This window comes from Mycobacterium colombiense (genome assembly GCF_003284975.1).
Classification (GTDB): Bacteria; Actinomycetota; Actinomycetes; order Mycobacteriales; family Mycobacteriaceae; genus Mycobacterium; species Mycobacterium europaeum_A.
The window spans coordinates 1-112,012 of record NZ_QMEU01000005.1 but is presented as its reverse complement, the minus strand read 5'-3'; the positions used below and the strand labels follow the sequence as shown (position 1 = coordinate 112,012).

The window sequence follows — 112,012 nt, the reverse complement described above, 5'->3', positions numbered from 1 at the left end:
AGCGGGTCCCTTCGGTGACGGCGCGCGCGTCCTGCAGGGCGTGCGCGATGAAGCGCGCGACGTAGGCCATCGCCTTGGCGGCTTCCGGTGTCATGCGCGGCAGCGCCTGAAAGACATGGACCTGATGGGGCCAGATCTGCAGTTCGCATCTGCCACCGGCGGCTTGGATGTCGGCGGCGAGCTGGCGCGCGTCCCCCTGCAACATTTCAGCGCCACCGGCCTGGATCAGAGTCGGTGGGAGTGCGGGGCCACCGGCGACGTCGAGCGTCAGCCGTTGGTGGGTGAGGTCGATGCCGTTGTGGTAGAGGCCGACGAGGCGGACCGCGTTCGACGCCCGGGTGGCGGGATCGGGGCGTATCCGCTCGCGGGCCAGCGCCAGTTCGAACGTGAGGTCGTACAGGGGCGAGAACAGCACCATGGCGGCGGGATGCTCGACCCCGGGTTGCAGCAGCAAGTCCACCGACAGGTGACCGCCCGCCGAATCTCCGGCGATCACAACGCGTTTCGGCGGAACATCGCAGGCGTCGACCAGCCAGTCCCAGCCGGCTCGGACGTCGTCGGCCGCGGTGGGGAAGCGATGCTTCGGGGCGAGGCGGTAGTCGATGCAGAACACCGGCAGCCCGGTCAGGGCCGATAGCCAGGATGTCAAGCGGCGGTGGGTCTTTGGCGAGCACACGGCGTAGCCGCTGCCGTGCACGTAGTAGATCGCACCCTCGCTCGTCGACGATCGCTCGGTGCCGCTGGTGGGCGTGCGCGGTCCATAGACCCATTCACCCTTGACGCGCCGGCCGTTGGGCAGCCTGGTGTCGACGGATTCGACGCGGGTGCCCGCGAGCGAGGGGCCGAACGTCCCCATGATCCTGGCGACGATTTGGCGTGATAACCACAGACCCCAGGCCCGCTCGGGCGGGATCACGCTGGTGATCGGCCGCAGGGTGTACGTACTTACCGCTGCCGCGCCGCGGGATCGCAATGACCCACGAGCCGGAACGCCGTCCGTCATGCAACGCAGTCAACACCAAATGGTGACATTGGTCAATGGCAGCTTTGGTGCTTGGGAGCTGGTAGTCCTCTGCCGCTGTAGGTGTTCATCTTGGATGGCGAATTTCTCACAAGAATGGCGAGTGCAGGCGAATCCGCCGAGAGTGCCTACGCGCGAGCCTCCAATCCCAAATCCCGCGGGCCACTACGTCACGGCACCCGGGACGCCCAGCGTCAACTTTGGCGGGTAGCGGACTCGTGCGCCGTGTCAAGCAGTGCGACGGCCGTGCGGACATAGGCGTCGACGTCCATATCGTCGCCGTACACGCTGATCTGGATCAAGGCACCCTGCAGCAGCGACATAGCCAGCCGCCCGAACTGATCGGGGTCGATCGCCGCGGCGAGTTCGCCGCGCTCCTGCGCGGCGTGCGCGAGTGTCGCAAAGCCGTCGCGTAGGCGCGATAGCCCAGCGCGGGCGGCGGCGTTGAGTTCCGGGTCGCGCTGTTGTTCCCCGATCAGGTGAGGGAAGATACGGGCGCGCTGTTCGACGGTGCCCAGTTCGACGTTGCGGTTTTGCTCTATCAATTCTGCCAACGCTTCGCCGGGCCGGCGCAGACGGCCACCAGGCAGGGCTTCGGTGATCACCGTCGCCGCCTGAGTGAGGAACCCCATCGTCTCGGCGATGATGGCGCGTACGAGGTCGTCCTTGCCTTCGAAATAGCTGTAGACCGCACCCGGACTGAGGTCGGATTCTTTAAAGATCTCCTGCATCGTAGTGCGGTGGAACCCATCGCGCGCGAAGCAAGCAAGCGCCGCTGACAAGATCTGGCGGCGCCTTGCCGCGACGTGCTCATCGGTCACTTTCGGCATATCACCAGTGATTCTACATTGACAGCGAACGCTCGTTTCAGTATAAAGAACGAATATTCGTTTTAGGAGCCATCATGTCGTTTCAGCCGATCGCCGACCAATTGGATTCGCGCGTTGCCGGCGCGCTTGGCGATCGCGCCATCGCCAGGCGGGACCTCGTGCCCGGCACGCTGATCGCTCTGACCATGGGCGTCGGGTTCTGGCTTGCCAGCCATGGGGCCAGCCTGAAAGTCACCTTCATCCCAGGGGTCGTCGCCACCTGGTTGCTGTTTGTGTGGTGCTATCGAAGTCGGCTGCCGCTGCCCACGGTCAACAAATTCCTGCCGGCCTTCTGCTGTGTCCTGGCCGTGCAATTCGTTCACTTCACCGAGGAATTCGTCACCGGCTTTCGAACCCACTTCGCCGAGCTCTACGGTGGGGCTCCCTACTCGAATGACGCCTTCGTCTCGGTCAACATGAGCGCCTACGCGGTTATGCTCGTCGCCTGCGTGGTCGCGTTGACGACTCGGCTGCGCTTCGCAATCGTTCCCGCCATGTTTTTCATCTTCTACGGCGCGATCGGCAACGCCATCGCGCACACGTGGTGGAGCATCATGCTCGGCACCTACTTCCCCGGACTGATCACCGCTCAGCTGTACTGGATCGCGGGACCATACCTGCTCTACAAGCTGGTCGGGGACCGCCGGGTGACCGCTATGGCTGTTCTCGGGTTCGCTGTGGCACTCATCCCGCTTCTGGCGTTGGCGGCCGACACCGCGGCAGTCTGACCGCGGCGCGTTGACGCCCGTGCGCGCTGGCGTATGTGCCCCGTGTTGTGACCACCGGATCAGCAGGTTGCGAGATCGTCAGACAATCCAGGGTGCACGCCCGATATCAGTCCGGCGCTGCGGGCGACTTGCTGCAATAGGCTGCGCAGGGTGTCGCGTTCGCGTGCCGAAAGGTCGGCGGTGACCGCATCTTCGAGCGCGCGGGCGGAACCATCCAGCTTGAGCAGAAGTCGGTGGCCCCGCTCGGTCAGGGTGATCGCGAACGCCCGGCGATCAGCGGGATGCGGCCTGCGTTGCACCAGGCCATCGGCTTCCAGCGCGTCAATGATGTTGACCATCACATTGCGGTGGATGCTCAGCTGCGACGCCAACTCGCGTTGCGACTGGCCATTGCGCGCAGCCAGCGCAGCCAGCACCGCATAGGTGCGCGGTTGCACACCGCTGTCTGCGATCAGGCGCTGAAACTCGGCCGCCACGTAGGAGCCCAACTGCGACAACAGAAATGGGATGCGTTCATCGAGGCTGGCGATGCCTTTTGCGACCCTCGTCATAGACCGGAGTCTAGCAACCCATATGATAATCATCTATAGTGATAATCATTAATAGTGCATAGTAGGGGAGAAGTCATGAAGCTGGTCATTTTTGGAGCCAATGGCCAAACCGGCCGGCTGGCGACTGCGATCGCTCTCGGCGCCGGCCATGATGTGGTCGCGGTGACCCGAAGGCCAGGTGAGTTCCCGCTGGCAGGGCCGAGGCTGACCGTCGCCGGGGCTGATGTGCGGGATGCCGCGGCGGTCCGGCCGCTCGTCGAGGGTGTCGATACGGTGGTGTCAACGCTGGGTGTCACGTTCACTCGGGGCAAAGTAGACACATACTCGCTCGGAACCGGAAACATCGTGACCGCCATGCGCAGCGCGCGCACCCGGCGCCTTGTGGTGGTCAGCTCGACAGCTGCATTTCCTGTGCGTCGGTCGCGAGTTCCATTGTCGCTCCGGCTGATCGAGCCGGTCCTGACTCGCACGATCGGCAAGACTGTTTATGACGACATCCGGCGCATGGAGAAGATCGTGCGTGGCAGCGACCTCGATTGGACGGTTGTTCGCCCATCGGGGCTGTTCGATCTTCCCGAGCGCACCCGGTACCTATGCGGAGAGGTTAATCCCGTCGGTGCGTTCACTGCGCGCGTTGATTTGGCCGACTATCTGGTGGCCGTGGCCGCTGACGCGGCGGCGGTCCGTCGCACCGTGATCGTGTCGACCACTGAAAACACTCCAAGCCTGTGGCAAATGATTAGGCGGGAAGCGAGATCGGGCAGTGACTCGGGCGCGCGATCGGTGCCCACATCCTGAGAGTGCTCCCTGTCGAAACCGCTGCTGCCCGAACGCGGATACACCGACAACGTGCGATTCGCCGAGACCTCGTCTGACGACCCGCGACTGGAGCGGCATCAATGACAAACCGACCACAAACACATCGACAGCTGATTCGGGAAGGAATCAAATGCCCACTGGTACTCAGCAATCCACTCTAGGCGCGAGCCACGAAGTGCTTTACTTCGTTTCTAGCGAACTCGCCGACCGAGAACCGGACGCGATCTTCGCGCGCCTCGGCGAACACCTGAGCTTCCTGTCCCAGCTGTCCAGCAACGGAATCCTCGTCATGGGCGGGCCCCTCGAGACGCCGGACGGAAAGAACTCCGGAAACGGAATTTACGTGCTGCGGGCGGAGTCACTAGCCGCCGCAGAACAGATAGTCGCCCGTGACCCGCTGCATTACACGGGGATTCGCATCCCGCGTGTTAGTCGCTGGAATCTTAAGAAAGAATGGTCAACGCTGCCCGGGCCAGAAGAGCAGCGATGGCCCTCCTGAACAGAGGAGCGGGTCGGCCGTGCAGGCCGATCGCCGCGGAATCTGTCAGTGCCAAGGAGATGCGCGGCATAGCGCGGTTCCCACACCACCCGGTGGAGCAGTCGAAGGGGTGGGCAGCCCAGGCGCAGGTACATGCAGCGATCGCGCAGCACCCCAACGATCTGTGGAACGCCGCGTCGGCAGGCCTCGATAGTCGTAACCTTGCACAATCGTGCAGTTCACGGATCCGCTACGAAGATGAGAAAACGCCATCCGCCATTTGGTGATAATCCTGCAAACGCGCAGGTGGGAGGGTCGGTCTTCGCCCAGAGGCCGAGAACCTACAGTAGGAGGAGGCTCTCAAAAAGAATCCCCTGTCGACGCCGGCCAGCGCCAGTTGAGCACCCGAACCGTCGGCGAGCGTGGCTTCAGGCCAACCTGCCGATATCGGTGACGAGCGCCGAAACGACCGTGCCCGTGGCGATTCGGCGCCCAGTGTCGTCGCCAAGGTCCGCTGCCAGAACAGCGTTCGTCTTGGTCAGTTTGAGTACTCGGCCGGTCGCCACGAAGGATTTCGTCCTTCCGGCCCGCATGATGTTCACCGTCATGCTCAGCGTCGGGCAGGGATAACCGGTGACCAGCGAACCACAGTGCGTCGCCGTCTGATCCAACATCTCCGCGATCGCCCCTCCGCTCAGGCTGGCGAAATTGAATGAACCGGGGCCGGGGTGATACGCCATGCGCAACCATTTCTCGGAGCGGTCGCCGTCCAGGTACTGTGCGTTCAATGCCGAAAGGTTGGGCGTCAGGTTGTTATTGGCGTGCGCGACCCAGTCCGCGGCGCTGCGCGCCGCCCCCGGTTCGCCGAACAGGCCGATGTATCCACTGACGTCCACAGGTGTTCCTCTCGGTAGGGGCCCGCAGTCACCGCGGGCGCTCCGAATAGATAAACGTCCGCACCGCCCGGTGCGTTCACCCGTGCCCGCCGACCCCGACGACCGGTGGGCCGGACTAGTTCCGATAGGACAGTGTCCCGGTGCCCGCGAGCCTTCTGACTTCGACGATCAGGTACTCGGGACGGATGGGCTTCCCGGCGAACCAGTCTCGCAGAGTCTCCCAGGTGCCGGCGGCGTAACGCGTTTGAGCGGACAGCTTGGCGCCCGAAAGACGCGGTGCCATATCGTTATTCGACATCACGGATGCTCGGGCGGCGGCGCCTGCGGACATGCAGGCCCCTGGATCGCGAAAGAACGAGCTACGCGCCGTCTTTCCCGTCGCGCAGGGAATGGACCATGCTCTGCAAGATCCGGAACGCGTCTGACTGCTCGGCCTCGCTAAGGCCGGCCACCATTCTGACCTCGACGGAACGGACCGCCGCCGACGCCTTCTCGAGGCTCCGTCGGCCGCGGGGTGTGAGCCGGGTGGGAAGGACCTTCCCGACGGGCGCCTCCGCGGGCCTGGTCACGAAGCCGTCTCGTTCCAGAGCCTGGAGCAGCACGTTCATCGACTGCCGTGTCACGAACGCGCCCCGCGCGAGCTCCGAATTCGACAAGCCCGGGCGCTGAGCCAGCAACTCGAGGCACGAGTAGTGCGTCACGCTCATCCCGAGTGGCCTCAGCACCTCCTCCATGGCTGCGCGAAGTGCACTCGACGCCTCTTTCAGCACGTAGCCCAGTGACGTCTCCAAGTCGACGCCCACACCGCCTTGACTCATGTCAGCATTCTGACATACAGTGACGTGTGTCAGAAAACTGACATAAGCCGAAGGAGTTTCCTCATGCCTGCCACCGGTCCCGACTTCATCTCGCTGCAAGCGCGCGATCTCCACGCGTCGCAGGCCTTCTACGAGCAGTACCTCGGCCTCGTCCGCTCACAGGCCGGACCTCCGCACGCCGTCGTCTTCGAGACCAAGCCGATCGCGTTCGCACTCCGCGACGTCCTTCCCGGCACCGACCTCGCATCCGTTGCTCAGCCCGGCATCGGTACCGCGATCTGGTTCCACGCCACCGAGGTCCAGGCCATCCACGATGCGCTCGTCGCCGACGGTCACGCCATCGTCTCCGCGCCGATCGACGGCCCCTTCGGCCGGACATTCACCTTCGCCGACCTCGACGGCTACCATGTCACGCTCCACGACCGCGCCTGATCGAAAAACCGCCACCGGACGAAATTGCATGAAGGGCCAATGCTATTTGGCGATGCGCGAGCAGTTCACGTCTCGCAATAAGACGTCGGCTCCGGCGATCAGGATTAAACATAGAGCGCCGAGCGCAGCGCCCAGTAGCCGGCCGTTTTGGTGAATGCACTGGGGCTAGGAGGCGGCTCGCCGTAAGCGTCGGACGTCGTGTTCGACGCAGCCCACGCGGTCGGCAGCCTCGGCGACCGACAGCTCCGGATTTAGCAGGGTTTGCATTTCTTCGGCCGAGAATGTCGGTTCGACATCCCATGGTGCGTGATCCCAGCCGGCGTCCGAAAAGCCGGCAAACAGCGGGTCGCTCATGAAGTTTCCTTGGATCATGTGAGGGCAGGCTTCTGTAAGGTCCTGAGTCCCCGGCGAAATAACGAACTGCGGCTGCTGGCTGTGCCGCAGGAGGATGTACCGATGTTAACCGCGCCGGTGCGCGTTCGCAGCGCGAGGAGGTGTCGGGTTCGCGCGGAGGCGAACGTGTTTTCAGTTTGGGTCGATCGGGTCGGGTGCTATCGGAGTGGGCCAGTCGACGGGCGATTCGCGCAATGACGAGATGTCGGGCAGCGGCTTGCGGCACAACGTGCTGGCCTGTTTGGGCGTCATGCCGAGCGTCCGCAGGAGACGTTCGGCGACCGCGTCGACGGTGGCGTCGGTGTCACGTTCGGGACGCTCCCGCAGCAGCGTGGCCAGGCCGATGAACATGCCGCCGGCGATGGCCAAGCCCAGTTCGGGATCGCCGATCGTGAACCGCCTCTGGTCGATCGCCGCGGCAATGTCGCGTCGGGCTCGCGGAGACAATCCGCGGTCGGACAGGATGAGCGAGCCGCCGTGCGCCAGCAGCAGCGCGGCCTCCTGCGGGCGGTAACGGAACAGTCGCCCGCTCAGGCGGTAGTTGGCGGCAAAAGCTTCGGCTGGGTCCGAGATCGATCCGGTGAAGCCGTCGAGCAGAGCACCGAGGTCATCGAGGGCGTCGGTCACGGCGGCGGCGAACAGCTCCTCCTTGCTCGAGAAGTGGTTGTAGAACGACCCCATACCCACATCGGCAGCCTGGGTGATTTCCAGGATGGGAACGCTGAGTTTGCCCTGCGCGATAAACCCTTTCGCCGCCCGCACCAGAGCGTTGCGGGTGCGCATCTTGCGTCGTTCTAGGCGGTTGACCGGCGTGTTCGACGACTCAGCGGCATCGCGCTCGGGCATGTTCATGGGCCACAGGTTATCAGTTCGGCTCAATTCTGAGGATATCGTCAAAACCCTTGACTGAGCTTTTGTACGTATGTGACGATTTCGTCAGATCGTAGGGAGAAGGTCAACGCATGGCACAAACGGTGACGCCGATGAGCGACGGGCACACGGGTCTGCATAGCGATCAGGGTGCCTTGCGCGGCGAGCATCCCGGCCGGTCGCGGGATCCGATCATTCGGGTGGCCGACATCGCCTGGCTGGAATTCGCCAAGCCGGATCTGGTCCGCGCGGAGGCCTTCGCCCGGGCCTTTGGGTTCGGCATCGCGCTCCGCGATCCCCAGCAACTGCAGCTCCGCGGCACCAACGCCGGTGCTCCGTGCGTGATTCTGCGCCGGGGGCAGCGCACCCGGTTTGCCGGACTCGCCTTGCGTGCGGCCGACGAGGTCGACCTGGTGCGGCTGGCGGACAAAACCGGCGCCTCGCTGCAGCCGCTCCCGGAATCGATCGGGGGAGTGGCGGTGCATCTGACTGATCCCAGCGGCATGGCGGTCAAGGTCGTCGCCGGTCTTCACGCGTTGCCGGCCCAACCCGCCCAGGTACCGCAGGTCTGCAACACCGGTCCCGATCACGCGCGGATCAATGCCACCGTGCGGCCGCCGCGCGTGCCCGCCCGCGTGCAGCGCCTCGGTCACGTCGTGCTGCAGTCCACCACCTACCTGCGCACACTCAACTGGTATCTGGACACCTTCGGGATGATCGTCAGCGACTTCCTGTTCTTCCCCGGCCAGCGCGCCCGCGGCCCGGCAATGAGTTTCATCCGCTGCGACCGCGGCACCACCCCGGCCGACCACCACACCCTCGCCCTCGCGCTCGGTCCGGCCAACCGCTACATCCACTCCGCCTACGAAGTCAGCGATCTCGACGCGCTGGCCGCCGGCGGCGAGTACCTCCGTGAACGCGGCTACCACCGGTCCTGGGGCATCGGTCGCCACATCCAGGGCAGCCAACTGTTCGACTACTGGCGCGACCCGGACGGCTTCCTCGTCGAGCACTTCACCGACGGTGACATGTTCGACAACACCCTCGAACCCGGCTGGGCCCCCTTCACCGCATCGGGCCTGGCGCAGTGGGGACCACCGGCGACCAAAGACTTCCTCGACGCCGACCCCCGCGCGGCCCGCCACCAGGTGACCGCGATGCTCACCGCCCTGCGCGCGGACAACGAATTCGACCTCAACCGGCTCGTCGGATTACTGAAAGTAGCGATCTCGTGACCGTTTCCGTCCTCCGCACCGCGGACGGCTGGTGGGTGCAAAGCCCCACCGGCGCCGCCCGCATCAACACCAGCGCCGCCACCACAGCCGAACTCCTCGCCGACAGAGCCGCGATCGACGCGGCGGCCGCCACCGCTGGCACCCTCGCCCTCGACCAACTTCAACTGCTGTCCCCGGTGACCACCCCATGCCGCGTCGTCGCCCAGATGACCAACTTCGAATCCCACGTCGTCGATGCCGGTATGGACCCAAAGACAGTGCCGCCGACCTTTTTTCGGAAGTCCTCGGCGTCCATCACCGGGCCCTTCGGCGAGATCGTCCGCCCGCCACATGTGGGTCTGCTGGACTACGAGGTCGAAATCGGCCTCGTGATCGGGCGCGACATCCCGGTGGGTACCACCATCACCGACGCGAACCTGGCCGAGTACATCGCCGGTCTGACCATCACCAATGACGTGTCCGCTCGCGACATCCAACTGCCGCAAACGCAGTTCTACGAGGCGAAGTCGTACCCGACCTTCACCCCGGTAGGCCCGGCGCTGGTGCTCCTCGACCCTACCGAGCTGGCCCGATTCGGCGACCTGCGGCTGCGCCTGAGCGTCAGCGGTGAGGAACGTCAGAATTCGGTCGTCGACGGTGACATGCTCTACCGGCCGCTCCAAGCACTGCAATCGCTGACCCGTTTCCAAGACCTTGCGGCCGGCGATCTGATCCTCACCGGCACCCCGGCCGGCACCGCGCTGACGGCCCCGCCCAAGCCAATCGAGATCATCGGCAACTTGCTACCACCGGCCATCAAGTGGAAAGCCTTCTTCTCCCGACAGGCAAAGAACCCGAAGTATCTGCAGCACGGCGACGTCGTCGAGGCCTCCATTGCCACCGACGACGGCGCCATCGATCTCGGCACCCAGAGGTTGGCGGTGCGCCACGCATGAGCGCCCCCAACGGCGCGCCCACCGAACACGTTTCGGTGGCCATTGTGGGCGGCGGTCCCACCGGTATCACCGCGGCGACTTTGCTGGCGCAGTACGGGGTGGACACCCTGGTGCTGGACCGGTGGCCGCAGGTCTATCCGCAGCCGCGCGCCGTGCACATCGATGACGAGGTCTACCGCATCCTGGCCCGGCTCGGCATCGCCGAAGACTTCGCCGCGATCTCCCGTCCCGCCCGCGGTCTGCGCCTGGTGGACCGAAATCTGAAGGTAATGGCCGAATTTCGGCGTGACGCCCCGGCGACCCAGAACGGCTTTCCAGCGGCAAGCATGTTCGACCAACCCGAACTCGAGGAGTTGCTCCGCCGCAACCTCGCCCGGTATCCGCGCGCCCGACTCCGCGGTGACGTCGAGGTCCTCGGGGTCACCGCAAGCGCGGCGGCAGGTCCGCTGCACGTGCGGATCCGCGACCGCATGACCAACCTCGAGTCGACGATCAGCGCCGACTACGTGCTGGGCTGCGACGGCGCCAACAGCACGGTGCGCGGCGCCATCGGCACGTCGATGCGCAACCTGAAGTTCGACCAGCGCTGGCTGGTCGTCGACATCACCACCACCGCCGACCTGCAGCAGTGGGACGGCGTGCATCAGGTCTGCGACGGAGATCGGGCGGGGACCTACATGCGGATCGGGCCCACGAGGTACCGCTGGGAGTTCGCCCTGCTCGATCACGAATCGGTCGACGACTACGCCACCCTCGCCGCCCTGCGGCCGCTGATCGCCCCGTGGACGCGACACGTTGCCGACGCGGACCTGCGCGTGATGCGGGCCGCCGAGTACACCTTCCGCGCTCAGATCGCCGACCGCTGGCGGCGTGGGAACGTTTTCCTGCTCGGCGACGCCGCCCATCTCACCCCGCCGTTCATCGGTCAGGGCATGGGTGCGGGACTGCGCGACGCGATGAACCTGGCGTGGAAGATCGCCGCCGTCCAACGCCGAGGTCTCGCGCCCAGCGTGCTCGACAGCTACGAAGCCGAACGGCGGCCGCACGCCCGCGCCATGATCGCCCTGGCGCTCAATGTCGGACGCGCCATGACGTTTGGGGGCGGGCTCGGCGCGCCCGCGCGCGCCGTCGTGCTGCCCCGCCTGCACCTGGTGCCCGGACTACGGGCGAAGATCACCGATTCGCAGACCCCACCGCTACGGTCCTCGGCGCTGGTGCAGCGCACCCCGACCACCCGCCGTATCACGGGGCGGCTCTGCCCAAATGCAGTCCTGGGCAACGGTTGTCGGCTCGACGACGCAGTGGGTTCAGGCTTCGGTGTGATCACCACCGTCGAGCTGACCCCGTCGCAGCAGGACATCGTGGCGGCACGCGGCGCCCGTACGGTCCACGCCGCCGCCGGGTCCGAGCTGGCCCACTGGCTGAACCGCCACCACGTCAAGGCCGCGGTGATCCGACCCGACCGCACGGTCATGCTCGCCGGCCGCGATCTCACCGCCCTGTGCCGCGCTGTCCCGCCGTTCCTGGTGGACCAGGCGTCGGACACCTCACCGCGTACCGGACCGACCCACTACGAATAGGAATCATCCCCGTGTTTCGTCGTCCCTCTGCCGTTCCGGTGTACCGGCCCGACATCTACACCCGCTCAGCGATTCTCGATCCTCATCCGCACTACCGCGCCTTACGTGAACTCGGGCCCGTCGTATGGCTGGCGCGTCACCGCCTCTACGCCCTGCCGCGCTACGCCGCATGCAAGGCCACCCTGCGCAACGACGGCCAGTTCCTATCCGGACACGGCGTCGCAGCCAACCCGCTGACCAACCGACTGTCGCGCGGCACCACCCTCAACAGCGACGGCGCCGACCATGACCGGCGCCGCAAACTCCTCGCGCACCGCATGATGCCTCGCGCCCTGCGCGCGCTCGGCGACGACGTCGACGCCCAAGCCCACTCCATCGTCGAGCACGCCGTGCGCCGGAAAGAGGTGGACGCGGTCGCCGACCTCGCCACGGCCCTACCGCTGGCTGTTGTCCCCGATCTAGTGGGGTGGCCCCGCGATCAACGAAGCCGCTTACTCGACTGGGGCGCAGCCACATTCGACGTCCTCGGACCGGTGAATCTGCAGGCGCTCAGGGCCGTCCCGCGCAGCCTGCAAATGCTGCGCTTTGCCCGGCGCATCGTCCGCGACCGCAACGTGCTACCCGGCAGCATGGCCCATGAACTCCTGACTGCTGTCGACGAGGGCAACCTCGCCGTCGAAGAAGTGCCGCCGCTGATGATCGATTACATCGCCCCATCCCTGGACACCACCATCAGCGCCATCTCGAATGCGATCTACCTGTTCGCCCGACACCCCGACCAGTGGAAACTGCTCAAAAGCGATCCTTCCTTGATCCCCAACGCCGTCAACGAAGTCGTGCGCTACGAATCCCCGCTGCGCGCCTTCACCCGAAAGGCCCTGCACAACACAGAGATCGAGGGCGTACCCATTGCTGCTGGCGCCCGGCTGCTGGTCATTTACGCATCAGCCAACCGTGATGAGCGCGAGTGGGATGCTCCCGACGTCTTCGACATCCGCAACGATGCCGGGCGCCACGTCGGGTTCGGCAACGGCACGCACGCCTGCGCCGGCCAAGCCCTCGCCCGGCTCGAGACCACCGCGATGCTCAAGGCCCTCACCGCGACCGTCGAGCGCATCGAGGTCGCCGCCGAGCCCACCTGGGCGATCAACAACATCATCCATCGCCACGACCACCTGCCGGTGCGGCTGATCGCAACCTGAACCCGGCGACCACCACATCGGACGAACCACGGACGAACCAACGTCTCAGCTAGTGCGCCGGGTGATTTCGCGGTCGAAGAAGCAGCACGTCGAGTTGGTCGACATCCGCTCATCGGTGGCGCGATTCAAGGCATGGCGGCTGTCATATCATCCACGGCGACAAAGTACTTGCCTCTCCATAGCTCAGCGTCGACAGGGTCGTCGATGGAAAACGCCTGACCGCCAAACGTTTCGTGTGCCTCGAGGACAACTGCAAGCTTTGCGAGCATGCTCGGTAGGCCTTTCGAGTACCAAAGCCGTCTCAGGCCGACGAGATCGCACAGATTTTTGAGGTCGTAAGTGAGGCTGACGACTCCGTCAATGTCATTGGCGTGCTCGGCTTTGACAGCGGCAAGTGTTTGCTCCAGTTGGACGAGTGAGCGTTGCTGTTCAATCAACTCACGCACGAGTGACCACACGGCGACGGATGGATCCATTCGAAAAGGCCCTTGGGCTTGCATGTCCGGCATGCTCATTTCGTCGTTCCCTTTCGTCAAGCGGTGCGATCCGGTGTCGCGGTTAATGGGATTAGCTCCATGCGGACGCGATGGAAAGCACATTCGGCCGCCGCCGGGATGCGTGCGGGAGAACGCCCCCTCGCCGAATGTGAGACCATCATGACAATGCCTATTGTTTAATTTCGAGAATACACATACTCCTACAGCTGAGGCCGTTCGCCATCTGAGCTTCGACAGTATCGCCCCGGCGCCGAAAAAGGGGGCGTTGCGCGTCGGCGACTGGGCAACGTCACGCGATGAGGCCACTGCCGCAGCTCACACCGTGGAATCAATGGTTCTGGACGTCCGGGCGGGACGGCCAGCTGCGTATCCAGCGCTGCACCGAGTGCCATACTTACGTGCGCCCGCCGTGCCGATCGGTCCGTCGTGCCGTGCGACATCAGGCGAGCCAGAGGTGGTTTCGGGCCGGGCGGCGTGGTCGGTTATACTTCCGAGCGGTTCGAGCACCGATCCGTCATTTCGGGCATCGGCCGGTCTGCAACCGGGCGCCGGTTGATGGTGGATCCGCGGTCACTGACCGTGGACGCCTGCCTGGCCGCCGTCGCCGACGTGGGCTTGAAACGCGTTGATATCAAAGATGTTTCGACCTATCCAGGGCCCATCGGAATGGTATGAGTGAAGGCGGAATCGGAGCTGTCGAGGAGGCGCTGCGCATCCATCCGGGCTCGATTTGTCTAGGTCGCGATGATCGCGTCTAACGCGAAGGGCAGCACCTAGCGTTACAGCGCCACAGCGCCCTTGCGCCGCCGATGTCTCGCCTCGACTCGTGTTCACCGGACCCAGGTCCGCGAGATCGACTTCGTGGCAGCGGCGCACCAATGGCGCTGCTCATCTACGACTCCTGTGATGAATCGAGATCAATGAGGAGGTGCGTGAGCCGCAGTTCGGCGATCTGCCATCTCCCGTCGCGGCGGACCCACCGTTCGTGGTAATGACCAAAGGTCGTCAAACCTGCGCCGTTGTTCCATTTCACCCGCTGTTGGGCCGCCCACACCACGCGCGCCTCGTCTCCATTGATATCGAACTCCGGACTATGCACCTGGTGAACGGTGACCGCGTCGACGATCGATGACTGCACTGCCTGTAGAGCTGCGTCTCGACCGATTATCGGTGCCGCGTCATAGCCGCCGCCTAGATCGAACACAAGGTCCTCCGCGAACAGGTCTGCCACGCCGGCCCAGTCCTTAATGTCCATCATGCGGCAGTACCGGGATTTAGCCTGTTCCAACTCGAAGCAGGTCTGCAGATCTATACGCATGCTTACTTCTTTCAAGTCAGATGAAGGCCACTTCAAGTCGGTCCAGCCGGCGCACGAGGATGCTGGGAAGCCAGCGTCCCACCTCGATAGGTTCGATCCATGATGTGCTGTCGAGCAGCTTGCCCAGCACAATCGTGGCCTCCATGCGTGCCAGCGCGGCACCGACACAGAAGTGGATGCCCTTACCGAAGGTCATGTGTCCTTTGCCCTTTGGTCGGTCAAGGAGGAATTCGTCAGGTCTGTCGAACTGCGCAGGGTCCCGATTTACTGCACCCCACAGGAGCAGCAAGCGCGTACCAGCCGTGAGTGCGACACCGTCGAGCACGGTGTCGGAGAGCACGTGCCGGTAGTGACCGCGAAATGGCGGCTCGAATCGCAGCGACTCTTCGATAAACGCGCTGAGCAGACTCGGATCGTCGCGGACTTGACGTTGAATCTCCGGTCTTGTCGCCAGCAGCCACATGGCGCTGCCCAGCAGTGAGGCAGTGGATTCGCCGCCGGCGCTGAACAGCGTGAGCATGATGACCCTGGCCGTGGTGTCGTCCACCGCCCCCGAAGCGCGTGCGGTTGCGAGGTCACCAAGCAAGTTGTCGACTGGGTTCTCTGCCGCGAGGGTGAAATGTTTGTCGACGTACACGCTGAGTTCGAACCCAGCCATGCCGGCTGCAGTTAATTGCTCGGTATCGACGAGGCCGTCCAGAAGTTGAGTGGTCGCATATCCGCCGGTGATCAGCATGTCCACGTCATCGTCGGGTAGCCCGATGAGCCGGGCTACCACCATCATGGGTAACCGGTTTGCCACCGCACTCATCCACTCGATGTGACCGCCGCGAAGCCCACGCTTCAACAGTTGCTCGGTGGTGTCCGCAACGAAGTCTTCTGCCGCGCGAATCCGCTTGGCGGCCAACTGTGGTACGAGGAGCTTCCGGTGCGCCGCGTGCAACGGATCGTCGGCCGTGGCGAGCACCTGAGCAGGACCCCCGAGATCATCCATCTTGAACGACGAAACGCCGGTCTCGGGGGCATAGGTCATCGTCGCAGTCAGGTTGGACGAGAACACCTCCGGTCGTGCAATGACGTCATTGACCGCCTCCCATCCGCACACCGCGTAGAAATCGGAGTCTCCGATCTGGTGGACTCCCCCCTTCCTGCGCATCCGCTCGTACATCGGATACGGGTTCTGAATGTTCTCCGCATCGAAGAACTCGACGACGGACGGTTCTCTATTCGCGGTCATGATGTCGCGACTCCGTTCGGTGCGCTTGTCGCAGCCGGCAGCGTCGAAACCCGATGCGGTCGAAAGCTGGCTGGTCTACTCGCTGCAGTAGTGCGGGCAGCTGCAACCCGGGCCGATCCCTGACGACGAGCGGGTGCACTGCAGCCCGCCACTGCGGTCCTGCCTGCCATTGGAGTACCCCTTATCGCTGCTTGGCTCATGCCAGAAGGCGCCGATGTCGGACATCAGCCGGTACCAAGACCAGACGACGGCCTGCATCGGCTCCCAGGTGAAGGCCACGCGATGAGCTCTTGCAATATGCGAAGACGGTATCACTGGTTCTTAGAAACAAGAATACATATTTCCGCCAACGGTGGCGCGGGCCGCCAGCGGAGGGGGGTTACCCGGCCGCCGACGAAACGAGGTCCCGCGGCACCCGTGCCAGCCGTCATGTTTCATAGAGAACGCCAATTGTTAGTTTTCGAGAATAGAGGCTATCGTCAGAGCGTGTTGCAGACTCATCACAGACGGTCGTGACTATGCCGGAGAGCGTGCTTGTCACGGGAGCTTTAGGACTCGTGGGGCGATATACGTTGAACGAGTTGGCAACTCGCGGTGCAAATGTGATCGCGACCGACCTCGACACCCGGAAGAACCGCAGGAGCGCTCGGCGGTTGCGGGGTGAAGCCGACGTGCGCTACGCCGATCTTACCGACGCTGCGGCCGTGGATCGGCTCGTGAAGGATGTGAGGCCCAAGGCGATCGTGCATCTCGCGGCGGTGATCCCGCCGGCGTGCTATCGCAACGCCCGCGTCGCCAGGGCGGTCAACGTGGATGCGGTAACGTCTCTAATCCGAGCCGCCGAGCAGCTTCGGGATCCGCCCCGCTTCGTACAGGCGTCGAGCGTGGCTGTCTACGGATCACGTAATCCGCATCGTGGTGAAGAACTTCTTTCTGCTTCGACCCCGCTTCGCGCCTCGGACTGTTACGGCCAACACAAGATCGAAGCAGAGACGGCGGTAAGCAGTTCATCGCTTCCGTACGTCATCCTCCGTCTCGGCGCCATCATCTCCACGCAACTTCGCGCGATGACGGTTGGATCGGACCAATTGTTCATGGAATGGAGTTTTCCCGTCGATGGCCGCATCACTACGGTCGACGTTCGCGATGTCGCAACCGCGTTCGCCGCCGCGACTTCGGCGGACGTCGTGGGCCGCACGCTGCTTATTGGCGGTGACGAATCGCATCGCCAACGGCAGGGGGATGTCGGGCCGGCATTGGTAGCGGCTGTCGGACTCAGCGGTGTCTATCCCCGCGGACGCGTTGGCGACCCCGACGACGACGACGAATGGTTCGTCTGCGACTGGATGGACACGGCACCCGCTCAAGAAGCGCTGCAGTACCAACACCATTCGTGGCCTCAAATGCTCGATGAAATTCACGCGCGGACAAAATGGTTGCGGTATCCGCTGCGGGCTTCCGTGCCGTTCCTACGGCCCATGATCGCTCGTCGTTCGCCTTACTACAGGGCACCAGGCCAATTCGCGACGCCGTGGCGCATTGCCCGCGCCCGGTGGCCAGAATGCGCACCCGATAATAAGTGTGGGTAACAACCCCGTCTTACCCGACCAGCGATCTGCAGTGCTCGCGGTACATCGCGTCCAGAAACCGCCCGATCGCCGAGCAGGCAACCCCGGTGCGTGCGCCATCGATGAGATCGAAAGCGTGCTGGGCGCCGGGCATTTCGAGGTAGCCCACGAACGACGGCGATCTCAGACGCAATTGCTCGACAAAATCGCGAGCTTGCCCAACAGGAATGACGGAGTCCCCGCTGCCGTGCACGATGAGCATTGGCGGAGCATCTTCTCCTATCCGCGCGATCGGGGAAGCGCGGCGGAACACCTCGGGCGCCGAACGCTGCGTCTGCCGCACGATCAAATGCTCCAGAAATCCCATGAAACGGGCGCGCTCGGGCGTCGAACGATCTTCCCAGTCATAACGCCCGTACAGGGACACCGCGACGTCGACAGCAGTGCCGGTTTTGGCGAGTTCGCTGTCGAATACGGCATCACCTGGGCTGACTGCCGCCAGCGTCGCGAGATGACCGCCCGCTGAAGCTCCGGCGATTGCGACGAAGGTTGGATCTCCGCCCAAGCTCGCCGCGTTCGCGCGAGTCCACGCGATCGCGGCCTTGACGTCCATGATGTGGCGCGGCCAACGGTGTCGCGGTGCGACGCGATAGTCAATGGCCAGGCACAGCCAGCCACGTTCAGCGAGATGAGCCAGCAACGTATGCCCCTGATATCGTCGGCTGGCGTGCACCCAAGCGCCGCCAGGCACATAGATCAGGATGGGCGCCGGTGATAACGGTGCAGCGCTGGCACGCCAGACGTCGAGCACTTGGGCCGGATCATGGCCGTAAGGGACGTCAGCCCTATATACGTATCGGCGGCGCAGTTCAGAGCGGTCCAACACCGGTGGCCTACGCAGCGGAGGGGGCCACTCGGCTGGGTCGACACTTACCAAGCCGCTGAATGACCTTTCGCACGCTTCGACGGTCGCGCGGTGAGAATAATGCTGTCGTCTGGGCTCTGCGTCACCGCGCTTCGAACGCGTTGCCGTTTCGAAAAATCCTGGAACTTGGCGATAAATCCACGCGCACATCGCTGCCGCGTCCGCAATCGGCTGGAGTTGCGTTCCGACGACGGGCACGTGCGCCACCGTCTTGCTGACCGCCGTCAGGTAGGCAGTTGGTGCCGAAAGCAGTAGCCATTTGGCGAGGCGGCAAGTCGGTTTGCTCGGGACTCGACCCGAGGAACGCCTGATCGTCGGCCCCGCCTTGCCCGTCACGGCACCCTCACTCCCTCGGGTGTGGATAAGGCGGGCGACAGGCCGGCGGCCCGGCGCACCGCCACGAAGTCGTCGACTATTGCCTCCGCCAGTTCGTGTGGGCTTCCGCGGGTCTGCCCGTCGGACAGCACCGAGATGCTGAGCTGGTCGACATAGCTCCACACCGTGATGTTTAGCCCGCTGCCCACCGTCAGTGGCCCCACCGAGTAAATCTCGGAGACGACCCTGTTGTTCATATGGCCACGCTCACGTGGACCCATGACGTTGGAGATGGGCAGGCTGAAGATCTTGTTCCGCGTGTCGCGGCGCCCAAGATACTCGAAAATTGCAGCGGCCGGGGCGGGTGGAAGGTATTCGGACCACCGGCAGACCAGTTCGGGACCCAGCAGTCGGTGATTCTCCTTCGCCATGCTCGCGGCAGCACGGGCGGCCCGCACGCGCTCGAGAGGATCGGCGACGTCACTGGCAAGCGGAACGAGCATGCCGCTGAACCGATTTCCGAAGAGACGATCTGGCGACACATCGAAGCTCACCGGCACCGATGCCAGTAACGGGTCATCCGCGGCACCGTCGTAGCGCAGCCGCATAGTGCGCAGCCCGCCTGCGGAAATGGCCAGAACCAGATCATTGATGGTTACGCCGACCTCAGAAGCGGTTTCCTTGACCTCACGCAATGGCAGCGATGCAGTCGCGAAACGCCTTATCGCGTCGACCTTGTGGTTGATGAAAGACTCAGGTGGCGTGAACGGCCATGCCAGTTCCTTTGACAATCGCCGCTTGCTTGCCCGAACGCGCTGCAGTCCATCAGCTGTGTATCGGATCGCCGAGGGCAGGCGGCTTAACTGCCGCAGGTGGTCGCGCAGCGCCGAGCCGACGAGAGCGCCGCGTGACGGCAGCGGTTCGGTCGGGTAGTCGTCGCGCTCGTCGCCGGCGCCGAAGCGTGGATCCATACCTTTGGCCAAAAGATTTGCAGATGCGACGCCGTCGGCGAGAGCGTGGTGAATCTTTCCGACTACAGCCACCCTGTTGTCGGCAAGCCCTTCGAGCAGATAAAGCTCCCATAGCGGCCTGCTGCGGTCCAATGGCGTGCTGGCAATTTTGCCGACCGCCTCGTCGACCTGCCGGCGCCCGCCCGGACGTGCCACCTGAACCGCTCGGACGTGGTAGTCCAGATCTATCTCGACGTTTTCTCGCCACATCGGATGGTGGAACTTGAAGGGAATGTCGATGAGTTGAAAGCGGAATGGGTCCAGCTTGCACAATCGATGAGCGACCACGCGGCGGAAGTCCTCGATGCCGTAGTGCTGTCCTCCATCTGCCAGATCGATGATCGCGACCTTCAGAGTATGCATATGTACCGTCGGGGTTTCCGAGTACAGAAAAGACGCGTCCCACCCGCTGAGTCGAATCACGATTTCTCCTGAGCCCCGTCGGTATCTCGACTACTCGAAGGCGATGACGCCCCGGATATTCTTGCCGGCGCGAAGGTCTTTCATGGCCTCGTTGATGTCGTCGAGCTTGTACTTCTGGGTGACCAGCTCGTCGAGCTTGATCAGACCCGCCTCGTACATCGCCAGTAGTTTCGGCATGGCCTCTCGCGGGTTCAGCTCGCCGTAGAGCACGCCTTTGAACGTCTTGCATGAACTGACCATGTCGGTGAGGACGATTGGCACCATTAGGTCGGTGATCTTCGGCATTCCTGTCAGCACACAGGTTCCGCCCTTGCGCAACAACATCATCGCGGTCAAGATCATGTCCGCCGGCACGACCCCGGGGGTGAGCACAACCCGGTCGGCCATCACGCCCCAGGTGATCTCCTTGACCAAGTCCAACGCGGCGCCGATGTCGACGGCGGTATGGGTGGCCCCGAACGTCGGCGCTACCTCGCGCTTGAACGCGTTGGGGTCGACCGCGACGATGTGTTTGGCGCCGGCGACTTTCGCGCCCTGCACGGCGTTCATGCCTATCCCGCCGACGCCGACCACGACGACGGTATCGCCGGCTTGGGTACCCGCTGCCACCGAACCCGACCCGAATCCGGTCGTCACACCGCAGGACACCAGCGAGGCGGCCTCCAGCGGAATCCAGTCGTGGACTTTGACCAGTGAGCGCTCGGAGGCCACCACGTACTCGGAGAAGGTACCGACCTGCATCATGGCCATCAGGTCCTCGTCGCCGAGGTGGCGCCGGCGGGTGCCGTCGGTGGTCATCGCCTTGCTGTAGATGTCGGCGCCCACGTCGCACAGGTAGGTGTAGCCGCTGGCACACCATCGGCAGTTGCCGCAGGCGGGCAGGAACGAAATAGCCACGTGGTCACCGGGCTTCAGCGTCTTCACCCCGGGGCCGACCGCCTCGACGATCCCGGAACCCTCGTGGCCGCCGAGCATGGGAAACCATTCCGGCACCGGAAGGCCGGACGCCCGCATCATCTCTTCCATGTCCGCGGTCGGCACACTGTCGCCGGTGTAGAAGTGCTCATCGGAGTGACAGATTCCCGCATAGGCCATTTTGACCAGCACTTCGCCCGCGTGCGGTGGGTCGAGCTCTACGTCGGTGACTTCCCAGTCCTCACCGACACCGCGCAACACCGCTGCTTTGGATTTCATTGCGTCTCTTCCGTTGGGACTGATTCCGGTCAGGAGGCCGGCCAGCCGACAGTTTTTGTCTCGGTGAAGATCTCGAGTCCCTCGATGCCGCATTGCCGGCCCACGCCCGACTGCTTGTAGCCGCCGAAAGGCGCGTCCGCGCCGTACCACAGTCCGCCGTTGATGCCGAGCGTGCCGGTTCTGATCCGGCGTGCCACGGCTTTGGCGCGATCCAGGTCATTGGCGAACACCACACCCGACAGGCCATAGATCGATTCGTTGGCAATCCGCACGGCGTCGTCGTCTCCGTCGAATCCGATGACTGAAAGCACGGGCCCGAAGATCTCCTCCTGCGCGATCGTCATCTTGTTGTCGACATTCGCGAACACGGTTGGCTCCACGAAGTAACCCTTCGGTAGGTGCTTGGGCACTCCGCCACCGGTGACCAGTCGGGCGCCTTCCTGCTTGCCCTTCTCGATGTAGCCGAGGACCCGTTCGTGCTGCTTCTTGGAAACCAGGGGTCCCTGCAGGACCGACGGATCGCTAGGGTCGCCGTATTTGTTCTTTTCCATTGCGGCTTTGACGATCTCAACCGCTTCGTCGTAGCGCGAATTGGGCACCAGTAGGCGCGTCGGCATCGCGCAGCCCTGCCCGGCGTGCATGCAGATGAACGCGCTCCCGCCCACCGCACCGCCGATGTCACCGTCCTCGTCTAGGACCAGGTACACCGACTTGCCGCCGAGCTCGAGGAAGGTGGGTTTGACGGTTTCGGCGGCGGCGGCCATGATGCGCCTGCCGGTGGCCGTTGACCCGGTGAATGCCACCATGTCAACCAGCGGCGACTTCGAAATGACCTCTCCGACAAGGTGCTCGGACGACGGGACGATGTTGATGACGCCGGGCGGGATGTCGGTGTGCTCGGCGATGATGCGGCCGATCCTGGTGGCGTTCCATGGCGTGTCCGGGGCGGGTTTGAGCACGCATGTGTTGCCCATCGCCAAGATCGGCCCGATCTTGTTGAGGATGATCTCAAACGGGAAGTTCCAGGGAGTGATGACACCGACAACGCCGATTGGCTCTTTCCAGACCTCCCGGGTGGTCAGGCTCCCCATCCCGAATGCGTCCTTATCGGGAAGCGAACGCGTCCAGGCGAATTCGCCGATCATATCGGCAGGCCAGGAGAGAGCCTCTTTGAGGGGCACGTCAAGTTGGGGACCGTAGGTCGATAGCAGGGGACACCCCACTTCGGCGATGAGCTCGGCGCGCAGGTCCTCGCGTTCGGCTTCCAGGGCCGCCTGCAGTTGCCGCAGGCCCTCGGCGCGCGCTTCACCATCGCGGGACCACTCGGTGTTGTCGAACGCGTGCCGCGCGGCGGCGATCGCGCGCTCCATGTCCGCGCGGGTCCCATCGCTGGTGGCACCAAGGATCTCTTCGGTAGCCGGGTTGATGTTGTCGAACTGCCGTCCGGTCTCGGACTCGACGAGCTTGCCGTCGACGAGCATCCGCGATTCGTGGTTCACCATTTGCGGAGTTCCTTCACTGCGTCGGAAGTGCGCGGGGCCAGCGTCAGGTAGGGGATGAAACTGCTGTTACCGCAACGGATCACGGAATTGACGACTTCGGTCAGATGCTCGGCGTCGACGAGCCCGCCAAGCATGTACTTATTCTCCATCCAGAACCGGATGGCCGTCTCCAAAGCGTCGGGATCCCAGCTCTTGTTGAACTCGGTCTGGGCGTCACCGCTGCCACCGAGGCTGTCGCCGACGGCGAGACGGGTGAAGCCGATTTCCGGATGCTCGATGCGCCAGGCCTCGACGAGTTTGTCCAAAGCGCCCTTGGTCACCGCGTAGGCGCCGAGCAGCGGCCAGGGGGTCGTGTAGGAGGCACTCAACGAGGACAGGTAAACGGCCGAACCTGCCGAAGCGGCCAGGTGCGGCGCGGCGGCCGCGGTCACTAAGGATGCTCCGGTGACGTTGGTGGCGAACAACTGGGCCCATTGTTCGGCGGTCACCTCGCGCAGTGGCGCCAGCACACCCATGCCGGTCGTGTACACCAGGGCGTCGAGGCCGCCGAGCGCACCGACAACCTCGGACATCGCCTTTTGGCAGCTACCGGTGACGGTGACGTCACAGGCGACGGCCACCGCGCCGTTGCCGGCATCCTTAGCCGCCTCGACCAGCCTGTCGTATCGACGCGCCAGCAGCGCGACCTGAGCACCCCGCCTGGCCAGCCCCGTGCCGATGCATCGGCCGAGACCGGCGGAGGCGCCGACGATTGCGACCCGCATCGGTTGATCTCCGTTGTCAGACATCGAGTTTCGCGCTGACGGAGCCAAGCGTCGCACCCGCGGCCCGTTCGAACCGGCCGTGGTCGAAGCTGCGGATCTCGACGTCGTGGTCACCGGCTGTGGCGCGCAGGGCGCCCACCGTGCACTGCTGGCGGGTTCGGTGCTCGAACGGGTCAAACGAATACCACCGGCAGGCATTCTCGTAGGTGATCTTGTTGACCTCGTCATCTGGCAGTCCGGCCATGACGAGCGCGAGTTCCTCGGCGGCCGTGGGCCACGACGAATCGGAGTGCGGATAGTCGCACTCCCAGGCGATGTTGTCGATACCGACGTCGTGGCGCAGCTTGACACCGATCGGGTCCGCGATGAAACAGGTCAGGAAGCGCTCCCGGAAGACCTCACTGGGCAGCCGGCCGCCGAAGTCCTGTCCCGTCCATAAATGATGCATTTCGTAGGTGCGGTCGAGCCGGTCGACGAAATAAGGTATCCAGCCGGTGCCGCCCTCCGAGAGCGCGAACCGGACGTCGGGAAATTGTTTGATGACGCGCGACCAGAGCAGGTCGGCGGCCGCCGAGCACACATTCATCGGCTGCAGCGTGATCATGACGTCGATCGGGGCGTTGTCGGCGGTCATCGTGATCTTGCCCGAGGATCCCAAGTGGACCGAGAGCACCGTGTTGGTGTCCGACAGTGCCCGCCACATCGGGTCCCAGTACTCGTCGTGGAAGCTCGGGAATCCGAGCGTGGCGGGGTTTTCGGTGAAAGTGACGGAGTGGCAGCCTTTATCGGCGTTACGACGGATCTCTTGGGCGCACAACTCCGGATCCCAGAGCACGGGTAGTCCCATCGGCAGGAAGCGTCCCGGATAGGAGCCGCACCAGTCGTCGATGTGCCAGTCGTTGTATGCCTGGGTGACGGCGAGCGCGAGGTCCTTGTCGGGGTGGGTCGCGAACAGCCGGCCGGCGAAGCCGGGGAAGGACGGGAAGCACATCGACCCGAGCACGCCGCCCGCGTCCATGTCCTTGACTCGCTCGTGGATGTCGTAGCACCCGGGTCGCATCTCGTCGAAGGCGGTGGGCTCGATGCCGTACTCCTCGCGCGGGCGCCCCGCCACCGCGTTGAGGCCGATGTTGGGAATGATCGCGCCGTTGAAGGTCCAGACCTCCGAGCCGTCGGCTTGCCGGATCACCCGCGGCGCCTCGTCGGCGTACTTGTTCGCGACCCTGCCCTCGAACAGGTTCGGGGGCTCGACCAGGTGGTCGTCGACGCTCACCAGGATCATGTCTTCGGGCTGCATGGGTCTCCTTGGGCAGAGGTTGGAAACGAGGTTATCAGTAGAGCGAAGGGACTATTTCGATTTATGGAAATAACTATTTCCGATACGGCGGCGAGGGGTCCGAAAGCAGTGGCCGCACCGATCACCGCCGCAGAACTTTTTGAGGGTCGACGGCAAAAGAGAGCAGGAGACGGTCGAGGATCTTGGCGGCCCGCCGGCGCGCCCTGCTGGGGTTTGCGGCATGCGCGACCAGAAGCGAGGCCTCCTCGAGCGCGGCGACAAGCATGTGCGTCAGCTCCCCGACGGGTTGATCGTCGATGATGCCCTCGGCAATCGCCTCGCGGACCACCTCGTTGATCAGGGCGATGCTGTTGCCCTCCTGGATTTCACGCAGGGTCTGCCAGCCCAGTACCACCGGTCCGTCGACGAGTATCACCCGCTGCACCGCGGGTTCCTGTGCGGCTTCGAGAAATCCGTGCAATCCGCGCGTGAGTCGTTCCCAGGCGTCCGCGCCCGGCGGGGGAGCGGCGATGGACCTGAGCGTCAGATCGTTCTCGACATCTTCGAATACGGCTCGAAACAGCTCGGCCTTGTCCGTGAAGTGGTGATAGAAGGCGCCGCGCGTCCCGACACCCGACCTCGTCACGATGTCACTGATGCTCGTGTTGAAGAACCCGTGTTCAACGAACAGCTCGCGACCCGCGTCGATCAGGTCGCGACGGGTCTGCTCGCCCCGGGCGCGTCGATCCTCGTCCGCCCCGCCACGCTTCGCCATGCCGACGATCGTAGCAACCTGCAGCTTGAATGTTGAGCGTCGGCCCGTGCTCTCTCAGCGCACGATCCCGCGGACGGTCATGAGGCCTAAGTCGGCGTGGGACTTGAAGCCCGGTGGGGCGTCGCAGATGGCGGGGATAGAGTTCACCGGTTCCATCGCCGTCCAGGCGTAGCCGATGTGGCCGGGCTTCGCGTTCTCTCGGGCTTCCTGGCTGCCCCGCAGGATCAACTCGGTTCCCGGATCGCCCTCGATCACCACGCGGTAGTGGTAGTACGGCTCCCAGTCAGGCTTCGGGTCGATGGCGTCGTGCTCGATGAACGAGTAGAGCTCGTGCAGCGTGATGAACGGCCTGCCGTCCACCCACGCCGTCCAAAGGTGGTGTTGGGATGCGACGGTGCCTTCCTTGATCACACCCTTTAGGCCCGGCATGTCCATGTCCGGCGTCCCCTCATAGGGGATGTCACGGGTTGCCGTGCCCAGCTCCACATCTGTGGTGAACTTCTCCACCGTTTTGCCCAATCCCTCGACCACCATGGTCAGGGACTGCGCGAACAACGTCCACGCCTCTTGGAAGAGATTGCCCTTCGCGAACTCGGCCGGGGTTTTTCCGAAGCCCATCTCGTCCAAGTACTTCAACGTGTCCTTGTTGAAGTTCACCGCCTCGTAGATGTGGATGTGGTCGGTCTTGCCGACGATCCGGGCCAGCGTCAGGACGAGCAGATCCGCCGCGTAGCCGGGGTGGATGCCACCTCCGTGGAACGAGGTTCCGCCGTCTTGGCACGCCGCTTCGATCTTGTCGATGTCCGCACTGTTGGTCTCGGTCCGATGCCACCAGGCTCCGCCCGAGGCGACGACGCTCTTTCCGCCGCGAAGCAGGCGGCAGATCTCGTCGACGTCCGACCAGAGTGGTGCATAGAAAACGCAGTCGGCGTCGAGGGCCTCCAGGACGGATTTGTCGGTGGTTGCCAGCACGCCGATCGGTGCCACCCCGACGAGCTCACCCGCGTCTTTCCCGACCTTTTCCGGACGATTGCAGAGCACTCCGACGACTTCGTAGAGGGGGTTGTGGGCGAAGTGGCGCAGCGCCAGCGTCCCGACATTGCCCATGCCCCACTGGATCACGCGATACTTCTTCTCGACAGCCGGCGCGCGGGATTCCAGCGGTGATGCGAGCGTCATTGCGTCTCCTTCGGGGCGGCCCCCCTCGCAAGCTACACCCCCGAAAGGGCAGATATGCCGGTTCCGGAAACCACCGTTTCCGGTTCGCGGAAAGGGATGGCATCGGCCCGGACAACCTTCATCCGGTATGTTGCCGCTATGCCAGACGATGAGGTTCGCGCATACGGGTCGGTTGCTCCCCTGAAAGTCGGCCTGCTGAACGACTATCCGACTACCGGGGACACCGACAACGACAGCCTCGACGCGCTGCGCCTGGTGATGGACGAAGCCGTCTCGTCCGGGCTGGTCGATCGGCCGATCGAACTCTGCCTGCGCAACGTGGTCGGCTTGCCCAACGGTACCTACGCCGCGGTGGAGAGGGCCTTCGACGAGCTGGTGGCCGAGGGCTGTCTGGTCATCTACGGCCCGTGGGTATCGGACAATGTGGTGCCGCTGCGTTCCCACGTCGAGGCCACCGCTCGCGTTCCGATCGTCACCCTGTCGGGGTCGGAGGGTGCGCTGGGCGAGTGGTGCTTCGCGCTGAACAATGGCTCGATGCCGGAGGAGCCGGTTATGCTCGCCGCGGTGATGATCGGGGATGGCCGCTCGCGGATCGCCATCGCCTACGAGTCGTCGTTGATCGGCAAGGAGTACCTCGCGTTCGCCGAGCGTGCCTACGATGCCGCGGGCCTGAAAATTGTTGGCACCGTGGCGATTCCCCAGGTGGAGGCCGATAAGTCGGAGGCGGTCGCTGCGTTGCGCGCAGCCGCCCCCGACGCTCTGGTGCACGTGGGATTTGGGCACGGCCTCTGGGGGTTTACGGACGCGCTGCTGGCGGCGGACTGGGACCCCCCGCGGTACACGACGACAGCCTTCGAGATGGCGCATATCAACGCGGAGTGGAGGCGGCAGCTGTCCGGCTGGATCGGTCTGGACAGCTACGACGAGCGCAACGCCGTCGGTCAGGCCTTCCTGGACCGCTTCGAGGCCAGATACGGTCGTCGGCCCACACACTCCATGCCCGGGCTGTCGCACGACGCGGCCACCGTGATCGTGCGCGGCCTCGCGGCGGCGCGCCCGCTCACCGGGGAGGGAGTGAAGAACGGGATCGAGCAGGTCAAGCTGATCCCGTCGGCGAGCGGCGCCCCCGGGACATTCTTGCGGTTCGGCCGGTTCATCCGGCAGGGCTGGATGGGATCCGATTATCTGGTCGCCCGCAGGGTCCTGCCGGACGGCAGTGCGCACGTCTTCCATGCGGCGCCAAGCAACCACATTGCCCGCGCGGTCGCGCGCGCCTCATGCTAGCTGGATGGCCCCGAATACCGGTGCGGTCACGATGCCGGGCGGTTGGGCAAGCACGTACGGAATCGCGCGAACCGCGCCCATCGCGATCATCAGGTGGCCCGGCATGGCGTGCTGACCGGGTTGGGCCGAGCCATCGAAGCCCACGTCGAGCTGGAGTTCGAAGCTCGGCTGACCTTTGATGACCGCGCGGATCAGGGGCGCCTTCTCGCCGGGCGCCAGCGGAGCCATGCCCCACTGGGGGAGGTCGCGGGTGAGGACCCATTCCTCGTGAATGGCCAGCAGCGGCCGGCCCGACCAGTGGCCAACCCACGAGAATCGCTGTCCGACAACCGTTCCCGCCTCGATGGTGCCGGCGAGTACCTCGATGTCATGCGGCAGTGTGGTGGCGTCGACCGCCACGTCGATGTGCGACAAGGTGATCCCGAAGACGTCGGCCGTGGCATTGAGCGCCTGGCGGTAGGCCATGTCGAGCTTTTTGATGATCGGGGAATCGACACTGACGTCTTCCGGTGGTCTGCCCATGCCCATGAGGTCGACCAGCATCGGGCGGCTGTCCACGGCCGAAACGTCGGTCGCCTCATAGAGATCGATGCGATCGATCGTCTTGCTCAGCCCCGTCACCGTCGCGACGAGTCGCTCGAACATGAATCCGGGGTTCTCGCCCGCGGCGTGGAACCGCGACCCGCCCTGCCGGCAGGCGTCGATGAATGCCGATTCGGTCTCCGCGCCGTAGCTGGGCAAATGGTTATACGACGTGGTCGTGATGACGGTGCTCCCGGCAGCCAACAGGCGGCAGATGTCCTCGGCGTTCGTCTCGATGGCATGTGCCTTGCTGGCCGTGTGCACGACGACGTCGGCGCCCAGTGCGACGATCTCGTCCTTGTCCGCCGTGGCGATCACGCCGGTCGTCGGCGGGAGACCACAAAGCGCGCCCGCGTCGAGGCCTGTTTTCGCCGGGTCGTAGACCAGGACTCCCACCAGCTGATAACGGGGATTCTCGATAAGCTCATGCAGGGCGGCCCGGCCCACGGCGCCGGTCGCCCACTGCACGACTCGAATAACCAATCGGACGCTCCAGGTTGCGCTTTCGCGATGTGGCAAAGCTTCTGGTTCATTCAACCTACATCATGTAGTTTTGCAACCGACAATATGTAGGTTGATGGGCTGATGAGGTGGCGAGTGGCGGAGCCGACGGTTAAAGACGACATCGACCAGCGCATCCGCGAGGCGCAGGAGAAGTTCAACGCTGGGATGGGCGCCGACGGCGACGCGACCCCGTACCCGCTGCTGCGGGAGTTGCGTCAAAAGGCGCCCGTTCACCCCGGCTGGCCGGAGATGGGCGTTCCGCGTGACGGGCCCGACGGCAAGCAGACGTTCACGGCGTACTCGTTCGACGCCGTCAAGGCCGTGTTCACTGACAACATCACTTTCAGCACCCGCATCTACGAGGATATGGTGCGGCCGCTGCAGGGGCCGACGATCCTGGAGATGCAGGAGCCCGAACATGCGGTCTATCGCCGCCTGCACGAATTCGCGTTCGCCAAGTCCTCGATGAAACGCTGGGACGCCGAACTCGTCGGGCCGCTCGTGGATCGCACGATCGCGAAGATTCGCGACCGCAAGCGTGCGGACTTGGTCGCAGCAGTCTTCATGCCGATCCCGGTGCGGGTCATTGCAGCACTGCTCGGGTTGCCGGAGTCTGATATCGGCGAATTCCACCGGCTGGCCATCGATCTGCTCGGCTTTCGTGGGGACATGGAAACCGCGCTGAAGGCGTCGGCGGAGATGAAGGAGTACTTCATCGGCGTGCTGGCCGACCGGCGCAAGTCGCCGAAGGACGACATGGTGACCATTTTGTCGCAGGCCGACATCGACGGCGTCAAGATGTCGGACGAGCAGATCTACGGGTTCATGCGCAATCTCTTGCCCGCCGGGGCGGAGACCACGTCGCGATCGACAGCGAGCCTCGCGCTGGCCCTGTTGACCCACACCGACCAACTCGACGCCGTGCGCGCTGACCGCAGCCTGTTGCCACAGGCGATCGAGGAGGGCATCCGGTGGGAGACGCCGCTGCTGAATTTCATCCGGGAGGTCAGCGCCGACACCGAATTCTTCGGGCTCGAGATCCCGAAAGGATCGACGATGATGGTGAACCTCGGTAGTGCCAATCATGACGAGACGCGTTGGCCGGACCCGGAGTCCTTCAACATCTTCCGCGAGCGCAAGCCGCACATCGGGTTCGGCCACGGTGCCCACTTGTGCCTGGGGATGCACTTGGCGCGGTTGGAGAGCACCAAGTTCTTCAACGCGATCTTCGACCAACTTCCAGGCCTGCGGCTCGATCCCGACGCCCCGCCGCCCTATGTGAGCGGCACGATGTTTCGTTCGCCGCCGCGGCTGGACGTGGTATGGGATTGAGGTTTGCCTGATATGACTCGAGTGATCCAATGGGCAACCGGGGTGACCGGAATGATGTCGCTGCGACACGTGTTGGGCCGGTCGGACCTGGAACTGGTCGCCGTGCGCGTGTACGACCAGGCGAAAACCGGCCTCGACGCGGGCACCCTGTGCGGGTTCGCGGAAGCAGGGGTGCTGACGTCTGCCGATCGGGACGCCGTCATCGCTACCGATGCCGATGTGGTGCTCTACATGGGCAAGGTGGAAACCGATACGCCCGGCTGCTTCGCCGACGTCTGCGATCTTTTGGCGTCGGGCAAGAACGTGGTGGCCACCGGCAGCCGGTTCGTGCATCCCCGCTCGCTGCACGAATCGCTGGCCGACGCAATCGAAAATGCATGTCGTGCTGGCCGTTCGTCATTTCTCGGGCTGGGCCTCTACCCGGGCTTCGTCGGCGAGTCGCTGGTCCCGATCTTATCCCGGCTCACCGAGCGCGCCGACCGGGTCAATGTTCGTGAGGTGCTGAACTACTCGACGTACGCCAGCCACGACTTGATTTTCAACGCCATGGGCTTCGGGCATGCACCCGATGACACCACCCCGTTGCTGACCAACACCGACTACGCCGCGAGCGCGTGGATCGGCAGCGCGACGATACTCGCGCAGTCCCTCGGGCTCGAGATTCGCTCCGTCGAGGGATTCCGGGAAGTCGCGACGACACCGAGGCCCCTAACGGTGGCTGCCGGGGACATTCCCGCGGGCACGGTCGCGGCGATGCGCTTCGGCGTGCTGGTCGAGTCCGGCGAAACCACACTCGCGGTAGAGCATCTCACCAGGATGGCCGACGACGTGGCGCCGCAGTGGCCGACGGAGATCGGTTATCAGGTGGCCTTCGAGGGCAAGCCCAACATGAGTTTTCATCTCGTGATCGGCTCGCACGAGGAGGATCACGCCGAGCAAGGATGCCTGGCCACGGCCATGCACGCCATCAACGCAATCCCGGCCGTGATCGCGGCTGAGCCGGGGCTCTACGATCTTTCGACGATCACCCCGTTCGCCGCGCACTGGACCGAACGCGGCGCGGTCCCCACGACATAACTGTCCGCAGGAGGCCCAAATTGATCTCGTTCGCCGATCGCGTCGTCCTGGTGACCGGCGGTGCCCGCGGCCTCGGCGAGGCGTATTGCCATGAATTTGCCCGTCGCGGAGCCGCTCTGGTGGTCCACGACAACGGTGCCGAAACCGACGGAAGCGGAGGCGATCCGGGCCCGGCTAATGACGTCGCCGCCGCGATTTGCGCCGCGGGGGGACAGGCGGTGGCGTGCGCCTCGGACGCCAGCGCAGAACAAGGGGGGCAGGACGCGGTCGACCTGGCCGTCCGCGAATTCGGACGATTAGACGCGATCGTCGCCAACGCTGGCATCATCCACGACGACCCGCTGCCGGACTGGCCGACCGAACGCTTCGAGGCGCTGCTGCGCCACCACGTGTTGGCAGCCTTTCACGTCATCCGACCGGGTTTCGCGGTGATGCGGGACGCCGGATACGGCCGACTGGTGTTCGTTTCCTCCGCCGCGGGGGTCTTCGGGCAGCCGGGGTTGACGGGATACGCCACGGCCAAGACGGGAATGCTCGGGTTGATGAACGTCGCGGCGCTCGAGGGTGCGGCGTACGACATACACGCCAACGCCATCATGCCGATGGGCGACACGCGGATGGCCGTGGCACTGATGGGGGAGGCGGGCCGCACGGCCGACGCTCGGGCCTTCCTGGAGACGCTGAGGCTCGATCAAGTGGCACCGGTCGTGGCCTACCTGGCCAGTGAGAGCTGCACGCTGACACACCGGGTTCTGAGCGCTTTCCGTGGCCGGGTGGCCGCGTTGCAGATCGGTGTAACCCGTGGCTGGTTCGCCGCCGACGGTTCCTTCGACGCCGAGGACGTGGCGGCCAACCTCGACCGTATTCTCGATCCGTCGGGGTTATTCGTGCCTGGCAGCATCTTTGACGAAATGGAGTGTGCTTTCGCGGCGGCTCCTGTCGAGTCGCAGGCGAGTCCCTGACCGGTCCGGTCGGCGGCCCTCGGCGAAACGCCCTTGACGTCAATCTGTGATGATCATGGGTCCGTCCCCGAAACCCGTGTGGCTGCGGATCAGTGGCAAATCCGCCATGGTGGCGAAACCCGCTGGTGCGGCACAGATTGCGGGTACGGCGTTGACGACCTGCAGCGCGACGGCCACGAGCCCGGCCCGCACGTGTTCGGCGACCGGCGCTGGCCGCGAGAAGCTGGCCAAGCAGAAGAAATGCACGCGCATAGACGGATCGCCTTCGAGCGTGAGGGTCCAGCCGTCATCCGGTGTGGGCCAATGCTCCGGGTACTCGCCGCCGACCGTCCACAGCGTCTCGAACTCGATGATCGGCTCGCCGCGACGGTTCCCCACAAAGTTCCACCGCTGGCCCGCCGTCGTGCCGGCGCGGACCTGGTGGTCGAAGATCTCGAAGTCCTTGGTGGCCGGCACCGCGTCAACAGTGACTGTGACATCGTCGATGGCAGCGTTCAAGGTGTCGGCGATGAACCAGGTCTGCTGGGTGAACAGGGCGGTGTTGAACGTCAGGAACTCGGTGGCCGTCGGGGTGATGTCCTCGATCGGCCGTCCGAACCACATTCCGTCGAAGGTTATTTCGGTGCTCTCCCAGAGCGACCAGTCGGCACGCTCCTGCAGAGTGAATCTATCGATGGAGCGGCTCATACCGGATAGCGCGAGCGGCAACACACCGGACAGGTTGCCCGGGTTGAGGCCGCTGGCGTGGATTGTGCTGTTGCCCTTGTGGCAGGCGGCCAACAGCCGTCGACGGTCGGCGTCGACGATGCGCTGCGGGTGGAAAAGGAATGACACCGTCGCAACATTCTTGCCCGTCTCCAGGAGTGCGCACACATCGTCGAGGCTCGTGAACGACGGCGCATAGAGGACGACGTCGGCGTCCATCGCGAGAATCTCCGCGACGTCGGTGGTTGCGCTGACGCCGACTGGGCTCCGGCCCACCAGCGTGCCCACGTCTACGCCGTCTTTTGAATCGGAGTACACCCGCGCTCCGACAAGTTCGAGGTCGGTCCGGTGGTCGAGGATCGTCTTGACCATCTCTGTGCCCACGGCGCCGGTCGCCCATTGAATGACCCGAAGGGGCCGGGAACTCGCGGTCAATTTCTCAACTACCTCCAGGTTCCGGTGAATGGTCGTGACGTCAGATGAAATCCGACCCACCGTCGACGTTGACGGTTGCCCCCGTCACATAGCCATTGCGTCGCGACGCCAGATAAGTGGTGACGGAAGCGATCTCCTCGGGCAAGCCGGCGCGACCGATGTCGCACGGATGGCCGTAAGTCTTCTCGACCCACGTCATCACGTCCTTCGGATCCGACGCGTCCAGCCCGTCGGCGGCCAGCACATCGCGCAGGGTCTGGGTGAAGCTCGCCGTCACAATGGTCCCTGGACAAACACAGTTCACAAGAATGCCTTCGGTTCCAAGGCTTTTCGACAAATTCTTGGTGAAGCTCGAGAGCGCCGATTTGGCTGCCGTGTAGGCGACCAGACGCGGGCTCTGTCGTTGGATCGAGTGCGCAGAGAGGGTGACGATGCGAGCCCACTCGGCCGATCTCAGCAGCGGCAGTGCGCTCCTGACTGAGCGCACGGCGGACAGCGTGCCGAGATCGAATGCAGCGTGCCAATCTTCGTCGTCGAGGTCGTCGAATGCGCCCGCGTTCGGGCCGACCGTGTGCACCAAGACGTTCAGGGAGTGCCAGGCGTCACCAACGGCTGCGAACGCCGCCGCAATGGAATCAGCGTCGGCCATGTCGACGGTGATCGGAAGTACCTCCGGGGCGCCGGCGCAACGGATCTGCTCGGCGGCCGAGTCCAGCGCCGCCCGGCCGCGGGCCATGATCGCCACGGAGGCACCCTCGGCCCCAAGGCTCTCCGCGATCGCCAGCCCCATACCCTTGCTACCGCCGGTCACGACCGCCGTCGCACCCGTTAAACCGAGATCCATTCAGTCGTCCGCCCTTGGCGGTTCGGTAATCATCACCGATTCGTGCCGATTCGCGGGGCAAGATGCACGATCTCGCTGACGACGGTGGGGTTCGCGCGTGAGATGGCGATCAGGGACAGCATCGCGTTGGCCACGTCGTCCACCGTGGACATCTCGTCGGGAATCTGGCCCCCGCGCGCCCAGGCCCGGTATAGATCGGCCAGCAGATCGCGGTCGGCGCCGCGCAGGATCTCAGTGTCACAAGTAGGACCAACGCTAACCCGGATCACGGCCAGCTCGGGATGCTCAGCCCGCCAAGACCGCAAGATCTCATCGAGCGCGGCCTTGCTTGCGTGATAGGCCGCCACACCGGCGCGGGGGCGGCCGACATCGTGGCTTGACGCGACGACGACCGTGGCGTTGTCACTCAAGTGAGGCAGAGCCGCCCGCAGCACATGGGAAGCACCGACGGCGTTGACGGCGTACGAATGCAGCCAGGTCTCAACATCAGTGTCTTCGATCAGCACGAAGGGCACCACGGCGCTGGTAAACACCACAGCGTCCAGCTTGCCCAGATTCGCGGCGACATCATCGATGACGGTCTCTACGGCCCGCGGGTCGGAAACGTCTAGTTCATATGCCGATCCGTGCAGCCGATCGGCCAGTGCCGAGAGCAGGTCAACTCGCCGTGCGGCGAGCGCGACATGAGCTCCCCTGGAGTGGGCGGCGATTGCCAGCGCCTGTCCGATGCCGGAGGACGCTCCGATGATCAGCATCCGCGTCCCCGCGATGTTGGAGTGCCGGTCGCTCATAACCCGCTTCCTCTAGCTGAATCCGTCCTCATTGAAGGTTAGCCGCAATTCTCGCATGTGAGAATCAATATTTCCGTCTAGGGTGGGGTGCATGCCGACGGTGCTGCGTTGGCCGCCGCCGATTGGTATCGCGCCGACCGTGGCGCGTTGACGAACATGCCCGTCATCAAGGGCAACAGCGCAAGACCCGCCGAGACGTCGGGCTGAAGTTGGATCAACCTGTTGAAAAGGCTGTTTGTAATCGGGGATAACGCATATTCTCGTCGGATCAGGCTTTCGGAATTGCGAGGATGTCAAGGTTTGGCATGACGAACACGGTTGGCGCCAACCCCGTCTCCGGGTCCGCAGGGCCCGCTCGGGTGGGGGGTTCGCCGCCGTTGTCGAGCGCGGGATGGGTGGGCTTCGTCGTTGGATACCTGGTGTTCGCGCTCGCGACCGTCGCGACAATGCAATCGGGTACGCACGGGGATCCGCGCACCACCAACCCCAACCCGGGGACCGCGCCATATCCACCGTTCCTCGGGTTCGACAACTGGCCGCTTGTGGTCGCCTTGAGCTCCGTTCCGATGGCCATCGGAATGATCGCCACGCTGGTGTGGCTCTCGGCGAAGCAACGCAGGGTGCATTGGACGGTGGTGATCGCGTTCGCGGGGCTTATCACCGGCGCCCTGGATCCGTTGGCCAACTGGGCAACGTTCGCGATCTTCGATCCGCGGATGTTGCACTTCCCGATGTCATGGCCGTACGTGAACATCGCGCCGAACCTCGAACCCGCGCTGTCCTTCCTCGGGGGTTACGCGGCGTACTACTTGTTGACCGGTCTGGGGATTCTGCAACTGCACGATCGATTCCTAGCGCCACTAATTCGGCCCATGAGTTGGCCGGCGCGCCATCGACTTGCCGCGGTCTTCCTCGGCGCGTTCGTGATCGCCTTACCGCTCAACGGAGTTGTCCAGTTCACCTGGATGAGGTTCGGCATCTTCTACTACACCGAGGCGGTCGGACCGACGGTGCAGATCGGCCACATTCACTTCCCGCTCATCATGGCGGTCTACGACTCGTTCATATTCGCGATGGTCGCCGTGATGTGCGTCCGGGACGAAGAAGGCGAACTGGTGCTGATCAACCGGATCGCCCGCCGGCTACCGGCGCGACCGGGCCGCGACAAACTGTCCCTGACGCGCCAGCTCCTGGTGTCTGTCTCGGTGGGGCTCGTATCGTTCGCCGTACCGCTGGCGATACTGGCGGGGCTGCGTACCGCGGGCCTGTCCAAGCCCGCGTACGAGCAGAACCCGTATCCGAACATCAAGGTCTACGACCCCTACGGGCATCTGGAGAAGTCGGGCAAACCGGGGCCCTTCTACAAGTGAGCCACACCGAACAGGTATTTCGGACACGGCAATACGGAGCCGAAGGGAGCCGCAAGGCATGACGCTGTTCGCGCTGCTGCACGGCGGGCTGCATGACGGCTCGTGCTGGGACAGGGTCGCCGTGGAGCTCGCGCGGCGTGGTCATCGGGTCGTTGCGCCGGATCTGCCGGTCGATGATGACTCCGCGGGTGCCCTGGAATGGGCGCGCGTGGCGATCGACGCGATCGAGGGAGCCCGGGTCGGTGCCGCGTCCCCCAACATCGACGATGATGTTGTCGTTGTGGCACATTCGCTATCGGGGCTGTGCGCGCCGGTCATCGCCACGCTCCACGAGGTGCGAAGAATGGTCTTCGTCGGTGGCCTCCTGCCCGTGCCCGGACAGTCGTTCGCCGACCACCTGGCCGCCAACCCCGACGCGATCTCCTTTGCGGAGCCGCAAGAACACGGCGGCGGACCGTTCGGCCTGTCTTGGGAGGCGGTGCGGGAAGGCTTCTATCACGACTGCCCAGAAGTCCTGGGCCGCAAAGCGTTCAATGAATTACGACACCAATCCTTCACGGTGTTCATCGAACGTTGTCCGATCGACCGCTGGCCCGACACGCCCTCGGACTACGTGCTCATGCGCGACGACCGCGCGGTCGGGGCGTCCTGGGCCCGGCGCAACGCGGTCGACCGGATCGGGGCTCGCGTCATCGAGTTAGACGGTGGCCACTCACCGTTTTTTGCCCGACCCGCCGACCTGAGCACCCTCCTGCTACGCCTGGGCGACGCCGGCATCGACGGAAATCGCGGCGGCCGTTACGGATCTCGACTCATCTGAGGCCAGCCACGCGACCGCGTTGGCGACATCCTCGGGCATCGTCACCGCTTCCGGAATGAGTTGCTTGCTGAAGCCGTACAGGAGAAGCGAATAGGACTCCGCCGCCTCCTGCATCGCTTCGAGGATGGCGTCGGCGCCGTCGGCGCTCAACCGGACGGCGTGAGCCCGACCTTGGCCCTGAGCGGCCCCGGTGATGAGTACAACCTTTCCGCTCATGTCCGCCACACAGGTACGCTACACCAGCGCGCCAACTTTCGAGAACAGTCGTTATCTCGCGATGACAATGAGTATTCTACGGTCGCATGGGCGTACTCGACGGACAGACCGCATTCATCCTAGGGGCATCGGCCGGAATAGCTCAGGCCAGTGCGAAGCTGCTGGCCGCCAACGGCGCCACGCTGTATCTGCTCGGTAGGTCGACCACGCGCCTCGAGGCGACGCGCGAAGGTATCCTCGCCGTAGCTCCGGAGGCCGAAATCGTGCTACAGAAAGGCGATCCGGAAGACCAGCCCACCGTCGCTGCCGCCGCGCAGGCGGCCTATGACGTCAAGGGGCGGCTAAACATCGTCGTGGGTACGGTGGCCGCCGGAGGCACCGGTCCGCTGATCGAGCAGGATCTCGAGACCTTCACCAACTTCGTGATGGGCAATCTGCGGTCGAACTTCCTGGCGATGCGCTACTCGGCGCCGCTGATGACGAACGGCGGCTCGATCGTGTTCATCTCGTCGACGTCGTCGAAGATTCCCATGGAGGGTCTGGGGCACTATTCGGCGGGCAAGGCCGCCCTCGAGATGATGATCCGGGTGGCGGCATCCGAACTCGGTCCGAAGGGAATTCGCGTCAATGCCGTCCGGCCGGGTTTGACCGAAGCGGCCACCACCCAGGGCTATATTCACCTGGAAGAGCTGACCAGCAGCTTCCTCGAACGCGTCCCGTTGGGCCGGCTCGGCGTGTCCGACGATATCGCCCCCGGCGTAAGGTATCTGGCCGGTCCCGAGTCGAGTTGGATGACCGGGCAGAGTTTCGCGATCGACGGCGGCAACGAGGTACGGGGCGCTCCTCGCGGCCCGATGTTTACCGTCTAGCCGAAATCCAACGCGTTGCGCGGCGCGGTGATCGGCAGGTCCAGTGATGTAGCGATCCCCGCAGCCGCCTCGACGACGTACGGGATGGCGTTGACCACACGCATGGCCGTCGCCTCCATGGCATTGTCATTCGCCGACGCGGCGGTGCCCTCGGTGCCGAAGCGAAGATCGCAGTGGATGTGCGGCTCGCCCTCGATGACGATGCGGTAAGTGCCGTGTGGCGCTGACGCCCACTCGGGCGCCAGGTCGGGCGCCATGCGGTTGATGTGTTCGATGGTGATCAGCGGACGGCCATCGACGATACCGGTGGTCTCGGCCCGCACCGCCCCGCAGGTGCCGGCCGGAATCACCCCGCATGCCACGTGCAAGTCCCGCGGTGTGATTACGCGCTCATACTTTTCGGTGACCTTTTCGAGCTCGACACCGAGTGCACGGGCCACCAGACCGATCGGTGGTCCCCAGGCGAATTGTTGTGCGCCTTCGAGCTCCAAAAGCGGAGTGAAGTCCAACGGACGGCCGAAGCCCATCGCGTCGAACATCAGGTACTCGTTGGGGTAGGCCGAGTAGTCAAAGATCTCCTGCGCACGGACCGATCGGATGGTGTTCGACAATGTCGACAGGATGACCGCGAACTGGTCGCCGGCGAAGCCCGGTTCGATACCGGACGTGTATATCGTGACGCCGCCGGCCAGCGCCGCGGCTCGCACCTGGTCGGCAAGCTCGGGAATCCACCTGTCCGGGAACATCATTCCCGGTGTATTGGTGGTGACCACGTTGATGCCGGCCTTTAGCAAGCGGACATAGTCGCGAACCGCTGCGGCATCCATTTCGTCGCTCATGGCGGCGTAGACGACGCAGTCGGGCTTGAGTTTGATGATGTCGTCGAGGTCGCCGGTGGTCGTCATGCCGATGGGGCCGAGGCCGACGACCTCGCCGGCATCGCGCCCCGTCTTTTCGGGGCTGTGCACCCATACGCCGACCAGGTCGAGGTGCGCGCGCCGATGGATGGCCCGCAACGCGATGCTTCCCACGCCGCCCGTCGATATTACGGCGACGCGCAAAACCTTCTCTGTCACAGTCATTACTCCTTCGTCAGGGACGTCTGGCTATAGATCGGGGATGGGCAAAGAGGAATTCGGACCCTGCAGGCCGCCGTCGACAATGAAGGTCGAGTTCGTCGCGTAACAATCGCGGGTGCACAGGTACAACGTCAGCCGGCCGAGGTCTGCGACATCACCGATACGATGCAGCGGGGTCAGCTCCTTCAGCTTTTCTTCGGAGCCCGGCATCAGGTCGAAGCTCGACTGCAGCCCGGTGGTCATGAACGCGCCCAGGGCGATCGCATTGACCCGAATCTTGGGCGCGAGCTCCTGCGCCATGGCTCGGGTCAGGGCTTCGAGCCCACCCTTGGCCACCGAGTAGGGCAACAATCCCCGGATCCCGAATCGGCCCGCCCCCGAGGAGATGTTGACGATCGAGCCGCAGCCCACCTTCAACATGTGCGGCACGGCCAGTTGGCTCATGGTGAACGCGGAAGTGACGCAATAATCGAACGTTTCCCGGAGGTTGTCGTCGGTCAGGCCCAGAAATGGGCCGTAAGTTGCGAATCCGACGTTGTTGACCAAGATGTCGATGCGGCCGAAGTTATCGACGGTGGTCTGGACGACGCGCTCGCTGTCGGCGCGTTGCAGCGCGTCGGCGGTGATTGCGAAGCCTTTGCCGCCCGATTTCTCGATCTCGTCGAACGTCTGCTCGACTTCAGACGAGGTCCGCGCCGTACCCACGACCGTGGCACCGGCTTCGGCGAGTACCTTGGCGATACCCTGGCCGACGCCGCGCCCGGCGCCGGTGACAATTGCGACCTGACCCTCTAGGTTGAACTGTTCGAGTGCCACGAAGCGCCTCTCCGCCAGGACGTGTGGGTATGCAGCCGCGAATTTACCGCAATGAGAATTATTATTTCCGATAATTGAAATCTCGCTTTATGCGCTCGTAGAGTCGTCGGCATATCAGCGCCGCTGCCTTAGTTGCACCACGTTGTGTTCGCGATCGGACTCGAGCGGCTCGACCGCGTTGTTCGGAATCCCGTTGACACTGATGAGCACAAACATGCCTGGCGGACAGCCGGCACCCCTTAGGACTTCGTCAACAGCTCAGTGAGCTGTTGTGCCAGCTGCGACTTCTTGACCTTGCCGGTCGCTGTGAACGGAAGGTCCTGCTTTTCAGTGATCCAGATGAACTTGGGCACCTTGTAAGCGGACAGCCTGTCGCGCAGCTGCGCTTGCAGGGATTCGGCGTCAAGGGTCGATGCGCCGCGCGGCACAACGGCTGCCGCGACGACCGTTCCGCCCGCCGGACTTTCGGCTCCGACGACGTAGGCCTCTAACACGCCGTCGCAGTCTGAAAGCGCCAGTTCGACTTCGCTCGGTGTGACGTTGGTGCCGCCACCTGTCTTGATGAGCTCGCCCAGTCGTCCGGTGAATTTGATCCAGCCGTCGTCGTATCGGATGCCGCAATCACCCGTTCGGTAGTAGCCATCGGCGGTGAACACCTCTTCGCGCTCACGCTTCTGCAGCCGTTGCATCAACGAGTAGCCGCGAACCCAGATCTCGCCCGGGGCCCCGACGGGCACCGGCTGTCCCGTGTCGGGGTCGACGAGCAGGTGGTGCAGCCCTTCGATTGGTGGGCCGCCGGTTTGGGCCCGATCGGGCTCTTGGGGCAAATACGGATCGATGCCGAGGTGATTGCCGCACAGCTCCGTCATTCCCAGGCCGCTTGAGCCCTTGGGCTGGCGCTGGGGCGGCGCCATCGCGGGCATGCTGGTGCGGCGCACCGAACTCAGATCGCGCGCTGAGAAGTCGGGATGTTCGGACAACGTCTTGCCCTGTTGAGGCCAGCCCAACGCGATGGTCGCACGGTATCGCTCCATGAGTTCCAACGCCTCGGCAGGATCGAATGCGGGCTGGGTGATCAGCGTCGCGCCGTGGTGGATCACCGCGTGCAATCCGGTGATCAGGCCGCCCACCCAGAAGAACGGCATCGACGTGAACATCACGTCGTCGTGGGTGACGGCGTACATGAACGTGAGGTTGTAGGTGTGGCGGACCAGCGTGCCCTGGCTGTGCACAGGCCCTTTCGGGTCACCGGTACTGCCTGAGGTGTAGATGATCATCGCGTCGTCGGCCGGGGTCACGCACGATTCCACGTCGACGAGAAAGTCGACGTCGGCGGCCGGCAGTGCGCCGTCGGCATCGATCCTCGTCGTCCAGGCCCGATCGGACGCCCCGAACACCGCTACGGTCCGTACGAACGGGGCTTGGGCTACCGCGAGGCGGCCTGGTTCGCGCTGATCGGCCAATCCCGGTAGCGCTTCCTCAAGGAGGGCGAGGAAATCCTGATTGCGAAAACGGGACCAGGTGAGGATCGCTTGCAGGTCGGCATGGCGGATGGTCCACGCCAGTTCGGACGCCTTATAGAAGGTGTTGAGTGGCACGGCCACCGCACCGATGCGTGTCGTGGCAAACCATGCCAGTGCCCAGTCGATGCTGTTGGGCATCAAGATTCCGACGTGGTCTCCCTTCCCGATACCCTCGGCCAGCAGGCTGGTCGCAAGAGTGGCCGAGCGCTGGTCAAGCTCGGCATAGGTCAATTGCTGGCCGTCGACGATAAGGAGGGGCCTGTCCCCGAAAAGTGCAGAGCACGACCTCACTAGCGCGGGGATCGTGGGTGAAATGTTCGGGAAGGGCATGAACGCAGGATAGTAGGCTTTGCTAATCACGAGAATAGGTGTTCTCATCCACTGGCTCTGTCCTACAATTCGGCGCATGCCAAGGGAATCGGGCAGTTCGGTCGCCGCTATCGACCGATTCGACCGCATGGAGTCGGCCCTGGCGATCACTCAGTTGCCGAGCAGGTATGCGATGGCCCTCGATGCCCGTGATCTCGACGCATTGGTGGCGTTGTTCGTCGACGATGTCGACGCGGGCGCCGAGGGGCACGGCAGGGATGCGTTGAAGCGCTGGTATGACCGCGTGCTCCGGCGGTTCTACCGCAGCATCCACCTGATCTGCGGTCACCAGTTTGACTTCGTCGACGCCGATCATGCGACCGGAGCGATTTACTGCCGCGCCGAACACGAGGACGGCGACGGATGGTACGTGATCACCATGCGCTACGACGACGTCTATGAGCGCCGCGACGGCCAGTGGTGTTTCGTAAAGCGGCGGGAGCATCCCTGGTACTCCGTCGATGTGACGGAGCGCCCGGGGCCCGAATTCATGCGCTGGCCGACCGACGTCCAGTTGCGCGCGGCGATGCCTCAGCGGATGCCGACGTGGCGGGCCTTTTGGGCCGACGGGGATCCGGGACTTCCCGAACGCCTGTCGGCGTGCCCGTAGGGCCGTTCCTCCTGGCCCGCCTGCGGTTTACAAACTCATCGGAAACTGACATTCTCGGCAGATGTAAGCACGCGTTTCCGTCGTTGCTAGGCTGTCGGTACACCCGCACTCGTCCCACCGCGACCAATGGAGGCCGTCATTTCCGTCGACAAAGTACTCAGCGGCGTGCGCGTGCTGGAGGTAGCCGCGTGGACCTTCGTACCGTCGGCCGGTGCCGTGCTAGCGGAATGGGGTGCCGAGGTCATCAAGGTCGAGCCGCGTGAGGGCGGGGACCCGCAGCGTGGCCTCGTGACGATGGGCATCGTGGACGAGGGTGGTGGCACCGTCAACTACATGATCGAAATCCCGAATCGCGGGAAGAAGTCGATCGGCGTCGACCTGAGCACTCCCGGCGGCCACGACGTCATCCGCAAGCTCGCGGCCACCTGCGACGTGTTCCTCACTAGCTATCTGCCGGGCCGTCGCAAGAAGTTAGGCATCGACGTCGACGACATCAGGGCCGCCAATCCCAGCATCGTCTACGTGCGGGGGTCGGGCCACGGGCCGAAGGGACCCGATGCGGATAAACCCGGATACGACGGCGTCTCTTACTGGGCACGTGGCGGCATCGCCACCATGCTCACCGAGGACGCCGAGGAACCGGTGCGCTCACGGCCCGCCTTCGGCGACCTGCTCGGAGGAATGACGATCGCCGGCGGGATCGCGGCCGCGCTGTACCGAAAGGCGACGACTGGACAGGGATCGGTGGTGGATGTCTCCTTGCTGGGGCTGGCGGCCTGGAACCTCAGCCCCGATGTCGCCGTGAGCCAGATCCACGGCGGCAGCGCGGTCCCGAACTGGCGCCACGCCGATGCACCCAACCCATTGGTGGGGACCTACCGCACGAAAGACGAGCGCTACGTCCAGCTGATGATGTTGCAACTGGACCGGTTCTATGCCGAAGCAATGCACGTCATCGGCCTACCCGAACTGATCGACGACCCGCGATTCGGCGATGCGGCAACGCGTTTCGCCAACCGGGCGGAACTCATCGCGCTGATGGACGAAGCGTTTGCCCAACGTACACTCGCCGAATGGCGTGAAGCGCTCGCACACCTCTCCGGCGCCTGGGGCATTGTGCAGACGCCGGCGGAGCTGTGCCAGGACCCGGCGGTGACCGCGAACGGCTATGTCGCGAAGACCGAGACGATGAACGGTTCGCCGTACGCACTGCCTACCAACCCCGTTCAGTTCGACGAAACGGCCGTCACCCCTTCGGGGGCGCCCGAGCATGGCCAGCACACCGAGGAGGTGCTGATGGAAGCGGGCTTGGACTGGGACACCATCGAAGCCTACAAAGAGGCCGGAGCGATTCTGTGACTCCTACCCCGCCACAACAGGTCTCGGAAGGCCAGGTCGAATTCGATCCTTTCTCTGACGATTTTTTCAACGGGGCGTACGACACCTACCGACGCCTGCGCGACAATGCCCCCGTCTACTACAACCCGAAGTGGGATTTCTGGGCACTGACCCGCTACGATGACGTGGCGCCCGCTACCAAGGACCACGAAACCTATTCGTCGGCAAAGGGTGCGACGCTGGATATGGTGCAGGCGCACGACGACGCGATACCAGTGCCCAAAGTGATCATCTCGATGGATCCACCCGAGCACCAGAAGATGCGCAGGCTCGTGAGCAACGTATTCACTCCGCGCGCCATCGCGGCGTTGGAAGACATGGTGCGTGAGAAAGTCTACGAACGCGTCGACGCGCTCGACCCGTCGTCGTTCGACGTGGTGGCCGATTTCTCGGCGCTGTTCCCGAATGAGGTCATCACCACCATGCTCGGAGTGCCCAAGCAGGATCGCGACCAGATCCGCATTTGGCTGGATCTGCTTCTTGAACGCCACCCGGGTGGGATCGCCACCACCGCCGCAGGCCGGGAAGCCTCGATGAAAACCGGGCTCTACTATTACGACCTGGTGCAGCAGCGCCGCGCCGAACCCCGTGACGACATGATCAGCCGGCTCATCGAGACCGAGATCGAGCGGGACGGACAGGTGGAGAAGCTCACCGACGTCGATATCACCGGATTTGCGACCATGCTTGGGGGAGCCGGCGCCGAGACGGTGACGAAACTCGTCGGCAACGCCATGGTTGCCTTCGCTGACTTTCCGGATCAGTGGCACACGTTGCAGCAGGACCGCCGCAAGGTGCCCGCCGCCATCGAAGAATTGTTGCGCTATGAGGCGCCCTCGCAGTACCAGGTACGCACCGCCACCCGCGACGTGACCTTGCACGGCAGCACCATTCCCGCAGGCAGCGCCGTCCTGCTCGTCACGGGCTCGGCGACCCGCGACGAACGGATGTTCCCCGATCCCGACCGGCTGGACATCGACCGGGAACGCAGGATGGGCTTCAACCTCGCGTTCGGGTATGGCGTGCACAGTTGTTTGGGGGCAGCGCTGGCGAGGATGGAGAGCCGCATCGCGCTCGAGGCGCTGCTCGATCTCCTCCCTGACTATGAAGTCGACCGCAGCGGACTGCGGCGGGTGGCGATGGCCAATGTTTGTGGGTGGTCAAATGTGCCCGTGCGCAAGAAGCAAAGAGCATGAGCTCCGATCGAGTCGCCCTGCACCACAGGCTGGCCCATTCAAAATGGGAGACGTACGCTAGGGCCCCGGAAACGAAAAAGATCACTTACGGTGATGAGTGGATCTACGCGCCAGACGCCGTAATGATGTGCCCCCTGTTCAATGGCGGCGCCGATCACGTGATGGCCGACCTCGCCTCCGAAGAGGTTCTCGCGGCCATGCAACGCTACGCGCCCGACGGCGACATGCTTACCTGTGAATTCCGCATGTGGTGGAAGCACATGCCCGACTTTCGAATCGTCACCCCGTTCGACTGCAGGCCTGCCGATTGGGGGTTCGCAGTCCGCGACACCTACGCGGGAACGCTGGCCGACGGCACGGTGCTCCAGCTTCACGAATGGGATTACGTCTGGACCAACGACAAGGGCCAGATCACCCGGTGGGACTGGTTCGTCGACTCCCGGGAGTGGTACCCCTTCGTCGATCTCATCGGCCTCGACCGCGACAACCTGACGTATCAGGCCTACACCGTCAACTTCCTGCGCGAAGGCAGCGTTGTAGGTTGAGGTTTGGCGCCTTGACCGGCCGTCCAGAACTGATCCGTTCGCTGATGAGCGCATGGAGACGCTCGCGCAAGCCGTCCTTCGCTGCTTTGGTCACGAGTGTGGGCATAGTGAGATGCTTTTCACCACAACGCAACTCGCGACTGAGGTTCTGATCGTGCCGGGTTTGCGGCGCAATTTCGACCACAGCGCGCTCGCGCGTCGGCTGGCTGATTCGCGCAAGCGGGTCACTGGACAGGGCGCGTTCGTGATTGCCTGCTCACGACTGCGGGACCCGCCAAGGGATGACCAAGCACTCCGGGCGCCGCTTCTACGACTGCGGGTACCGAGTTGACCGCGGCCAGCGCTGTCACCGCGACACCGGGATTGACCCGATCCGAGGGCGATTGGTCGAAGTACAGCTCGACACACATGCTGGGTCGTCCCTGAACTCGGATGACCATGCCACCTTGGTCGTGCCTCGACGGCCTCGGCCATCGCTGCGGCCAGGGTGTGCAACTCACCGTTGCGAAATACTGCACCGCAACCACTGGCCGACCATCGATGACGCCGGCGAGCTGCCAACGGTGCGCGCAAATCATCCCTTCCGGGATCACACCGATCGCCGATTGCAGATCCGTTGGGGCAAGCAATGTTTCCCAGTCCAGCTCGACACCGTCGAGTTCTAGACCGAGGATGTCGGCGATGTAGCGGACGACGGTCTCCCAATCGTGGTTGACCTTGCCCGACGCTATCCGAGCGGGCACGTGCCCGTCCGGCTTGCCGAAGCCCATCGATTCGTGTAGGACATCCCAGATGGGATAGGACTTGTCCAGGTCGATCGCGTATTCGTCCATCCGATAGGACTCGACGGTTCCGGCACCGGCAAGCAGGGCGGTAGGTATGTTAAGACTCACGAAGCCCGGCTCTGCGCCGGTGGCATAGAAAGTCGAATTGCCTTTTGCTGCCGCGGCTTCGATGGCCGCACGCCACTGCGGCGGTGCCGCAGGCGGGTAGACCATCGGGATCGTCGAGATCGTCACAACGTTGATCCCCGCCTCGAGGTAAGTGACGATGTCGGCGACTGCGTCGTTCTCCCGCCGGACGGCGGTGGCACAGTAGGTGACGCAGTCCGGCGCGAGAGCCAGTACCGCATTGAGATTGTCGGTTGCCGAGATACCCACATCGTCGACGCCACACAGGCGACCCGCGTCGACTCCGGCCTTCTCGGCCGTGGACACTTTGACTCCGACGAGTTCAAGTGCCGGATCATCGATGACCGCCCGCAGTGCCTCCTTCCCGGTCAGTCCCGTACCTACGTGAACAACTCGATACTTTCTGGATTCCTCAGTCGCCATCGGTCGATCTCCTATGTGGCAGTAATGAATTCGTGATCGGCACAGTTCATTGCGCCACCGCACGCACGGGTACGCGTCCCCATCCGAATACATTCGGCATTTTGACCCGTTGCAGGCCCGCGATGTCTACCTCGAACTCGGGGATCAAGTCCAACAGGGCATCGATGGCAATGCGGCCCTCCATGCGCGCCAGCGCGGCGCCGAGACAGCTGTGTATTCCGTAGCCGAATCCCAGGTTGTGGCCGGAGTGCCGACGAGTGATGTCGAAGCGATCTGGATCGACGAACGCACGCTCATCCCTGGTGGCCGAGCCATTGATGAGCATCACCGGCTTGTGCTTGGGTATCACCGTGCCATGAAGTTCGACATCGACGTTGCTGAAACGAATGTCGTATTGCGATGGCCCCTCGTAACGCAGCAGCTCTTCGAATGCGGCGGGGATATGGCTACGGTCTAGCCTTAGTGCCTGCCATTGGTCCTGGTGCTGCGCAAACACCACAGCGGCGCTGGCGACCAACTTGGTCACCGTCTCGGCGCCCGCACCGCCGAGCAACGACGCAAAAGCCGAAATCTCCATGTCGTCGAGGCGGGTCATGGTGCCGTCATCGCGTTCGACCTCGACCTGGGTGAGCCGCGAAATCATGTCGTCTTGCGGGCTGGCGCGTTTCTCGACGACAAGGTCGTAGTAATACCTCCACATGGTCACCGCCGCCTCGCGGCCGTGCGGCGTCGTGCTGACGTTTCCCGGCTCGCGTTCCAGCAGCGCGTCGAGCCAGTGCCGGATCTGCTGGCGACCGTCCGGCGGCACTCCCAACATCGTGGTGATTATCTCGACAGGGAACAGCGCCGAGAAGTCCTCGACCATGTCGAATGACGTCACATCGATGGTTTGCGCGATTGAGTCGATCACCTCCCGGATCATCGGCTCGAGCTTGGCGATTGCGCGCGGGGTGAATACCTTGTTCACCAGTGACCGCATCCTGGTGTGCTGCGGAGGGTCCATCATGATGATCACCCCTCGCGGGATCATCGCGTCGGGATCGATGAAGTGGTCGAGGGTCACACCCTTTGTCGAGGAATACGTTTCGTGATCCCGCATTGCGCTCGCGACATCCTCATAGCGGGAAAGTGCCCAGAAGTCGTACTGCGTGCTGTGGTAGACCGGCGCCCGATCGCGGAGTTGGCGGTAAGTCTCGAACGGATCGTTGAAGAATTCATCCGAGAAGGGATCGAAGTGCACGGATTCCGCAGACGTGCCGCATTTCGCGCGGTCCTGGGTCATCTTATGCCCCGTCGCTTGACAGCTCGGCGAATCTCTTCAAGTAGGGCCATGCGATCGCGGGCGGGATCCCGCCGCATAACGGCGAGAGGTTGAACAACTCACCCGTCGCGATGCGCTGTCGCGCTTCGTCGACCGAGAGAATCACATGTGACGACGCATTGCGGAGCTCGTCGATGGTCGTGGCGGTGGTGATGTTGGCGGACACCCCGTTGTCGGGATTCCACTCCGAGTAGGACATTGCGTCGTGCAGCAGGTACTTGCCGATCTCGTCCCACGCCGCGTCGACGTCGTCGGCGACGAAACAGTTGGTCGCGGCGTCACGCTCGGGAATGAGAACGAAGCCGGGTTCGAATCCGTTGTCACGGCAGGTTTTTTCGTAGGCTTCCCGCATTCCGGGCACTCCGCCGTTGGCAAGCAACCCAAGACCGTTGCGTCCAGCACGCCGGGCGGCTGCCAGGCTGGCACCGCCCCAGCTCATCATGGGACCTTCCGGCGTGCGCGGTCGCGGCGTGACCTTCATCCGACGGCCGTCGCGTTGGACCTCTTCGCCGGCCAGCAAGCGTCGCAGCAACCCGAGCTTCTCGTCTGCCAGCCTGCCGCGGTCGGACATAGAGAGTCCGAAGTGAGCGTATTCCTCAGCGCGATAGCCGATTCCGAATACGTAGGTGGCTCGGCCCGCGCTGATGTGATCCAGCACGGCGATGTCCTCGGCAAGCCGCGCCGGATCGTAGAAGGGCAGCAGAATCGTCAGGGTCAGCATCAGCTGCCTCGTGCGAGCGGCAATGGCCGCGCCGAGCAGCAACGGCGACGGCAGATATCCGTCGTCTGCGCAGTGGTGCTCGCACAGCACGACGGCGTTACACCCACGTTGCTCGGCCCATGCCGACATCTCACTGGCCGCGGCGTACAACTCGGTGGGGGGCGCTCCGATGGCGGGCGCTCGCATGTCGAAGCGAAGGGTGAACATAGCCGCGTCTAACCCCGCTGCCGCACGTCGGAGCCCATGACCTCGGCACTTGCCTGCATGATCAGGCGAACCACTTCGTTGCGTGTCATGGACTTGAAAAGTTCAGACGCCATGCGAACGTCGTCGCCCGTGGCGATCGTCGGTCCGTCGCCGAGGTTGGCGAACGCCTCCTCTACCACGCTCGCCGCGCTCACCGCACCCGGAGGAATCTCGTCAAGAGACTTGAGTCGGCCGCGCTCGAACTCCAGTTGCCGCAGAGCCGGTGTGTCGGTCATGCCGAGGACCAGACTCAGGACATCGATGCCTTGGTCGTGCAACTCCGCCCACAGTCCCTCGGTGAAAACCAGGTCGAAGGCCTTGGTTCCACCGTATGCCACCATGTTTCGGCCACCGGCCAGTGCAGCACCCGACGTAAAGTTGACGATGCCGCCTCGTCCTCGCTCGACCATGAGGCCCGCGAAGTGGTGACACAACCGCATCAGCACCAGGCAGTTGCGTTGCAGCAACGCTTCGGCTGCCGATACCGGGTTGGCAAGGAATGGTTGGTAGTTCGGATCCCCGCCGGCGCAGTACACCAGCATGCCGATCTCGAGGTCTGCGGTGGCGTCGACAATAGACTGCGAAGCGTCGGCCGCGGTGAGATCGACGGCAAGCGTCCGGGTTTCGACACCGCTGCGCCTGTGAATCGTATCGGCCACCGTGTCGAGAAGGTGCCGGCGACGAGCGACCAGCGTGACGTTCACTCCTTCCTGCGCCAACCGCTCGGCGAACAATGCGCCGCATCCGTCGGACGCGCCGACGACCAGCGCCCACGGTCCGTATTTCTGTGCGATGTCACCCATGGGTGGCCGCCACTGCAGCAAGCCGAACAGAGGTGTAGGTACGACGGTTAATCCGCCAACCGTCCGGCGTCCGTACGGCGTGGTCGTCGTAGTAACCGACAGGATTCGCACCCGAGCCGTCCACCATCAGGATGAGAGCATCGACGTAGGTGCGCATCGTCGCGGTGTCGCCGTCGATCGCTATGGCCTGGTTGGTCATTCGATGGATCGTGTGCGCCGCACCGACGTGGGCCGCCTCCATAAACTGTGCAACCGCTGCGCCACCGGTCCACTGGCCCACCACACCGTAGTCGACGCGTGCCTCCTCGGTGAAAACTGTCGTGAGAAGCGAGTACTGGTGACTGTCGATTGCCGTCGCGTATCGGACCGTGAGGTCGAAAAGGTCGTCGTGGTCGGACATCAGCGGTCGCCGTTCGGGTGAATCACCACGCGGGGCGGCCCTTCGGACCGCCGCGCCGCCTCCAGCGCCGCGGGCACCTCGTCGAGACCGATGATCTTGCCGACGCTGGGCAGCGGGTCCAGCGTCCCCTCGACAACCGCATCCAGAACCCCGTACCAGTCCTGCGGTAACGGCCCTCCACCGAACTGCAGAGTGAGGCCGTTTCGGGTGGCTGCGGTGATGTCGAGGGTATCGCCGCTGTACCAGCCGCCCGCACAGTAAATCCGCGACGAGAACTCGGCCTCCGCGACAATCTTGTCGATGAGACCCGCCGCCCCAACACATTCGAACACCACCGCGGAGCCGGCCAAGTGGCGTTCGGCACGAACCTTGCGGAAGACCTCGAACACCGACTGCTGTGCTGGATCGACCAGAACGTGTGCGCCGAAACCGGATTGAGCCAGTTCGCGGCGATCGGCATTGAAGTCGGAGACGATGATCGGATCGACCCCGCGTGCGCTGAGCGCGGCGACCGCAGACAGCCCGATGGCACCCGCGCCAACGACGATCGGGATCTCGCCGGACTGCAGGTTCGAGGCGCGGACGTAGAACTCGCCGACCGCAAAGGCATCGACCACGGCGACGGCATCGCTGGACACCGAATCGCCTACCACCCTTGCCGTGGCTTCTGGTACGACGAGCAACTCACCGAAACTGCCCTGGGCCTCGGGGTGCTGTCCGATGATGCGGAGACCGCCGGCTCCGCCGTCCACCAACCGAATCGGCATCGACGTCACCCGGACTCCGATGGGAAACGCGTCGCTGCATCCAGGCCCATGGCCGATGACCTCACCCACGAACTCGTGACCCATGACGATGTCGCGGTCGGGGTCGTAGAGCGACCGGCCCGTCGGATCGTCGATCGCCAACTCCGGATGGTCCATGTAGTGCACGTCGGACGCGCAGATCGCGGTGCTGAGGGTCTTGAGGAGCAAATCGCCTTGCCCGGGAACGGGATCGGCGGTCTCGCGAACCGTCAGCTCACCGCCTCGCAGCACTACGGCACGCAGGGCACTCACATCCTCGGCGAGTAATCTCTATTATTAGAGGATAATTTATCTGAATACTGAGTCGACCGTAGAATGCGGCGCGAGGGGAGTCAAGATGCGCGGAGTCACTTCAGCACCGGCCGGGCGTGTCCTCGACGTCGTTGAATTGCTCAGCCAGGCGGAAAGCGGCGGGCACCGCTTCTCCGACGTCGCTCGCGAACTCGGCCTTTCTCAGGCCACCGCACACTCCATACTCAAGACTCTGTGCGACCGCGGTTGGGCGATTAGGGATCCCATTTCCAAGAAGTTCGACCTTGGCCCCACTGTGGCCCTCATTGCGGAGCGGTTCCAAGCGGCGCGCCCACTTCTGGCCGTCGCTCGCGAAGCCATCCACCGTCTCGCAGAGATAACCGGTGCGGCGACCTCGGTAGTCGAGCGCACTGGAGATGAACTGGTGATTACCGCGTTCGAAACCCCCGACGGGTCTACCAAACCGGTCGCTCCGCTCGAGCGGATCCCCTATGCGCCGCCGTTCGGGATTGCTTGCGCCGCTTGGGATATCCCTAGCGAACAAGAATTGTGGATTCAGCGCGGCGCGGCAGGAGACGCGTCGTTGGCAGAACGCCTTCGCGCAGTGTTGGCTCAGACGCGAGAGCGCGGTTATGACGTCGATTGGATGACCCCGGCGCTGGCGCAGGCGGCCCATGCGATCGAAACGTTGTCCACCGAGACAGTGCCCCACAATGTGCGCTCCGTCATCGACCAACTGCGGGTCGAATTCATCTCGGCGAACCTGCTATCCGGCGACAGCGCACGCGACGCGCTCTCGGTTGCCACTATCTCGGCACCCGTCCTGGACGAGAAAGGCCATGTGCGACTCATTCTCGGATTCCACCCGCTACGCGTTATGGCGATGAGCGAAATCCATGCTGCGGCGGAACCGCTGCTGCGCGAGATCGCCCGAGTGGGAGGCCACAGAGCGCCATGAGGTGGGCAGGCGGAGTCTGAACCGTTCTGGGTTTGATGCCGGCTTCATGCTTAAGACGTCTCCCGCGGGGACGCGGATGTGAGCGGTGACCCCGCTTGACGCTGCCACACGTCTCGCGAAATTCTCGTAGCTTGTGGGCTTGCGGCTCAAGAGCTTTGGCAGGTCAGCCATGTTGCCGGGAGGCTTGGCCGGTCCGGCGGATCGCCCCGGAGACACCGCGGTCACTCTCCGCGCCACCCTGAAGTGCTACCTCGACACCGAACGCAGCCTGTGCGCTGCGGCCGACAGGTTGCATGTCGCGGGAAAACTCGCCTACCGCGTGCAACGCGCCGAGCAACTGCGCGGCCGGCCGATCGACGGCCGCCGCATGCAGCTCTAGGCCGCCCTCACGCTCGCCGAGGAACACGGAGACCGTCTTAGGTGAGCTATCCGCTGCTACCTCTTGTGTCGGTCATGAACAAATCCCCGCACGACATAAGGGCGGACGAAGCCGGCCACCGCATTGTCATCGCTTACGTCGATGTAGGGTGATGGAGTTGTGAACAGCGACAACAATATCCGCGCGAACCACTCGGCTGCGGAATGGATGTCAAGGTCACTGCGGACCTCACCGGTCCGCCTCGCTGCCGAGATGTAGGGTGCTAAGAACTCGCTGCAGTCTCGCAATATTGGCACTGCGCTTCTGGTTGACATCCGGTCGATGAGTTCTTGGTCGAAGTACAATTCGGGTTCTACCAGCCGACGGGCCTGGGCGACGAAAACGCCTGCCCGGACCAGCTTTTGCTCGAGGGTGTTGCCGCCGTCACGCTCGATCGCCCTGGCCAGCTTGCGATAAAAGCTCTGCGACGCCGCCTCTGCGCAAGCCTCGACGATCGCCTCTTTGTCCCCGAAGTACTCGTAGAAGGTACTCCTGGACACCTCCGCGGCCCGAGCGATGTCGACGATCGTCGTCTTGCGCAGTCCTTGCGTGCGGAAACAGGCAAAGGCAGCCGAGATAAGCACCGCACGCGTATCGACTGCGGTTGCATGCGTCACCCGGGTGCCTGGCGTTCCATGCTCAGCGATCGGGCGCGAGAATCAAACCGCTCGTCGGTACCCCCGTGCCCGACGTGACCAGCACGTGTTCGACGTTGTCGACCTGGTTATAGGACGTGCCGCGCACCTGACGTACGCCCTCGGTGATGCCGTTCATGCCGTGGATGTAGGCCTCGCCGAGCAGTCCACCGTTCGTGTTGATCGGCATGCGGCCGCCGAGAGACAACTCGTCGACCGAGACAAAGTCCTTGGCCTCGCCTCGACCACAGAATCCCAGTTCCTCGAGCTGGGTGAAGACGAAGGGCGTGAAGTGGTCGTACAGGAACGCCGTCGAAATATCCTGCGGCTTAAGGCCGGAATCCCGCCACAGCTTGTCACCGACGACACTCATTTCGGGCAGGCCAGTGATGTCCTCGCGGTAGTAACTCGTCATCACCTCGCCGTCGTAGGCGGCACCCTGCGCAGCGGCCGTGACCACCGCGGGCGGCTTGGCCAGGTCTCGCGCCCTCTCAACGCTGGTCACCACCATCGCAACCCCCCCATCGCTCTCCTGACAGCAGTCGAGCAGCCTGAGCACCGGCTCGATGATCCACCGCGATTGCTGGTGCTGCTCAAGAGTTATCGGCTTCTCGTAGAACCAGGCATCCGGGTTCTTCGCGGCGTGCTTGCGGTCGATCACGGAAATCTTGCCGAAATCGGCATTGGTGACGCCGTAGGTCGTCATGTACCGCTGTGCGTGCAACGCCACCCAGGCGGCGGGCGTCATGAAGCCGAACGGGGCATAGGGCGCCATCCACAACGGGGTCACGCCCGGCTGGCGGCCGGCGCCCCCGAAGCGGAAGCCGGAGCGCTCGTTGAACGCGCGATAGCACACCACCGCCTCCGCAACGCCGGTCGCGACCGCCATCGCGGCCTGCAGCACCGTCCCCGCGGCCGCGCCGCCACCGTGCGGAACCCTGGTGAAGAACGTCAGATCCCCGATCCCGACATTACGTGCGACCTCGATCTCTTCGTTCTCGTCGACGCTGAACGTGACCATGCCGTCAATGTCGGCGGGTCGCAGCCCGGCGTCATCGATTGCCGCTTTGACGGCCTCGCAGGCGAGCTGCATCTCGGTCCGGCCGGATTCCTTGGAGAATTCGGTCTGCCCGATCCCGACGAGGGCGGCCTTGCCGCCGATACCGCGCGAGCCGTCGGTCATGCGTCCACACCCTGCAGGAGGCTGAGCACTGCGGTGCCGGAAACGTGGTCGCCGAGGCTGTTGCTGCCTTTGAATGTGACTTCGACAAATCCTTCGCCGTCGGTCGAGGATTTGTCCGTGACGGACCCGGTGAACCGCAGCGGGTCATTGGGGTACGCCGGCACGCCCAGCCGAATGGAGAGCTTCTTGATCAACGCCTCAGGGCCTGCCCAGTCATGTAGGAACTTCACGCACAGCCCATTGGTCGTCAGGATGTTCAAGAAGATGTCTTTGGATCCTTGCGAGTTGGCGAAGTCACGGTCGTGGTGGACCGGCATGTAGTCACGAGATGCGATGGCTCCGGCGACGATCAGTGTGGTGGTGACCGGCACGTCCATCGGGGTGACTTCGTCACCGACGTTGATGGAGTTCCACGCCAATGTCGTGGTGCGGTCGACGGTGGAGGTCATTTGCTTCCTTCCGGGTAGGTGGCACCGAGCCGGGCGAGTTGTTGGGGGGCGGAGCCGAGGGAGAGCTCGATCTGCTTGGCCCACAGGAAATATCGATGGAGTGGATAGGTGATGTCGATGCCCATCCCGCCGTGCACTTGCTGGGCCGATGCGGCGACCCGAGATCCGGCCTCGGCGGCCCAGAACTTCGCGATGGCCGCTTCGCGGTCGGCGGGCCGGCCCTCGGCGATCAGCCAGGCTGCGTGCCAGGTGGTCCAGCGGATCGCCTCGACGTCGATGAAGGCGTCGGCAAGCCGCTGCTGCACCGCCTGGAATGAGCCGATCGGCCTGCCGAATTGCTCGCGCTCGCTGGTGTAGGACGCGGCGATCTTCAGGGCTCGTTCGGCCACGCCGACCTGCATCGCGCACAGCCCGACGAGCGCCCTGGTATACAGCGAACCGACTGCGTCCGCGCCGCCCGTGCTGTTGAGCCGGTGTCCGGCGGCGCCGCTGAGTTGGACGTCCGCGTAGGGTTCACCGTTGGTGGTAGCCGCCGGCGTGACGGTCACGGCCGCCTTGTCGACCACGAACAGTCCCGGGCCGTCGTCGGTCAGTGCCGAGACCACTACAGCGTCGGCGAGCTGGGCCGCGGGTACGAGTTCTTTTGTACCGTCGAGGATCCAGGCGTCACCATCTGTGCGTGCGGTCGTGCGCGGCCTGGTCGGATCCGAGTTACCGGGTTCGGCGAGTGCGGCGGTCAGGATCGCACTGCCGTCCACGACTTTCGGCAGGTAGCGCTGCTGAATCGCCGAATCGCCGTGCCGTGCAATGGTATCCGCGCCGAGCAGGAGGGTTGCGTACGCGGGGACTGGCGCAACGCTGTAGCCGACCTCGGCTAGTAGCACGCCGAGCTCAAGGAAGCCGCCGCCACTGCCGCCAACGGACTCGGGGAGCGCGATGCCCAGCAGGTCCGAGGAGGCCAACTCGCGCCACAGGGCTTCGTCGAAGCGAACCTCGCCTGATTCCAGGTCGGTAAGATGTTCGGGGGTCGCGCGGTGCTCGAAGAGCTGGCGGGCCACCTTCCCGACGGTCTCTTGTTCTTCGGTGAAGGAAAAGTCCATGATCGCGTCATGCCTCGTTCGTCAGCGTGCGGGCCGGAACTGGTGCAGCACCAGCTCCTCGCCGCTCGGGATGGCTTCGAATTTTTCGTAGAAGACCTCGACCGGCAGCCCGACCTCGATCGCCGTGGGCTCGATGTCGCACAGGTTCGAGACCATGCGCACGCCTTCGTCGAGTTCAATCAGGGCCACCACGTATGGGTATTGAAGGAAGGGCAGCGGCGGATACTGCGGCATGATGAAGCTGTAAACGACGCCACGCCCGGTCGATTCGATGGAATCCCACCTGAGCGATTGACAGTGACCACACATCGGGCGGGGCGGCACGCGCAATGTCTTGCAGTCCGTGCACCGCTGGATCAGCAACTTGTGGTCCTTCAGGCCCGACCAGAAAAACTCGGTGTCCGGACTTATCGACGGAGCGAGTCTGGTGGCCATCAGTCCCCAACCGTTCCGGCGGGGGCCCCACCCGTCTTGAATCGCAGCGTGCGGAATCGCTGGCGACCTATCACGTCACCGTGCTGGTCGCGGTAGGTCGTGATCCAGGTGACGAAATAGCCCTTACCCATCGCCGTCTTCTTCTCGTCGGAGATCGTCTCGAAAACAGTCTCGGCGGTGATGTCGTCACCGACGCGCGGATATCGCTCGATCTCAAACTCGGAATTGGTGGCGACCGTGCCCGTGTAGCCGGCATCGGTGAGGAACTGCAGCGGATTCTCCTTGAGCTCGACGGGGACTCCGCCGCGCTCATGGATGCCGACAAGCTTGGGTGGCGCCATCGTCCATGACTGCAGCATCACCGGCGGCGAGACGAGGCCACCGTGGCGGGAGGAGGCGGCAAACTCTGGATCTAGATATGCAGGGTTCAGATCGTCCAAGGCGTACGCCCAGTGCCGAATCATCGCCGCGTTCACGGGATCCGGCGCCTTGACCGGTTGTCCGGAACTGATCGGTTGGCCGATGAGCGCATCAAGGCGCTCGCGCAGTGGGTCCTTCGTAGTCTCGGTCACGGCTATGCACCTTCCTCTTAGGATGCGCCGGCCCGCATGTCCCGGGGTGCGCGCGGCATCCCCAGACCGGCCATTGCGATGATGTCGCGTTGAAGCTCGTTGGCCCCGCCGCCGAATGTGTTGATGACCGCCATGCGGTACGCGCTCTCCAGCTCGCCCTTGAGCGGTGCAGCGGAGTCCTTACGCACCCCGGCTTGTCCCACGACTTCGAGGAGTTCGCGCGCGACCTGCTGGGTGAGTTCGGTACCGAAAACCTTTGCGGCGGATGCCTCAGCCATGCCGAGCGCCCCGCCGCTCATCGTTGCGTTCACCCGCAGGTTCAGCAGCCGGTAGGCGGCGACCTGCGCCTCCACCCGTGCTAGCGCCTGCTGCACCCAGGGCTGGTCGATGACCAGGCCGTCGTCGAGCTGAGTCGTCGCGGCCCAGTTGAGCGTCTTGCTGAACAACGGCTCCAAGGCTCCGAGATTGCCCAGGGCGGCGCGTTCCAGGTTGAGCTGATTCGTCACCAGCGTCCAACCCTGGTTCTCGCCGAGCACTATGGCGCTCTCGGGTACCCGGACGTCGTCGTAGAAGGTGTAGTAGGTGGACACGCCGGGCATGGTGTGCAGCGGCTTCCAGGAGAACCCTGGTGCAGAGGTCGGCACGATGAACAGGGTGATTCCCTTGTGCTTCTTGGCATTCGGATCGGTTCGCGCCGCCAACCAGATGTAGTCGGCGAATTCGGCGCCGCTGGTGAACATCTTCGACCCGTTGATCACGAATTCGTCGCCGTCGCGAACCGCCGTGGTCCGCAGGGACGCAAGGTCGCTGCCTGCCCCGGGCTCCGAATAGCCGATCGCAAAGTCAACAGTGCCCTTGAGAATCGCGGGAAGGAACTTAGATTTCTGCTCCTCGGTGCCGTACTGAATGAGCGTGGGGCCGACCGTGTTCAGGGTGATCATCGGCAACGGCGCGTTGACCCGGCGCGCCTCTTCCGAGAAGATGTACTGCTCGAGCGCTGTCAGTCCGCCGCCGCCGTATTCGACCGGCCAGGCGACGCCGAGCAGGCCGGCTTCGCCGAGCGCTCGGCGGCATTCGGCGATCGCGGAGCCTCCCTCGAGGAGGCTGGCAACGGCGGCGCGGCGCTCCGGGGTCATCACAGCCTCGAGGCGGGTTCGGTAGTCCTTCCGGAGCTGTTCTTGTTCGGGTGTGTAGTCGAAGTCCATCAGCTGCTCGTTCCGAGTCGTACGGGCATGCTCTTGACGCCAGGCGTCATGGTGGCGCGCAGCCTTGTTACATCCCCGGTGAGTTCGATCGTGGGATACGTTCCCAACAGCACCTCGAAGAACACCCGCGCCTCCAGCCGGGCCAGTTGCGCACCTAGACAAGCATGCTCACCGGCACCGAATGCTATGTGCGGGTTGGGGTTACGCGTGATGTCGAACTCTTCGCTGGTGGGGCCAAAGATCTCTTCGTCGCGGTTGGCGGCGCCGTAGAGCATCACCACGGTGTCACCGGCCTTGATCTGTTGGCCGCGGATCTCCACGTCCACGGTGGCGCACCGGGCCATGTGGGTAACCGGGCTGGTGAATCGCAGCATTTCCTCGATGGCGCACGGAAGCAGCGTCGGGTCCGATCGCAGCAGCGCGAATTGATCGGGATGATCGATCAACGCCAACGTGCCCAGTGCGATGAGATTGCGGGTGGTCTCGTTGCCGGCGACTAATAACAGAAACGAGAAGTTCAGCAGGTCCTCATCGCTGAGTTGTTCGCCGTCGACCTCGGCCGCCGCCAAAATGCTCAGCAAGTCGTCCTGCCCACTGACCTCACCGGAACGGCGCGCTGCGATGAGCTTAGTGAAGTACTCGTACAGCTCACCGAGTGCGACGAGGTGATCCATCTCGATTTCCGGATCGGCGGTTCCCACCGCCGCGTCGGACCACGTCCGAAACTTTTCCCAATCCTCGGTCGGGGCGCCCAACATCTCCGCGATCATGCGGGTTGGGAGGGGCGACGCAATGTCCTCGGCGAATTGCTGGGTCTTCGTCGGGTCGATGTTGTCCACTATGCCCCGCACGATCTCGCGTACCTTCGGTTCCAGCAACTGCACCTGGCGGCGGGTGAAGCCGGAGTTGATGAGCTTGCGAAGCTGCCGGTGACGCGGCGGATCGGTGAAGATCAGGTTTCCCTCCTGAACGGGTTCGGGCTGCGCGGGATCCGGGATCGAGATGCCCTTCGTCGAGGAGAAAGTCAACGGGTGGCCCGAGACGAAGCGGATGTCCTCGTACTTCAACAGCGCCCAGAAGTTCGTGACGTCATTCCACACAACCGGCGTTGTGTTCCGAAGTTCCCGATAGGTCGGGTAGGGATCACCGGCGTAGAAGTCCGGTGAATGCAAAGGAACAGTAGTAGTGGGCACCGCATGCCTTCCTCGACATTGAGAGCTGCCCGGACAAATAGTATAAGAATGTCCGTTTCCAAGGTGTCTACAGTAGAGCTGTCGCGTATGTCAAACACCGCCTATTTGCCCGAATTTACGGCTAATTGCCCGTTGACGGCGTCTCGGCGGACGTGTACACACAGTCAGAGTATGTATGTTTTGGCTACCTCGCCGCGCCGCGCCGCGATCAAGCAGTCAGGAAGGTAGGCAGATGATGGCTGGCTCTCGGCCTCTCCACGATGCTTACGGGCACTACATCGACGGCCGCTGGGTCGATTCGGACGGCGGGCGCTACGACGTCATCAACCCCGCCACCGAGACGGTGATCGGTACGGCGCCGGACGCGAGCGCCGCGCAAGTCCAGCAGGCGGTCGCCGCGGCCCGGGCAGCCTTCGACTCGGGTCCGTGGCCGACGGCGCAGCCCGCCGAACGCGCACGTTGCCTGCAACAGCTCAGCGACGCGTTACTGGCCAACAGCGAGGAGTTCAATGCGCTCGCCCAAGCCGAGTGGGGGTGTTCGGCAAACGAGCGCGTGATCCACGTGGAAGGCCCCGCATTCATGGTCGGCCACTCCGCCGAACTGGCGACGGAGCCTATCGAGGCGCCGATGGATGCGTGGGGCGCCGCGGGGACCACCCTGTTGCGTTACGAGCCGCTCGGTGTGGTGGCCGCCATGACGCCGTGGAACTTTCCGCACACCATCAACGTCATGAAGCTGGGCGCCGCGCTGGCGGCGGGAAATACGCTCGTGCTCAAGCCTTCGCCCCTGACGCCCCTGGCGGGGTTGGCCTTGGCCCGGATCATCGAGGAGGAAACCGACATTCCGTCCGGCGTCGTCAACGTCGTGACGCCGACCAGTGTCGAGGCCAGCAGGAGCCTGACGCTGGATCCGAGGGTCGACATGGTCAGCTTCACCGGAAGCTCGGCAGTCGGCCGCGACGTGATGGCCGGTGCGGCGACCACGATGAAGCGTGTTCTGTTGGAATGCGGTGGTAAGTCCGCGACCGTCTTGCTGCCCGACATCGACATCACCGACGAACTGTTGGGGCGGCTGCTGTTCGAAGGTTGCACGATGCATGCCGGTCAGGCCTGCATCCTGAACAGCAGGCTGCTCTTGCCCGATGCGATCTATGACGAGGTGGTGGATGGGCTCGCCGCGCTGTCGCGCGAGGTCGTGATCGGCGATCCCGTCGACCCGGCGGTCACGATGGGACCGTTGATCAGCCGCGAACATCTCGACCGCGTGGAGGGATTTGTCAAGCGTGCCGAAGCCGACGGCGCGACCGTGGTCGCCGGAGGGGCCCGCCCGAAGGATCTGAGCCACGGATTCTATTTCGAGCCAACGATACTGACCGACGCCTCTGCCGATTCGTACATAGCGCAAGAGGAAGTGTTCGGTCCAGTGCTGACGGTGCTGCGGTATCGCGACGACGATGACGCGGTGGCCATCGCCAACAACTCGGCGTACGGGCTCGGGGGCGCGGTGTGGGGAAGCGATGTCGACCGCGCGGTCGACATCGCCCGCCGGATCAGGACCGGACAGGTCTCGATCAATGGCACTATTCCGGGCGACGCGCCGTTCGGGGGCTTCAATCAGAGCGGTATCGGCCGGGAGGGCGGTGTGATGGGATTGCGGGCCTATATGGAGCCCAAGGCCATCGGGGTTCCCGCGTGAACCGGCCCCTTGCGGGTTTGCGTGTTGTTGAGCTGGCGTCCGAGATTGCCGGTCCGTACTGCACCAAGTTGCTCGTCGATCTCGGCGCCGACGTATGCAAGGTCGAGCCTCTCACGGGCGACCCGCTGCGCCTCTGGGGCCCGTTTCCGCCGGGCGATCTCGATCCGGAGCGAAGCGGCCTCTTCGCGTACCTGAACGCCGGAAAGTCCGGGGCGACAATCGACCTGGCAAGCGACGGCGGCCGCGTGGAGCTGCACGAGCTCATCGCGGCCGCGGATGTGCTCGTGGAAGACCTGCGTGCGGGTGCACCAGAGCGGCAGGATTGGGGTCTGGACACCGACACTCTCCGCCGGATCAATCCGAACGTCGTCGTGGTCCGGATATCGAACTTCGGCCAGGACGGGCCGCTGCGTGACCGGGTGACGACGCCATTGACCCTGCAGGCGGCGGCGGGCTGGGTCAATGTGCGTGAGCCTGGGCGGACACCGGTTCAAGCCGGTGCCCGGATCCCGGAGTACATCACAGGCGCGTATGCGACCCTGGCAGCGCTGACGGCACTACGGATCGCCGCAGCGGGGGGCAACCGGCCGGTCGAGGCGGACGTCTCGATGTTCGAGTCGCTGCTGTCGGCCCTGCCCTATCCCATGCTGATGGCTGCGCGTCTGAAAAGCCTTGGCCTGCCCACTAACTCGAAAGCCGCACCGATGCTGGGCATCGTGCGCGCCGCCGACGGCTGGATCGGGATCAACTGCCTGACCGGCCAGCACTGGTTGGACGTGTGCGCAATGGTCGGCTTGCCCGAGTTCGGCGAGCATCAGATCGCGATCATGCTCGGCGGCCCCGAGCGCGACGAGTTTTTCGCCAAAGCCCAGCCCTTTCTGGATTCGATGACCGTTGCCGACCTCGTCGACCTGAGTCAGGCCATGCGAATTCCCGCGGCGCCGGTGACCGACGGCGGCACCATCCTGAGCTGCCCGCAGTACGCCGAGCGCGGGTTCTTTGTCGAGACGGCCGCCGACGGTTGGCGATTCACCAGGCCGGGTGCGCCATTCCGGCTATCCAAAACACCCGTTCGGACGCCGCCTCCGGCTCCTGGTCTCGGCGGTGATGCGCGTCCGGCGTGGGGGGAGCGCGGCGCACCCCGCCGGGAGGGCGATGTCTGCGATGTCTCATCGCCCTTCGCCGGACTGAAGGTGTTCGACTTGACCACCTTCTGGGCAGGGGCATACCTCACCTGCTATCTCGGTGCCTTCGGCGCCGACGTGATCAAGGTCGAGTCCATTCAACGCCCCGACGGGCATCGGTACTCGGGCTCGCTACTGCGCGAGGGGGACGACTGGTACGAGCGCGGGCCGCTATGGCAGGGAACCAACCTCAACAAGCGTGACATCACCCTGGATCTCAGGTCTGCCGCCGGTCGCGAGCTGGCGCTGCGGTTGGTCGCCGAAGCCGACGTGGTGGTGGAGAACTTCTCGCCTCGCGTCGTCGAGGAATTCGGCTTGGACTACGAATCCATCGCGAAGATCAATCCCGCCGTGATCCTGGTACGGATGCCCGGATTCGGGTTGGAGGGCCCATGGCGCGACTACGTGGGTTGGGCGCTGAATATCGAACAGGTTTCGGGCATGTCAGCCACGACCGGTTACGCAGATGGGCCGCCCTGCAATCTTCAGGGGCCTGCCGACCCGATCGCCGGCGTGCACGCGTGCGTCGCCCTGCTCGGTGCACTCGAGCACCGGCGCGCCACCGGCTCCGGACAGCTCATCGAGGTTGCGCAGATCGAGGTGGGTGCGGCGGTCACCGCCGAACCGATCATCGAGTACTCGTTGACGGGATCGGTGCGGCCCCGCGAAGGGAACCGCCACCGCGAATACGCCCAGGGCGTCTACCCGACCTGCGTTACCGACGAGTGGATCGCGCTCTCGGTGCGCGACGACGTCGACTGGCTTGCGCTGCTGGCGGCGATGGACCGTCCTGAACTGCGCGACGACCCGCGATTCGCGACCGCAGCGGGACGCCTGGAAAATCACGACAACTTCGACGAACTAGTGACGACCTGGACGCGCAATCAACGAGCCGAGGAGCTGGTGGCCGCACTCGGTCGACACGGCGTGCCCGGCGAGCGACTTCTATCGCCCGACCAGATGTACGACGTCGAGCAGCTCGATGCCCGCGGTTTCTATCAGGATCTGGAGCACTCGATAACCGGGCGGCATCGGTATCCGGGCTGGCCTTTTCGCTTTTCGCCGGGTCCGGAGCACCAGCACCGTTGCGCGCCTCCGACATTGGGTCAGCACAACAACGAGGTGCTTCGGGCACTTGGACTTTCCGACGCGGAGATCGCCGTGCTGCGCGACCAACACGTGATCGGGCAACGCCTGCTGAACGCCTAGCTGCGGGTGGTTGCCGGTCCGTCAGTCGTCGACCATCGCCGCGATCGTGTCGACGACGCACGCCGGCCGGTCGTTTCCCTCGACCTCCACGGTGACACGGACCGTTGCCCTGCCTCCGCGGTCGTTGCGCTCGACCTTGAGAAGCTCGGCTCCGGCCCGGATGCGAGAGTCGACCGGTACCGGCGCGGGGAACCGCAGCTTGTCAGAGCCGTAGTTCACCTGCATCGACAGCCCGATCACCCGGTAGATCTGTTTGACCAGGATGGGCACCAGCGACAAGGTCAGGTAGCCGTGTGCAATGGTCTTGCCGTACGGGCCGGCCGCCGCTTTCTCGGGGTCCACGTGGATCCATTGATGGTCACCGGTCGCCTCGGCGAATAGATCGATCTGTCTTTGAGTAATCCGGAGCCAGTCGCTATAGCCGAGGTGCTCGCCGACGTGCGCCTCGAAATCGGCGATCCCGTTGTACTCCTTCGGGGACGTGGGCGCCTGGGTCATGCCGGAACCTTGAGCCCCAACTGCTCGATCGCGTTGCCGCCCATGATCTTTGCTTTGACATCATCCGAGAGGCCGTCGAGCCGGTCCACAAAGCTCAGCGGGTCGCCTATGCCCTCCGGATGCGGGAAATCGGAGCCGAACATCACGTGGTCCTCGCCCATGATCTCGACGATTCCCTTGACGTCGTCCTCCAGGAACGGGTGGATGTAGATGTTGCGCTTGAACACCTCGACGGGATGCTCGTCGAATTCTTTCGGCATGATCTTGTACGCGGTATCGAGTTGCTCGAGCAGATTGCGCACCCACCCGCTGCCGTTCTCGACACACAGAATCTTCAAATCGGGGAAGCGGGACAGCGCGCCGTGGCAGATCAGGGCGGCCAGGGTGTCCTCGATGGCGCGATGACCCATTACCACCTCGCGCAGCGCGCTGGGTTTGAAGGACAGGTACTCGCCGCCGCCTTCCCACTCCATGAGGTGCTTTTGGTAGCCACTGTCCGAGGCATGCATGGTGACCGGCATGCCGGCGTCGACGACCTCCTGCCAGAACGGGTCAAATTCCGGAAGGCCCATGGAGCGGGATCCGCCGAAGCGGCTGGGCACGGGGGCGGGCCGGACCAGGAACGTTTTCATGCCGCGCTCGAGGCCCCAGTGAAATTCCTTGATGGCCTCGTCGACCAGCGGCAGGCAGATAACCGGGGTTGCGAAGATGCGGTCGTGATAGTTGAAAGTCCAGTGCTCGTGCATCCATTCGTTGAGTGCGTGGATGATCGCGTGGGTGAGGATGACGTCGTCGGTGGTGCGTTCCTCGATCAGGCTGGCCAGGGTTGGGTACATGACGCACTGATCGATCCCCAGCTCGTCCATCAGCTCGAGGCGGGGAGCGGGAGCCTGATAGGCGGGAATGACATCCATTGCCTCGCCGACAAATTCACGGAAGTTGAGACCCTCCGGATTGTTGCCGAGGAAGTAATCCTCGGCGCTGCCCGGCCTGGCGACACGCGCGAAGGTAGGGTTGGGAATCATGTGGCTGATGTGATCCTTGACTACGAGCTTGGGTCGGCCATTGACCTCGACGTAACCGACCTTTCCGCGGTGCTCCTTCGGTAGGTACTTCGTGAGCGCATCCGTCGTCTCGTACATGTGGTTGTCGATGTCGAACACCGGATACGGCAATGAACGGGACGACATTGAACTTTCCTCCTGAACAGCGGATATGATCATTTACGCAATGTGAAAACGACGTTATCACCCTTACCCGACAACATCCAGGCGGGGTCAGAATGTGCGAAACTTGGCCCACGTGTCGACCACGGCATCGGTAGTGGTCACGGTGGACAGCAGCGCCAGTGTGTTGTCAATGATGGATTCGGCGTATTCACGTGGAACGCCACTTACGGCGTCGCGTGGCAACACGAACTGGTAGCTGCGATTCACCGCATCCATCACGAAGTTCTGGATAGCGATGTTGACCGAAACACCAACTCCCACAATGGTCTTGATGCTCATATTCCGCAGTACGGAGTCGAGGTCCGTTCCAGTCATGGGCCCGACACCATGAGTGCGGGTGAGCACGAGGTCGCTGGGGGCCGGGCCCAGCTCAGGCAGTACGGACGCGCCGGGGCTGCCCGGAGTCAGGTCGGCGGCGAACGACTTCCCGGCCATGAACAGCCGGGCGTTGGTGTTCGACCCGCGGTTGTCGGGGCGCTTCTCGATGAGGCAGTGCACGACCGCCACCCCTGCCGCTCTGGCGGCGTCGAGCAACTTGGCAATGTTGGGGATGGCTTCGCGGCGGGCCTCTTCGGCGAGGTACGGAAGTCCGGCCTGTGGCCCAATCACCCCGCCCTGGCACTCCTGCGTCACAAGTGCGGTGGTGGCGGGGTCGAGCAGGTCCTGAAGGCTAGGTTGGGGCATGAGAATAGACGTTATCGCGCGCCGAAAAGGGGCGTTTCACGAGGAGGCGTACATGGAGGCATGGGAGCTCGCGGTGCGAGAGTCGGTGCGGCAGACATTGGCGGATTACACCGCGGCCACCGACCGCTTCGACCTGAGCGCGCTGGCGGCGTGTTTCGGCGCGGATGGCGTGCTGCAATTCACCGGAGGCGCCGAGCCGCTCAAGGGGCGCGCGGAGATCGAGGCGGGCCTCGCGGCCGCGGTGACCCGACCTGGGCAGCCGGCGCGCCGGACACCGACTCATGTGCGGCACCACGTTTCGAGCGTCCGGTTCGGCTCGGTGGCCCGCGACCGGGTCGAGGTCGGCAGTTACTTCGCCGTCCACACCGACATCGGGCTCGACCACTGGGGCCGCTACCGGGACGTGCTGGTTCCCGTGGATGGGAGTTGGTTGTTCGCCCACCGCCGGATCAGCGTGGACGGCTTCGCGGCCGACAGCCTGATGGGCTGAAGGGCCGTCATGCGGTGATGAACTCTGTGGCGAACGCACGCGAACGCTCGACGACCTCCGCCCGGTCGGCACCTGAGGGCGCGACGGTGAGCCAGGTAACGCCGGCCGCTTCCAGTCTCGCGACGATCGCGTGGCGTTCGTCGGACGATCTGCTGTCATCCATCAGGTTTCCCGCGGAGAAGCAGATATCCAATGGTGCGGTGCGCCCGACCTCGGCCGCGTACTGCTTGGCCCAGTCGATCGCGGCCTCGAGCTCGTCGATGGACGAGATCTCTGCCGTGCGGGATGCTGCGGCGTAGCCGAACGTATTGAACGGCGCCCAGCCCTGGGCTCGCGATACCGCGCGGCGGACGGCCGGCTTGCTGTTGCCGCCGACCCATACCGGGGGCGGGGCCGGCGGCAGTGGACGCAGCCTGACTCCCCGCGCGGCGAACGATGTCCCTTCGTAGGCGATGTCGTCTCCCGTGAGCACCTTGTCGAGCACGTCGAGCGCTTCGTCGAGCAGGGCGCCGCGGTTGTCGAAATCGACGCCAAGGGCTTTGAATTCGGGCTTGAGGTAGCCGGCAGCGGTCCCGAGGATGAGCCGTCCGTTCGACAGCGCGGCAAGGCTCTGGATCGATTTGGCGCCGAGAAACGGGTTGCGGTAAGCGGCGATATAGACATTGGTCAGCAGCTTGACGTCGGTTGTCGCGGCGGCGGCGAACGCCAACGCGACAAACGGGTCGAGCGCGTGGTGGCCGCCGTGGTCGAGCCACTTTGCGTCCGGTGCGGGGTGGTCGGTGACATGTACTGCGGCGAACCCGGATGCCTCGGCCACTCGCGCGATGTCTGCGATGGCTTCGGCGGTGACGAACTCGTCGACCGCCTCGACGCGCTGGGTGGGCAGTTCGAGGGAGAACGAAATGGTCACAAGGATCCTTTCAGGAGACAAGCCTGGCGAGGCGCTGAGCGTGGTAGTCGGGGTCGCCGAAGATCAGCTGGCTGGCCTTGGCGCGCCGGACGAACAGGTGGGCGTCGTGTTCCCAGGTGAACCCGATGCCGCCGTGGATGCGCATGTTGTCGAGCGCTGCCTGCAGCGAGACTTCCGAACACACCATTTTCGCGACCGACGCGGCAGTAGGCAGCTCATCGGTAGAGGCCACACCGGCCGCATGCGTCACGGCCGAACGCGCACCTTCCACCTGAACCAACATGTCCGCGCAACGGTGTTTGACGGCCTGGAAGCTGCCGATTGGCCGACCGAACTGAATTCGTTCTTTGGCGTAGCCGACAGCCATGTCGAGGCAGCGCTGTGCCGCGCCGACCTGTTCGGCGGTCAACGCGACGAGGGCGAGGTCCGATGTCTGTGCCAGGAAGCCGGCCGCGTCCCCCTCCGGCCCGATCAGCTCTGCGTGCGCGCCGTCGAACTCAACCCGGGCCACCTTGCGGGTGCGGTCAAGCCCCGCCAGCGGCGTGCGACTAACCCCTGCTGAGCTGCCGCGCACCGAGAGCAGCGAAAGGCCCGCCTCCGTGACGGCCGCTGCGAGCAGGACGTCGGCGGTGTGACCGTCGATCACCAGGGGAGCCGCACCGTGGATCCGATAACCGCTGCCTTCCCGGTGGGCTCGCAGCGTCACCGCGGCGGGGTCCCACGCGTCGAGTCGGCCATTGAGGATCAGGGCGGCGGTGGTTGTGCCGTCCACGAAGCTCGGGACGAACCGCTCCGCCGCCGCGTCGTCGCCGCTGGCCAACACGGCCTGTGTCGCCAGCGCGACGGTGGCGAAGAACGGAGAACATAGGAGCACGCGGCCCATCTCTTCGAAGACGACCGCTAATTCGGCCGTGCCGGCGCCCGCCCCGCCCCACTGCTCGGGGACCGCGATGCCGTGCAGGCCCAACTCGTTCGCCATCTGCCGCCAGCACGCCGGATCGTATCCCGGGTCCGTCGCCATCAGCTCGCGGACGGTCGCACTGGGCGACGTCGCGGTCAGGTAGTCGCGAACGACACCGCGCAGGTCGTCCACCTCAGTCGCTGGCATGCATGACCTCGCTGCCCAGGTGGGCGTCGATTACGGGCTTGTGCGGCAGGATAATTCGAAGCTTCATCCAGATCCGCCGGGCGTGTCGGCGGCCGCCGACATCGATCGCGTCATGTCTTCCCCTCAGCGGTCGCCGCCAACTCAGGGCTAACCTGGACCATCCCGCCCGAGTTAGCCATTGCCGGATCAGGATAGTATCTTTTTTAAAATTAGAGAATATGCATTCTCACCCGGAGAAGGGATGGACGCGGTGACGACGAAACTCGATTACGGCATCTTTGACTGTGATACCCACTGCTACGAGACGCGGGACGCGTTCACCCGTTATCTGCCGGAAGAGTTTCGGGACCGCGCGATCACCACGGTGCGGGGTGCTGACGGCGTGGAGGTGATCCTGGCGGGGCATCGAGTCGCCACGTTCAACAGCGAAGGGGGCCTCGGGCTCGACGTCGCCTACCGGCCGGGCTCGCTCAAGGAGATGCTCAAGCAAATGGGATCGGGCAACCCCGAGGAGTCCTACGAGCCTCAACCGATGCAACCGGAGTTCATTGAACGTGCTGCGCGCCTGGCCGTGATGGCGGACCAAAACATCGAGCGAATGGTCATCTATCCCAGTGGAATGGCGCTGGCCGCCGAACACTACGTCGACGACACGGCGGCGTTGTATGCCAATCTGCGCTCGTTCAACCGATGGTTCGATGAGGAGTGGGGCTTCAACTACGAAGACAAGATCTACGCTACGGCGCTAATGTCATTGCGCGACTTGGATTCTGCGATCGCGGAGACAGAGGCGATTATCGCCCAGGGCGCAAAGTTCGTGCTGCTGCCTACCGGGCCCGCTTACGGCCGGTCGCCCGGTGACCCGTACTTCGACCCCATATATGCGCGCTTACAAGAGGCCGGGTGCATCCTGGTTTACCACATCATGCCGTTTTGGTACTTCAACGCGATCTCGCCCGCCTGGGGACAGAACGCCGACCCCGCTTCCTGGCATATGTCGGCTTGGCAGTGGATGAATGTCTACGGCCAACGGCCGATCGAAGAGACGTTGTCCGCGCTCATCTTCGACAACCTGTTCGGGCGCTTCCCCAACCTGAATGTCCTTGTCGCCGAACACGGGGCGGAATGGGTGCCGTTCTTCGTCAAGCACATGGATAAGAGCCGTGGCATGGGCCGCAACGGTCCGTGGATCGGCGGGAAACTGACCGAGCGGCCGTCGGCGATCTTCAGGCGGCATGTTCGGGTCGTCCCGTATCCCGAGGATGACATCCCAGCCATCGTGGCAAGCCTGGGCTACGATGACTGCCTGGTCATGGGTTCGGATTATCCGCACGCCGAGGGCATGGCCGAACCTGCCGACTTCGTCAAACTGCTCGATCCCCTCGACGACGCCGCCAAACGGCGGATCATGCGCGACAACGCCCACCAGCTGCTCGTCCGGAGTTAGCGGCGTGGCCGACGAGAGCTCAGCCGACATTGACCTCGACCTTCTCAGGTCGTCGGCGCGGAAGTTCCTGGCCGAACGGGGGGAGAAGGATTCCATCAAAGACCTTGCGGCGATGGACTGGATCGGGCTACTGGTCGACGAATCACTGGACGGCGCCGGGTGGCGTCCGGTCGAGGCGTGTGTCGTGGCCGAGGAATTAGGGCGAGCCCAGGACCGGTCGGCGTGGTTCGGAACCACGATGGCCGCCGCGGCGCTCGCCTCCGCGCCCGGTGAAGTCGGGCAACGGCTGTTGCCAGCCTTGCTTGCCGGTACTGCGACGGCGGGGTTCGCGGTCGCAGACGACGGCATACGCGTTGTCCGCGACGACATCGATACCGTGATTGTCGTTGGCCGCAACGGGATTCAGCTACTCAGCGATCTCGATCCCGCACGGTTCAATTCGGACACGGATCTGTTGGACGTCACCAGAACGGTATGGCGTGTCGATCTGACGGATGCCCCCTGTGTCTTGATCGGATCGCCTGACCGGGCCGATGGGCTGCTCGCCGTGGCTCGGTTGCTCGTTGCCGCCGACTCGGTCGGCGCCATGTCCATGACCCTGGAACGGTTGACCGCATATCTGCGGGAGCGGGTGGCATTCGGGGTGCCGATCGCGAGCTTCCAAGCGATTCAGCACCGGCTCGTCGAGCTGCTGGTCTTCGAGGTCAAAGCGCGCGCGATGATCATGAAGGCGGCGCGTGCCATCGCCGGCGCCGACGAGGGGGCGACCGCGTTGACCGCCGCGGCGCATGCATTCGTGGCAGCGAAAGCCACGGCCGCCGTGGACGAGTGCATGCAACTGTCCGGCGGCATCGGATTCACCTGGGAATACCCGCTGCACTATGAGCTTCGCCGCGTGTTCACCAACGCCCACCTAGTGGGCACCGCTCGGTCGAGTCGATCGCTGTTGGCGCAGGTGTCCGGCTGGTGAGCGCTCTAGGTAACCGGCCTTCCGACGGGCAGCTGACCGAATTCAGGAACCGGATCAGGACGCACATCGCCGAACACGCCCCGGCCGTCGTCGCGCGCGAGGGTCACCGGGCGCCGCAGACCGCCGCGCAAGAGGCGCAGCTGCGAACGTGGTTCGCGGGCCTGTTCGAGGCGGGCTTCGCCGGTGCGGACTGGCCCATCGAGTACGGCGGTCGCGCCGACCACCACCCACTGCACGACCGCATCGTGAGCGAGGAGATTCTCCGGGCCCGAGCGCCACGGCCCGTCGATCAGGTGAATCTGGCGGCCCACGTGCTCTTGCACTTCGGATCCGCCGAGCAGAAGCGCACGTTGCTGCCGCCGATTCGGCGCAGTGAGCATGTCTGGTGCCAGCTGCTCAGCGAGCCCGACGCCGGAAGTGACATCGCCGCGGTGCGCAGCCGCGGGGCGCACCAGGCGGATGGCACCTGGGTTATCGACGGGCAGAAGACCTGGATCACCGACGGCCACTGGGCCGACATGGGCCTCGCGCTGGTCCGGACCGATCCGACATCGACACGCCACCATGGTCTGTCGGTCTTCGCGGTGCCGCTCTCGGCCGACGGCGTCGAAGTCCGTCCAATCCGCACCATCGGGGACGCAATCGAGGTCAATGAGGTCTTCCTCACCGGAGTCAGGCTTCATTCGGAAAGTTTGATCGGCGAGGCGGGCCAAGGCTGGTCAATCATTATGGCGGGCCTGGACTTTGAACGATTCGGCATTGGCGGAAATGTCGTCCTGCTCGAACTGTTGATCGATGATCTGGTGACCGTGGCCCGTAACACGCAGATCGACGGCGCGCCGGCGCTGGAGTGCGGCGACATCCGCCAGCAGGTGGCCGAATTGGCCGTCGAGGTCGAGGTGGCCAAGGCGTTCATCGATGACCACGTAGAGCGGTTGATATCGGGTGATGAGCAACCGGGTGACGGCTCCATCGCTAAGTTGAGCTTTGCCGAGACGTATCACCGCGTAGCGGCCTACGGTGCGGAACTCGCGGCGTCGACGACAGGCGCGCAGGCCACGGATCATGACGTGGGGCAAGCCAAGGAGCGGTTGCGTGAATGCTGGCTGTGGTCGCGCGCGTATACGATATCGGGTGGTAGCTCAGAGATGATGCGCAACATCCTGGCCAAACGCCGACTACACCTGCCGAGCCGGTGAGTAGGCAAACGTATTGGTCTTTGATAGAGACCGCGGCGCGAGCGCATCCCGATTGGGTCGTCCTCGCCGACGACTACGGGCGCCACCTGACCTGTGCACAGCTGCGGGACTCCGCGCTGACGTGCGCCGCCGCGTTGGCGCAGCGGGGGATCAGGACGGGCACGGTGGTCTCCTGGCAATTGCCGACGACGCTGGAAACCATGGTCGTGATGGCTGCGCTGACGCGGCTCGGCGCGGTGCAGAACCCCGTGTTGCCGATCTGGCGGGAGAGCGAGTTGCGTTTTGTGACAACGCAACTCGGGACCGATTTCCTGATCGTTCCTGGATCATGGCGCAACTTCGACCATGCCGCGCTCGCACACGAGCTCGCGGATGGGCATCCCATGTCCGTCATTGTCATCGACCACGAGTCACCCATCACGGACGGGCTGCGGCTGCCCGCGGGCGATCCCGCGACTCTGGCGTCACCGCCGGATGGTGCGCAGGACCCGCGCTGGATCTACTATTCGTCGGGCACGACGGCGGCACCGAAAGGCGCGCGGCACTGCGACCGCTCGGTTATCGCGGGCTCTGCAGGGGTGGTCGGGATTGTCGGTGCGTCGAGCAGTGACGTCAACCCGATCGCCTTCCCCATAACTCATATCGGGGGAGCTGCCATGCTCGCGGCCAGCCTGCAAACGGGCATGCGCCTGGTGTTGTTCGATGCTTTCGATCCGGCCGTGACCCCCTTCGCCATCGCGGCGCACCGCCCGACGCTGCTGGGGAGCGCGACCCCGTTCTTCGTCGCCTTCATGGACGCGCAGCGCGCGCACGGAGCCGACCCGCTCTATCCCGATCTGCGCGGCTGCGTCGGCGGTGGTGCGCCGATCACCGCGGAGTTGGGACGCCAGCTCCGGGAGACGTTTTCGGTCAACGGTGCGGCGAATTCGTGGGGCCTGACCGAATTCCCGGTCGCCACCTCGCAGTCGCCGGAGGCTGCACCCGAGGTCTTGGACCGGACCGTGGGAGTGCCGGTCGCGGGGGCGTCGGTGCGAGTCGTCGACGAGGCGGAGCGCGAGCTGGGATTCGGTGAAGAAGGCGAGCTTCGGCTCAAGGGCCCGCAATGTTTCCTCGGCTATGTCGATTCGTCTTTGGACACCAACGCTTTTGATGCCGAAGGCTGGTTTCGCACGGGCGATCTGGGAAGCATCGATGACGACGGGAATGTCGTGGTCACCGGGCGCATCAAAGACGCGATCATTCGCAACGCGGAGAATATCTCCGCGCTCGAAATTGAGGGCGTTCTGGCCAGTCATCCCGCGGTGGCCGATGTCGCCGTCATCGGCGTGCCCGACGAGCGGACCGGGGAACGCGTTTGCGCCGTCGTCGTTGCGCACGCGGACGCGGCTGTAACGCTGTCCTCGTTGTTTGAACACTGTCAGGCTCACGGATTGAGCAAGCACAAGGCGCCGGAACGACTCGAACTGATCGACGCACTGCCTCGCAATCTCACCGGCAAGGTGCTCAAAACCGAGCTGAGGGCGAGATTCGGGAGCCGGTGACATGGCGGATAGCGGAACTGCGGCTAACCCAGCTGATCATGGATGTTTGCCTAGATTCCGATGAGCTCCTTGAGGTTGCCGCCCATCACCCGCGCCGTTGTGGCGGCGGGCAGGTTTTCCAGTTCCTTGACGAACTTGGCAGGCTCGGCCAGTCCCTCGGGGTGCGGGTAGTCCGATCCGAACATCACGCGGTCCGCGCCGAGGATGTCGATGAGGTGCGACATGTCCTCCTCGTGAAACGGATTGACCCACACGTGCCGGCGGAACACCTCACCCGGATGCTCGTTGAAGTCGTAGGGTCTCTTGCGGTATACGCGGTCGAACACGTCTAGTAAGCGGTGCGCCCAGGAACCGCCGTTCTCGACCACTCCGATGCGCACCCCGGGAAAGCGCTCGAAGACTCCATGCGCTATGAACGCGGCGAGGGTATCGAAGATGTTTCGGCTTTCCTCGTAGATGAAACCCCGCAGCTTGCTCAGGGCGAACCCGTTGAACTCCGTGGGGCTTTCCCAATCGTCGACGTAGCGCTCATAGCCGGAGTCCGAATTGTGCATCTGGACCGAGATACCCGACTCCTCGACCAGACGCCAGAACGCGTCGAATTCGGGCAGTGCCGCAGAACGAGAGGTGCCGTCCTCGCGCGGGACCGGTGCCGGCCGGATCAACACCGTCTTGGCACCGTTTTCCAGGCACCAGTCCAGCTCCTGGACGCCCAACGCGGGGTCATTCAGCGAGATCGCGGGGACGGGGAAGATTCGGTTCCGGTAGTTGAACGTCCAGTCTTCGAGTAGCCACCGGTTGAACGCATGCGTGATTGCGTGGGTGAGTTCCGTGTCGGACTTGGTTCGTTCCTCGAGCATTCCGGCCGTCGTCGGGAACATCACGGCACCGTCCACACCTTGGCGTTCCATCAACGCCAGTCGCAGGTCGGGACGTCGGAATTCATCGGGACAGCGGATCGGCTCGGCCAGTTCACGCAGCGTCTTGCCCTCCGGATTTATGCCCCGGAAGTAGTCGGCCCACGCGCCCGGCGTGGGGATCACCTCGTAGGTGGGGTTCGGGATGGTCTCGGTAATAGCGCCGAGGATCTGTAGCTTCTGGCGACCGTTGACATCGACAAACTTCAAGGCCTCGGAATACTTCTCCGGCAGGTATCGCGTGTAGGCGTCGACTGTCTCGTACATGTGGTTGTCGGCGTCCCAGACTTCGAAGGCCTTTGCCTCGGTCATCGTCATTTCCTTCCCAAACAGATTTCCGAAACCGGTTCGCGGGTCCGCTGCCATGCGCACGGGAACGGCGCGGACGCGAACCCAGTAACGCCGCTCTCACAAATCGAGAGTAGTCATTCTCAGAGTAATACTCGCCGAAACCGCCGCAGAGGGCAAGCTTGCGATGGGCAACAAGCGATATAGGGAAGTGGTAGTGATGCGCGTACTCGGCCCGGGCCGGCGCTACTTCACCCAAACTCGGAACCGCTGATGGTAAATCGCGAAGGCAGTTCATAGGTGGCGTCGGCCAGCCCGAATTTCGCAGCTTCGAAGGTGGGCTTTGCGTCTCCGAGAGCCATCCGTCGGCGACTGGGGTTGGCTTGCGGCCCAGCACATATGGCGAGTCGGTGTGACGAGCCAGGACGAGATGGTCCGCCGCCCACAGCCGGTCGATGCCGCAGCTGTCGGCTGCGTGGGCGAAATCACGGATGAACGACGGCGACGCGGTTGGGCCGGTGCGGGGGAGCGCTAAGCGGATTTCCACGAGTTCCTAGAGATTGGTGAAGTGCCCGCCGTCGACGCCGATCGTCTGACCGGTGACATAACGGGCTTGCGGGCCCACCAGAAACGCGACCGCCGAACCGATGTCGGCCTCCGGATCGCCGATTCGGCCCAGCGGAATCCGGCGTGCCAGTCGTTCCTCCATCGCGGGTTCGGCCTCGATGGCCGCGGTCATCGCAGGCGAATAGGCAAGCGGCGAAATGACATTGACGGTGACGCCGTGTGGTCCCCATTCGCGAGCCAAGCTCTTGGCGAAGCCCCGCAGCGCTCCTTTCATCGTGGCGTATAGCGGCAGCGTGGCGCTGCCCTCGATGCCGGCGGGTGAGGTCATGACCAGGAAGGTTCCTGCCCGTTGGCGCAGCGCCTCGAAGGCTGCGCTCGCACAGTGGTAGGCACCGGTCACCGAAACGCCGACATGGTCCTGCCACAGCGCGTCATCGACGTCCTCGAGCCGGTGCGGCTGGCTCGAAGCGTTGCTCGTGGCGTTGTGAACGAGCGCGTCCAGGCGTCCGGTTTCGTTCATCACCGCTTCGACCGCATCGGTAACCGACTCGGCGACCGTCACGTCACAACAGACCCAGCTGGCCCGATAGCCCTTCCCGGTGAGCTCAGAAGCAACCGTCTTTCCGGTTTCCGACCGGGTGGCGACGAAGACGTGTGCGCCCTGCGCTGCGAGTGCGCGGGCGATTCCGTGTCCCACCCCACCGCCCGCTCCGGTCACCAACACCGTAAAACCGGCGAGTGTCATGGCAGCATCAACGCTCCGCCGTCGACGATCACGGTCTCTCCTACCAGCCCGCTGACCCCGCGCTTGAGCAGGAATCGCGTCGTCTCGACGATCGATTCGATGAGTTTGTCATCGTCTTGCAAAGCGGCGGCGGTCACGTGCGCGGCCGATCCGCTCAGTTTGGGTGCAAACAGATGAAGCGGGGCGGTGATCGTGTTCACGATCACGTTCTCGCGTGCCCATTGCCTGGCAGCTGATTTGGCCATCGCGCGGATTCCTTCGAGTGCGGTGGCGCAGGCGACGAGGTGCGGCCCGCCCGTCATACCGATCGACGGCAACACCAGGACGATTCGTCCCCCGTCCTGCCGCATCGACCTGTATGACCGTTGCAGCACATCGAGCGCCTGTCGCATCGGTTGTTCGGCGAAACGGCGCCACTCGGCGGGACTCAAAGCGCTGACGTGTGTCGGCTCGACAAGCGGATCGATACCGATGACGATGACGACGTCGCCGGATCCCGGGCGACCTGGTTCGTCGACGTCGTGAACGACTGTTTTGAGGCTGGCCGCAATCGCCCACGAGATGGAATCGCTGCGTCCGACGACGTAAGGGGCTGTCATGTTCGCGGTGAATCTACGGTTGTGGAGTCGCAGACACCTTGGCCTGCCGTGCAATTCGCTCGTCGTGGATCTTGACTAGTTCGCGGAATCCGATTCGGTCGTACCGCGGACGGGGCTGCACTCCCCAGTCATCTCTTGCGGTGTGCTGCCCGGCCGCCTCGGGGGCACCGCCGAACGGGGGCCCGCCGAGGGGGTAGGGCTGGGTGCATTCGAGCGTGTCATTGGAGTAACGCACTTTGAGCAGTTCACTGCAGATCTCGGTGAGTGACAGGGTGGGCCATCCATACCAGACGGCGATGACGGGCACGGTGAGCGATCCCTCGATCACCAGGCCGAACAGGCAGACGAAAAGTCCGCGCTTGAGCCACTTATGCATCCCCGCCCACGTCGCGGTCGTGCCGGGCGGCAGCGGCTCAGCCGGCGCGCTTTCGTCCGTCATAGATGTACCCACGATCTTCCTTCCTCGGATCGGCTAGTCGGAGAAGATCTCTCGGTTCACGGTGTGCAGGTAGGGGATCGCGAGAAACGGTGTGATGTAGAAGATGTTGAAGGCCCACCAGGCCAGCACCGGAAGACCGACCGCCGCATAGCGGACGTCGGCATACAACGTCATGTTGAAGATGTAGCCTGTCCACACCACGACGCCGAACCAACAGGTGACGATCGTCCACTGGTGGCCCCAGCGTTTCATCTGCAGCAGCCCGATCGCCGCAGCCATGCGCATCGGAAAGGCGATCAGCACGCACACCAGAACCCACGCCTTCTCGCCGGGGGCACTGGCGCCACCGATCCAAAGTTCGTTGTAGTGCCAGAAGTACCCCGCATCCATCAAATTTCCCCACGCGGTGAACACGGTGCGGGTTATCAGTGCGTGGTTGGCGAACAGGTCGAGCGCCCAGCCGATGCTGTTCAAGGCCGCATCCAAGATGATCACGTAGCCGATGAGCGTGATCATCAACGGACGCACCGACAGGCCGCCGCGTTGGGCATTGCGCAAGAGGTATAAGCCGCGCACGAAGATGGGGAGCCCGATGATCCCCAGCACCAGGGTGCCCATCAGGGCCGTGCCGACGATCAGCCAGCGATCCGCGTGTCGTTGGGCTTGGCGACTTTGAAATTCGTGCTCGTCGAGAGTGGCCGATAGGGAGTCGGATCCACCGTTCCTGCGGCGCGACATTGCTGGGGGCAGTCTCATCGGCCTACCAATTTCTTGTCAGCAGCATCGAGAGCTGGATCAAGAACATCGTCAGGAGCAGGCCGTAAATCCAGACCTGGAAGACGATGAGCCCGCGCCGACGCCGGCGGTCCTGGTCATCCACTGGGGTGGGTCCTCCTCGTCATTGCCGCCTAGAACGTGCCGATGTTCGACAGCATCCAGTAGAAGAAGGCGACCAGCCCGCAGATGACGCCCCAGGTGATCGCCATCCGGACCAGTTCTTCGATCACAGCCGCTACTCCCGTCGCCGGATGCTCGCTAGATGGAAATGTACATTTCCGCACGATGCTAGCACCGCTGCTTATAAGCGAGAATTGAGGTTACCGGCGAGGAGTCCGGGCTTCCCCGCCGGCCAGCGCGGTGAGCTCGCGCTTGACAACTTTGCCGACATCGTTGCGCGGCAGCCGCTCGACGAACATGATGCGGACCGGGACGCGGTACGGCGTCAGGCGCTCCCGGCACCACGCCACCAGCCCGTCTTCGGACACCGTATCGTCGCCGCGTACGACGAACGCCCACGGCACCTCTCCGAGCCGCTCGTCGGGAACGCCTACCACGGCGGCCTCGCGCACGCCCTCGGCGGCGACGAGCACGTCCTCAACGGTTCCGGGAAACACTTTCAGTCCGCCGCGGTTGATCATGTCCGAAACCCGACCGTCGAGCCACAGGAAGCCGTCCTCGTCGAACCACCCGAGATCGCCCGTGTGGAACCATCCGTCGTCGGTCAGCCGGTCCAGGAACGCCGCATCGATCTTGCGGGCTGCCGTCGTTGGCGTGCGGACCATCACCTCATCGTCGGTGATCGTGACGTCGATGCCGGGTAGCGGTCGGCCGACGGACCCGAGCTTGGTCTCGCCCCACTCGCGGGCGTCTGCGGCCGACCAGCCCACCACCTCGCCGCCGAGCTCGGTCTGCCCGTACGAGTTCAGCACGATCACACCGAATTTGTCGCGAAATCGGGCCGCTTGCGCGGGCGACAGCGGGGCGGTGATCGACCGCACGATCTTCAGCGGCGCCAGGTCTGTGACGGAATCGTCGTGCAGCACCATGGTCAGCGCCGCGGGCGGCAGGACGGTGGAACGCAGCTGGTGTCGTTGGACCAAGGCGGCAAAGTCGGTGGGCGAGAAACGGTCCATCAAAACGACACCCGACCCGGCCCGGAACGCGAAGAGGACCTGATAGATACCGGCCCACAGCGATAACGACAGCGGAACGAGGTTCGGCATCGGAGGTCGCTTCCGCTGGTCGGTTGCGGGTTTGCTGCCCCGCAGCTTCGCGAGCAGTCGGTCGATGAGGTCCACGACCGTGGCATGACGAAGCGGCACCGGCTTCGGTGGGCCGGTGGTGCCAGAGGTGAACTGCAACAGGGCCACGTCGGGGTCGTACTGGCGCGGATCGGTTGGAGGCCGGGTGCCGGCGGTCATCCCCCACGACAAGTCGTCGCAGCTCACCACGGGTAACCCGAATTCCGTAAAGCGTTCGACCAGAGGGGAAGTCGTGATGACGGCAACGGGACGCAGAGTCTCGAGCTGGGTCACGATCTCTGGGTCGGCGGCCCGGGGATTCAGCGGCGTGTAGACGCCACCGGCGCGCCAGGTGCCGAACAGCGCGGCGATGGTCGTGGCGTCGTTGGGTAACATCGCGGCGACCACCTGTCCGGTTCTCAGGCCGCTGTCGCGGAGCAGTGCCTCCAGCCGTGCGGCACTGGCCGACAGGTCGTCGCGCGACACCTCGGCGCCGAGCGTGTGGACCGCGATTTCGGGCAAACCGTCCAGCAGCTCCGCGAGGCTCACGAATCGGCCTCCAGCGCAGCCCAATTCGGAATTCGCTTGTCCGCGAAGGCAAGCGGTCCTTCGTTCTGATCCGGGTGGCCCCACATCGACGTCAGGTGCTTGGCGCCCTCCCGGCAGGCATCGGTGAGTCCGTACTCGAGGGCGCCCCACAGCGCCCGCTTGGTGGCGCGCATCGCCGCGGGCGAATTCTGGGCGATCTTCTCGGCGAGTTCCTGGGCGACGGAACGCAGTTGGTCGGGCGGGTCGACGACCTGGCTGATCATGCCGAGTTCGTAGGCGCGCTGCGCGCTGAGGCGCTCGTGGCTGCCCACCAGCGCCATCCTCAGGACGGCTTCGGCGGGCATCTTGCGCATCAGCGCAATGGTTTCGAGCGCACTGACCTGACCGATGGACACGTGCGGGTCCACAAAAGTCGCGTCCGACGACGCGATGACGATGTCGGCGTCCGCGACCCAATGCAACCCGCCGCCCGCACAAACCCCATTGACGGCGGTGATGACCGGCTTCTCGACGTTGCAGTGCCACGCGCTCAGTTTCAGGTCCAGCGTGCGCATGGTCTCCTGGAACTGCAGCACCGCCTCGCCATCCAGATCTTCGACATCGGCGCCGACCTGGAAGGCCCGGCCGTTGCCGGTGTGCACGATGACGCGGACCTCCGGATCGGCGTTCAATTCCGCCCAGGCCTTGGGAAATTCCTCGCGCATCACGGTGTCATAGGCATTGAGACGGTCGGGTCGGTCGTTGATGATCCAGCCGACGGGACCGCGCCGTTCGACAATGAGTCTCTGGTATGTCATGAGACCTCCGCTGCGTCCGCGAGCGGTCGCCACTGCGGCGTGCGCTTCTCGCGCCACGCCCGGGCACCCTCCGCATGGTCCGGATGGTTACGCAGCCGCCAGATCTCGTCGGCGGCATCGCGGCGTGCCTGCGCCATACCGACCTCGAAGGAATGCCACAACGCCTTTTTGGTGGCCCGCATCGCGGTTGGCGAGTTGGTGGCGATCGCGGCGGCGAGCCGCCCTGCGGTCGCCCGAAGCTGGTCGGCAGCCAGCACTTCGGACAGGATGCCCAACTCGTAGGCGCGTTGCGCCGAGATGCGTTCACCGCGGCCGCTCAACGCCATCCGGGTGATCGCCTCCATCGGCGACTTGCGCAGCAACGTGATCGCCTCGTAGGCGACCGCCTGGCCGATCGAGACGTGGGGATCGACGAAAGATGCGTCCTCGGCCGCGATGACGATGTCCGCGTCGGCGACCAGGTGCAGACCACCGCCCGCGCAGACCCCGTTGACGGCGGCGATCACCGGCTTCCACACCCCGCAGTGCCATGACGAAATCCTCAGCTCGGCATCCCGGGTCCGACGGGAATGCCGACGCATCGCCTCCTTGTCGCGGGCGACCTGCACCACGTCCATTCCGGTGCAGAACGCCTTGCCGTTGGCGGTGTTGACGATCACGCGAACGTCGGGGTCCGCGTCGAGATCTGCCCAGGCGGCCTCGAGCTCATCGAGCATCAGGGCATCGAAGGCGTTTCCCGCGTGGGGCCGGTTCAGGATAAGCCAGCCGACGCCGTCGGCCTTCTCCACCATCAGACGCCGATACGCGCTCATGAGCGAGGGACGTCCTTCCACGGCTTGCCCTTCCACGGGTCCGGCTCTTTGGGCAGCCCGAGTACGCGCTCGCCGAGAATGTTCTTGTTGATGTCGGTGGTGCCGCCCTCGGTGCCGTTGGCGAGGCTGCGCATCATCCCGTGGACATCGCGGGGCAGCATGTCCGGATCCTGCAAGGCCGGCCAAGCAACCGCATCCGTGCCCAGCAGATCGACCATGAGGTCTTGGATCTGCTGGTTGAGCGTGGCCTGGTGTACCTTTCCGATCGAGGACGCAGCACCGGGTGACTGACCGGCCGACAGGGCCGCGCGCACTCGAGCATTCGTCCATCCCCGGATCTGCTCTTGTGCCCACAGATGCATAACCTTGTTTCGGACGACGGGGTCGTCCCAACGCCCGGTCTCCTTGGCCAGGGTGATCAGGCGTTCGGAACTCGAGCCGCCCAGGCGGCCCATGCCTCCCGAGCCCGATCCCGAAACCATTTGCCGCTCACTGGATAGCGTCGACGCGCTGACCCGCCAGCCGTCGTTGACCTTGCCTACCCGGTGGGCGTCGGGGATGCGTGCGTCGTCGATGAAGACCTCGTTGAACTCCGCCTCGCCGGTGATCTGGCGCAGCGGTCTGACCTGCACGCCGGGCTGATGCATGTCGAGCAGAAAGTAGGTAATGCCCTGGTGTTTGGGCGCTTCCGGATCGGTGCGCGCCAGCAGTATCGCAAAGTCGGCCTCGTCGGCCCAGGTAGTCCAAACCTTCTGGCCGGAGATGACCCAGCTGTCGCCGTCCCGAACCGCGCGGGTCGCCAACGACGCGAGGTCTGACCCGGCACCAGGCTCGCTGAAGAGCTGACACCACTTCTCTTCGTTGCGCACTATCGGGGGCAGGAAGCGCAGCCGCTGTTCTTCGGTGCCATGACTGAACAGCGCCGCGGCGGCATTGTTGAGGCCTAACGGATTCAGACGCGTCAGCCGCAGTGGGCGCAGCGCCTGTTCGATGGTGCGGGCAACGTCGTTGCCGACACCTAGGCCGCCGTGCTCAGGCGCCCACGTCGGCACGACAAGTCCCGACGCGGCGAACACCGGATACCAGTGCTGGTAGTCGGCGTGACTGCGTACCGCCCGTAACGCAGCCGGTCCCTCGGCCGCGGCCGTCCGCCACGATCGGGGCACCTCGGCGTCGATCCAGTGCTCGACCGCCACCCGAGCATCGGCGGCACTGGTGGCTGCGGTGATCGGCAGCGTTGTCATGATCGTCTACCGGCCTTGAAACTTCGCATCGCGTTTGTCCCGAAATGCCGCCAGGCCTTCACGGAAATCCTCGCTGCGGCTTGATATCTCGAGAGCCATTGCCTCGTTCTGCAGATGACGGTCGAGATCGAGTCCGTTGCCGCTCTGTAACAGCCATTTGGTGAGCCCCAGCGCCACTGTGGGCGCTTGCGCGAGTTTCGTGACGAGTTCGGCTGCTGTGGCGTCCAATTCATCCTCGGCGACCGCGGCGTGGATGATGCCCCACTCGGCAGCGGTGGCTCCGGAGATCTCTGTGCCGAGCATCAGGAGTTGTCGCGTCCGGACCATGCCGACGAGGCGAGGCAGCAGCCAGGCCGCGCCGCTGTCCGGGGTGAAACCGCGAGCCATGAACGGTTCCCAGAACCGCGCGTCGTCGGCCGCCACGCAGAAGTCGGCGGCCATCGCGATATGGAACCCGAGACCGGCCGTCCAGCCGCGAACCACCGCCACGAGGGGAACCTGCGTCTCGAGCATCAACGGGATGAGTCGATTGGCCTTGTTCGGCAGGCGGCGCTGCGTACTGCCCACCCGCGGCTTGCGCTCCGAGCGCGTGTTGTTGGCGATCAGATCGGACCCGGCGCAGAAGTCCGGTCCCTCGGCGTCGATCCGGATGACGCGCACCGACTCGTCGGTACCCGCTGCCGCCAGGTGCGCGATCATTGCGTCTAGCATCGTGTCGTTGACGGCGTTGCGACGATCGGCGCGCTCCAGCGTGAGATGCAGCGCCGGACCCCGCTGTTCGGCGCTCAGGCCGGGCACGCTCTGGTAGCTCATGGCCTCAGCGCCCGGCGAACTGCGCCGACACGGCGGTGAGCAGATCCGTCAGGTTATCGGCGCCGCCGAGTGGCTCCGGCAGCCGGACAGGCCCGCGGTCGCGGCTCGGCAGCAGGATGGTGGCGTGTCCGGGGGCAGTGATTTGGCCACGGTGGTTGGTCGCCGCGAGTTCGAGGTCGACGGCAGGCCGATCCCCACCGGCCAGATACTTGTGCACGACTTTTCCTGTGAGGGTGTGTAGGTCGCCGACGTAGTTGAAGAGGCGGAACTCGCAATGGAGCTTCCACAGCCAGGCGTCGTCACCCATCCAATCCGTGCACAGGTGGATCAGCCAGGTCTCACGCATGCGGCCGTAGTCGAAGGTGGTGGGATTGCCCGCATTGCGGGCGGCCTCCGGTTCCCAGTGCACGCGTTGCTGCACATCGGGGACGCCGTGCTCGTTGGGCGTGTAGAAACGGGGAATGCGCTGCCGGTTGCGCCAAGCCAGCCGCAGAGGCCGCACGCCGTACATCCCGGTCCCCATGCCGACGTGCCAGCAGACCATGTCGGTGACCGTCAGCGGGCCTTTGGTCAAGGGGCCGAGCTCGTCGCCCTCGTCGACGTCCTCCCACCATCGTGGTTCGGCGCCCCGGGGTGACTCGAGCGCCAATCTTTCGTCGATTTCGGTGATCTCGTCCGGTGTCCACGACTTCAGCTCGACGGCTTCGTATTTTTTTCGTCCCCGCGCCTTTTTGCGCTCGGTGCGGATCATGTTGCGGTACTGGCCGCCCAGGATGACGCCTTCGTCGTCGCGGAATACCTGCGCCGACCATTCGTGCACGGCGCGGTCGGCGAATTCACTGCTCTTGTCGAGTGCCGCCACCAGCGCGTTGCGCCGGAAAACCCGATGATTTGCGCGCAGCGGTGCCCACCATTCGCGCGACGACGACGCGTAGAAGGCGTGGACGCCGCGCAGCGGATCCCCTTTGGTCAAGGCACGATCTTCGGCGGAGAGCGTGGTCACCTCGTCGTCGCCGATCAGGGTGTCGCCACCCACCAGCGCGGGGGGCGCGATCGACTCACCCCACACGGATTTGGCCGCATACTCGGGATCGGTCCACAACGGATTGGAGTCCCCGTAGCTTTCCGCAACGTGCCGGAAGCAGTCCTCGTTCGGACGAAAGTAATGCGGGGGCTGAGTGTGGGGAACGGCGATACCGATGGTGGCGCGCAACCTGGCCAGCCCCTCGTCGGTAATGTGACCGGTCTCCGGCATGGAAATTAAGATACCCGAAAATCGGAAACGTCGTTAACGCGGGGATGTGAAGATGAACGAAGAGGCGCCCGGCATTGTTGTGGCCGTCGGTGACGATGCAGTGCAACGGATTACCATAGACCGCCCCCAGGTGGGAAACTCGTTGTCGCCCTTGGCACGTGACGCCCTCACGGAGGCATTTGTGCGGGCGGATGATGATCCCGCCGTTCGTGCCGTGCTGTTGAGGGCCACCGGTGACCGGCACTTCTGCGCCGGCGCAGGTCTGGCCGCCGATGGGCAATCAAAACCGGTCAGCGAGAAGCGGCCCGGTGACGTCGCCCGCATGCTCCAGCAGGGCTGGCAACGTCTGGTCGCGTCCATCTTGGACTGCGACAAACCGGTGGTCGCGGCGGTCAAAGGAACCGCTGCGGGCGCCGGGGTCAGTCTCGTGCTTGCCTGCGATCTGGTCGTGATGTCAACGGAGGCAAAGCTTGTCGAGTCGTTCGTGCACCGCGGCATTCTTCCGGATTCCGGCGCCATCTACCTGCTGACACGAATCGTCGGGCTACGAAGGGCCACCGAACTGTTGATGCTCGGCGAGCCTGTCCACGCCGCGGCCTGTGAGCGCCTGGGACTCGTCAATCGGGTGACCGACCCCGACGATGCCGAACCCACCGCGGAAGAGTTCGCCGGGCGCCTCGCCGCGGCCCCGACGGTGATGCTGGGGCTCACCAAGCGACTGTTGTCCGTGTCGTCGGAGTCCGGCCGCGATCGCGCCTTCGAACAGGAAGCCTGGGCACAGGAGGTGGTGTCGCGGACCGCCGATTTGCAAGAGGGCCTGCGGTCGTTCGCCGAGCGGCGCGCGCCGCGGTTCCGGGGGTTGTGATGCTCAGCTTTTGAGCGGACCGCCGCGAATGGTGAACGCTGAACTGTCGTCGATCTCGCCGATTGATGAGGCCACCGACTCCGCCGTCAGTGACGTGTCCTCGATCCCCTTGGTGACACCGATGAATACCCGCGATACCTTTCCCGCGCCCACCGAATAGATGTGCGCGGTGCGGTCGCAGCTGCGGTGGGCCAGGTAAACGACCACCGGGGTGACGAGCTCGGGGTCCATGGCCTTGCCGGCTTCGCCCATGATGTCCTCGGTCATGCGGGTTCGGGCGATGGGGGCGATCGCGTTGATGAGGATGCCGTTGCGCTGTCCCTCGATAGCCAGGACATGCATCATGCCGACGAGGCCCATCTTCGCCGCGCCGTAGTTGGCCTGCCCGAAGTTGCCGAAAAGACCGGTGCCCGAGGTGGTCTGGACGATTCGCCCGTAATTCTGCTCGCGCATCACCGGCCACACCGCCCGCGTCACATTGAATGCGCCGGACAGATGTACCGCGAGGACGGCGTCAACTTGGTCCGCGGTCATGTTCTTGAACGCGGCGTCGCGCAGGATTCCCGCGTTGTTCACCAGGATGTCCACCTGCCCGTACGCGTCCAGCGCCGCCGCCACGATCGCCGCCCCGCCTTCTTCGGTGGCCACCGAGTCGCCGTTGGCGATCGCGACGCCTCCAGCCGCGGTGATCTCGTCGACCACGCTCTGTGCCGCCGAGATCGAGGCGCCGCTGCCGTCCACCGAGCTGCCCAGGTCGTTGACCACGACGCGCGCGCCGCGCCGCGCGAGTTCCAACGCATGGCAGCGTCCTAGTCCGCCGCCGGCGCCGGTGACGATGGCTACCTGGTTGTCGAAAGTCAATGACTGCATGGTGAGAGGTTACATTTACCTAATCGAGAACAATCATTTGCATCGGGAGGGCGCTACATGAATGGCTCGACTGAGTTGCTGCGAGATGCGCGCCGGCGAGCCGAAGGGTTACGGCCCCGGTACCGCGCGGCGGGCTTCTGGTCGGGGCAACCGCTCGACGTCGTCCGATCTGCCGCGGCGCGACACCCCAACCGCCTTGCCGTGGCGGATCGAGGCACCGACCTGACGTCAGGTCAACTGGACGAACGCGTCGATGCTTCAGCCCGGGCGATGGTCGACGCCGGTGTCTCGGCAGGCGACATGATCGTCCTGGTGGTCGGCAACGACGTGGACTCGGTGGTGGTGGTCCACGCCGCCCTGCGCGCCGACGCGGTGGTTCTGCTGGTGCCGCGCAGCGCCGGAGCGACGCAGGTCGCCGACATTCTGGCGCGCACCGGCGCGCGGTTCGGCGCGGCGCCGAACTGGACGGCGTTAGGGGAGCCGGAAATGTTCGAACGCTGTCGGTGGATTGAGCCGAGCGGTAGTGGCCGTGCGCCAGCCGAGCCGTTGCGTCCCGCGAGGCCGGCGGACGAGCCGTCCGTTGTGTTGTACACCTCGGGGACGACGTCTCGACCCAAGGGCGTGATTCACTCCTTGAGCACGCTGGCAAAGGCGTCGGCGAACTACGTCTGGGCGGCGGGTCTCGATCAGGACGACCGGATCTTCTTGATAAGCCCGTTGGCTTCGGTCACCGGAGTGGTGCAAGCCTTGTTCATCGGTCCGATGCTCGGGGCGCCGGTGATTCTCGAGGATCGCTGGGACCCGGCCACCACGTGTGAGCTGTTAGTCGACTCCGGTGCGACGTGGTATGGGGGTCCCGACCGGCTGCTGGACCGCATACTCGACGAAGCGCTCGCGCGCGATGCGGTCGTCAAACTGCGTGCGGTGTATCTGGGCGGCACGATGCTGGACCGGCGCATCGTCGAGCGCATCGAAGACGGCTTCGGCATCGTCGTCATGCGCGCCTACGGCTCCTCGGAGATTCCGATCAGCACCTCGGGCCTGCGTACGGAGTCCCGCGACGTGCGTCACGCCGATGACGGTGTCGCGCTTGCCGACGTCGACGTGCGCGTCGGGTCCGGTACCGATCCCACCGAGTGCTGCGTCAAGGGGCCACATGCGTTTCTCGGCTATACCGACCACGAGGACGACTGGCACGCGTTCGACGGCGAATGGTTCCGCACCGGCGACGTGGCAGAGGTGGTCGACGGACGGGTCCGAATCGTGGGCCGCCTCAAGGACATCGTGATCCGTAACGGGCTGAAAATCCCCGCCGCCGAAGTGGAAGAGGCTGTCTCGCGGATAGGGGGAGTCCGCGAGTGTGCCGCCTACTCGGTCGCCGACGGCACCACCGGCGAACGACTGGCGATGGCAGTTGTGCTCGAGCCTCGCGTCGAGCTGTCGCTTGACGACGTCGCCCAGGCACTCTTGGCGGAGGGGTTGCCGAAATTCAAGTTGCCCGAAGAGCTCGTGATCTGGGACGAGCCGCTTCCGGTCAACGCCAACGGCAAGGTCGATCGGAAAACGCTCGAAGCACGGTCAGCCGGCCGGCAGCGATTGCTCGCCGACCGGCTTGCCACTACCGGGTAGACGGGCGGAAAACTGGGACGACGAATCCGTCTTCGTCGTCGCGGAAGGCGAGCACCAACTCCAAGTCGGCATGCAGATCTTCGATTGGGCAATTCTCGATGCCGGACATCAGCCGGGGTCCCTCCTCAAGGTCGACCATCGCCAGCACGTACGGCGTGCGGGTGTCGAATGGCGCCGCATTCTGGTGGATGACGGTCCAGGTGTAAAGCCGCGCGCGTCCGCTTGCCGGGATCAATTCGACGTCTTCGGACCAACACCGAGGACAAAACGGCCGCACGTACAACGACACGTGGCCGCAGGACCGGCAGGCGTTGACCATCAGGATGCGGTCCTGCACGGCCGACCACCACGCCTGGCTGTCGGTGTCGACCGACGGTCGATCCGGCGCCGTCACTATTGCCTCCCGAGAATCATCGTGGCGCTGTGGGTGAAGAAGCCGCCCATCGCATGAACGCATGCCAGATCGGCCCCACCGACCTGGCGCTGTTCGCATTCGCCGCGCAACTGCCTGACCGCCTCCACCATGAGGAACATTCCCCGCATGCCAGGGTGGCACGATGCCAGACCACCGCCGTCGGTGTTGGTCGGAAGCGCCCCGCCGGGGCGCAGCGCTCCGGACTCGATGAAGGGTCCGCCTTCGCCCTTGGCGCAGAAGCCGAGGTCCTCGACGGTCAATAGGACCGTGCAGGTGAAGGAGTCGTAGAGCTGGCAGACGTCGATGTCCGCGGGGCTTACGCCCGCTTGGGCGAATGCGCGTGGGCCGGAGGACGCCGCAGCCGACGTCGTGAAATCCTGCCACTGGCTCATGCTGACGTGAGACGTCGCGTCGGCCGAGCCGAGGATCCAAATCGGCTCCTTCGCGCAATCCCTGGCCACTCGCTCGCTGGCAAGTACGACGGCACCGCCGCCATCCGTGCGTAGGCAGACATGCTTCGAGGTGAAGGGGTCCGCCAGTATGGGTGCGGCCGCGACGTCGGCGACGGTGATTCGCTCGCGTTCAAATGCGTTGTCGTTCATGGCGGCCCATTCGTGGGCGGCGACGGCGACTTCGGCCAGCTGCTCGATGGTGGTGCCGAACTCGATCATGTGCCGGCGCGCGGCCATGGCGTACTTGGCGATCAGGGTAGCGCCGTAGGGGGCCTCGTACTGTAACGCGCCCCCGGTGCCCAGCGCGGCGGCAGACGGGCGAATCTGGCGCTTGACGTCAGATCGAGCGGTTGACCCGTATGTCAGCAGAGCCACTTCGATCTCCCCAGCCGCGATCGCGGCAGCGGCATGTCCGGCCATCACTTCCCACGAAGAACCGCCCACATTGGTCGCATCGACCCAGGCGGGACGCAGGCCGAGGTACTCGCTGACTTCGGCCGGCGGAAGTAACGTTCCGTGCCCACCGAACCCCTCGACGTCCTCCTTCGTCAGACCTGCGTCCGCGATGGCCAGGCGCGAGGACTGGGCCATCAGGGCCATGGCGGACTTGTCGGGAACTCGGCCGCAGTCGGACAGGGTTGCGCCCACGATGGCGACGCGGTTCGACGGCATAGCTAATGGTTATCACATCGCCCTTCCAGTGGATAATGACCATTCACGAAAAGATGGAAACGCAATTCTCGGTCCGCTACGGTGGGGCTATGCCGACAGCGCTGCGCGATGCTTTGCGGGGGGAAGCGCTCGTGCTGTGTCTGGCACTGCTCAACTCGCGCACCCCGGACGTTCCCGCGATCGCCGCAGCATGCGGGTACGACGCGGTTTACGTCGACCTTGAGCACACAGCGACGTCTCTGGAGACCGCGCACCTGCTTTGTGCCAGTGCCCTCGGTGCTGGAATCTCCGGCCTGGTGCGGGTGCCTTCGCATGAGCCAAGCACCATCGCGCGGGTTTTGGATTGCGGTGCCGTGGGAGTCATTGTGCCCCATGTGAATTCGAAGGAGGAGGCGGAGCGGGTCGTGCATGCCGCGCGGTTCCCTCCGGTCGGCCATCGGTCCATCTCAGGTTCGAATGCGCTCAGTGGGTACCAACCGCAAAGCGCACCGCAGTTGGTGGAGTTGCTCGAACAACGCACGGTCGTCGCGGTGATGATCGAAACGCCCGAAGCCGTCGAAGCTTCCGACTCCATCGCCTCGGTCGACGGCATCGACATGTTGCTGCTGGGGCCGAGCGATTTGACCGCCGAGATGGGCATCCACGGGCAGTATGAGAATCACTATTTCCATCGTGCAGTAGAATCGGTAGCGGCGGCTTGTCGTAGTCACGGCGTAGCGCTCGGTGTGGCCGGAATTAAGTCTCTTGACCTGCTGAATCGTTTCGTGGGACTGGGATTGCGATTCATATCCGCGGGGACCGACGTCGGGATGATGACGGAAGCGGCCACCGCCCGTGCGCAAGCGCTCCGCGAGCTCACGGGTCGCTGCGAGAACGCGGCTGCTGAATGACATTGATAGCCGGAAGCGAAGTCAACACAACAGGAGGACCGGATGCCGACAGCCATCTACACCGAACGTGTCACCGACCCGATGGCGTGGACGGGCGCGGACTTCGCGAGCAAGGATGACTTCGCCTTCGATCTGTCCGCCCGCAATGTGGCTGCGCTGGAATCGATCCTGGCCAAGACCGCGAAGAAGGACCGCGACGACATCACGCCACAGGACGCGCGACACCCCGACCTCGATGACGATCTGGCACGGCTTTACCAAGACCTGATGTTCGGCAAAGGTCTGGCCTGCGTGCGCGGCTTTCCCGTCGAGCAGCACTCGATCGAAGACCTCGAGCGCATTTACTGGGCGTTCTGCACGCATCTCGGCTATCTGGTGTCGAACAATTCGTTTGGTCACCGCATGGTGCGCGTTCAGGAAGAGATCCTGCCCGGCGGAGTTCAACCTGCCCGGGGCACGAAATCTCGCGCCGAACTAGCCATGCACAACGACGCCGCCGACATCCTGTCGCTGCTGTGCGTCTACCCGGCGGCTCAGGGCGGTGAAAGCCAGTTCGCCAGCGGCCCTGCCGCACACAACCGCATCCTGGCCGAACGCCCCGACCTGCTTGACGTGCTCTATCAAGGCTTTCCGCACCATCGGCGCAGCGAACAGCCGGATGACCAGCCCGATGTCACACCCTACGACGTCCCGGTCTTCTCGCAGATCAACGGGCGAATCTGCATCAACTTCACCTACAGCAGCATCTTGCCGGCGATGAAGACCCTCGGGCGCGAATTCACTCCGAAACAAGAAGAGGCCATCGAGCTGCTCCGCAACATACTCGTCGAGCAACAGGTCGAATTCCGTTTGGAATCCGGGGAAGCGGCCGTGGCCAACAACTTCGCGATGTGCCACTCCCGGTCCGACTTCGTCAGCAGCAACGACCCGAAGAAGGCCCGGTGCTTCCTGCGCGCCTGGATGGAGGTCCCGCAGCAGGATCGCCGGCTGCCGATCGGGCGTGAGTACTTTCATATGGAGAATAAGGATCTGCGGCTGGGATACGACGTCGTACCCGGTCGCGACGGCGCGATAGCGCGCAACGATTATCGCAATGTCGACGCCGCACTGGCCGACATGTTCAAGGCGGCGCAGGCCAAACCCAAGGCCCGGCCGTGACCGGCGGCTGCAAAGGCGCCTCAGGACGATGACCGACCGGCCACGACCGCGGTTGGTCGTAGAACGGTGGACCGATCCCGCCGCAGGAGACATCCTCGAAGTCTCCGATATCGAAATCGTCCGGCTCGAGCTGACCGCGCCCGCCGAAGAGGGTTGGGCGGCATTGGAATCCGCACACGGCTACCAAGTTGCCACCCGGACCGATGTCGCGGCGGTGGGCAATGGGGCCCAGTGGTTGGCGGGGGAGGAGCTTATTGCGCGATGTTCGTCGCTGCTCGCCGTCTGTTCGGCCGGCGCCGGCTATGACGTCATCGACGTCGACGCGTGCACCCGCGCCGGGATTGCGGTATGCAACAACTCCGGACCGGGGGCAGAGGCGGTGGCCGAACACGCGCTCGGATTCATGCTCGACCTCGCGAAGAAGATCACCGTTGCGGACCGGGCACTGCGGAGCGGTCCGGTCGCGAATCGGCTCGGGTTACAAGGGAGCCAACTGCTCGGCAAGACGCTCGGTGTGGTCGGGCTTGGTGCCATCGGCGGCCGTCTCGTCGAGTTGTGCGCCCCGTTCGGCATGGAGGTACTGGTTTTCGACCCCTACCTGGACGCGCTGACCGCGCAGGCTCGTGGTGTGCAGCAGGTGACGCTTGACGAGCTGGTAGAACGGTCGGACTTCGTGCAGATCACCTGCCCTTTGACGAGCGAGACACGTGGCCTCATCGGCAGGGCCCAGTTCGCGGCGATGAAACCGAGCGCCTTCTTCATCACCACGGCTCGCGGCCCTGTCCATGACGAGGCGGCCCTGCGCGACGCACTGGTCAGCGGCGCAATCGCGGGAGCCGGTCTCGATGTGTTTCACGAGGAGCCGCCACGGCCGGACAACCCGCTGCTGCAACTCGACAACGTCGTCGCGACACCGCACACCGCGGGCATCACCGTGGAGGCCGCGCGCGATATCGCCGTTGCGACCGCCGTGCAGTGGCAGACGATCTTCGAGGGCGGCCTGCCCCCACGCCTACTCAATCCCGACGTCTGGCCCCGCTATTGCGACCGGTTTCACGACGCCTTCGGATTTCGTCCAAGCGCCACCGCCGTTTACGAGAAGGGCAGTCGGTGACCGATTACGACACGATCGAAGTCGAGGTCAGGGGTCACACGGCGTGTGTGACGCTCAATCGCCCGGAGGTGCTCAACGCGATCAACGACAAGATGATCGCAGAACTAGCCGTGGCGTACTCGGATATCGAACGCTCGCAAGGTATTTGGACGGTCATCATCACCGGTGCGGGCCGTGCGTTGTGCGTCGGAGCCGATGTCAACAAGGCGGCCGACCATGATATGGAGAACGCGGCGGGGATCGACAACCAGGGCGAGCCCATCCTGAGCTCGATGCGGCAGTGGGATGCGCCGCAGGAGGCCACGCCGCCATGGCTCCAAATGACCAAGCCCATCATCTGCGCGGTGAACGGAATCGCCTGCGGCGCGGGAATGGACCTCGTGACGACGGCAGACATCACCATCGCCTCCGAGCGGGCCACGCTGATGGATCCACACGTCAGCATCGGGGTCACGTCCGGGCGTGAAGGGGTCAGGCTTGCCCGGCTGCTGCCCCTGCCCGTCGCGATGCGGCTCATCTTGATGGGCAAGCACGAACAACTCGACGCGCAGCGCGCCTACGATTTGGGCGTCTTCACCGAGGTCGTGCCTCACGATGCGCTGATGGCGCGCGCGTGGGAGATCGCCGAAGTGGTGAATTCCAATGCGCCCCTTGCAGTGCGAGGTTCGCGAATGGCCGTCCGCAAGGGACTGACATTGCCAATCTACGAGGCCGAGCTGCTCGCAGAGAATTATCGAATGAAGGTGGCCCTCACGAAAGACGCCATCGAGGGGCCGCGAGCGTTCCTGGAGAAGCGCAAGCCGGAGTGGAAGGCGCGGTAGCGTCGGGGCTTGGTGGGCTACTCCATGCCAAAGAAGGTCTTTGCGTTGGTGGACAGCACCTTTCGCTTGGTCTCCTCGTCCAATCCCTCCGTCGCCTTGTTCGCGACCTCGGTGCTGTGCGGCCAGTTCGTGTCGTTGTGCGGGTAGTCGGTTTCGAACATGAGTTGGTCCTCACCGACCAAATCTAGGATGCGGAAGGCGACCGGATCGCCAAAGGTGGAGAACCACACTCGACCGGGTACCTGGGTGCTCGGCGGCTCGGTCAGCAGGGGATGGATCCCGCCCCACGCTCGCCGGTCCTCCCATACCTCGTCGACCCGCTGCAGGTAGTACGGGATCCAACCCGCTTGCGCCTCGGCGAAAGCGAGCTTGAGGTCGGGGAACTGCTTGAGCTTGCCGGAGAATAGCCAGTCGACCAGGGCGATCGTGCAATTGACCGCCATCAGTGCGCTCGTCACGACATGGGGAGAGTCTGGGGAGGATTTGGTGAGTGAAGAACTCGATCCGATGTGCAGCATGATCCCCACCTGGTTTCGCTCGCAGGCGGCGAAGAACGGGTCCCAGTAACCGCTGTGAATCGACGGCAGGTCGAGACGAGAGGGCAGTTCGGAGAAGCACACGGCGTGCATGCCCTTGGCGGCGACCCGGTCCACCTCCTTCGCGGCCAGTTCGACGTCCCAGAGCGGGATGATGCCGAGCGGAATCAGCCGACCGTTCGAGCTACCGCCCCACTCGTCGATCTGGAAGTCGTTGTATGCCTCGACGCACAGCTTGGCGAGTTCCTTGTCTTTGCCGTACAGGAAGCGTTGACCGCAGAAACGGACGAGCGTATTGGGGAAGCAGGCCGAGGCCTCGATGCCGGCAACGTCCATGTCCGCAAGGCGATCCGCCGGACGGAAGCAGCCGGGTCGCATCTCGTCGTAGGTGATCGGGTCGGTGGTAAGCTCGTCGATTTCGTAGCCGGCGGCCGCACTGATGAGCGGGATGGGAATGACCGCGTCCTCGTAGCGCCAGATGTCCGCGTCCCGGCCCTCGTCGTCCTCGACGAATGCGACGTCGGACGTGACAGACGGATCCATGCGCCCGCGGGTGCGAACGATTCGCGGGCCGATGTCCCGATAACGCTCTGGAAGCCGGCTGGTCCACAGATCGGCCGGCTCCACCAGATGGTCGTCCGGCGAGACGATCAGGATATCTGCACTCAAGGCTGCTCTCCTTCGACAACGGTCCGCGGGCTCGATGTGCGGGGCATGACGGTAAATGAGAATGATCGTTTCCACGGTACCGCATCAAAGGTCGGCTACGCGCCGGGCCTCGCGCGAACCCGTTGCCAGCGACGCCCAGCGAGGGACTGGGAGGGACGCCCGCGGCACCTGCGGGCGTCGATGGGCGCGGTCGAGTCGACAACAAGCGCTTACGCGCAGGGAGAATCAACATACACGTGTAGGTAGATCGCACGTTTTCCGTTCCGGGCGCGTATTCTTACCGCATTATGCCTACGAAGAAGCCTGCCGGTTCCAACCTCGAAACCGGCTTAGAACTAGTTGACAACGACGTCGAGGTGCCCGGCACGTGGCAGCAACGCACGATCGAACGGCGGTTGAGCACCGCCAGAGCGCGTGCCCTGGCCCGCAGTTCGCGGTTTTTGGCCACGGCGCTCGAATTGGTAGAGGAGTCGGGTAAAGCCGATTTCACGATCCAGACGCTCATCGACAGGTCGAATCTGAGCCTGCGGGCGTTCTACCAACACTTCGCCGGTAAAGAAGAACTGATGTTGGCGCTCTACGAGAACGTCACGAGTCAGTTCACCGAGGATATCCGGCAAGATGTTGCAGCGGCCGACGGTCCGATGGAGCAACTCGAGGCATTCTGCCGGGGAGTGCTATCCCGCGCCGAGTCGTCTGAAGCGGTCGGCGGCCGGGTCATGACGATCTATAACCTGAGCCTAGAAATCGAGCGGCCGGACGACTTCGCCAAGGTGTGGGAGCCGCACCTGAAACTGTTGACCAAGATCATCACGTCATGTGCACGTGCCGGACTGGTCCGCACCGACCTGACGCCTGCGCAGCTGACTACGCTGCTGAACACCACACTCACCGCCCTCGCTCAAATTGGGGTGTTCCATCTCGGGGGTAAGAGTCCGAAGCTGACCGAGGATCAACTGTGGGCGTGGTGCAAGCAGGCTGTCTCACCGCCTGCCCAGGACGTCAACGCCAAGCCTGCGCGCAAGGCAGTCCCGCGTGCGAGGTCCTCCAGTCGGGCCGGACGGCCAAAGAAACTAACGGGGTAGACCGAGCCCACGTTGGGCGATGATCGTGCGCTGGACCTCGCTGGTACCCGCATAGATCGTGGTGCCCAACGAGAATCGCAATGAGTGGTCGAACCGCCCGCGTTCGGGGGCGGTCGGCTCCAGGTAGCTGCGTAAGGCGTCGGTGCCGATGAGTTCGAACACGTCCTGACTTGCGCGTTCGAGCGCCTCGGTGCTGAACACCTTCGACATTGGCCCCTCGGCCACCGGTACGTCACCCTGTTCGTGCATCCACACGCACCGCCGTTGCAACAGCATCGACACCTCGGCCTCCATTGCGACGCGGGCGAGCCGGCGCCGGACATCGGTTTTCACGATGGGCGGGGAGGCGTCATCGGCCCTACTGGTGGTGGCCCAATGCTCGGCATGGTCGAGCAACCGAATCAGATGCGGGCCCCAACCGGATGCGTGCTCATCTCGCAAGGACAGACCGAGCACCTGCCATCCGCCATCGACCTCCCCGATTCGCCATTGGTCGCCAATGCGGACATCGCTGTAGAAGGTGATGTTGGTACGTTCTCCGGAAAGGGTCCATACGGCTTGTGCGGCAAAGCCATCGGAGTCACACGGCACCAGAAACATGGTTAGGCCCTGATGTTTGGGCTTGTCCGGGTTCGTGCGCGCGAGTAGGAACACAAAGTCGGCGATGTGACCGTTGGTGGTGAACATCTTGGAGCCGTTGATCACCCACTCATCACCGTCCCGAACGGCCTTGGTGGCGGCCGCCGCGACGTCCGATCCGCATTCCGGCTCGGTGAAGCCGAGGGCGATGGTGATCTCGCCACTGATCGCACCTGCCAGGATGCGATCCTTCAGGGCCGGGGTGCCGACCTCGCGGATGATCGACGCCACCATCCTGGTGGTTTCGGAGAGGTACACCGGTGCGTCGAAACGCATGAGCTCCTCTTTGAGGACCTGGTCATCCCACGCGTTACGGTTCTGCCCACCAAACTCGACAGGCCAGGCAGGCGCAAAATAGCCTTTGCTGACAAGGCCTTTCGCAAACGCATCATCATGCGCGACGCCATTCTTGTAGATGCGCTCCTCGAATTCGGGAGTCAACACGTCCTGAAGGTGGGCGCGGATCGCGTCGCGGTATCTCGCGGTATCTTCATCGAGCTGAAAGTGCATGTGCGTACGCCAATCTGTCGACGAGCATCCCGGACCGTATGAACGGGAATGCTAATCTTTATTTTTGAGAGTAAACATATCCACTCGTGATCGGACGACAACAGTGGACCTGAGCCTAACGGGCGAACAGAGACAGTTGGTGGATTCGTTCGCCGCGCTTTTTGCGCGCGAGTCGACCTCGGAGCGTGTCCGGGCGGCCGAGCCGTTGGGCTTCGATCCCAGGCTGTGGAAAGCGTTACAGGAGACTGGGGCGGTGGAGATGGCGGTTGGTGAGGCGGCCGGCGGATGGGGCGCCTCCGAACTGGAACTTGCGCTGATTGCCGAGCAGTTTGGCCGCGCCGTCGCGTCCGCGCCCATAATTGAAGCGCAGGTCGCCGTGCGTCTGCTGGCCGAGTCCGGTGACGTGGGCGCGGGGCTGCTGAGCACCATTGTCGCCGGTGATCAGCTGGTCACGTTTGCGCCACGCGGCGAGCGCGATGGGCGGTTGAGGTTGGTGCCCGCCGGGGCCGTGGCGGACCATGTGATCGCTCTGGTGGATGGACGACTGTTGGCGGCGCCGATCGCGAAGAACCGCACGGCGGTGAAGAACCTGGGATCAATGCCGCTGGCGGACATATCGATTGAGAACGAGCCCATCGTGCTCGCGGAGGGAGAGCGAGCGGGCCATCTGTTCGACGGCGCTCTTGACCTATGGCTCACCCTCACGGCCGTCGCGTTAGGGGGTGCGGCCAAGAAAGCCGTCGAGATCGGCGTCGACTACGCCAAGCAACGTCATGCCTTCGGAGCCGCAATCGGTAGCTTCCAAGCGGTGTCCCATCCACTGGCAGACAGCGCCACTGCCGCTGACGGAGCGCGGTTGCTGGGACTCAAGGCGGCATGCGCATTTGCCGATGAGCCCCAGCGCGTTCGAGAACTGGCCGCGATGGCCTTCGCATTCGCCTATGAGACGGCCCGGGACGCCACGCGGCGTAGCCTGCACATCCATGGCGGGTACGGGTTCGGCATGGAAGGCGACATCCAGCTGTACTACCGCCGGGTTCGGGGATGGGCGTTGGTCTTCGGCGAGGCCGCCGTCGCATTGGATCGCGTAGCCGATGCGCGCTACGGAGTGGCCGCAGGCTGAACGGAATCACGGGGTGCAAGGATCGCGAAGCTGAGCGTCGCTCGTGCCGCGAGTCGATTTCGACCAATGTCGGAAACGTCAACGCCGACAACGATGTTGCGTTTTCCGGCGCGGACCAGCGTGGCGGTTGCACGCGCAGGTCCTTCGACGATCGGCGCCAGGAAATGGATGGACATGTCAGCGGTGCCCGCACCGCTACCGTCGCCGGCGTACTTGATCGCAAGGCGGCCGCCAGCCACGTCGATGAGCGTGGCGACCAGCCCTCCTTGGAGCGCGCCCCGGATGTTCACCAGGTCCGGTCGGTTGTGCAGCTCAACGACGACCGAGTCATGTGCGTCGACAACGTCGTAGAAGGGCAGCTGGGCGAAGAGGTGGCCCGGGATGGTGACGCTCATTGGGCGTGGCGCCGCGGGTGAGTTGGTGGTCATCCGTGCAGCACTAGACATCGGACCGAACCCGATCTTTGACAGCCAAGACAACCGGGGGAGCGGTGCGCCAGTTCGGCACTCCCTGCTCCTCGCCCGCGGTCGGAAGCTTGTCGTCGCGGATCTGTGCCCAATGGGAATGGTTCAGTTGGTGCAACGCGAAACAGGATTGCAGGGCGTTGTAGAAGCCCATGTTGTCAACTGACTGGTTCACCGATTCCTTGATCAGCAGGGCCGCCATCGTCGGTACCTTTGCGATGCGCCTTGCCATCGCCAGGGTGCGCTCGGCGAGTTCGTCGAGCTTGAATATCTTGCTGACCATCCCGAGCCGGTAGGCCTCCTCGATCTCGATCGCGTCGCCGGTGAGCATCAGTTCCTTCGTGCGCCGCGGTCCGAACTCCCATGGATGCCCGAAATATTCCATCCCGCACATGCCCAACCGCGTGCCCACCACGTCGGCGAAGCGCACGTCTTCGCTTCCCACGATCAGGTCACACGCCCAAATCAGCATCAGTCCGGCCGAGAACACGTCGCCGTGCACCTGGGCGATGGTGATCTTGCGCAGGTTGCGCCATCGCAGGTTGTTTTGGAAGAAGTAGTGCCACTCTTGCAGCATGGTCCTTTCCGCGCCGTCGCGGGTTCCGCCGTTGATCGTCACCGTCGGATGCTGGCCCGGCCCCGGACTGAACTCCGCCCGCGCCTGCTTCGAACCGATATCATGCCCCGACGAGAACATCGGGCCTTCGCCGGCGAGGATGACGACGCGAACGCTGTCATCGGCCTCGGCGCGGGCAAACGCCTCGTCGAGTTCGACCAGCATGCCGCGATTCTGGGCGTTGCGCTGGTCGGGACGGTTTAGCGAGATCCTAACGATCATGCCGTCGTCGAAAGTCTCCCACTTCAAGAACTCGTAATCGCTCACCGTTCGCCTCTTCCCTCGTCTGCTATCGGAAATGGTGTTATCAATATACGAGAAGTGATGTTCTCACAGTTCGGCTCGGTGTCGAGCGGGAAGGGGTGCAGATGGGGCAACGGAAGCCAAGAGTGATTCTGTGGGGCCCCGGCCAGGTCGGCATTTGTGCGCTGCGTGCCCTTATCATGCACCCGGGCCTCGAGCTTGCCGGAGTAGTGGTGCACGCACCGGACAAGGACGGCAAGGATGCCGGCGAGCTTTGCGGGATGCCTGCGACCGGCGTCATGGCCACGCGGGATATCGCAGCCGCGCTGTCGATCGAGGCCGACGTGGTGGCCTACTTCGCTTCGGGTGACTACCGCTATCACGATGCCGCGCAGGACATCGCTCGCTGCCTGCGCGCGGGCAAGCATGTGGTGTGCACCTCGCTGGTGCCGATGTGCTATCCGCCAGCGGCCGACAAGGGAACAGTTGAACTGCTCGCGGCGGCGTGCGAAGAGGGCAACACCAGCTTTTTCAACAGCGGTGTCGACCCTGGCTGGGCGAACGACGTGATCGCGCTGACCATGACCGGCTTCAGCAGTCGTGTCGATACCATCACGATGCTCGAGCTACTTGACTACGCCCCGATCAATCAGCCCGACATCATGTTCGACTTCATGGGGTTCGGGCATACCCCCGACCATCCGGCGCCGCTATTCGACCCCGAGCGTCTCGCCGCATTGTGGGCGCCCATCGTTCACCTGGTCGCCGACGGTGTCGGACTCTCGCTCGACCGCGTCGAAACGACGATCGAAAAGTGGTTGGCGACAGAGCGATACGAGGTTGCATCCGGGTGGATCGAACCGGGAACCATGGGAGGGATGCGATTCAAACTCGCCGGGATGGTCAACGGAGAAGAACGAGTCGTGCTGGAACACGTCACCAGGATGGGCGAAGGGTCTGCGCCGGATTGGCCGCGGCATCCGTCACCTCACGGTGGCTACCGGGTGATCGTCGACGGTTTACCCACCTACACCGTCGACATCGAAATGCATGGGCGCGGTAGCAACATGAGGGGTCTGACTTACGCGACCGTCATGCGCGAACTCAACGCCATCCCCGCTGTGATGGCCGCCCCGTGCGGTTTGCTTTCCACGCTGGATCTGCCGCTGGTCACCGGTCCCATGCGCGGCGGAACCTGGCAAGGCGTCCTGCCCGCGGCGGTGCAGGCGTGAATGACCAACCTCTCCCGCACGTATCGGCGGACTTGTGGGAGGTCATGCGCACCGCCTCGGCCGTGCGGCGCTATCGCGACGAACCTGTCCCGGACGAGGCCATCGACACCTGCCTGCGTGCGGCGAGCTGGGCTCCGTCCGGCGGCAATCAGCAGCCATGGAAGTTCGTCGTTCTGAAATCGCGTGACCTGCGCGACGTTGTCACCGCCGCGGCCCACCAAACGTGGGACGTCATGAGCGAGTTCTATCGGATTTCGATGCCTGAGAACGGGGCTGACGATCCCAAATCACGCGTCCTGCGCACGATGGCCGAGCACATGAGCGTTGGTGGCGCGGCGCCTGTGCTGGTGCTGTTCTGCGTTCAGCCACAGCGAGGAACCACTGAATTACAGCAGGGAGGCTCGATTTTTCCCGCGGTGCAGAACTTCCTACTGGCCGCCCGCGCGCAAGGACTTGGTGCGGCGATCACCCTGTGGCACGGCGCCTGCGAGGACCAGCTGCGGTCCATGGTCGGAATCCCTGACGACTGGAAGATTGCGACCCTGCTTACGGTGGGCTGGCCCACGGGCGGCCACCATCCGGTGCGGCGCAAACCGCTGACAGAGGTTGCGGCGACCGATCATTGGGATGAACCTTGGAGGAAGCAAACGACATGACCGCGCGCACCCCCGAATCTCGCTTCTGAAAGCATTGACCGCTGGCCACCACGATGGTTGCCGCACGTCGCTGGCATCCGCACGGGCCAAAGACATTGCGAGCATTGGGGTCTGGCGCGCAAGGTCATTCACCAGCGACGAGCACGAAGCAGCGCTGAACCAGACGAGCCCGCAACTGCGGATCAATGTGGCGATGCCGACCGCAGCAAGTCGCGTTTCCGGCTCATCAGCACACCGGTACCACTGGATTCAGCGCGGCGTGGTAGGTGCTGAAATCAACTGTCCACCAAACGTTCTTCATGCACCCAGTGCTGGTCCCGAAATTACCCGCTTCTCAGTCAGCTCAGGGGGCACCTACGTGCTGCGGGGCTGCTCATACTCCTTGCATCTCCTCGGACTCATGACGCAGCGGTTGCGGCCATGGTTGGGGAAGGGGTCGAGGCCGCACGCGGCGCGGCCACCAGAACCACCTGCCCAGCAAGGCTGCCAGGGAGGGCGTCATCAGCGACCGGACAATCAGAGTGTCGAACAGCAGGCCGAGACCGATGGTGGTCCCGACTTGTCCGATCACGATGAGTCTGCTTATGGCCATGGACATCATCGTGAAGGCGAAGACCAGGCCGGCGGAGGTGACCACGGAACCGGTGCCGACCATGGCACGGATGATGCCGGTGTTGAGCCCAGCGTGGATTTCCTCTTTCATCCGCGAGACCAGTAGCAAGTTGTAGTCCGATCCCACCGCCAACAGGATGATGACCGTCATCGGCAGCACCATCCAGTGCAGGGGAATGCCGATGATGTGTTGCCACAGCAGCACTGAGAGCCCGAACGAAGCGGACAGGCTCAACACCACGGTTCCCACGATGACCGCCGCGGCGGCCACAGCTCGGGTCAAGATCACCATGATGATGAAGATCAAGATCAGTGCGGCGACGGCAACGATGAGTAGGTCGTAGTTGGCGCCCTTCTGCATGTCGGTGTACATCGCTGCACTTCCACCGAGGTAGATCCTTGATCCCTCCAACGGTGTCCCTTTGATAGCGTCCGCTGCCGCGACTTTGAGCGGCGCGGTGCGCGACGTGCCTTCCTCGGTCAACGGGTCGCCTTGGTGAATGATGGTGAACCGCACGGCGTGGCCGTCCGGGGACAAGAACAGCTTCACGCCGCGCTTGAAATCGGCGTTGTCGAAAGCTTCGGGCGGCAGGTAGAAAGAGTCGTCGTTTTTCGCCTCGTCGAACGCCTGGCCCATGGCCGTGGCGTTGTCCTGCAACGCCATGGTTTGGTCTTGCTGCGCTTTCTGGGCCTGATATTGGTTGAGCATCATCTGTTTCTGGTTTTTCATCGACGCGATCATGGGGGGCATCAGGGCGACCATCTGTGGCATCAACGCGTCCATGCGGTCAAGGTCGGGAACCAGGTCGGAGAGGTCGTCGGACATCGTGCTGATGCCGTCCAGGGCGTCGAACACCGAACGCAACGACCAGCACACCGGGATATCGAAACAATGCTTTTCCCAGTAGAAGTAGCTGCGGATCGGGCGCCAGACATCTTCGAAATCGGCCATGTGATCGCGTAAGTCCTGTACGTCCCCGCTGGTCTTCTTCATCTTGGTCGCCATGTTGTGGGTGACGCCGGCCAGTTGCTGGGTGATGGCCTGCATTTTCTCCATCGAGTCGATGCTGACCTGCATGTCGTCGGCCTGTTTGAGGGTGTTTTGCAGGACGGTCTGTTGGTAGTCGTTGTTCATCACCTGGCCGGTGCTGTTCATGCTGATGTTGTAGGGGATCGAGGTGTGTTGGATCGGCCGACCCTCGGGCCGCGTAATGGTTTGCACCTGGGCGATACCGTGCACCCGCACAAGGGCTTTGGCGATCTTGTCGATCACCAGGAAACTGGCGGGGTTACGCAAATCGTGATCGGCTTCGACCATCAACAGATCGGGATTCATCTTCGCTTGGGAGAAGTGGCGATCCGCGGCCGCATAGCCGACGTTCGCCGGGACGCTAGCGGGTAGATAGATGCGGTCGTTGTAGGTGGTGTGGTAGCCGGGCAGCGTCAGCAAGCCGACCAGCGCGATCAGGATCGCGCAGATCAAGATGGCTCCGGGCCAGCGCACCGTCGCCGCACCGATACGCCGCCATCCCCGTGGCTGGGTCATGTGTTTGGGATCGAGGAGCCGGCCAAAGCGACTGGCCACCGCGATCAGCGCCGGCCCGAGTGTCAACGCCGCAGCGACCACGATCGTCATGCCGATCGCCAAAGGTATCCCCATGGTCTGGAAGTACGGCAGACGGGTGAAGCGCAAGCAGAAGGCCGCCCCGGCAATAGTCATTCCCGACGCCAGCACGACATGGGCTGTGCCGTGAAACATGCTGTAATAAGCGGCTTCTCGGTCCTCGCCCAGCCGACGCGCTTCTTGGTATCGGCCGATCAGGAAGATGGCGTAGTCGGTGGCCGCGGCGATCGCCAGCGTCACTACCAGGTTGGTCGCAAACGTCGTCAGGCCGAAAACCTTGAAATAGCCAAGGAACGCCACCAATCCGCGCGCGCCAGCCAATTCCAGTAGCACCATCACCAGCACGATGCCCACCGTGACCACCGACCGGTAGACGAGCAGCAGCATCGTGATGATGACGGCAAAGGTGAGCAGCGTGATCACCTGCATGCTCTTGTCGCCGGTCTCATTTTGATCGGCGCTCATTGCCGCAGGACCGGTCACAAAGGCCTTGACGCCCGTCGGTGCGGGCACGCTGGCGATGACGTGGCGCACCGCCTCCACCGACTCGTTGGCCAGTGCTTCTCCCTGATCTCCGGCGATGTAGACCTGCACGTAGGCGGCCTTGCCGTCGACGCTTTGCGCCGCAGCAGCGGTGAACGAATCACCCCAGAAATCCTGCACGTGCTGGATATGCTTCGGGTCAGCCCGCAGCTCGTGCACCACGCGGTCATAGAACTGGTGGGCGTCGGCACCCAGCGGTTTGTCGCCTTCGAGCACGATCATCACCGAGCTGCTCGTGTCGTACTCGTGAAACACCTTGCCCACCCGCTTGGTGGCGATCATCGACGGCGCATCGTTGGGACTCATCGACACCGCGCGGGTCTTGCCGACAACTTCCAGTTGGGGCACAACGGTATTGAGAACTACGACGACCGCGACCCAGGCCAGGATGATCGGCACCGCCAGCACCCGGATCGTGCGGGGTATCCCGGGGCGCGACGCGTGGCGGGCGGCCGGGATGGGCTCGGTCTGGGTTTGGTCCATCAGGGTGCTCATGCTGACTTCACCAAGCAGAAGGTCATGGCATTCACACCGGCCGCCGATCGTTCGTCCTTGACCTCGTGATCAACGGTGATCCGGCAGGCAATCGAGGCACCGTCGCCCTGGGCAAGCAGATTGGGCGATGCCGCCGGTGCGGTGGTCTGCAGCGTCAACGACCACGGCAGCATCACGTCCGGGGCGCGCTGCGGCTTCCCGTCGAGGTCGAGGTAATTGATGACCGCCCTGGCCGCCGGGCCGAACACCTCGTAGGTGACGACCTTGGGGTTGAAGTCCGCCGCGCTGTCAGAACTGTTGGGCGCCACCAAGATGGGGTTGGAGCCAAAGACCGCACGCAACTTCGACACCGCGACGCCACCGACCGCGACTGCCACCACGATGAGCAGCGGCAGCCACACCCGCCGCACGAGTCCGACCGTCGCATTCACCGCCGGCACCCGGCGCGTGACTCGCCTTGCGCCCATCGCCTAGCACCGGGGTGTTCGGGCGGGGTCGCGCTCGGGCCCGACGGGATGGTGTGAACTCGAGTCGCATCGGAAGGGGCAATCAACTGCGGGCCTTTCGGCGAAAATGCGGCCAGCGCGAAGTGGATGACCGACGACGACGTGGGGGAGCAAGAGGTAACCTATCCGCCTAAGTGGATGAAGTCAATCCGCTTCTGTGGGACGGTGGTCACATCGGCACGCGGGGTCGATACCTCGACCGGCGCGCGCGTCGGCACCTGGTTCCAATCGTCAGGGTTGAGTCAGGGTTCTCGGGATCCGTTGGCGCTCATGGGTACGATGCTGTCGGCAACAAGGTAAGGCTCGTATGCCGTGGATGACTATGGCTCGCCCGTCATACGCGCTCGGAGACGATCGGTCGGGTGCCTGGTCAGGTAGACGCTGCGGGATACCAGGTGCGCATCGCGGCGTCGAGCTGTTCGTCATCGAGCGCTTCGACGGTCATCGGTTTCTGTCCCCTGCGGTGGCGCAGACCGTCGAGGAGGATCTGCACATATCGCCGCCACAGTTCCGGCTCGATATGGCCGGCGTACTCGCTGACCGTACCCGCGATCAGGCCCAAGAACGGCATGTCGTTAGGTGAGATGTCCGGGCGCAAATAGCCGTCGTCCTTGGCCCGCTCAACGAGTTTCGTCACTGTAGGGGTCAGTCGCAGCCGCGAAGCCTCGACGCGGTCACCCCCGTAGGCCTTGCTGAATACGGCTTCCCGCAACCCCCGGTCGGTTGCGGTGAGCTCGCATAACTGCTCCACGAACCACACGAACCCTCGCCACGAGTTCTTTTCTTGCAGCGCGGACTCGGCGAGTGCCGTGATCTGATCGATGCCATCTTCAAAGATCGCCTCGACCAGCTCGTCTTTGGTGGCAAATCTCCGATAAACGGTGCCCACCCCGACACCGGCGTGGTGCGCGACGTCATTGAGAGTCGCCTCGAGCCCTCTCGAAGCGAAGAGGTCTCGGGCAGCCTCAACCACCCGCTGGCGATTGCGCTCAGCGTCCTTGCGCAGCGGGCGGCACGGCCCGCACCCCGACGGCACGTCCTCAGTGTAATCTCCGGCATACTCCAGCGAAACGGATGTGAAATATCCGCTCTGGGTGGGAGCGCTCCTGCCTACGAAATGATCAAGAGCGCAGACGTGATGAGCATGACGGCGGCGGTGACGCCGTGGACTCCCCAGGCGACCGACCCCGAGCCGCCGTTGCGCAGCACGATCGACGCGTCAGCCAGCGGAATGATGGTGGCGGCCAGCATCACCCAGCCCACCAGGTGAGTTGCGCCCGCGGCCAACAGGATGATGACGAACAATCCGGTGGCGATGTCACGTATGCCCTTGACGCTCAAGTAGGCGCCAGCGGCCGGCCGGTCCAGATCTGGCAGCACACCGTAGCCAGCGGCGGCGACACGGGGCGAGACCATAAATCGCGCGCCGATGAAGATGATGCCCGCGGCTAGCAGTCCGGCCAGGACGTAGCCGATGGTGGTGGTGATGGACATGTAACGGACTCCCGGGTTTGCGTCAGTGGATTGGTGAAAACGGTGTCGGGTCAAGCAGTATCGTCTGGACACCGACGATGTCGCCGGCGTCGAAGCCGGCCATGTCGGCAGCGAATTCGGAACTGGTCATGATCTGCCGCGTGAGTTTGTTCGGGGTCGGCCCCCGCTGGGTAGCCGATAGGCGCGATGAGGCGAGATGCGCCGCTGCGCTCGGTTCACACGCCATGGGTAGTGACACCGAACGACTTGAATGTCCTCAAGTGGCGGGCCCAGTGAAACCAGTCCTCCTTCAATCTATTTCGTCTTTGCCGCGGCTATGCGGGTGCTTTAAAACATCAGCGCCACGCACAGGGCGCTCACCGCCAGACCCTGTAGCACGGCGCGGGGGCCGATGATGCAATCCCATTTGGCTTGCAGCGCACGCCCGTCCGGCAGGTCCTGTCCGGTATCGGCGGCCGCGGTCAATTGTCGATTGATGGGGGCGCTCACCCGCGTGTAGAGGACGATCCAGACCAACAGCGCGATCAGGGCGGCGGCCGCGGCGATCGCCTGTGGCCAGTGCGAGGCCGCCGCTGCGAGAGCCGCGGTTGCCGCGGTGGCCAGAACGCCGAGTACGCCTGGCACCGGCATTCGCCGATCTCCGTATCGATGCACGCTTCCTGTCACCGCAACCAGGGCGCGATCGTCGACCGCGGCCAGGGCCGGACGCAGCACCATCGCGCAGAACACATCGGTGCCGTAGACCACAGCGGTGCCGAGCAGTGCGACCAGGGCGGCGGCGCGGGCGATCAAGTCCAAGGTCATGTCAAAACTCCGCTCCGTGGTTTGTGTTAGCAACGCTAACCCTGGGACTGCACCCGTGTCAATAGCAGTGCTAGAAGTTCTAGCCATGCTATCTTCTTTGCATGGGCATCGAGGACCGCCGTGAGCGGGAGCGTGCCGCGCGCCGGCGGCTGATTGTCACGACGGCTCGCAACCTGGCCGAGGCAGACGGCTGGGATGCCGTCACGACCCGTCGGCTGTCCACCGAGATCGAGTACAGCCAGCCGGTGTTGTACAAGCACTTCACCGGCATGGAGCAAATCGCCGAGGCCGTCGCCATCGACGGCTTCGGCGAACTCGCCGACGTCATTCGAGCCGCTCGCTCCGATGGCGGCTCGGACAGCGAAGCCCTGGGCCGAATCGCGCAGGCCTACCTCGACTTTGCGCGCGCCAACCCGGCGGTGTACGACGCGATGTTCACTCGCGCGACCACCCTGCGCTTCGCCGCGCCGGACACACCGCCGCAGTTGACGACGGCGTTCGATGCGCTGCGCCAAGCGGTTCGACTCGTGGCTGATGAGCATGACGCCGATACGCTCACCGAAGTGTTCTGGGCCGCGCTGCACGGCCTGGTGATACTCAGCCGCACCGGTCGGTTGCGCCCAGACCACGACGCGGAGCGTCTCCAACTGCTGGTCAAGGAGTTCGCCGGCAGACACGAAACGGTCGACTAAGCAACGCCTCCGCGCCGTGCGCCTCGGCCGACACTCTTCAAGCAGTCCTCACCACGGCAGCGCACCGTCGCGGTTGGCGAAAGTGCCGGTCGGGCCGTCCGCGCCAAGCTGTGCCACGCGCACGATCGCCTCGGCGCCTTCGGTCACCGTCTGCGTACCGGTGTTGCCGTTGAGGTCCGTCTTTGTGAACCCGGGATCGACGGCGTTGATCCGGATGTGCGGGAGCGCCTTGGCGTACTGCACGGTGACCATGTTCAGCGCCGCCTTCGACGCCGGGTAGGCCACCCCCGGATAGAAGTCCGCCGGCGCGGACGAGAGCAGGGTCAGCGACCCCAGGCCGCTGCTGACGTTGACCACCACCGGCGCGGCAGACCTCTGCAGCATTGGTAAAAATGCGTGTAACACCCGGACCGTACCAAAGACATTCGTCTCGAACGTCTTTCGCATCACGTCGGCGGTCACGTCCCGGCACCGACCTGACGATCATGCTCTACACCGCCGAACCCGGCACGGAGGACGCCGAGCGGCTGGCGCTGCTGGCGGTCATCGGCGCCCAATCGCTCGTGGGCTAGCTCGTCGGCGCCAAGGCGGCCCCCGGGCGCGATCGAGCGCATCCAATCCATCGGATGCCATCGCCAATGCTTCAATCTCGAAGCATCGTGACGACGATCACAGTCGTTACGGAAATCGCTTCGATGTCGAAGCGGTTACTACCGACATAGCTGCTTCGAATTCGAAGCAAATGACAAAGGAGAAGATCATGAAAGCCGTGCGATACCACCGTTATGGCAGTAGCGACGTTCTGCAGTACGAGGAGGCCCCGCGACCGGTGCCAGGACCACAGCAGGTGCTGGTGAAGGTGGCCGCCACCTCGTTCAACCCGGTCGATGCCGGCATCCGCGGGGGCTATCTGTCTGAGGTGTACAAAATCAGCTTCCCGCACGTCCCCGGCGTCGATGTGGCCGGGACGATAGCCGAAATCGGTGGGCAAGTGCAGGGGTGGAGAATCGGCGATGCGCTCGTGGCCTTTCTGCCGTTGGATGCCGATGGCGCTGCGGCCGAGTACGCGCTCGCGCCGGTCGAGTCCGTGGCCGCCGCGCCGCGAACGGTGCCTCTCGCCGACGCCGCCGCGCTACCGGAGGCCGGATTGACCGCGTGGCAGGCACTGTTCGAGATCGCCGGGCTGACCGCGGGGCAGACGGTCCTGATCAACGGTGCCTCCGGCGCGGTCGGCGGCTATGCAGTTCAGCTGGCCAAGCAGGCCGGAGCCGTCGTCACCGCGACCGCTAAGCCGCACGACGCCGACCGTCTGCGCGGCTATGGCGCCGACCGGATCGTCGACTACATCGACTACACGCACGTGCCGATCACCGTCGACGGAGCGCCATTCGACGTGGTACTCAATCTGGTCTCCACCACCCCAGAGCAGACCGAAGCCCTCATCCACGTCGTCGCCGACGGCGGTTTCCACGTCGGCACCATGGTTTCGGGGCCGGAACATCCCGGCCGCGGCGTCCGCACGCAGCGGGTCTTCGTGCGCAGCGAAGCTGAGCAGCTCGCAAGCCTGGTCGGCCGCGTCGACGCCGGGCAACTGCACATTGAGGTCGCCGACCGTCGCGGCCTGGATGAGGCCGCGGCCGTGCACGCCGAATCCGACGCCGGCCGGCTGCGCGGCAAGACCATCCTCCTGCCCGCCGGGCAGTAGACCGCTGGCGCAACCATTCAGGGCGGGTAGACCGGGGCTATGGTTCCGGTCTATCCGCATGCCCCCGGGTCGCCGCCGTCCCCGACAGACGCCTGGTGAGAGGAGTTGTGCGGCCGTGTCTTTCACGCTCGGTCGATGGTGGCCGCCGGGGGAAGGCTACCAGCGGTGGCGAAACCCAGACACTTCGATGTCGAAACACTAGAATCCGAGCATGGCCGAAGCCCTCAACCCCAACCAACTGCGGGCCTACTTTGCCCTGATGGAGGCGGTGAGCCTGCTGCAATATGCGGTGCGCGAACAGTTGCAGGCCGAGGGAGGACTGAGCTACGTGCAGTTCGAGATTTTGGCCAAGCTCGCTGACGCCCAACGGAAGCTCACCATGACCGAGTTGGCCGACGGCGTGGTGTACAGCCGCTCCGGCCTGACCCATCAGGCAGGGCTATTGGAAAAGCAGGGGCTCATCACTCGCGGGGTTTCCCCTGACGACCAGCGCGCCACGGTGGTGGACATCACCAAGAAGGGCCGGGCCCGTGTTGCCAAGGTCCTGCCCGGTCACATCCAAGTCGTGCGAGACCTGCTGTTCGACTCGCTGTCCGCCCGCGAGGTGCGAATCCTCGGCGACATGATGACCAGTGCCCGCGACCATATGCGTGCTCGGCCGCCCCGCTCGGCCGCCCCACGCAATCGGGTCACAAAGGGGCACAGCTAGTGCGCGGTGGCGATTCCCTCCCGCATCCCCCGACGGACCTGCTGCCTCGCGACCGGACCATCGGTCGAAGCGCTCTGGTCGCAGTGACAACTGAGGCCACCGAACGGATCGGGCTCACCGCCAAGGCCCGGATCGGCGCCGGCCGTCGTCGCCGCCGAAGCGCCGAACACCACGATCAGGGCGGCGCACATCACCGCTTTCATACTGAAAGACAATGGGTTTCGGGTCGGCGTGGGGTGCCGAGCGGTGTGGTGTGGCTTGGGCATGTTCATGACGAGTTCCTTTGCGGTCGAAGAGCTTGTCCACCCTTTGACGTTGTGATGACCGATTCGGTGCCCTAGCCGGCCACCGGAGAATGCGGAATCAGCGAGACGCGCATGCCGATGCGTTGAACGGCGCCCTCCGATTCGCGTCCGACCATGCCACCCAATGGCAGCTTGGACACCGCGGTGCCGGATGATGCCGCGGGTGCGGCGGCCCACCCGCCCGGCATGACACCGCCGCCCAGCGCCGGCAGCGGGGCGACGGACGAAACCGTCGTCGCCCAACTCGGGGGTACGGACAAGGTGCTCAGCGAGCCGGCTTGGCCCACGCTCGCCGCGGCGCCCTGGCCCAGTCCCGCCAGCGGCTCGAGGCCTCCCACGCCGGCCGCGGCGCTGGCCCCTCCCATGCCGGATATGCCCTGGGCGCCCTCGGCCCCCAGGATGGAACCGGCGCCCGCTTCGTCCAATGCCAAGCCCTGGTAATCCAAATCGAGGCCGTAGAGGTCGATGCCGATTCCACCACCGTC

The 112,012-nt window shown here is 64.3% G+C and carries 114 protein-coding genes and 2 pseudogenes (1 of these 116 cut by a window edge); 43 read left to right on the top strand and 73 right to left on the bottom strand.

Annotation, left to right across the window (positions count from 1 at the left end):
- Positions 1-1,003: the 5' portion of an alpha/beta hydrolase gene (locus tag DQP58_RS03770; protein WP_165827788.1), read on the bottom strand. The gene continues 2 nt to the left of window position 1, outside the view; the window shows 1,003 of its 1,005 coding nt (coding positions 1-1,003); it begins with the start codon at positions 1,001-1,003; the stop codon is cut by the window's left edge — 1 of its three bases falls inside, at position 1.
- Between the two features lie 212 nt (positions 1,004-1,215).
- The gene (locus DQP58_RS03765) at positions 1,216-1,851 is read right to left on the bottom strand and encodes a TetR/AcrR family transcriptional regulator (RefSeq protein ID WP_112707159.1); all 636 of its coding nucleotides are present in this window, start codon (positions 1,849-1,851) and stop codon (positions 1,216-1,218) included.
- 74 nt (positions 1,852-1,925) lie between these two features.
- On the opposite strand from DQP58_RS03765, the gene DQP58_RS03760 reads away from it, so the two are divergent.
- Positions 1,926-2,618 (top strand): HXXEE domain-containing protein, encoded by a 693-nt coding sequence (locus DQP58_RS03760; RefSeq protein WP_112707158.1) that lies wholly within the window; start codon positions 1,926-1,928, stop codon positions 2,616-2,618.
- 59 nt (positions 2,619-2,677) lie between these two features.
- Here DQP58_RS03760 and DQP58_RS03755 read toward each other — a convergent pair whose 3' ends face one another.
- Positions 2,678-3,169: a MarR family winged helix-turn-helix transcriptional regulator gene (locus DQP58_RS03755; RefSeq protein ID WP_112707157.1), complete on the bottom strand. Its 492-nt coding sequence runs from the start codon at positions 3,167-3,169 to the stop codon at positions 2,678-2,680.
- 75 nt (positions 3,170-3,244) lie between these two features.
- Between DQP58_RS03755 and DQP58_RS03750 the strand changes: the two genes are divergently transcribed.
- Both DQP58_RS03750 and DQP58_RS03745 read left to right on the top strand, forming a co-directional pair.
- The gene (locus tag DQP58_RS03750; protein WP_112707156.1) at positions 3,245-3,967 is read left to right on the top strand and encodes an NAD(P)-dependent oxidoreductase; all 723 of its coding nucleotides are present in this window, start codon (positions 3,245-3,247) and stop codon (positions 3,965-3,967) included.
- Between the two features lie 151 nt (positions 3,968-4,118).
- Positions 4,119-4,487 carry a YciI family protein gene (locus tag DQP58_RS03745; protein ID WP_112707155.1) on the top strand — a complete coding sequence of 123 codons (369 nt, stop codon included), beginning with the start codon at positions 4,119-4,121 and terminating at the stop codon, positions 4,485-4,487.
- Between the two features lie 407 nt (positions 4,488-4,894).
- Here DQP58_RS03745 and DQP58_RS03740 read toward each other — a convergent pair whose 3' ends face one another.
- The 3 genes and pseudogenes from DQP58_RS03740 to DQP58_RS03735 all read right to left on the bottom strand — a co-directional run bounded on the left by DQP58_RS03740 (position 4,895) and on the right by DQP58_RS03735 (position 6,180).
- Positions 4,895-5,362, bottom strand: coding sequence for a PaaI family thioesterase (locus DQP58_RS03740; protein ID WP_112707154.1), 468 nt, complete (start codon positions 5,360-5,362; stop codon positions 4,895-4,897).
- A 115-nt stretch (positions 5,363-5,477) separates the two neighbouring features.
- Positions 5,478-5,689: pseudogene (locus DQP58_RS26700) on the bottom strand (NAD-dependent formate dehydrogenase); the annotation flags it as partial.
- A 32-nt stretch (positions 5,690-5,721) separates the two neighbouring features.
- Positions 5,722-6,180: a MarR family winged helix-turn-helix transcriptional regulator gene (locus tag DQP58_RS03735; protein ID WP_112707153.1), complete on the bottom strand. Its 459-nt coding sequence runs from the start codon at positions 6,178-6,180 to the stop codon at positions 5,722-5,724.
- A 63-nt stretch (positions 6,181-6,243) separates the two neighbouring features.
- Between DQP58_RS03735 and DQP58_RS03730 the strand changes: the two genes are divergently transcribed.
- The gene (locus DQP58_RS03730; RefSeq protein WP_112707152.1) at positions 6,244-6,612 is read left to right on the top strand and encodes a VOC family protein; all 369 of its coding nucleotides are present in this window, start codon (positions 6,244-6,246) and stop codon (positions 6,610-6,612) included.
- A 165-nt stretch (positions 6,613-6,777) separates the two neighbouring features.
- On the opposite strand, the gene DQP58_RS03725 is transcribed toward DQP58_RS03730, so the two are convergent.
- Both DQP58_RS03725 and DQP58_RS03720 read right to left on the bottom strand, forming a co-directional pair.
- Positions 6,778-6,966, bottom strand: a complete 189-nt coding sequence (locus tag DQP58_RS03725) for a hypothetical protein (RefSeq protein WP_112707183.1) — start codon at positions 6,964-6,966, stop codon at positions 6,778-6,780.
- A 171-nt stretch (positions 6,967-7,137) separates the two neighbouring features.
- The gene (locus tag DQP58_RS03720) at positions 7,138-7,857 is read right to left on the bottom strand and encodes a TetR/AcrR family transcriptional regulator (RefSeq protein ID WP_112707151.1); all 720 of its coding nucleotides are present in this window, start codon (positions 7,855-7,857) and stop codon (positions 7,138-7,140) included.
- Positions 7,858-7,967: 110 nt separating this feature from the next.
- On the opposite strand from DQP58_RS03720, the gene DQP58_RS03715 reads away from it, so the two are divergent.
- The 4 genes from DQP58_RS03715 to DQP58_RS03700 are packed head-to-tail and all read left to right on the top strand — an operon-like array spanning position 7,968 to position 12,827.
- Positions 7,968-9,110 (top strand): VOC family protein, encoded by a 1,143-nt coding sequence (locus DQP58_RS03715; protein ID WP_112707150.1) that lies wholly within the window; start codon positions 7,968-7,970, stop codon positions 9,108-9,110.
- Complete coding sequence (locus DQP58_RS03710; RefSeq protein ID WP_112707149.1) at positions 9,107-10,045, top strand: fumarylacetoacetate hydrolase family protein; 939 nt, start codon at positions 9,107-9,109, stop codon at positions 10,043-10,045. The genes DQP58_RS03715 and DQP58_RS03710 overlap by 4 nt, the downstream gene beginning before the upstream one ends.
- A complete protein-coding gene (locus tag DQP58_RS03705) occupies positions 10,042-11,625 on the top strand; it encodes a bifunctional 3-(3-hydroxy-phenyl)propionate/3-hydroxycinnamic acid hydroxylase (protein ID WP_112707148.1) in 1,584 nt (527 codons plus the stop codon). The genes DQP58_RS03710 and DQP58_RS03705 overlap by 4 nt, the downstream gene beginning before the upstream one ends.
- Positions 11,626-11,636: 11 nt before the next feature.
- Positions 11,637-12,827, top strand: coding sequence for a cytochrome P450 (locus tag DQP58_RS03700; protein WP_112707147.1), 1,191 nt, complete (start codon positions 11,637-11,639; stop codon positions 12,825-12,827).
- A 125-nt stretch (positions 12,828-12,952) separates the two neighbouring features.
- On the opposite strand, the gene DQP58_RS03695 is transcribed toward DQP58_RS03700, so the two are convergent.
- The 3 genes from DQP58_RS03695 to DQP58_RS03680 form a co-directional block, all read right to left on the bottom strand.
- Positions 12,953-13,342 (bottom strand): hypothetical protein, encoded by a 390-nt coding sequence (locus tag DQP58_RS03695; protein ID WP_112707146.1) that lies wholly within the window; start codon positions 13,340-13,342, stop codon positions 12,953-12,955.
- An 874-nt stretch (positions 13,343-14,216) separates the two neighbouring features.
- Complete coding sequence (locus DQP58_RS03685; RefSeq protein ID WP_112707145.1) at positions 14,217-14,642, bottom strand: nuclear transport factor 2 family protein; 426 nt, start codon at positions 14,640-14,642, stop codon at positions 14,217-14,219.
- A gap of 16 nt (positions 14,643-14,658) precedes the next feature.
- Entirely contained in the window at positions 14,659-15,879 is a 1,221-nt protein-coding gene (locus DQP58_RS03680) for a cytochrome P450 (protein ID WP_112707144.1), read from the bottom strand.
- A gap of 518 nt (positions 15,880-16,397) precedes the next feature.
- On the opposite strand from DQP58_RS03680, the gene DQP58_RS03670 reads away from it, so the two are divergent.
- The gene (locus DQP58_RS03670; RefSeq protein WP_112707182.1) at positions 16,398-17,468 is read left to right on the top strand and encodes an NAD-dependent epimerase/dehydratase family protein; all 1,071 of its coding nucleotides are present in this window, start codon (positions 16,398-16,400) and stop codon (positions 17,466-17,468) included.
- A gap of 10 nt (positions 17,469-17,478) precedes the next feature.
- On the opposite strand, the gene DQP58_RS27545 is transcribed toward DQP58_RS03670, so the two are convergent.
- From DQP58_RS27545 to DQP58_RS03630, 8 genes are all read right to left on the bottom strand, one after another.
- Positions 17,479-18,684, bottom strand: a complete 1,206-nt coding sequence (locus DQP58_RS27545) for an alpha/beta hydrolase (protein WP_112707181.1) — start codon at positions 18,682-18,684, stop codon at positions 17,479-17,481.
- A 20-nt stretch (positions 18,685-18,704) separates the two neighbouring features.
- Positions 18,705-20,120, bottom strand: a complete 1,416-nt coding sequence (locus DQP58_RS03660) for a WS/DGAT/MGAT family O-acyltransferase (protein WP_112707142.1) — start codon at positions 20,118-20,120, stop codon at positions 18,705-18,707.
- Between the two features lie 30 nt (positions 20,121-20,150).
- On the bottom strand, positions 20,151-21,314 hold the full coding sequence (locus DQP58_RS03655) for an NDMA-dependent alcohol dehydrogenase (protein WP_112707141.1): 1,164 nt from the start codon (positions 21,312-21,314) through the stop codon (positions 20,151-20,153).
- 29 nt (positions 21,315-21,343) lie between these two features.
- Positions 21,344-22,816 carry an aldehyde dehydrogenase family protein gene (locus DQP58_RS03650; protein ID WP_112707140.1) on the bottom strand — a complete coding sequence of 491 codons (1,473 nt, stop codon included), beginning with the start codon at positions 22,814-22,816 and terminating at the stop codon, positions 21,344-21,346.
- Positions 22,810-23,580, bottom strand: a complete 771-nt coding sequence (locus DQP58_RS03645) for an SDR family oxidoreductase (protein ID WP_430915689.1) — start codon at positions 23,578-23,580, stop codon at positions 22,810-22,812. The genes DQP58_RS03650 and DQP58_RS03645 overlap by 7 nt, the downstream gene beginning before the upstream one ends.
- A gap of 16 nt (positions 23,581-23,596) precedes the next feature.
- Entirely contained in the window at positions 23,597-24,877 is a 1,281-nt protein-coding gene (locus tag DQP58_RS03640; RefSeq protein WP_112707138.1) for an amidohydrolase family protein, read from the bottom strand.
- 121 nt (positions 24,878-24,998) lie between these two features.
- Positions 24,999-25,631, bottom strand: a complete 633-nt coding sequence (locus DQP58_RS03635; RefSeq protein ID WP_112707137.1) for a TetR/AcrR family transcriptional regulator — start codon at positions 25,629-25,631, stop codon at positions 24,999-25,001.
- Positions 25,632-25,685: 54 nt separating this feature from the next.
- On the bottom strand, positions 25,686-26,810 hold the full coding sequence (locus tag DQP58_RS03630; RefSeq protein ID WP_112707136.1) for an NAD(P)H-dependent amine dehydrogenase family protein: 1,125 nt from the start codon (positions 26,808-26,810) through the stop codon (positions 25,686-25,688).
- Between the two features lie 138 nt (positions 26,811-26,948).
- Between DQP58_RS03630 and DQP58_RS03625 the strand changes: the two genes are divergently transcribed.
- A complete protein-coding gene (locus DQP58_RS03625; protein ID WP_112707135.1) occupies positions 26,949-28,094 on the top strand; it encodes an ABC transporter substrate-binding protein in 1,146 nt (381 codons plus the stop codon).
- Here DQP58_RS03625 and DQP58_RS03620 read toward each other — a convergent pair.
- On the bottom strand, positions 28,086-29,144 hold the full coding sequence (locus tag DQP58_RS03620) for a dihydrodipicolinate synthase (protein ID WP_112707134.1): 1,059 nt from the start codon (positions 29,142-29,144) through the stop codon (positions 28,086-28,088). The two genes, DQP58_RS03625 and DQP58_RS03620, sit on opposite strands and share 9 nt — an antisense overlap.
- 129 nt (positions 29,145-29,273) lie before the next feature.
- Between DQP58_RS03620 and DQP58_RS03615 the strand changes: the two genes are divergently transcribed.
- The 3 genes from DQP58_RS03615 to DQP58_RS03605 are packed head-to-tail and all read left to right on the top strand — an operon-like array spanning position 29,274 to position 32,551.
- Positions 29,274-30,512 carry a cytochrome P450 gene (locus tag DQP58_RS03615; RefSeq protein ID WP_112707133.1) on the top strand — a complete coding sequence of 413 codons (1,239 nt, stop codon included), beginning with the start codon at positions 29,274-29,276 and terminating at the stop codon, positions 30,510-30,512.
- 12 nt (positions 30,513-30,524) lie between these two features.
- Positions 30,525-31,589, top strand: a complete 1,065-nt coding sequence (locus tag DQP58_RS03610; protein ID WP_165827786.1) for an NAD(P)H-dependent amine dehydrogenase family protein — start codon at positions 30,525-30,527, stop codon at positions 31,587-31,589.
- Between the two features lie 20 nt (positions 31,590-31,609).
- On the top strand, positions 31,610-32,551 hold the full coding sequence (locus tag DQP58_RS03605) for an SDR family NAD(P)-dependent oxidoreductase (protein ID WP_165827785.1): 942 nt from the start codon (positions 31,610-31,612) through the stop codon (positions 32,549-32,551).
- A gap of 39 nt (positions 32,552-32,590) precedes the next feature.
- On the opposite strand, the gene DQP58_RS03600 is transcribed toward DQP58_RS03605, so the two are convergent.
- From DQP58_RS03600 to DQP58_RS03590, 3 genes are all read right to left on the bottom strand, one after another.
- A complete protein-coding gene (locus DQP58_RS03600) occupies positions 32,591-33,628 on the bottom strand; it encodes an NAD(P)H-dependent amine dehydrogenase family protein (RefSeq protein WP_112707130.1) in 1,038 nt (345 codons plus the stop codon).
- A gap of 103 nt (positions 33,629-33,731) precedes the next feature.
- Positions 33,732-34,535 carry an SDR family oxidoreductase gene (locus DQP58_RS03595; protein ID WP_112707129.1) on the bottom strand — a complete coding sequence of 268 codons (804 nt, stop codon included), beginning with the start codon at positions 34,533-34,535 and terminating at the stop codon, positions 33,732-33,734.
- Positions 34,536-34,567: 32 nt separating this feature from the next.
- A complete protein-coding gene (locus tag DQP58_RS03590) occupies positions 34,568-35,326 on the bottom strand; it encodes an SDR family oxidoreductase (protein ID WP_112707128.1) in 759 nt (252 codons plus the stop codon).
- A 305-nt stretch (positions 35,327-35,631) separates the two neighbouring features.
- Between DQP58_RS03590 and DQP58_RS03580 the strand changes: the two genes are divergently transcribed.
- The gene (locus DQP58_RS03580) at positions 35,632-36,696 is read left to right on the top strand and encodes a spirocyclase AveC family protein (protein ID WP_112707127.1); all 1,065 of its coding nucleotides are present in this window, start codon (positions 35,632-35,634) and stop codon (positions 36,694-36,696) included.
- A 58-nt stretch (positions 36,697-36,754) separates the two neighbouring features.
- A complete protein-coding gene (locus tag DQP58_RS03575) occupies positions 36,755-37,516 on the top strand; it encodes an alpha/beta fold hydrolase (RefSeq protein ID WP_112707126.1) in 762 nt (253 codons plus the stop codon).
- Here the strand turns inward: DQP58_RS03575 and DQP58_RS27455 are convergent.
- A complete protein-coding gene (locus tag DQP58_RS27455) occupies positions 37,451-37,630 on the bottom strand; it encodes an SDR family oxidoreductase (protein WP_346427260.1) in 180 nt (59 codons plus the stop codon). The two genes, DQP58_RS03575 and DQP58_RS27455, sit on opposite strands and share 66 nt — an antisense overlap.
- Positions 37,631-37,639: 9 nt before the next feature.
- Positions 37,640-37,732 (bottom strand): annotated as a pseudogene (locus tag DQP58_RS27450) (SDR family mycofactocin-dependent oxidoreductase); the annotation flags it as partial.
- An 86-nt stretch (positions 37,733-37,818) separates the two neighbouring features.
- Here DQP58_RS27450 and DQP58_RS03565 point away from each other — a divergent pair.
- The gene (locus DQP58_RS03565) at positions 37,819-38,601 is read left to right on the top strand and encodes an SDR family NAD(P)-dependent oxidoreductase (RefSeq protein WP_112707125.1); all 783 of its coding nucleotides are present in this window, start codon (positions 37,819-37,821) and stop codon (positions 38,599-38,601) included.
- On the opposite strand, the gene DQP58_RS03560 is transcribed toward DQP58_RS03565, so the two are convergent.
- From DQP58_RS03560 to DQP58_RS03550, 3 genes are all read right to left on the bottom strand, one after another.
- A complete protein-coding gene (locus DQP58_RS03560) occupies positions 38,598-39,683 on the bottom strand; it encodes an NAD(P)H-dependent amine dehydrogenase family protein (RefSeq protein WP_112707124.1) in 1,086 nt (361 codons plus the stop codon). The genes DQP58_RS03565 and DQP58_RS03560 overlap by 4 nt on opposite strands.
- A gap of 24 nt (positions 39,684-39,707) precedes the next feature.
- On the bottom strand, positions 39,708-40,496 hold the full coding sequence (locus tag DQP58_RS03555) for an SDR family NAD(P)-dependent oxidoreductase (RefSeq protein WP_112707123.1): 789 nt from the start codon (positions 40,494-40,496) through the stop codon (positions 39,708-39,710).
- Between the two features lie 239 nt (positions 40,497-40,735).
- Positions 40,736-42,349 (bottom strand): class I adenylate-forming enzyme family protein, encoded by a 1,614-nt coding sequence (locus DQP58_RS03550; protein WP_112707180.1) that lies wholly within the window; start codon positions 42,347-42,349, stop codon positions 40,736-40,738.
- A 127-nt stretch (positions 42,350-42,476) separates the two neighbouring features.
- Here DQP58_RS03550 and DQP58_RS03545 point away from each other — a divergent pair, with 127 nt between their 5' ends.
- The 4 genes from DQP58_RS03545 to DQP58_RS03530 all read left to right on the top strand — a co-directional run bounded on the left by DQP58_RS03545 (position 42,477) and on the right by DQP58_RS03530 (position 46,137).
- Entirely contained in the window at positions 42,477-42,998 is a 522-nt protein-coding gene (locus DQP58_RS03545) for a nuclear transport factor 2 family protein (RefSeq protein WP_112707122.1), read from the top strand.
- A 126-nt stretch (positions 42,999-43,124) separates the two neighbouring features.
- A complete protein-coding gene (locus tag DQP58_RS03540) occupies positions 43,125-44,357 on the top strand; it encodes a CaiB/BaiF CoA transferase family protein (RefSeq protein ID WP_112707121.1) in 1,233 nt (410 codons plus the stop codon).
- Entirely contained in the window at positions 44,354-45,592 is a 1,239-nt protein-coding gene (locus DQP58_RS03535) for a cytochrome P450 (RefSeq protein WP_112707120.1), read from the top strand. The genes DQP58_RS03540 and DQP58_RS03535 overlap by 4 nt, the downstream gene beginning before the upstream one ends.
- Before the next feature lie 122 nt (positions 45,593-45,714).
- On the top strand, positions 45,715-46,137 hold the full coding sequence (locus DQP58_RS03530) for a hypothetical protein (protein WP_240629555.1): 423 nt from the start codon (positions 45,715-45,717) through the stop codon (positions 46,135-46,137).
- A gap of 224 nt (positions 46,138-46,361) precedes the next feature.
- On the opposite strand, the gene DQP58_RS03525 is transcribed toward DQP58_RS03530, so the two are convergent.
- The 6 genes from DQP58_RS03525 to DQP58_RS03500 form a co-directional block, all read right to left on the bottom strand.
- The gene (locus DQP58_RS03525; RefSeq protein WP_112707179.1) at positions 46,362-47,291 is read right to left on the bottom strand and encodes a dihydrodipicolinate reductase; all 930 of its coding nucleotides are present in this window, start codon (positions 47,289-47,291) and stop codon (positions 46,362-46,364) included.
- Between the two features lie 226 nt (positions 47,292-47,517).
- On the bottom strand, positions 47,518-48,753 hold the full coding sequence (locus tag DQP58_RS03520; protein WP_112707118.1) for a cytochrome P450: 1,236 nt from the start codon (positions 48,751-48,753) through the stop codon (positions 47,518-47,520).
- A 1-nt stretch (position 48,754) separates the two neighbouring features.
- Positions 48,755-49,720 carry an LLM class flavin-dependent oxidoreductase gene (locus DQP58_RS03515; RefSeq protein WP_112707117.1) on the bottom strand — a complete coding sequence of 322 codons (966 nt, stop codon included), beginning with the start codon at positions 49,718-49,720 and terminating at the stop codon, positions 48,755-48,757.
- A gap of 8 nt (positions 49,721-49,728) precedes the next feature.
- On the bottom strand, positions 49,729-50,562 hold the full coding sequence (locus DQP58_RS03510; RefSeq protein ID WP_112707116.1) for an SDR family NAD(P)-dependent oxidoreductase: 834 nt from the start codon (positions 50,560-50,562) through the stop codon (positions 49,729-49,731).
- Positions 50,555-50,962, bottom strand: a complete 408-nt coding sequence (locus DQP58_RS03505; RefSeq protein WP_112707115.1) for a nuclear transport factor 2 family protein — start codon at positions 50,960-50,962, stop codon at positions 50,555-50,557. Before DQP58_RS03505 ends, DQP58_RS03510 begins: the two co-directional genes overlap by 8 nt.
- Positions 50,962-52,011, bottom strand: a complete 1,050-nt coding sequence (locus DQP58_RS03500; RefSeq protein WP_112707178.1) for a zinc-binding dehydrogenase — start codon at positions 52,009-52,011, stop codon at positions 50,962-50,964. The genes DQP58_RS03505 and DQP58_RS03500 overlap by 1 nt, the downstream gene beginning before the upstream one ends.
- A 94-nt stretch (positions 52,012-52,105) precedes the next feature.
- Between DQP58_RS03500 and DQP58_RS03495 the strand changes: the two genes are divergently transcribed.
- Together DQP58_RS03495 and DQP58_RS03485 are read left to right on the top strand one after the other, a co-directional pair.
- A complete protein-coding gene (locus DQP58_RS03495; protein ID WP_112707114.1) occupies positions 52,106-52,978 on the top strand; it encodes a helix-turn-helix domain-containing protein in 873 nt (290 codons plus the stop codon).
- Between the two features lie 169 nt (positions 52,979-53,147).
- Complete coding sequence (locus DQP58_RS03485; RefSeq protein ID WP_112707113.1) at positions 53,148-53,357, top strand: helix-turn-helix domain-containing protein; 210 nt, start codon at positions 53,148-53,150, stop codon at positions 53,355-53,357.
- Between the two features lie 56 nt (positions 53,358-53,413).
- On the opposite strand, the gene DQP58_RS03480 is transcribed toward DQP58_RS03485, so the two are convergent.
- Genes DQP58_RS03480 through DQP58_RS03445 form a run of 8 tightly spaced genes read right to left on the bottom strand, consistent with a single transcriptional unit; the run spans position 53,414 to position 60,147 of the window.
- Complete coding sequence (locus DQP58_RS03480; protein ID WP_112707112.1) at positions 53,414-54,013, bottom strand: TetR/AcrR family transcriptional regulator; 600 nt, start codon at positions 54,011-54,013, stop codon at positions 53,414-53,416.
- Positions 54,014-54,035: 22 nt separating this feature from the next.
- Positions 54,036-55,214, bottom strand: a complete 1,179-nt coding sequence (locus DQP58_RS03475; RefSeq protein ID WP_112707111.1) for a lipid-transfer protein — start codon at positions 55,212-55,214, stop codon at positions 54,036-54,038.
- Positions 55,211-55,663, bottom strand: coding sequence for a MaoC family dehydratase (locus DQP58_RS03470; RefSeq protein ID WP_112707110.1), 453 nt, complete (start codon positions 55,661-55,663; stop codon positions 55,211-55,213). Before DQP58_RS03470 ends, DQP58_RS03475 begins: the two co-directional genes overlap by 4 nt.
- Positions 55,660-56,763: an acyl-CoA dehydrogenase family protein gene (locus tag DQP58_RS03465; RefSeq protein ID WP_112707109.1), complete on the bottom strand. Its 1,104-nt coding sequence runs from the start codon at positions 56,761-56,763 to the stop codon at positions 55,660-55,662. Before DQP58_RS03465 ends, DQP58_RS03470 begins: the two co-directional genes overlap by 4 nt.
- Positions 56,764-56,784: 21 nt before the next feature.
- The gene (locus DQP58_RS03460; protein WP_112707108.1) at positions 56,785-57,198 is read right to left on the bottom strand and encodes a Zn-ribbon domain-containing OB-fold protein; all 414 of its coding nucleotides are present in this window, start codon (positions 57,196-57,198) and stop codon (positions 56,785-56,787) included.
- A complete protein-coding gene (locus DQP58_RS03455) occupies positions 57,198-57,770 on the bottom strand; it encodes an FAS1-like dehydratase domain-containing protein (RefSeq protein ID WP_112707107.1) in 573 nt (190 codons plus the stop codon). The genes DQP58_RS03460 and DQP58_RS03455 overlap by 1 nt, the downstream gene beginning before the upstream one ends.
- Before the next feature lie 17 nt (positions 57,771-57,787).
- A complete protein-coding gene (locus DQP58_RS03450; protein WP_112707106.1) occupies positions 57,788-58,975 on the bottom strand; it encodes an acyl-CoA dehydrogenase family protein in 1,188 nt (395 codons plus the stop codon).
- Positions 58,975-60,147, bottom strand: coding sequence for a cytochrome P450 (locus tag DQP58_RS03445; protein ID WP_112707105.1), 1,173 nt, complete (start codon positions 60,145-60,147; stop codon positions 58,975-58,977). Before DQP58_RS03445 ends, DQP58_RS03450 begins: the two co-directional genes overlap by 1 nt.
- A gap of 256 nt (positions 60,148-60,403) precedes the next feature.
- On the opposite strand from DQP58_RS03445, the gene DQP58_RS03440 reads away from it, so the two are divergent.
- Positions 60,404-61,864 carry an aldehyde dehydrogenase family protein gene (locus tag DQP58_RS03440; protein WP_112707177.1) on the top strand — a complete coding sequence of 487 codons (1,461 nt, stop codon included), beginning with the start codon at positions 60,404-60,406 and terminating at the stop codon, positions 61,862-61,864.
- Complete coding sequence (locus DQP58_RS03435; protein WP_112707104.1) at positions 61,861-64,257, top strand: CaiB/BaiF CoA transferase family protein; 2,397 nt, start codon at positions 61,861-61,863, stop codon at positions 64,255-64,257. The genes DQP58_RS03440 and DQP58_RS03435 overlap by 4 nt, the downstream gene beginning before the upstream one ends.
- Before the next feature lie 21 nt (positions 64,258-64,278).
- On the opposite strand, the gene DQP58_RS03430 is transcribed toward DQP58_RS03435, so the two are convergent.
- The 3 genes from DQP58_RS03430 to DQP58_RS03420 all read right to left on the bottom strand — a co-directional run bounded on the left by DQP58_RS03430 (position 64,279) and on the right by DQP58_RS03420 (position 66,668).
- Entirely contained in the window at positions 64,279-64,755 is a 477-nt protein-coding gene (locus DQP58_RS03430; RefSeq protein ID WP_112707103.1) for a MaoC family dehydratase, read from the bottom strand.
- Entirely contained in the window at positions 64,752-65,945 is a 1,194-nt protein-coding gene (locus DQP58_RS03425; RefSeq protein ID WP_112707102.1) for an amidohydrolase family protein, read from the bottom strand. Before DQP58_RS03425 ends, DQP58_RS03430 begins: the two co-directional genes overlap by 4 nt.
- Positions 65,946-66,032: 87 nt before the next feature.
- Complete coding sequence (locus DQP58_RS03420; protein WP_112707101.1) at positions 66,033-66,668, bottom strand: cysteine hydrolase; 636 nt, start codon at positions 66,666-66,668, stop codon at positions 66,033-66,035.
- 52 nt (positions 66,669-66,720) lie between these two features.
- On the opposite strand from DQP58_RS03420, the gene DQP58_RS03415 reads away from it, so the two are divergent.
- Complete coding sequence (locus tag DQP58_RS03415) at positions 66,721-67,158, top strand: nuclear transport factor 2 family protein (RefSeq protein ID WP_112707100.1); 438 nt, start codon at positions 66,721-66,723, stop codon at positions 67,156-67,158.
- Positions 67,159-67,165: 7 nt separating this feature from the next.
- Here the strand turns inward: DQP58_RS03415 and DQP58_RS03410 are convergent, their stop codons facing one another.
- Positions 67,166-68,068: a TIGR03619 family F420-dependent LLM class oxidoreductase gene (locus DQP58_RS03410; RefSeq protein WP_112707099.1), complete on the bottom strand. Its 903-nt coding sequence runs from the start codon at positions 68,066-68,068 to the stop codon at positions 67,166-67,168.
- A 10-nt stretch (positions 68,069-68,078) separates the two neighbouring features.
- Positions 68,079-69,176, bottom strand: coding sequence for an acyl-CoA dehydrogenase family protein (locus DQP58_RS03405; protein WP_112707098.1), 1,098 nt, complete (start codon positions 69,174-69,176; stop codon positions 68,079-68,081).
- Between the two features lie 250 nt (positions 69,177-69,426).
- On the opposite strand from DQP58_RS03405, the gene DQP58_RS03400 reads away from it, so the two are divergent.
- Genes DQP58_RS03400 through DQP58_RS03385 form a run of 4 tightly spaced genes read left to right on the top strand, consistent with a single transcriptional unit; the run spans position 69,427 to position 74,333 of the window.
- The gene (locus tag DQP58_RS03400) at positions 69,427-70,623 is read left to right on the top strand and encodes an amidohydrolase family protein (protein WP_112707176.1); all 1,197 of its coding nucleotides are present in this window, start codon (positions 69,427-69,429) and stop codon (positions 70,621-70,623) included.
- Positions 70,624-70,627: 4 nt separating this feature from the next.
- A complete protein-coding gene (locus tag DQP58_RS03395; RefSeq protein ID WP_112707097.1) occupies positions 70,628-71,593 on the top strand; it encodes an acyl-CoA dehydrogenase family protein in 966 nt (321 codons plus the stop codon).
- Positions 71,590-72,792: an acyl-CoA dehydrogenase family protein gene (locus DQP58_RS03390; protein ID WP_112707096.1), complete on the top strand. Its 1,203-nt coding sequence runs from the start codon at positions 71,590-71,592 to the stop codon at positions 72,790-72,792. The genes DQP58_RS03395 and DQP58_RS03390 overlap by 4 nt, the downstream gene beginning before the upstream one ends.
- Positions 72,789-74,333, top strand: a complete 1,545-nt coding sequence (locus DQP58_RS03385) for a class I adenylate-forming enzyme family protein (RefSeq protein ID WP_112707095.1) — start codon at positions 72,789-72,791, stop codon at positions 74,331-74,333. The genes DQP58_RS03390 and DQP58_RS03385 overlap by 4 nt, the downstream gene beginning before the upstream one ends.
- Positions 74,334-74,383: 50 nt before the next feature.
- Here DQP58_RS03385 and DQP58_RS03380 read toward each other — a convergent pair whose 3' ends face one another.
- The 11 genes from DQP58_RS03380 to DQP58_RS03330 all read right to left on the bottom strand — a co-directional run bounded on the left by DQP58_RS03380 (position 74,384) and on the right by DQP58_RS03330 (position 85,379).
- Positions 74,384-75,562: an amidohydrolase family protein gene (locus tag DQP58_RS03380; RefSeq protein WP_430915688.1), complete on the bottom strand. Its 1,179-nt coding sequence runs from the start codon at positions 75,560-75,562 to the stop codon at positions 74,384-74,386.
- A gap of 529 nt (positions 75,563-76,091) precedes the next feature.
- On the bottom strand, positions 76,092-76,850 hold the full coding sequence (locus tag DQP58_RS03375) for an SDR family NAD(P)-dependent oxidoreductase (protein ID WP_112707093.1): 759 nt from the start codon (positions 76,848-76,850) through the stop codon (positions 76,092-76,094).
- Positions 76,847-77,449 (bottom strand): SDR family oxidoreductase, encoded by a 603-nt coding sequence (locus tag DQP58_RS03370; RefSeq protein ID WP_112707092.1) that lies wholly within the window; start codon positions 77,447-77,449, stop codon positions 76,847-76,849. Before DQP58_RS03370 ends, DQP58_RS03375 begins: the two co-directional genes overlap by 4 nt.
- Positions 77,450-77,462: 13 nt before the next feature.
- Positions 77,463-77,888: a hypothetical protein gene (locus DQP58_RS03365; RefSeq protein WP_112707091.1), complete on the bottom strand. Its 426-nt coding sequence runs from the start codon at positions 77,886-77,888 to the stop codon at positions 77,463-77,465.
- Positions 77,889-77,921: 33 nt separating this feature from the next.
- A complete protein-coding gene (locus DQP58_RS03360; RefSeq protein WP_112707090.1) occupies positions 77,922-78,626 on the bottom strand; it encodes a hypothetical protein in 705 nt (234 codons plus the stop codon).
- A 359-nt stretch (positions 78,627-78,985) separates the two neighbouring features.
- Positions 78,986-80,458 (bottom strand): class I adenylate-forming enzyme family protein, encoded by a 1,473-nt coding sequence (locus DQP58_RS03355; protein WP_112707089.1) that lies wholly within the window; start codon positions 80,456-80,458, stop codon positions 78,986-78,988.
- The gene (locus DQP58_RS03350) at positions 80,455-81,255 is read right to left on the bottom strand and encodes an enoyl-CoA hydratase/isomerase family protein (RefSeq protein WP_112707088.1); all 801 of its coding nucleotides are present in this window, start codon (positions 81,253-81,255) and stop codon (positions 80,455-80,457) included. Before DQP58_RS03350 ends, DQP58_RS03355 begins: the two co-directional genes overlap by 4 nt.
- On the bottom strand, positions 81,252-82,067 hold the full coding sequence (locus DQP58_RS03345; RefSeq protein WP_112707087.1) for an enoyl-CoA hydratase/isomerase family protein: 816 nt from the start codon (positions 82,065-82,067) through the stop codon (positions 81,252-81,254). The genes DQP58_RS03350 and DQP58_RS03345 overlap by 4 nt, the downstream gene beginning before the upstream one ends.
- Entirely contained in the window at positions 82,064-83,311 is a 1,248-nt protein-coding gene (locus DQP58_RS03340) for an acyl-CoA dehydrogenase family protein (RefSeq protein WP_112707086.1), read from the bottom strand. The genes DQP58_RS03345 and DQP58_RS03340 overlap by 4 nt, the downstream gene beginning before the upstream one ends.
- Before the next feature lie 6 nt (positions 83,312-83,317).
- Positions 83,318-84,124 carry an enoyl-CoA hydratase/isomerase family protein gene (locus tag DQP58_RS03335; protein WP_112707085.1) on the bottom strand — a complete coding sequence of 269 codons (807 nt, stop codon included), beginning with the start codon at positions 84,122-84,124 and terminating at the stop codon, positions 83,318-83,320.
- Between the two features lie 4 nt (positions 84,125-84,128).
- Positions 84,129-85,379 (bottom strand): hypothetical protein, encoded by a 1,251-nt coding sequence (locus DQP58_RS03330; RefSeq protein WP_112707084.1) that lies wholly within the window; start codon positions 85,377-85,379, stop codon positions 84,129-84,131.
- A 52-nt stretch (positions 85,380-85,431) separates the two neighbouring features.
- Between DQP58_RS03330 and DQP58_RS03325 the strand changes: the two genes are divergently transcribed.
- Complete coding sequence (locus DQP58_RS03325; RefSeq protein ID WP_112707083.1) at positions 85,432-86,244, top strand: enoyl-CoA hydratase/isomerase family protein; 813 nt, start codon at positions 85,432-85,434, stop codon at positions 86,242-86,244.
- 3 nt (positions 86,245-86,247) lie between these two features.
- Here DQP58_RS03325 and DQP58_RS03320 read toward each other — a convergent pair whose 3' ends face one another.
- Positions 86,248-87,114, bottom strand: coding sequence for an SDR family NAD(P)-dependent oxidoreductase (locus DQP58_RS03320; RefSeq protein WP_112707082.1), 867 nt, complete (start codon positions 87,112-87,114; stop codon positions 86,248-86,250).
- Between the two features lie 57 nt (positions 87,115-87,171).
- Here DQP58_RS03320 and DQP58_RS03315 point away from each other — a divergent pair, with 57 nt between their 5' ends.
- On the top strand, positions 87,172-88,743 hold the full coding sequence (locus DQP58_RS03315) for a class I adenylate-forming enzyme family protein (RefSeq protein WP_112707081.1): 1,572 nt from the start codon (positions 87,172-87,174) through the stop codon (positions 88,741-88,743).
- On the opposite strand, the gene DQP58_RS03310 is transcribed toward DQP58_RS03315, so the two are convergent.
- Positions 88,733-89,137 carry a Zn-ribbon domain-containing OB-fold protein gene (locus DQP58_RS03310; RefSeq protein ID WP_112707080.1) on the bottom strand — a complete coding sequence of 135 codons (405 nt, stop codon included), beginning with the start codon at positions 89,135-89,137 and terminating at the stop codon, positions 88,733-88,735. The genes DQP58_RS03315 and DQP58_RS03310 overlap by 11 nt on opposite strands.
- A complete protein-coding gene (locus tag DQP58_RS03305; RefSeq protein ID WP_112707079.1) occupies positions 89,137-90,282 on the bottom strand; it encodes an acetyl-CoA acetyltransferase in 1,146 nt (381 codons plus the stop codon). The genes DQP58_RS03310 and DQP58_RS03305 overlap by 1 nt, the downstream gene beginning before the upstream one ends.
- Before the next feature lie 53 nt (positions 90,283-90,335).
- On the opposite strand from DQP58_RS03305, the gene DQP58_RS03300 reads away from it, so the two are divergent.
- From DQP58_RS03300 to DQP58_RS03285, 4 genes are read left to right on the top strand one after another with little or no spacing between them, the layout of a single operon-like run.
- Positions 90,336-91,172, top strand: coding sequence for an HpcH/HpaI aldolase family protein (locus DQP58_RS03300; RefSeq protein ID WP_430915690.1), 837 nt, complete (start codon positions 90,336-90,338; stop codon positions 91,170-91,172).
- Between the two features lie 42 nt (positions 91,173-91,214).
- Positions 91,215-92,330 (top strand): TauD/TfdA family dioxygenase, encoded by a 1,116-nt coding sequence (locus DQP58_RS03295; RefSeq protein ID WP_112707078.1) that lies wholly within the window; start codon positions 91,215-91,217, stop codon positions 92,328-92,330.
- Positions 92,331-92,358: 28 nt separating this feature from the next.
- Positions 92,359-93,444: a hydroxyacid dehydrogenase gene (locus tag DQP58_RS03290; RefSeq protein ID WP_112707077.1), complete on the top strand. Its 1,086-nt coding sequence runs from the start codon at positions 92,359-92,361 to the stop codon at positions 93,442-93,444.
- Positions 93,441-94,265, top strand: a complete 825-nt coding sequence (locus DQP58_RS03285) for an enoyl-CoA hydratase/isomerase family protein (protein WP_112707076.1) — start codon at positions 93,441-93,443, stop codon at positions 94,263-94,265. Before DQP58_RS03290 ends, DQP58_RS03285 begins: the two co-directional genes overlap by 4 nt.
- A gap of 17 nt (positions 94,266-94,282) precedes the next feature.
- Here the strand turns inward: DQP58_RS03285 and DQP58_RS03280 are convergent, their stop codons facing one another.
- The gene (locus DQP58_RS03280) at positions 94,283-95,470 is read right to left on the bottom strand and encodes an amidohydrolase family protein (protein WP_112707075.1); all 1,188 of its coding nucleotides are present in this window, start codon (positions 95,468-95,470) and stop codon (positions 94,283-94,285) included.
- 287 nt (positions 95,471-95,757) lie between these two features.
- On the opposite strand from DQP58_RS03280, the gene DQP58_RS03275 reads away from it, so the two are divergent.
- Positions 95,758-96,555 (top strand): TetR/AcrR family transcriptional regulator, encoded by a 798-nt coding sequence (locus DQP58_RS03275; protein ID WP_112707074.1) that lies wholly within the window; start codon positions 95,758-95,760, stop codon positions 96,553-96,555.
- On the opposite strand, the gene DQP58_RS03270 is transcribed toward DQP58_RS03275, so the two are convergent.
- Positions 96,544-97,704 (bottom strand): acyl-CoA dehydrogenase family protein, encoded by a 1,161-nt coding sequence (locus DQP58_RS03270; RefSeq protein ID WP_112707073.1) that lies wholly within the window; start codon positions 97,702-97,704, stop codon positions 96,544-96,546. The two genes, DQP58_RS03275 and DQP58_RS03270, sit on opposite strands and share 12 nt — an antisense overlap.
- Positions 97,705-97,807: 103 nt before the next feature.
- Here DQP58_RS03270 and DQP58_RS03265 point away from each other — a divergent pair, with 103 nt between their 5' ends.
- On the top strand, positions 97,808-98,827 hold the full coding sequence (locus tag DQP58_RS03265; protein ID WP_112707072.1) for an acyl-CoA dehydrogenase family protein: 1,020 nt from the start codon (positions 97,808-97,810) through the stop codon (positions 98,825-98,827).
- Here the strand turns inward: DQP58_RS03265 and DQP58_RS03260 are convergent.
- On the bottom strand, positions 98,806-99,222 hold the full coding sequence (locus DQP58_RS03260; RefSeq protein WP_112707071.1) for a PaaI family thioesterase: 417 nt from the start codon (positions 99,220-99,222) through the stop codon (positions 98,806-98,808). The two genes, DQP58_RS03265 and DQP58_RS03260, sit on opposite strands and share 22 nt — an antisense overlap.
- Before the next feature lie 43 nt (positions 99,223-99,265).
- Positions 99,266-100,174, bottom strand: coding sequence for an enoyl-CoA hydratase (locus DQP58_RS03255; protein ID WP_112707070.1), 909 nt, complete (start codon positions 100,172-100,174; stop codon positions 99,266-99,268).
- A gap of 122 nt (positions 100,175-100,296) precedes the next feature.
- Here DQP58_RS03255 and DQP58_RS03250 point away from each other — a divergent pair, with 122 nt between their 5' ends.
- Entirely contained in the window at positions 100,297-101,382 is a 1,086-nt protein-coding gene (locus DQP58_RS03250) for an NAD(P)H-dependent amine dehydrogenase family protein (protein ID WP_112707069.1), read from the top strand.
- Positions 101,383-101,426: 44 nt separating this feature from the next.
- Positions 101,427-102,038, top strand: a complete 612-nt coding sequence (locus DQP58_RS03245; protein ID WP_112707068.1) for a nitroreductase family protein — start codon at positions 101,427-101,429, stop codon at positions 102,036-102,038.
- Between the two features lie 373 nt (positions 102,039-102,411).
- On the opposite strand, the gene DQP58_RS03240 is transcribed toward DQP58_RS03245, so the two are convergent.
- The 5 genes from DQP58_RS03240 to DQP58_RS03210 form a co-directional block, all read right to left on the bottom strand.
- Positions 102,412-105,312, bottom strand: a complete 2,901-nt coding sequence (locus tag DQP58_RS03240) for an RND family transporter (RefSeq protein ID WP_112707067.1) — start codon at positions 105,310-105,312, stop codon at positions 102,412-102,414.
- Entirely contained in the window at positions 105,309-105,779 is a 471-nt protein-coding gene (locus DQP58_RS03235; protein ID WP_112707066.1) for an MmpS family transport accessory protein, read from the bottom strand. The genes DQP58_RS03240 and DQP58_RS03235 overlap by 4 nt, the downstream gene beginning before the upstream one ends.
- Before the next feature lie 409 nt (positions 105,780-106,188).
- Positions 106,189-106,854, bottom strand: a complete 666-nt coding sequence (locus DQP58_RS03225; protein WP_240629553.1) for a TetR/AcrR family transcriptional regulator — start codon at positions 106,852-106,854, stop codon at positions 106,189-106,191.
- 74 nt (positions 106,855-106,928) lie between these two features.
- A complete protein-coding gene (locus DQP58_RS03220) occupies positions 106,929-107,312 on the bottom strand; it encodes a DUF4267 domain-containing protein (RefSeq protein ID WP_112707064.1) in 384 nt (127 codons plus the stop codon).
- 327 nt (positions 107,313-107,639) lie between these two features.
- The gene (locus DQP58_RS03210) at positions 107,640-108,116 is read right to left on the bottom strand and encodes a DUF1772 domain-containing protein (RefSeq protein WP_112707063.1); all 477 of its coding nucleotides are present in this window, start codon (positions 108,114-108,116) and stop codon (positions 107,640-107,642) included.
- A 101-nt stretch (positions 108,117-108,217) separates the two neighbouring features.
- Here DQP58_RS03210 and DQP58_RS03205 point away from each other — a divergent pair, with 101 nt between their 5' ends.
- Positions 108,218-108,808, top strand: coding sequence for a TetR/AcrR family transcriptional regulator (locus DQP58_RS03205; protein ID WP_112707062.1), 591 nt, complete (start codon positions 108,218-108,220; stop codon positions 108,806-108,808).
- A 48-nt stretch (positions 108,809-108,856) separates the two neighbouring features.
- On the opposite strand, the gene DQP58_RS03200 is transcribed toward DQP58_RS03205, so the two are convergent.
- A complete protein-coding gene (locus DQP58_RS03200) occupies positions 108,857-109,255 on the bottom strand; it encodes an SDR family NAD(P)-dependent oxidoreductase (protein ID WP_112707061.1) in 399 nt (132 codons plus the stop codon).
- On the opposite strand from DQP58_RS03200, the gene DQP58_RS26955 reads away from it, so the two are divergent.
- The 3 genes from DQP58_RS26955 (at position 109,201) to DQP58_RS03185 (ending at position 111,222) form a co-directional block, all read left to right on the top strand.
- Complete coding sequence (locus tag DQP58_RS26955; protein ID WP_205869326.1) at positions 109,201-109,380, top strand: hypothetical protein; 180 nt, start codon at positions 109,201-109,203, stop codon at positions 109,378-109,380. The two genes, DQP58_RS03200 and DQP58_RS26955, sit on opposite strands and share 55 nt — an antisense overlap.
- 188 nt (positions 109,381-109,568) lie before the next feature.
- Positions 109,569-110,513 carry an NADP-dependent oxidoreductase gene (locus DQP58_RS03190; protein WP_112707173.1) on the top strand — a complete coding sequence of 315 codons (945 nt, stop codon included), beginning with the start codon at positions 109,569-109,571 and terminating at the stop codon, positions 110,511-110,513.
- 211 nt (positions 110,514-110,724) lie between these two features.
- Positions 110,725-111,222, top strand: coding sequence for a MarR family winged helix-turn-helix transcriptional regulator (locus tag DQP58_RS03185; RefSeq protein WP_112707060.1), 498 nt, complete (start codon positions 110,725-110,727; stop codon positions 111,220-111,222).
- Here the strand turns inward: DQP58_RS03185 and DQP58_RS03180 are convergent.
- Positions 111,219-111,425, bottom strand: a complete 207-nt coding sequence (locus DQP58_RS03180; protein WP_112707059.1) for a hypothetical protein — start codon at positions 111,423-111,425, stop codon at positions 111,219-111,221. The two genes, DQP58_RS03185 and DQP58_RS03180, sit on opposite strands and share 4 nt — an antisense overlap.
- A gap of 134 nt (positions 111,426-111,559) precedes the next feature.
- Positions 111,560-112,012, bottom strand: a 453-nt coding sequence (locus DQP58_RS03175) for a PPE family protein, SVP subgroup (protein WP_430915686.1), incomplete at its 5' end; no start/stop codon positions are given.

Bases quoted from the DNA above. Each gene is read 5' to 3' on its own strand.
- DQP58_RS03765 (WP_112707159.1), bottom strand. From the start codon at position 1,851: ATGCCGAAAGTGACCGATGAGCACGTCGCGGCAAGGCGCCGCCAGATC.
- DQP58_RS03760 (WP_112707158.1), top strand. From the start codon at position 1,926: ATGTCGTTTCAGCCGATCGCCGACCAATTGGATTCGCGCGTTGCCGGC.
- DQP58_RS03755 (WP_112707157.1), bottom strand. From the start codon at position 3,169: ATGACGAGGGTCGCAAAAGGCATCGCCAGCCTCGATGAACGCATCCCA.
- DQP58_RS03750 (WP_112707156.1), top strand. From the start codon at position 3,245: ATGAAGCTGGTCATTTTTGGAGCCAATGGCCAAACCGGCCGGCTGGCG.
- DQP58_RS03745 (WP_112707155.1), top strand. From the start codon at position 4,119: ATGCCCACTGGTACTCAGCAATCCACTCTAGGCGCGAGCCACGAAGTG.
- DQP58_RS03735 (WP_112707153.1), bottom strand. From the start codon at position 6,180: ATGAGTCAAGGCGGTGTGGGCGTCGACTTGGAGACGTCACTGGGCTAC.
- DQP58_RS03730 (WP_112707152.1), top strand. From the start codon at position 6,244: ATGCCTGCCACCGGTCCCGACTTCATCTCGCTGCAAGCGCGCGATCTC.
- DQP58_RS03725 (WP_112707183.1), bottom strand. From the start codon at position 6,966: ATGAGCGACCCGCTGTTTGCCGGCTTTTCGGACGCCGGCTGGGATCAC.
- DQP58_RS03720 (WP_112707151.1), bottom strand. From the start codon at position 7,857: ATGAACATGCCCGAGCGCGATGCCGCTGAGTCGTCGAACACGCCGGTC.
- DQP58_RS03715 (WP_112707150.1), top strand. From the start codon at position 7,968: ATGGCACAAACGGTGACGCCGATGAGCGACGGGCACACGGGTCTGCAT.
- DQP58_RS03705 (WP_112707148.1), top strand. From the start codon at position 10,042: ATGAGCGCCCCCAACGGCGCGCCCACCGAACACGTTTCGGTGGCCATT.
- DQP58_RS03695 (WP_112707146.1), bottom strand. From the start codon at position 13,342: ATGAGCATGCCGGACATGCAAGCCCAAGGGCCTTTTCGAATGGATCCA.
- DQP58_RS03685 (WP_112707145.1), bottom strand. From the start codon at position 14,642: ATGCGTATAGATCTGCAGACCTGCTTCGAGTTGGAACAGGCTAAATCC.
- DQP58_RS03680 (WP_112707144.1), bottom strand. From the start codon at position 15,879: ATGACCGCGAATAGAGAACCGTCCGTCGTCGAGTTCTTCGATGCGGAG.
- DQP58_RS03670 (WP_112707182.1), top strand. From the start codon at position 16,398: ATGCCGGAGAGCGTGCTTGTCACGGGAGCTTTAGGACTCGTGGGGCGA.
- DQP58_RS03655 (WP_112707141.1), bottom strand. From the start codon at position 21,314: ATGAAATCCAAAGCAGCGGTGTTGCGCGGTGTCGGTGAGGACTGGGAA.
- DQP58_RS03650 (WP_112707140.1), bottom strand. From the start codon at position 22,816: ATGGTGAACCACGAATCGCGGATGCTCGTCGACGGCAAGCTCGTCGAG.
- DQP58_RS03645 (WP_430915689.1), bottom strand. From the start codon at position 23,580: ATGCGGGTCGCAATCGTCGGCGCCTCCGCCGGTCTCGGCCGATGCATC.
- DQP58_RS03640 (WP_112707138.1), bottom strand. From the start codon at position 24,877: ATGCAGCCCGAAGACATGATCCTGGTGAGCGTCGACGACCACCTGGTC.
- DQP58_RS03635 (WP_112707137.1), bottom strand. From the start codon at position 25,631: ATGGCGAAGCGTGGCGGGGCGGACGAGGATCGACGCGCCCGGGGCGAG.
- DQP58_RS03630 (WP_112707136.1), bottom strand. From the start codon at position 26,810: ATGACGCTCGCATCACCGCTGGAATCCCGCGCGCCGGCTGTCGAGAAG.
- DQP58_RS03625 (WP_112707135.1), top strand. From the start codon at position 26,949: ATGCCAGACGATGAGGTTCGCGCATACGGGTCGGTTGCTCCCCTGAAA.
- DQP58_RS03610 (WP_165827786.1), top strand. From the start codon at position 30,525: ATGACTCGAGTGATCCAATGGGCAACCGGGGTGACCGGAATGATGTCG.
- DQP58_RS03600 (WP_112707130.1), bottom strand. From the start codon at position 33,628: ATGGTCAAGACGATCCTCGACCACCGGACCGACCTCGAACTTGTCGGA.
- DQP58_RS03595 (WP_112707129.1), bottom strand. From the start codon at position 34,535: ATGGATCTCGGTTTAACGGGTGCGACGGCGGTCGTGACCGGCGGTAGC.
- DQP58_RS03590 (WP_112707128.1), bottom strand. From the start codon at position 35,326: ATGAGCGACCGGCACTCCAACATCGCGGGGACGCGGATGCTGATCATC.
- DQP58_RS03580 (WP_112707127.1), top strand. From the start codon at position 35,632: ATGACGAACACGGTTGGCGCCAACCCCGTCTCCGGGTCCGCAGGGCCC.
- DQP58_RS03575 (WP_112707126.1), top strand. From the start codon at position 36,755: ATGACGCTGTTCGCGCTGCTGCACGGCGGGCTGCATGACGGCTCGTGC.
- DQP58_RS27455 (WP_346427260.1), bottom strand. From the start codon at position 37,630: ATGCAGGAGGCGGCGGAGTCCTATTCGCTTCTCCTGTACGGCTTCAGC.
- DQP58_RS03565 (WP_112707125.1), top strand. From the start codon at position 37,819: ATGGGCGTACTCGACGGACAGACCGCATTCATCCTAGGGGCATCGGCC.
- DQP58_RS03560 (WP_112707124.1), bottom strand. From the start codon at position 39,683: ATGACTGTGACAGAGAAGGTTTTGCGCGTCGCCGTAATATCGACGGGC.
- DQP58_RS03550 (WP_112707180.1), bottom strand. From the start codon at position 42,349: ATGCCCTTCCCGAACATTTCACCCACGATCCCCGCGCTAGTGAGGTCG.
- DQP58_RS03545 (WP_112707122.1), top strand. From the start codon at position 42,477: ATGGAGTCGGCCCTGGCGATCACTCAGTTGCCGAGCAGGTATGCGATG.
- DQP58_RS03540 (WP_112707121.1), top strand. From the start codon at position 43,125: ATGGAGGCCGTCATTTCCGTCGACAAAGTACTCAGCGGCGTGCGCGTG.
- DQP58_RS03530 (WP_240629555.1), top strand. From the start codon at position 45,715: ATGATGTGCCCCCTGTTCAATGGCGGCGCCGATCACGTGATGGCCGAC.
- DQP58_RS03520 (WP_112707118.1), bottom strand. From the start codon at position 48,753: ATGACCCAGGACCGCGCGAAATGCGGCACGTCTGCGGAATCCGTGCAC.
- DQP58_RS03515 (WP_112707117.1), bottom strand. From the start codon at position 49,720: ATGTTCACCCTTCGCTTCGACATGCGAGCGCCCGCCATCGGAGCGCCC.
- DQP58_RS03510 (WP_112707116.1), bottom strand. From the start codon at position 50,562: ATGGGTGACATCGCACAGAAATACGGACCGTGGGCGCTGGTCGTCGGC.
- DQP58_RS03505 (WP_112707115.1), bottom strand. From the start codon at position 50,962: ATGTCCGACCACGACGACCTTTTCGACCTCACGGTCCGATACGCGACG.
- DQP58_RS03495 (WP_112707114.1), top strand. From the start codon at position 52,106: ATGCGCGGAGTCACTTCAGCACCGGCCGGGCGTGTCCTCGACGTCGTT.
- DQP58_RS03485 (WP_112707113.1), top strand. From the start codon at position 53,148: ATGTTGCCGGGAGGCTTGGCCGGTCCGGCGGATCGCCCCGGAGACACC.
- DQP58_RS03475 (WP_112707111.1), bottom strand. From the start codon at position 55,214: ATGACCGACGGCTCGCGCGGTATCGGCGGCAAGGCCGCCCTCGTCGGG.
- DQP58_RS03470 (WP_112707110.1), bottom strand. From the start codon at position 55,663: ATGACCTCCACCGTCGACCGCACCACGACATTGGCGTGGAACTCCATC.
- DQP58_RS03465 (WP_112707109.1), bottom strand. From the start codon at position 56,763: ATGGACTTTTCCTTCACCGAAGAACAAGAGACCGTCGGGAAGGTGGCC.
- DQP58_RS03460 (WP_112707108.1), bottom strand. From the start codon at position 57,198: ATGGCCACCAGACTCGCTCCGTCGATAAGTCCGGACACCGAGTTTTTC.
- DQP58_RS03450 (WP_112707106.1), bottom strand. From the start codon at position 58,975: ATGGACTTCGACTACACACCCGAACAAGAACAGCTCCGGAAGGACTAC.
- DQP58_RS03440 (WP_112707177.1), top strand. From the start codon at position 60,404: ATGGCTGGCTCTCGGCCTCTCCACGATGCTTACGGGCACTACATCGAC.
- DQP58_RS03430 (WP_112707103.1), bottom strand. From the start codon at position 64,755: ATGACCCAGGCGCCCACGTCCCCGAAGGAGTACAACGGGATCGCCGAT.
- DQP58_RS03425 (WP_112707102.1), bottom strand. From the start codon at position 65,945: ATGTCGTCCCGTTCATTGCCGTATCCGGTGTTCGACATCGACAACCAC.
- DQP58_RS03420 (WP_112707101.1), bottom strand. From the start codon at position 66,668: ATGCCCCAACCTAGCCTTCAGGACCTGCTCGACCCCGCCACCACCGCA.
- DQP58_RS03415 (WP_112707100.1), top strand. From the start codon at position 66,721: ATGGAGGCATGGGAGCTCGCGGTGCGAGAGTCGGTGCGGCAGACATTG.
- DQP58_RS03405 (WP_112707098.1), bottom strand. From the start codon at position 69,176: ATGCCAGCGACTGAGGTGGACGACCTGCGCGGTGTCGTTCGCGACTAC.
- DQP58_RS03380 (WP_430915688.1), bottom strand. From the start codon at position 75,562: ATGACCGAGGCAAAGGCCTTCGAAGTCTGGGACGCCGACAACCACATG.
- DQP58_RS03375 (WP_112707093.1), bottom strand. From the start codon at position 76,850: ATGACACTCGCCGGTTTTACGGTGTTGGTGACCGGAGCGGGCGGTGGG.
- DQP58_RS03370 (WP_112707092.1), bottom strand. From the start codon at position 77,449: ATGACAGCCCCTTACGTCGTCGGACGCAGCGATTCCATCTCGTGGGCG.
- DQP58_RS03365 (WP_112707091.1), bottom strand. From the start codon at position 77,888: ATGACGGACGAAAGCGCGCCGGCTGAGCCGCTGCCGCCCGGCACGACC.
- DQP58_RS03360 (WP_112707090.1), bottom strand. From the start codon at position 78,626: ATGTCGCGCCGCAGGAACGGTGGATCCGACTCCCTATCGGCCACTCTC.
- DQP58_RS03350 (WP_112707088.1), bottom strand. From the start codon at position 81,255: ATGACATACCAGAGACTCATTGTCGAACGGCGCGGTCCCGTCGGCTGG.
- DQP58_RS03345 (WP_112707087.1), bottom strand. From the start codon at position 82,067: ATGAGCGCGTATCGGCGTCTGATGGTGGAGAAGGCCGACGGCGTCGGC.
- DQP58_RS03340 (WP_112707086.1), bottom strand. From the start codon at position 83,311: ATGACAACGCTGCCGATCACCGCAGCCACCAGTGCCGCCGATGCTCGG.
- DQP58_RS03335 (WP_112707085.1), bottom strand. From the start codon at position 84,124: ATGAGCTACCAGAGCGTGCCCGGCCTGAGCGCCGAACAGCGGGGTCCG.
- DQP58_RS03330 (WP_112707084.1), bottom strand. From the start codon at position 85,379: ATGCCGGAGACCGGTCACATTACCGACGAGGGGCTGGCCAGGTTGCGC.
- DQP58_RS03325 (WP_112707083.1), top strand. From the start codon at position 85,432: ATGAACGAAGAGGCGCCCGGCATTGTTGTGGCCGTCGGTGACGATGCA.
- DQP58_RS03320 (WP_112707082.1), bottom strand. From the start codon at position 87,114: ATGCAGTCATTGACTTTCGACAACCAGGTAGCCATCGTCACCGGCGCC.
- DQP58_RS03315 (WP_112707081.1), top strand. From the start codon at position 87,172: ATGAATGGCTCGACTGAGTTGCTGCGAGATGCGCGCCGGCGAGCCGAA.
- DQP58_RS03305 (WP_112707079.1), bottom strand. From the start codon at position 90,282: ATGCCGTCGAACCGCGTCGCCATCGTGGGCGCAACCCTGTCCGACTGC.
- DQP58_RS03300 (WP_430915690.1), top strand. From the start codon at position 90,336: ATGGAAACGCAATTCTCGGTCCGCTACGGTGGGGCTATGCCGACAGCG.
- DQP58_RS03295 (WP_112707078.1), top strand. From the start codon at position 91,215: ATGCCGACAGCCATCTACACCGAACGTGTCACCGACCCGATGGCGTGG.
- DQP58_RS03290 (WP_112707077.1), top strand. From the start codon at position 92,359: ATGACCGACCGGCCACGACCGCGGTTGGTCGTAGAACGGTGGACCGAT.
- DQP58_RS03275 (WP_112707074.1), top strand. From the start codon at position 95,758: ATGCCTACGAAGAAGCCTGCCGGTTCCAACCTCGAAACCGGCTTAGAA.
- DQP58_RS03270 (WP_112707073.1), bottom strand. From the start codon at position 97,704: ATGCACTTTCAGCTCGATGAAGATACCGCGAGATACCGCGACGCGATC.
- DQP58_RS03260 (WP_112707071.1), bottom strand. From the start codon at position 99,222: ATGAGCGTCACCATCCCGGGCCACCTCTTCGCCCAGCTGCCCTTCTAC.
- DQP58_RS03245 (WP_112707068.1), top strand. From the start codon at position 101,427: ATGCGCACCGCCTCGGCCGTGCGGCGCTATCGCGACGAACCTGTCCCG.
- DQP58_RS03240 (WP_112707067.1), bottom strand. From the start codon at position 105,312: ATGAGCACCCTGATGGACCAAACCCAGACCGAGCCCATCCCGGCCGCC.
- DQP58_RS03235 (WP_112707066.1), bottom strand. From the start codon at position 105,779: ATGGGCGCAAGGCGAGTCACGCGCCGGGTGCCGGCGGTGAATGCGACG.
- DQP58_RS03220 (WP_112707064.1), bottom strand. From the start codon at position 107,312: ATGTCCATCACCACCACCATCGGCTACGTCCTGGCCGGACTGCTAGCC.
- DQP58_RS03210 (WP_112707063.1), bottom strand. From the start codon at position 108,116: ATGACCTTGGACTTGATCGCCCGCGCCGCCGCCCTGGTCGCACTGCTC.
- DQP58_RS03205 (WP_112707062.1), top strand. From the start codon at position 108,218: ATGGGCATCGAGGACCGCCGTGAGCGGGAGCGTGCCGCGCGCCGGCGG.
- DQP58_RS26955 (WP_205869326.1), top strand. From the start codon at position 109,201: ATGCGTGTAACACCCGGACCGTACCAAAGACATTCGTCTCGAACGTCT.
- DQP58_RS03200 (WP_112707061.1), bottom strand. From the start codon at position 109,255: ATGCGAAAGACGTTCGAGACGAATGTCTTTGGTACGGTCCGGGTGTTA.
- DQP58_RS03190 (WP_112707173.1), top strand. From the start codon at position 109,569: ATGAAAGCCGTGCGATACCACCGTTATGGCAGTAGCGACGTTCTGCAG.
- DQP58_RS03185 (WP_112707060.1), top strand. From the start codon at position 110,725: ATGGCCGAAGCCCTCAACCCCAACCAACTGCGGGCCTACTTTGCCCTG.
- DQP58_RS03180 (WP_112707059.1), bottom strand. From the start codon at position 111,425: ATGAAAGCGGTGATGTGCGCCGCCCTGATCGTGGTGTTCGGCGCTTCG.